The following is an 88,150-nucleotide window of genomic DNA, read 5'->3' as shown; positions in this document are numbered from 1 at the left end:
GTAGAGTATGATAACACTTAAGGCAACCATGATACTTACAACAATTGTTTGTATTGTTGCTGTTTTGAAAATAGGCTCATTTATAACATCAGCACTTTCGGTGCTACAAACAAGGTAAGAAGATATTTTAGCACATATACCTAGTCTTTCTTTTCCTTTTAATCCATATTCAAAGAAAGAATAATCACCATTTTGTTTGTGTGCATTTAATACCGGTCCATGATCTACCGATGGATCTAATAACTGTTTGTTTTTAGCAACAAATATCTTTCCATTTTCATCAAATAAAAAGCTATTACCAGGCATATTTTCAAAATTTTCTTGAAGCTCTTTTACTGGAATATCAACCCCAATAATTCCTACAAAATTACCATTTTTATATATAGATTTAGTATATGTTATTACATATTGATTTGTTGCTTTATCAATATAAGGAGAAGTGATGAAAATATCTTTATTTTCTTTGGCTCCAATATACCATGGTCTAGTTCTAGCATCATAGTTGATATTTTGTCCATAAATTTCGATATTTTTATTATTTTTATCACTAGTATCATTACTTACAAGATTTTCTCCATTATCTAAACTTATAAAAGCAGATAAAACTCCAGAAGCTTTTCTATATGATTTTAAAATAGAGCCAACATTATCTATCAAAGCTTGTTCGGAATTTAATTTTTCATATGGAAATTCCAAAATTGTTTTTTCCAAATTTAAAATTAAATCACTATTGTGCTTTCGAAATGTTTCTAAAGAAGTTCGAGCAACTTGTAAAATATCGTTTTGCCTTTTTAGCTCATTATCATAAAGGTATGTTTTGGTAAAATAAAAACTTAACACACCTAAAATAATCAAACTTAGTGCAGTGAAAAAATTTGCCATTAAAGACAATTTAACTTTCAAAGTGTTAAACATAATTTCCTCCGTATTTTATTTTTGTAATTTTAATTTTTAAAAATTAATTATCAATTAATATTTTTTTTAATTAATTTTTTAGCTTTTTCCCACAATCTCACTCCCAATTCTTTTGCATTGTTTTTATCTAAATTTTTATATTTATGGCTTGCAAGTTTTTCGAGTTCATTTAACTCTTTAGCTAAGATATTGAGTTTGCTTTGTGCTAGCTTGCTAAAATCATCAATTTTTGGATTTTGTTTAATTTCATTAATTTTGATAAGAATTTGCTCTCTGTTTTCTTGTATTAAGCGTTTAAATTTGGCAAATAAAGTGTCAAATTTATTTTCTAATAAATCTTTAAGTATATCTTTTACGGGATTATTAAATTCTAATGATATTTTTTTAAGCATTTGGATAAATTCTTGCTCTATGTCTATAAGCTCTTTTTCTTTATTTTTTAAATCATGTTCTAAAGCGCTATATGCAAAGCTTGATTTAAATTTTTCAATCGCCAAAGAAATTCCTTCTTGTGTCCCATAAATACTTCCTATACATAAATCATAAGCAAAAGCCTTTGATTCGTTAGCAAGTTCAAAAGCAGCATTTAAAACTACTTGGGATATTTTTAAAATTCTTTCTTTTTCAAAGCTTCCTTCACAAATTGCATTAAATACAAGGTTTTTAGCGATTTCACAAGATGTAAGTTCTATGTTTTCACCTTTTTCTAAAGTTGTGATAAAAGCACTCTCGGCAGTTTCTTTTAAAAGGCCTAGTATTTCTATATCATAAAGCATTGCATCATTGATACTTATATTAAATTCATTTAAATTTAAATCTTTTAAAGTCTTTTCTAAATCAAAAAAGTTATCGCAAATTTTATGTTTAATGGTGTTTTTTTGTTCTTCTATTTTTACTTTTAATTTGCCATATTCGTTAATATAAACAAAAAATGCTTTTTTATCTTCTTCAACTCTAGCTTTAATAATACCTTGGATTATTTTGGAAATATTTTCTTCATTTATAAGTCCAAGTTTTTCTAATACTTTAGAAAAGATAGCAAAAAGCTCTTCATTGCTAGTATTTTCAAAACTAATTTTTTTATAACTTAGATTAAAAACAAGCTCACTAATTAAGTTTGGAATTTCATTTTTTTCACAAGCTAAGAGAGAATTTTCAAAAATTATGGCTAAATTTTTCATATTTTTCCTTTTTTATAATACAAATTTCGCTTTACTTTTTAATTGATTAAAAATATTTAAACGATCATCTTTACTATCGACATAAACACTTAAAAGATAACTTTTATATGTTCCTTGTTTGCTAGTATTTGAGATTTTATATTTAAATTCTCTTTCATTGAGTATTTGAGTGAAAATTTCTAAAGCATCAACTTCAGCTTCAAAAACGACTTTATAATCCCAAAAAGTAGGGTAGTTTATAATAGGTTCTTTTTTAAGATCGCAGATATTTACCACTTTTTCCTCCTTCTTTGCTTTCTAAAACTATATCAGTAATTTGCATACTTTTATCAATAGCTTTAACCATATCATAAATAGTTAAAAGCCCAATACTAACAGCTGTTAAGCTTTCCATTTCAACCCCTGTTTTTCCTTCGCATTTTACGGTTACAAAGAGTTGAAAAGAACATTCTTCTTTGTTTTCTTCTATATGGGTTTGTACTTTTGAGATCATTAAAGGATGACACATTGGGATAAGATTTGAAGTTTGTTTAGCTCCCATGATGGCTGCTGTGATGGCAGTTTGTAAAACAGGCCCTTTTTTAGCTTTGTTTTCAATGATAGCTTCAAATGCTTCTTTACTCATGTATATTTTACCGCTTGCACAAGCTTCTCTTTGGGTAATATCTTTTTGACTTACATCTACCATTTTGGGGTGATTTTTTTCATCTAAATGCGTTAAATTCATATTTTTCCTTAAGTAAAGTTTGAAAAATTATACCAAAATGTATATTTTTATATTAAAATACTACTAAAAAATTTTAAAGGATTTGCAATGGCTTATGATGATGAAGAATTTGAAAATTATGATGATGAAATGTATGATGAAGCAGATGATGATACTTATGCAAATAATCAAAGATCATATAATTATGATGATGATGATTATGAATACGATGATGATTATAGTGATGATGATACTTATGAGATGGATTAATCGTGGGTAAAAATCTTACTAAAAAAGACATAAAAGTTTTGAGTCTTTCTTCTTTGGGAGGGACTTTAGAATTTTACGATTTTATCATTTTTGTATTTTTTGCAAGTTATATTTCTAAAAATTTTTTTCCTGAAGATTTAAGTCCATTTTGGAAAATGTTTAATACTTATGGAATTTTTGCCGCAGGATATTTAGCTAGACCACTTGGTGGTATAATCATGGCACATTTTGGCGATAAATTTGGTCGTAAAAAAATGTTTATGCTTAGTATTTTACTGATGGTTGTGCCAACTTTTATGCTTGCTTTTATACCTACTTATGAAAGCATAGGATATTTATGTATAGTATTTTTAATATTTGTAAGGATTTGTCAAGGTATAGCTATAGGTGGGGAATTACCTGGTGCTTGGGTTTTTGTTTTTGAGCATGCTCCAAATGGACAAAAACGCACTTATCTTGGATTTTTAACAGCTTCTGTAGTAGGTGGAATTTTGCTTGGAAGTTTTGTATTTTTAATGATGAATAAGTTTTTTACACAAGAAGAACTTTATGAATGGGCCTGGAGAATTCCATTTTTCTTAGGAGGAATTTTTGGGATTATTTCTGCTTATTTGCGTAAATTTTTACAAGAAACACCTGTTTTTGAACAAATGAAAAAAGATAAGGCTTTAGAAAAATTCCCTCTAAAAGAAGTATTTAAAAAAGCTAAGCTGGGCGTTGTACTTTCTATGTTGATAACTTGGGTTTTGACGGCTTGTATTGTTGTGATGATTTTAACTATACCTTCTTTTATGGCAAAAATGTTAAATATTGATGCAAGCTTTCAAACTTACATACAAATGTTTGGTATAGTTTTGCTTGTAATTGGTTGTATATTAAGTGGAATTTTGGCTGATAAAATAGGTATAGTAAAAGCTTGTATGATTTTTTCGCTAGGATTTTTCTTAACTTGTTTATTTTATTTTAACGCTCTTTATACTAAAACACCTGATTTTAATTTAGTGAGTGTGTACTATTTAAGCGCTTGCTTTTTTACCGGAGTGATGAATTTTTGTCCTTTGATGATGAGTGAGGTATTTGATGCTAAGATTAAATTTTCAGGGCTTAGTTTTTCTTATAATATAGCTTATGCAATAGCTGGTGGGTTTACTCCACAACTTGCTTTATTTTTACACACTATTGCTTTGGGAAATTTAGAAAATATTGCTCGTTTTTCTTTAGGATTTTATATGTTTGCTATGGCTATAATTTCGCTTGCTTGTGCTTTGATATTTAAATATCTTAGTAATACCCAACGCACATACTCTCAGTGATTTTAATGCGTTTTTCCAAAGGAGTAGGACTGAAAAAATGGCATTTTTCGATATAAATATTATAATTATAATCTAAATTTAAAAAATCGTAAAATGCCTTTAAATTTACAAATTTAACCCCACAAACTTCTTTTATATCTAAGATTTTATAAATTTGAGAATTGTTTTTTTCTACCAAATGTGATGGAGCTAAAGTAGTAAATGAGCAAAAGGCACTTGCTAATACAAAGCCACTTAGATTTTCACATTTTTGTATAAGATGTTGGTGCTTTTGTAAAATACTTTTTTTATGTAAAAATACCACTCTTGTGCCTTGATAGCGTGCTGCCTGAACATTTTTCCAAAATTTATAAGCATTTTTGGAAATATTTGCTAATTGGTGTAATTGTATATTTAAAATATAATTATCCAAGAATTGATTGGGTGGTAAAATAGTATAAGTCATATTTTTTCTTTAAATTTGTTTTTATGATTATACTAAAAATTGACTTTTGTTTATATTTTTAATTTCTAAATTTAATACAATAAGCCAAAATTATTTTTTAAGGAAAAACATGAAATTTGATACTATTAATCATGATGGTATAAAAAAACTTATGGATGTTTTTTATGCAAAAGTTAGAATAGACAAGGATTTAGGGCCTATTTTTAATGAAAAAATTGGTATAGATGATGAGAGTTGGAAAAAACACAAAGAAAAAATAGCAAGTTTTTGGGCAGGGATGTTTTTAGGTGATCCAAGTTATAGCGGTTCTCCTTTGAGAGCTCATCATGAACTACCTTCGTTTCCAAGAGAATTTTTTGATGTTTGGCTTAATCTGTTTGATGAGAGTTTGCAAGAAGTTTTTGAAGATGAACCAAGAAGTATTATTATAGAAAGAGCTAAAATGATAGCTCAAAGATTTCAAATGATTATTTATGATCACAGATTTGCTTAAGAGTTTTTAAAAACTCTTAGCGATAGTTAAAGGTATGTAAATTTTCACCTTGAGAGTATTTATAACTATATTTTCCATCAAGATAAATTACCAAACGATAATATCCTTTATGTGATCCAAATACAACTTTTCTAACATGAGCAGTATTAACTTGTAAAGTTTTTGTATTGAAATTTTGCTTTTTAGCAAAATCTATAATGATTTTAGTTGGATCTCCTATAGATAAATGTCTTAGCATTCTATCTTCGGTTTTGATATTAATCTTATTGTTATAAAAGCTAATAGAAATAAAATTATAAATATTTCCACTAAAAATTGGTGTTTCAATATTTAAAGTGGTATTGTTTTCTTCTGTTTTAGTGTTTTTTACCCCTTGTTCTTGTGGCACAGTAACAGAAACATCAAGTATAGGTGTGGCATTTGGACTTTTGGCTTTTATAAATGAGTAAGTGTCATGCCAATTGATACTTTTGTATATATCTAGAGTAGTTTGCTCTTCAGAGCCATCAAGGTTAATGTAGGTAATGGTAATATTTTTTAAAATTCTTGCATCAGAATTAAAAGTAAAATCCTGTCTTTGAAAAGGACTAAGTTTTACAAATTCGGTGTTTTGTTGTTCTGAGTTATTGTCAAAAGGATTATCTTTTGCATTTAAAAATACACAGGATAATAAAAATAGTAAAAAAAATTTAATTCTCATGCGAATTTTCTCCTTTAAGTCTTAAAAGCTGTAAGTATTCTTTTTGAGCTTGGGCATTTTTAGCTTTTAAGGTTATTATGTTTTTCTCTAAAATTTTTTGCTCCTCTTTAAGCGATAATAAAACATCTAAAGAGGATTTGCCAAAAAACATATTACCAAAATACATAGCAACAATAATAGCTACAAATGATAATGCAATAGTTTTTATTAGATGATGACGAGCCTCTTTCTTTTTAGAATGCTCATCATACTCTTTTAATAAATCGCTCAGAGTTTATCTCCTAAGTACTCATCATTATCAAGTTCAATTTCTAATAAGCGATTGTATTTAGCAGTTCTTTCGCCTCTTGCTAGAGCTCCTGTTTTGATTTGTCCTGTATTAAGCGCTACTGCAAAATCAGCTATAAAAGCATCTTCGCTTTCCCCGCTTCTATGGCTCATAATACATCTGTAATTATTTCTATGAGCTAATCTTACTGTTCTCATAGTTTGAGTGATTGTTCCAATTTGATTAGGCTTAATCAATACAGCATTTGCCATATTTTTCATAATACCTTCTCTTAAAATATCTTCATTAGTTACAAATAAATCATCACCCACAAGTTGAATTTTATTACCAAGCTTTTGAGTGAGTTTAATCCAGCCTTCATAATCATCTTCAGCTAAACCATCTTCAATACTAAAAATAGGATATTTAGCGCATAATTCTTCATAACGCGCGATTAAGTCTTCACTTGAGAAAACTTTACCTTCTAAATGGTATTTACCATCTTTGTAAAGCTCACTACTTGCTACATCTAGCGCTAGTTTGATTTTATTTTCATAGCCTGCTTTTTTAATACAAGTCATTAAAAGATCAAGTGGTTCAGTGTTGTTTGCTAAATTTGGTGCAAAACCACCCTCATCGCCTAAAGCAGTAGAGTGACCTAGATTAGCTAATTCTTTTTTTAATACTGCATAAATTTCACAAACTGATCTCAATCCTTCTTTAAAGCTTGAAAAACCAAAAGGCATAATCATAAATTCTTGAAAATCTACACTATTGTTTGCGTGCGCACCGCCATTGATGATATTGCACATTGGTACAGGTAATACACTTGCATTTGCTCCACCTAAGTAACGATATAAAGGTACGCCTAGTGCATTAGCAGCAGCGCGCGCTGTTGCCATAGAAATTCCTAAAGTTGCATTTGCTCCTAGGTTGGAATAATTTTTCGTCCCATCAAGTTCTAAAAGAGTATTATCTAGCTGAGTTTGATTAAACGCATCAAGCCCTATAATGTTTTCAGCTATGGTGCCATTGATGTTTTCAATAGCTTTTAAAACACCTTTTCCGCCAAATCTCTCATCATTGTCTCTTAATTCTAAAGCTTCTTTTTTTCCTGTGCTTGCACCACTTGGAACGATAGCACTACCCACACTGCCATCGCTTAGCATGATTTCAGCTTTAATGGTAGGATTGCCTCTACTATCTAAAACTTCAAAAGCTCTTAAATCTTCAATAATCAACATTATTCTTCTCCTTCATCGTCTTCTTTTGCGCCCAAAATCATACTATCTATACCGATTGAGTTTTGTATAGCTTGAGTAATTTCATCTGCAATAGCTGGATTTTCTTTTAAAAAGGCTTTAGCATTTTCTCTACCTTGACCAAGTTTAGAAGCCTTGTAAGAAAACCATGCACCACTTTTATCAATAATATCAAGTTTTACACCATAATCTATTAGCTCGCCTTCACGACTTACACCCTCACCAAACATCACATCAAATTCAGCTTGTTTAAAAGGAGGGGCTACTTTGTTTTTAGCCACTTTTACTTTAACGCGGTTTCCAATAGGCTCATCATTTTGTTTTAAGGTGGCTGTTTTTCTTACATCTAAACGCACTGAAGCATAAAATTTTAAAGCATTTCCGCCAGTAGTTGTTTCAGGAGTGCCATAGCCCATCATGCCTATTTTCATACGAATTTGATTGATGAAAATTACAGTAGTGTTCATTTTATGAACGATACCAGTTAATTTTCTTAAAGCTTGGCTCATTAATCTTGCTTGAAGACCTACATGTTGATCTCCCATATCACCTTCGATTTCTGCTTTTGGAGTAAGTGCAGCAACGCTATCTACCACTATTAGATCAATGGCTCCACTTCTTGCTATAGTTTCAACGATTTCTAAGGCTTGTTCTCCAAAATCTGGTTGAGAGATGTAAAGATTTTCTGTATCAACACCTAAATTTTTTGCATATCTTACATCAAGAGCGTGTTCAGCATCAATAAACGCACAAACTCCACCTTTTTTTTGACATTCTGCTATGATGTGTAAGGTAAGTGTAGTTTTACCTGAACTTTCAGGTCCATAAATTTCTATAATTCTTCCTTTTGGAACCCCACCAATTCCTAAAGCTAAATCAAGTCCAACAGAACCTGTAGGAATAGAATCAATTTTTTCAACTTCTTTATCGCCAAGTCTTAAAATAGTACCTTTTCCAAAGGTTTTATCAAGACTTTTTAAGGCTGCATCAAGTGATTTTCTTTTATTATCATCCATGCTTGTTAATCCTTTTATAATATGTTTAAAATTGTATCAAAAAGAAATTTAATATAAGTTTTTATTTTGAATTTTGCTAAAATACTTTTTTAGATTTTTAAGGAAAAAAATGAATAAAAAAATTAGCGTAGCGCACTCTCCTGATGCTGATGATATTTTTATGTATATGGCGATTAAATTTGGTTGGGTTGGAAATGCTTATGAGTATGAAAATACAGCCTTGGATATACAAACTTTAAATGAGCTTGCATTGGAAAATATATACGATGTTAGTGCGATATCTTTTGCACTTTATCCTTTAATAGCTAGTGAATATGCTTTATTAAAAACTGCTGTGAGTTTTGGTGAGGGTTATGGGCCAAAGCTTATTAAGAAAAAGAATAAAAAATTAAAGCCAAATTTTAAAGTTGCTTTAAGTGGAGCACACACTACTAATGCTTTAATCTTTCGCATAAAATATCCACAAGCTAGAATAATTTATAAGAATTTTTTAGAGATTGAAAAGGCTGTTTTAGAAGATGAAGTTGATGCGGGAGTGCTTATACATGAGAGCATTTTAGAATTTGATTCTAGTTTGTGTGTTGAGGCTGAACTTTGGGATATTTGGCAAGAATTAGCAAAAAATGATTTACCTTTACCTTTAGGTGGTATGGCCCTTAGAAGATCTTTACCGCTTAGTGATGCAATAGCGGTTGAAAAAGATTTGATTAAAGCAGTAGAAGTAGCCGATCATAATAGAAAAATCTTAGCCTCCATGCTTTTAGAGCGTAATTTAATACGCGTTGATGCACAAAAACTTGATGTGTATTTAAATTTATATGCAAATAAAAACTCTATTAATATGAATGATAAACAATACAATGCCATAGATAAGCTTTTTGAGCTTGGATATAATCATGGATTTTATGAGAAGTTAATAAAAAGTAAAGATTATCTTATCCCTAGTGAGTATGAAGAATTTAGAAATTCTTGATAGAATTTAAATTTTAAGGAGAAAATATGGAAAGTACTTTAGTAGCCTTGGGTGTACAAACTTTTAAAATCACACTTATGCTTTCTTTACCTATGCTTTTAGCAGGGCTTATTGCAGGGCTTATTATAAGTATTTTTCAAGCTGTAACGCAAATTAACGAAGCCACGCTTTCTTTTGTGCCAAAAATTTTACTTGTTGTTGTGGTAATAGTATTTTTAATGCCTTGGATGATAAGTTCTATGATTGATTTTACAACTAATATTTTAAATCAAATTCCAAGCTTTATTAGATGATTATTGATTTTTCTAAGTATTCTTCTGTGCGTATAGGTGAGAGCTTTGAAGTGCAAACACTTGAAGAGCCTTGCGAATTTGATGGTTTTTTAATAGGTGGGGCAAATAATCTTTTAATCTCTCCAAAACCCAAAAAACTTGGAATTTTAGGGAAAAGTTTTGATTATATTAAAATTTTAGAGCAAAATGAAAAAGGCATGTTTTTAGAGATAGGCTCTAGTGTGAAATCTTTTAAAATGTATCATTTTGCTAAAGAAAATAACCTAAAAGGCTTTGAGTTTTTAAAAAATATCCCAGGGACTTTGGGCGGTATTTTAAAAATGAATGCAGGATTAAAAGATGAGGATATTAGCAAAAATTTAATTAGTATTTGCACTTTTAATCAAGAAATTTTAAAACAAAATATTGCTTTTGCTTATAGGTTTAATCCTATTAAAGAAGTGATGTTTAGCGCGAAGTTTTTTTTAGAATATGGATTTGACCCAGTTAAAGATGAGCTTTTAAAAAATGCAAGAAAAAATCAACCAAAAGGTGCTAGCTTTGGCTCTATTTTTAAAAATCCCAAAAACGATCATGCAGGAAGGTTGATAGAAGCAGTTAATCTTAAAGGTTTTAGCAAAAATGATGCGATGTTTAGCAATGAACATGCAAATTTTTTAATCAATAAAAAACATGCTAGTTTTGATGATGCTTTATTTTTGATAGAGCTTGCTAAAAAAAGAGTTTTTGAAGAATTTGGGATTGTTTTAGAAGAAGAAGTGGTAATTATATAGTATTTTTAATATCTTCATAAACAATTTTAGCTATTTCATGGACTAATTCTTGATAAGATTTATTTTTATCATTTGTGCTAAATTGAGTATTGATAGTAAGGATTTTATGATCTTTTAGTTTTTTTGTTTTGGCATTAAAAAGTTTGTATTCTATGTCGGCTTTGACTTCAAAATTGGAAAAAAGCAAGAAATTTTGTTGGCTTGCTTGAATACTTTTTAAATCTAGCAAAATAATAAAATCAGCCTTTTTGAAACGATTAAATTCTAAAAACTCACTTGCATTGATGAAATTTTTATTTGTTTGTAAGATATTTTGACTATTGATATAAGTTTGATTTTCTTTTTGACTAAGTAAAGCAAAATTATTTTGCTCATTTAAAATAGCACTTAATGCTTTTAGTGTGTCTTTTGCCATGCTTTTAGCATCGATTTTTAAATTTGAAAAATAAAAATTATATTCTTTTTCATAGCTTGGCACTAAAGCTAAGGTGTTAATGTGTGAGAGTTTATCATAATTTATATCTTGATCAAGATTGATGATATTAAAATCATCATTGTTTTGTAATTTGATGATTTTTTTATTTGCAAAAGAATTGGCATAAATAGCACTTAAAAAACACAAAAACACCAAAAAAAATCTCACTAAAAACCTTTTAATTTAAATTCATTCTTAGCAAAAGCTATAAAACTTGGAAGTTTAAAATCAGGACTATTGTAGTTTAAGGCCTTTTTGTCAAAATCGTATAAAATTCCACCATTTTGTTTGACTAAAAAATCTCCCGCGGCTATATCCCAAGCTTTTGGGCCACCAAAACGCGGGTAAATTCCAGCTTTTGCTTCAAGTAAATATACAAACTTTAAAGCAGATGAAACCTTAATGCCTTCAAGATGATTTTGAATAAAAAAATCTTCATTATTATCATGGTTTTTAGAGTAAAGGGCTATATTTTTAACCTTTTCGTATTGCTCTAAACTAAGATTTAAAATTTCATTATTTTTATAAACTTTAGTATGGGTATGTGCATAATAAAATGCATTATTTTCCACATCGCCTATAAGCGAAAGCACAGGAGTGTTTTTATGGATTAATGCGATTAAAACACAATATTCTTTATCTTTTTTAGCATAAGATTTAGTGCCATCAAGAGGATCTATTAGCCAAAAATACTCTAAATTTTTTCTTTCTTCATAAGAAAGTATATTTTCTTCAGAGCATAGAGCTATATCGCTTGAAGCTAAAATTTCACTAATGGCTTCATTAGATTTTATATCAGCTAAACCTACTGGGGAATCATCATCTTTAAGCCATAAGGTATTTTTGTCTTTATATTCAAGCAATACCTTAGAGGCTTCCTTGCCTGCTTTTAAGGCTAATTCTAAAAGTGTGTCTAAATTTTTCATAAGAAAATTATAGCGAGTGAAAATAAATACTTAGTAGAGTCATTTTCTACTAAGATTATTGATAAATTTTATTAAGCTAATAGCTAAAATTGCTTCAAGTAAAGCAGTAAGCACTAATCCTGAGTATATATCTTGAGTGATAATATTAGTTTGATAAGAAAGCGTAGCTACTGCGATAAGTAAGGTTAGTGGCATAGAATGGCTTAAGCCAAATAAAAAGGTATTTTTTAAACCAAGTATTTTTACAAAAGTCATAGCACAAAGTATTCTTAGTCCTATCATAAAGATAGTTAGTGAAAAAGCTATGATTAAAACTTGAGGGTTTAAAAGCATTTGGAGTTTAAAGCTTGAACCTATATAAATGAAAAATATAGGGATTAAAAAGCCATAACCAAAACTAGAAAGTTTATGCTCTAAGTCTTTTTTATGATCAAAAAAAGTAGCTATAAATGAACCAGCTATAAAAGCTCCAAGTGCAACTTCAAGTTTAAAATAAATCATAATCGCAACTATGGCTATGAAAATTGCCATGCAAAATCTTATATCTTTTTCATTTTGATCTTGCCAAGGCATGAGTATAGTTTTAAGTTGTGGATACCACCAAAAAAGCACTTCTAAAAATTTAAATCCAAAAATACAAAGTGCTAAAAATCCCACTAGGTATAATAAATTTTGAGTGAGTGAGAAAAGATCAGCACCTTTTCCCAAAAATGCTGCAGCTATGGTAAGTAAAACTATGCTCACAACTTCAGCTAAAGTGGCTACCACCATGGATACATTTAGCCACTCACAGTTTTTACCAAAATCTCTATAAAGCGTTGAGAGCAAACCTACACTCATAACAGGTATGATAATGACAAAAATATAAGAAATATCTATACTTTCAACCGCTAAAACGCTAAAAACATATAAAAGTATGATGTAAATAAAAGCTTTATTAAGTAAGCTTCTTTCGGTTTTTAAAAAGGTTTTAAGATTGATTTCCATCCCTGCTATAAACATAAGATAGTAAAATCCTGCATTAGCCAAAAGCTTAAAATTCTCACTTTCTCCTATAAAACCTAAAAATCCTATAAAAGAGCCAAGCATAATTTCAGTGGCTGAAAGTGGGAGTTTTAAAAATTTAGCAATATAAGGTGATGTAAGCAAACATCCTGCTACGACTAATAAAATTTTTAAATCCGTAGCAGCTTGAGCATCAATGGCATGAGCTAGCAAAGCTAAATCCCATTTGTTTTAGTTTTTGTATATCTTTGCTAGGTTCTTCGCCTTTAGTTGTAAGATAATCACCTACTACTATAGCACTAGCTCCTGCGTCAAAAATTTCATATTGTCTTTCTTTTAGAACTACTTCTCTACCACCTGCTACCATGATATGTGCATTTGGTAAGTCTTTTTTAGTGTCTTTGATGATATTTAACGCCTCGTCAGCATTTAATAAGTTTTGCTTGAGCTTTAAATTTTCATTTGGTATGAAAAAATTAATAGGCGAGGAAAAAGGATCAAGCTCTTTTAAACTTGTTCTAAAACTTTTTCTATCAGCTTCACTTTCTCCAAGACCATAAATTCCGCCACAGCAAAGCATTAAACCTGCTTCTTTAGCATAAAGATTAGTTTGAAATCTTTGCTCCCAAGTATGCGTAGAGCATATGTTTGGAAAAAATTCTTTAGAAGTTTCTAGATTATGATTATAAGAAAAAATTCCTGCTTTTTTTAATTCTTTGAGTTGTTCTAAATTTGCTATGCCATTGCAAGCTATGAGTAAAAGTCCTTCTACTTCTTTTTGCACCGCATGAGCTACTTTGCACACATACTCAAGTTTTTCATCATCAATTCCAGCACCTGCTGTAACTAAACAAAAACCTAAAGCCTCATTTTTCTTAGCCATTTTAGCTTCTAAAACAATTTGATCTATATCTTTTCTTTTATATTTGTTGATATTAGTTTTTACATGAGCGCTTTGAGTGCAGTATTTACAATCTTCTCCGCACCCTCCACTTGCTATATTAGATATAGCACAAAGCATAATTTGCATTAGATTTCCTTTTTGATTTTGCATTTTAAGCACTCTAAAAATGTGCCTTTTTTAAGCTCTTTGATAATCAAAGTTTCGCCACATTTGCTACATTTTTCTTCACTTGGTTTGTATTTACTTATATAGTTGCATTTTGGATAAGCACTACATCCATAAAATTTACCACGCTTAGAAAAACGCTCCACGATCTCACCTTCTTGACAGCTTGGGCATTTCACGCCTATGGTATTGAGTTTTTTCTCGCTTTTTTCTTCGTTTTGTGTTTCTTGTTTTAAATTTCTTGAGTATTTACATTTTGGAAAATTTAAACAAGCTATAAATTCTCCATATCTTCCTTTTCTTATAGCAAGCTCTCCACCACAATCAGGGCAGGTTTCATCTAGCTTTGTGAAAGTTTTTTGGCTTTTTATATTTTTTTTACCTTCATCAATTTTTCTCATAAAAGGAAAATAAAACTCTCTTAAAACTTCTTGCCAGTCCATTTTGCCTTCTGCAATGATATCAAGTTTATCTTCCATTTTAGAAGTAAAATCACTATCTACTATATCGCTAAAGTTTTGTTCTAAAACTTCTGTTACAACAAAGGCTATTTCATTAGGTATGATTTGCTTTTTATCTATACGCACATATTCTCTTGTACTAAGTAAAGAGATGGTTGGAGCATAAGTAGAAGGGCGTCCTATGCCAAGATTTTCTAACTTTTTAACAAGCCCAGCTTCAGAATATCTTGAAGGTGGCTCGGTAAAATGCGAGTTTAATTCTATATTTTGTATATTTAGTATATCTTCTAGTTTTAAATTAGGTAAAATTTTATCTTTATCCATATCTCCATATACTTTATAATGCCCATCAAATAAAATTTTTCTACCGCTTATTTTAAAACTTGCTTCATTTGATTTTGCATAGACATTTTGAGTTTGAGATATAGCAGGATTCATTTGTGAAGCTAAAAAGCGATTATATATTAAAGTATATAATCTTGCTTCATCTTTTTCTAAAAATTCACTTGCAAGTTTTGGCGTAAAGCTAAGATTAGTCGGTCTTATAGCTTCGTGTGCTTCTTGAGCGCCTTTGCTTTTAGTGGTATAAATATTTGCTTTACTTGGTAAGTATTCTTTGCCAAAATCATTTTTGATGAGTTTTCTTACTTCTTCTAAAGCTTCTTTTGCGATGTTTAAGCTGTCAGTTCTCATATAAGTAATCACACCCATAATACCTTGATGGGTTTTTACACCCTCGTAAAGTTTTTGAGCAATTATCATGGTTTTTTTAGGGTTAAAACCTAGGCGATTGCTCGCGCTTTGTTGCAGGGTTGAAGTCATAAAAGGTGCTTGTGGAGCTATTTTTCTATCTTTACTTTCTATATCTTTTATTTTAAAGTTAGCATTTTTGCAAGTTTCAAAGATGAGTTTGGTTCTATCTTCGTTAGTTAGACTTAGTTTTTCTATCTTTTGATTTTGAAATTCGACTAATTCAGCTTGCAAGTCTTTTTCAAAAATCATATCTATACTAAAGTATTTTAAAGGAATAAAAGCTTTTATTTCTCTTTCTCTATCGACGATGATTTTTAAAGCCGCACTTTGCACACGCCCTGCACTTAAGCCTTTTTGGATTTTTTGATTTAGTAAAGGACTTAATTTATAGCCTACTATACGATCAAGTAAGCGTCTAGTTTGTTGAGCATTGACGCTATTTACATTTAAAGATCTTGGGTTTTTTAAAGCATTTTCTATAGCGCTTTTAGTAATCTCATGAAAAACTATGCGTGGCAGGGAATTTTCATCTTTATTAATAGCCTTAGCTATATGATAAGCTATGGCTTCACCCTCACGATCCTCATCGGTTGCAAGGTAGATGGTTTTAGCTTTTTTAGCCTTTTCTTTGAGTTCTTTTACTAAACTTGAATGATCATTTGAAATTCTATATTCTGGTTTAAAATTTTCATCTTCTATTTTTATACCAAAGCTAGTTTTAGGTAAATCTCTAATGTGACCTTTAGAAGCTATTACTTCATAGTCTTTACCTAGAAAATTACCTATGGTTTTAGCTTTAGCAGGTGATTCTACTATGATTAAATTTTTCATTATTTTCCTTATAAGGATTAAAATTAGTAAAAGTGTATAAAAAAAAGTTAAATTTTTTGCTTAGATGGATTTTTAAATAAAATGCAATTAATGATATAATTTTCTATAATTTAATTTCATAGGATATAAAATGTTTTTGCAAAAAAACTTACAAGCTTTAGAATTTACCAATAAACCATTACAAAAAAAAATTCTATCTTTAAAAGAAGAATTTATCGACATCTTTCCAAGTCAAACACCCTTTGTGCCCTCAAAAGATGATTTAATAAAACCTAATATATTTTTTTGCGGTATAGGAGATGGGCTTTTTTTAAAAAAACTTATTAATAAACACATTTTTATTTTTGATAAAGCAGAATTTTTTGCTAATGTTTTAAGCAAGATGGATTTAAGTCAAGAGCTTTCAAGCGGAAAAATATATCTTTGTGATGTAGAAGAGAAAAGATTAGAAGAGTATCTTGTTTTGCTTTTTTCACAAAAAGATTGTTTTGAGTATTTAGGGCTTTTTAAACTTTTACCTTATAGTGAATTTTATAACAAAAGCCCTATATTTGATTTTGTGTATCACAAATGTTTAGATGTGATAAAAAGAGTGGTGGGAAATGTTGATACAAGTTTTACTATGGATGCTAAAATTTATAAACAATTTTTATCTAACATACCTTTAGTCTTAAAAAACATTCCTTTTCAAAGATTTATTTATGAAAATAAAGGAAGAAATAAAAGTGTTATTGTGGTGTGCGCAGGTCCTTCTTTAAATAAACAACTTAAGCTTTTAAAAACTTGTCAAGATGATTATGTGATATTTGCTTTAGATGCTACTTATAAGACTTTACTTAAGAATGAAATTTATCCTGATTTTGTTTTTTCTATGGATATTTACGAAGAATGTGCAAGTTTTTATGAAAATTTACCACAAAGTAAAAAAGAACCCATTTATATTATAAATGCTGCTGTAGATAAAGCTTTAATGCAAATTTTAGAAAATAAAAATCCAAAAATTTTTATTTTAAAAAATTTAGATTATCAACAAAAATTTAATTTAAATGATTTTGGTTATTTAGATATTGGTATCAATGTGGCTCATTTTGCTTATAATTTTGCTATAGCTTTGGGATTTACTAATGTAATCATGATAGGACAAGATTTGGCTTTTAGTGATGATGGGAAATCGCATGCTAACCCAGAAGTTTTTACATTTCATAATGTAGAAGAAGCTGAGCATAAAGCAGAAAAACTTCAAGTGTTAGCTTATAATAAGCAAGGTTTTATTCAAACTCATATAGGCTGGGATGAATTTAGAAAAAGATTGGAAGTTTTATTTGTATCTCATCCTGATGTTAAATTTTATAATGCCACAGAAGGTGGAGCTTTTATAGATTATACCATAGAGATACCTTTTGAAAAGGTTTTAGCACTATATAAAGATAAAAAACAAGATTATGTATTTCCAAATGTTTTAAGTATTAATAGGCAAGAAAAATTATTAAAAAAATCTTTGGAAATTTTACAAAAAGATTATTTAGAGTTAAATGCTTTACATCAAAAAGCAAAAGATCTTTTAGCAATTTTACAAAATCAAAATGCAGTTTTTGATGAGCAAGTATCAGAATCTATTTTTGATTTTAATGATTTATTAGATAATGCAAAAATTTTACAAAGTTTTATGTATAAACCATTATTTTATCATAGGGGCTTTTTTAATGTGAGTTTATATCAAGAGTCTCAAAATGCTTTATCAAGTTATGCAGATTTTTTAAAAATATTTTTAGAATTTACAGCATTAAGTCTAGCAAGTATGGAAAATTCTATAAATGAATATAAAAATATATTAAAAGTATAAATTTTTTTATCATTTTTTCGATATAGCTTAAACAACTGCATGGAAGCGGTTGAATTTATTTAAAAGGATTTAAAATGGGATTTCGTATAAATACTAATGTGGCATCTTTAAATGCTCAAAACAACGCAAATTTAAACTCAAGAGCATTAGATAACTCTCTAAGCAGATTAAGTTCAGGTCTTAGAATCAACTCTGCAGCAGATGATGCTTCAGGTATGGCTATAGCAGATAGCTTAAGATCGCAAGCTAATACTTTAGGTCAAGCTATAAGTAATGGTAATGATGCTTTAGGTATTTTACAAACAGCTGATAAGGCTATGGATGAGCAGCTTAAAATCTTAGATACTATCAAAGTAAAAGCTACTCAAGCAGCACAAGATGGGCAAACTACTAAAACAAGAAATATGCTTCAAGCTGATATTAATCGTTTGATGGAGCAACTTGATAATATTGCAAATCAAACTTCATTTAACGGAAAGCAGTTATTAAGTGGTGGTTTTGTAAATCAAGAATTCCAAGTAGGTGCGCAGTCAAATCAATCTATTAAAGCAAGTATTGGTTCAACTCAAAGCTCTAAAATAGGTGTAACTAGATTTGAAACAGGTTCTATGTCAAGAGAAAGCGGTATAGCTCAACTTACTATCAAAAATTATAATGGTATAGATGATTTTAAATTCCAACCTGTAGTGATTTCTACTTCAGTAGGAACAGGACTTGGTGCTTTAGCTGAAGAGATTAATAGAGTTTCTGATATCACAGGTGTTAGAGCAAATTTCTTAGTTGAAACTACGGGTGTTGGTAATATTAAAGCAGGAAAAACTAGTCAAGATTTTTCTATTAATGGAGTAAGAATTGGCGAGGTTGAGTATAAAGATGGCGATGAAAATGGAGCCTTGATTTCAGCAATTAACTCAGTTAAAGATACTACAGGAGTAGAAGCCTCTAAAGATGCTAATGGTAGACTTGTATTAACCTCAAGAGATGGTAGAGGTATAGAAATAGGTGGTAGCATGGGTCCTGGAGCAGGTATAATGCAAAAAGATTATAAAAACTATGGCCGTTTATCTTTAATCAAAAATGATGGTAAAGATATATTAATATCAGGAAGTAATCTTTCTACTATAGGTATGGGTACAACTGATATGATCTCTCAAGCTTCTATATCTTTAAGAGAGTCAAAAGGCAATATTGACACCAATGTAGCTGATGCTATGGGCTTTAATGCTTATAAAGGCGGTGGTAAGATGATAGTGACATTTTCATCTGTTTCTGCTTTTATGGGTGCTCAAGGTAGTGGTATGAGTGAAGGCTCAGGTTTTTCAGTAGGAAGTGGTAAGGATATGTCTAAAGTATATAACTCTACTGATGCTTTAGCTTTTGTAACCGCTTTTTCAGCTGCTTTTGGAGTAAGTCCTGGTAATGGGGTTTCTCAATTTGCTAACTTTGCTGTATCGGCAAATATAGCAGCTAAAGATCAAGAAGCTGGCGTTACCACGCTTAAAGGTGCTATGGCTGTGATGGATATAGCTGAAACTGCTATTACCAACCTTGATAAAATTAGAGCTGACATTGGTTCTGTGCAAAATCAAATCACAGCTACACTAAATAACATCAGTGTAACCCAAGTAAATATCAAATCAGCTGAATCAAACATCAGAGATGTAGACTTTGCAGCAGAAAGTGCAAACTTTGCTAAACATAACATCCTAGCTCAAAGTGGATCTTATGCTATGAGTCAGGCTAATGCTGTGCAACAAAATGTAATGAGATTATTACAATAGTTAGGAAATCCAAAACACCTTGAAATTCAAGGTGTTTCTTTAAAACAACTCTTTAAAACAACTCTTTAAAACAACTCTTTAAAACAACTCTTTAAAACAACTCTTTAAAACAACTCTTTAAAACAACTCTTTAAAACAACTCTTTAAAATTTGGAACATTTATTGCTTTAAAAGTTCTAAGCAATATTTTGAAAGGATTTAAAATGGGTTTTAGAATAAACACCAACATAGGTGCAATGAATGCACATGCAAATTCAACTATCACAGCAAGAGAGCTTGATAAGTCTTTATCAAGACTTAGTTCAGGTCTTAGAATCAACTCTGCAGCAGATGATGCTTCAGGTATGGCTATAGCAGATAGCTTAAGATCACAAGCTGCAACTTTAGGTCAAGCAATAAATAATGGTAATGATGCTATAGGTATTTTACAAACAGCTGATAAGGCTATGGATGAGCAGCTTAAAATCTTAGATACTATCAAAGTAAAAGCTACTCAAGCAGCACAAGATGGACAAAGTACTAAAACAAGAAATATGCTTCAAGCTGATATTAATCGTTTGATGGAAGAGCTTGACAATATAGCTAACACCACAGCTTTTAATGGCAAACAACTTTTAAGCGGAAACTTTATAAATCAAGAATTCCAACTAGGTGCACAGTCAAATCAAACCGTAAAAGCTAGTATAGGGCCAACTCAAAGTTCTAAAATAGGTGTAACTAGGTTTGAAACAGGCTCACAAGCTAAAGATAGTGGTATAGCTCAACTTACTATCAAAAATTATAATGGGGTAGATGATTTTAAATTCCAACCTGTGGTGATTTCTACTTCAGTAGGAACAGGACTTGGTGCTTTAGCTGAAGAGATTAATAGAGTTTCTGATATCACAGGTGTTAGAGCAAATTTCTTAGTTGAAACTACGGGTGTTGGTCCTATAAAAGCTGGTGTTACGAGTGATGATTTTGCTATAAATGGAGTGAAGATAGGTAGAATAGAATATCAAGATAGTGATCAAAATGGCTCTTTAGTAGCTGCTATAAATTCAGTTAAAGATAGCACAGGGGTAGAAGCTTCAAGAGATGCTAATGGTAGACTTGTATTAACCTCAAGAGATGGTAGAGGTATTAAAATAGATGGTAGTATGGGTCCTGGAGCAGGAGTTATGAAAAAAGACTATGAAAATTATGGTCGTTTATCTTTAATCAAAAATGATGGTAAAGATATATTAATATCAGGAAGTAATCTTTCTACTATAGGTATGGGTACAACTGATATGATCTCTCAAGCTTCTGTATCTTTAAGAGAATCAAAGGGTAGAATTGACACCAATGTAGCTGATGCTATGGGCTTTAATGCTTATAAAGGCGGTGGTAAGATGATAGTGACATTTTCATCTGTTTCTGCTTTTATGGGTGCTCAAGGTAGTGGTATGAGTGAAGGCTCAGGTTTTTCAGTAGGAAGTGGTAAGGATATGTCTAAAGTATATAACTCTACTGATGCTTTAGCTTTTGTAACCGCTTTTTCAGCTGCTTTTGGAGTAAGTCCTGGTAATGGGGTTTCTCAATTTGCTAACTTTGCTGTATCGGCAAATATAGCAGCTAAAGATCAAGAAGCTGGCGTTACCACGCTTAAAGGTGCTATGGCTGTGATGGATATAGCTGAAACTGCTATTACCAACCTTGATAAAATTAGAGCTGACATTGGTTCTGTGCAAAATCAAATCACAGCTACACTAAATAACATCAGTGTAACCCAAGTAAATATCAAATCAGCTGAATCAAACATCAGAGATGTAGACTTTGCAGCAGAAAGTGCAAACTTTGCTAAACATAACATCCTAGCTCAAAGTGGATCTTATGCTATGAGTCAGGCTAATGCTGTGCAACAAAATGTAATGAGATTATTACAATAGTTAGGAAATCCAAAACACCTTGAAATTCAAGGTGTTTCTTTAAAACAACTCTTTAAAACAACTCTTTAAAACAACTCTTTAAAACAACTCTTTAAAACAACTCTTTAAAACAACTCTTTAAAACAACTCTTTAAAACAACTCTTTAAAATTTGGAACATTTATTGCTTTAAAAGTTCTAAGCAATATTTTGAAAGGATTTAAAATGGGTTTTAGAATAAACACCAACATAGGTGCAATGAATGCACATGCAAATTCAACTATCACAGCAAGAGAGCTTGATAAGTCTTTATCAAGACTTAGTTCAGGTCTTAGAATCAACTCTGCAGCAGATGATGCTTCAGGTATGGCTATAGCAGATAGCTTAAGATCACAAGCTGCAACTTTAGGTCAAGCAATAAATAATGGTAATGATGCTATAGGTATTTTACAAACAGCTGATAAGGCTATGGATGAGCAGCTTAAAATCTTAGATACTATCAAAGTAAAAGCTACTCAAGCAGCACAAGATGGACAAAGTACTAAAACAAGAAATATGCTTCAAGCTGATATTAATCGTTTGATGGAAGAGCTTGACAATATAGCTAACACCACAGCTTTTAATGGCAAACAACTTTTAAGCGGAAACTTTATAAATCAAGAATTCCAACTAGGTGCACAGTCAAATCAAACCGTAAAAGCTAGTATAGGGCCAACTCAAAGTTCTAAAATAGGTGTAACTAGGTTTGAAACAGGCTCACAAGCTAAAGATAGTGGTATAGCTCAACTTACTATCAAAAATTATAATGGGGTAGATGATTTTAAATTCCAACCTGTGGTGATTTCTACTTCAGTAGGAACAGGACTTGGTGCTTTAGCTGAAGAGATTAATAGAGTTTCTGATATCACAGGTGTTAGAGCAAATTTCTTAGTTGAAACTACGGGTGTTGGTCCTATAAAAGCTGGTGTTACGAGTGATGATTTTGCTATAAATGGAGTGAAGATAGGTAGAATAGAATATCAAGATAGTGATCAAAATGGCTCTTTAGTAGCTGCTATAAATTCAGTTAAAGATAGCACAGGGGTAGAAGCTTCAAGAGATGCTAATGGTAGACTTGTATTAACCTCAAGAGATGGTAGAGGTATTAAAATAGATGGTAGTATGGGTCCTGGAGCAGGAGTTATGAAAAAAGACTATGAAAATTATGGTCGTTTATCTTTAATCAAAAATGATGGTAAAGATATATTAATATCAGGAAGTAATCTTTCTACTATAGGTATGGGTACAACTGATATGATCTCTCAAGCTTCTGTATCTTTAAGAGAATCAAAGGGTAGAATTGACACCAATGTAGCTGATGCTATGGGCTTTAATGCTTATAAAGGCGGTGGTAAGATGATAGTGACATTTTCATCTGTTTCTGCTTTTATGGGTGCTCAAGGTAGTGGTATGAGTGAAGGCTCAGGTTTTTCAGTAGGAAGTGGTAAGGATATGTCTAAAGTATATAACTCTACTGATGCTTTAGCTTTTGTAACCGCTTTTTCAGCTGCTTTTGGAGTAAGTCCTGGTAATGGGGTTTCTCAATTTGCTAACTTTGCTGTATCGGCAAATATAGCAGCTAAAGATCAAGAAGCTGGCGTTACCACGCTTAAAGGTGCTATGGCTGTGATGGATATAGCTGAAACTGCTATTACCAACCTTGATAAAATTAGAGCTGACATTGGTTCTGTGCAAAATCAAATCACAGCTACACTAAATAACATCAGTGTAACCCAAGTAAATATCAAATCAGCTGAATCAAACATCAGAGATGTAGACTTTGCAGCAGAAAGTGCAAACTTTGCTAAACATAACATCCTAGCTCAAAGTGGATCTTATGCTATGAGTCAGGCTAATGCTGTGCAACAAAATGTAATGAGATTATTACAATAGTTAGGAAATCCAAAACACCTTGAAATTCAAGGTGTTTCTTTAAAACAACTCTTTAAAACAACTCTTTAAAACAACTCTTTAAAACAACTCTTTAAAACAACTCTTTAAAACAACTCTTTAAAACAACTCTTTAAAACAACTCTTTAAAATTTGGAACATTTATTGCTTTAAAAGTTCTAAGCAATATTTTGAAAGGATTTAAAATGGGTTTTAGAATAAACACCAACATAGGTGCAATGAATGCACATGCAAATTCAACTATCACAGCAAGAGAGCTTGATAAGTCTTTATCAAGACTTAGTTCAGGTCTTAGAATCAACTCTGCAGCAGATGATGCTTCAGGTATGGCTATAGCAGATAGCTTAAGATCACAAGCTGCAACTTTAGGTCAAGCAATAAATAATGGTAATGATGCTATAGGTATTTTACAAACAGCTGATAAGGCTATGGATGAGCAGCTTAAAATCTTAGATACTATCAAAGTAAAAGCTACTCAAGCAGCACAAGATGGACAAAGTACTAAAACAAGAAATATGCTTCAAGCTGATATTAATCGTTTGATGGAAGAGCTTGACAATATAGCTAACACCACAGCTTTTAATGGCAAACAACTTTTAAGCGGAAACTTTATAAATCAAGAATTCCAACTAGGTGCACAGTCAAATCAAACCGTAAAAGCTAGTATAGGGCCAACTCAAAGTTCTAAAATAGGTGTAACTAGGTTTGAAACAGGCTCACAAGCTAAAGATAGTGGTATAGCTCAACTTACTATCAAAAATTATAATGGGGTAGATGATTTTAAATTCCAACCTGTGGTGATTTCTACTTCAGTAGGAACAGGACTTGGTGCTTTAGCTGAAGAGATTAATAGAGTTTCTGATATCACAGGTGTTAGAGCAAATTTCTTAGTTGAAACTACGGGTGTTGGTCCTATAAAAGCTGGTGTTACGAGTGATGATTTTGCTATAAATGGAGTGAAGATAGGTAGAATAGAATATCAAGATAGTGATCAAAATGGCTCTTTAGTAGCTGCTATAAATTCAGTTAAAGATAGCACAGGGGTAGAAGCTTCAAGAGATGCTAATGGTAGACTTGTATTAACCTCAAGAGATGGTAGAGGTATTAAAATAGATGGTAGTATGGGTCCTGGAGCAGGAGTTATGAAAAAAGACTATGAAAATTATGGTCGTTTATCTTTAATCAAAAATGATGGTAAAGATATATTAATATCAGGAAGTAATCTTTCTACTATAGGTATGGGTACAACTGATATGATCTCTCAAGCTTCTGTATCTTTAAGAGAATCAAAGGGTAGAATTGACACCAATGTAGCTGATGCTATGGGCTTTAATGCTTATAAAGGCGGTGGTAAGATGATAGTGACATTTTCATCTGTTTCTGCTTTTATGGGTGCTCAAGGTAGTGGTATGAGTGAAGGCTCAGGTTTTTCAGTAGGAAGTGGTAAGGATATGTCTAAAGTATATAACTCTACTGATGCTTTAGCTTTTGTAACCGCTTTTTCAGCTGCTTTTGGAGTAAGTCCTGGTAATGGGGTTTCTCAATTTGCTAACTTTGCTGTATCGGCAAATATAGCAGCTAAAGATCAAGAAGCTGGCGTTACCACGCTTAAAGGTGCTATGGCTGTGATGGATATAGCTGAAACTGCTATTACCAACCTTGATAAAATTAGAGCTGACATTGGTTCTGTGCAAAATCAAATCACAGCTACACTAAATAACATCAGTGTAACCCAAGTAAATATCAAATCAGCTGAATCAAACATCAGAGATGTAGACTTTGCAGCAGAAAGTGCAAACTTTGCTAAACATAACATCCTAGCTCAAAGTGGATCTTATGCTATGAGTCAGGCTAATGCTGTGCAACAAAATGTAATGAGATTATTACAATAGTTAGGAAATCCAAAACACCTTGAAATTCAAGGTGTTTCTTTAAAACAACTCTTTAAAACAACTCTTTAAAACAACTCTTTAAAACAACTCTTTAAAACAACTCTTTAAAACAACTCTTTAAAACAACTCTTTAAAACAACTCTTTAAAATTTGGAACATTTATTGCTTTAAAAGTTCTAAGCAATATTTTGAAAGGATTTAAAATGGGTTTTAGAATAAACACCAACATAGGTGCAATGAATGCACATGCAAATTCAACTATCACAGCAAGAGAGCTTGATAAGTCTTTATCAAGACTTAGTTCAGGTCTTAGAATCAACTCTGCAGCAGATGATGCTTCAGGTATGGCTATAGCAGATAGCTTAAGATCACAAGCTGCAACTTTAGGTCAAGCAATAAATAATGGTAATGATGCTATAGGTATTTTACAAACAGCTGATAAGGCTATGGATGAGCAGCTTAAAATCTTAGATACTATCAAAGTAAAAGCTACTCAAGCAGCACAAGATGGACAAAGTACTAAAACAAGAAATATGCTTCAAGCTGATATTAATCGTTTGATGGAAGAGCTTGACAATATAGCTAACACCACAGCTTTTAATGGCAAACAACTTTTAAGCGGAAACTTTATAAATCAAGAATTCCAACTAGGTGCACAGTCAAATCAAACCGTAAAAGCTAGTATAGGGCCAACTCAAAGTTCTAAAATAGGTGTAACTAGGTTTGAAACAGGCTCACAAGCTAAAGATAGTGGTATAGCTCAACTTACTATCAAAAATTATAATGGGGTAGATGATTTTAAATTCCAACCTGTGGTGATTTCTACTTCAGTAGGAACAGGACTTGGTGCTTTAGCTGAAGAGATTAATAGAGTTTCTGATATCACAGGTGTTAGAGCAAATTTCTTAGTTGAAACTACGGGTGTTGGTCCTATAAAAGCTGGTGTTACGAGTGATGATTTTGCTATAAATGGAGTGAAGATAGGTAGAATAGAATATCAAGATAGTGATCAAAATGGCTCTTTAGTAGCTGCTATAAATTCAGTTAAAGATAGCACAGGGGTAGAAGCTTCAAGAGATGCTAATGGTAGACTTGTATTAACCTCAAGAGATGGTAGAGGTATTAAAATAGATGGTAGTATGGGTCCTGGAGCAGGAGTTATGAAAAAAGACTATGAAAATTATGGTCGTTTATCTTTAATCAAAAATGATGGTAAAGATATATTAATATCAGGAAGTAATCTTTCTACTATAGGTATGGGTACAACTGATATGATCTCTCAAGCTTCTGTATCTTTAAGAGAATCAAAGGGTAGAATTGACACCAATGTAGCTGATGCTATGGGCTTTAATGCTTATAAAGGCGGTGGTAAGATGATAGTGACATTTTCATCTGTTTCTGCTTTTATGGGTGCTCAAGGTAGTGGTATGAGTGAAGGCTCAGGTTTTTCAGTAGGAAGTGGTAAGGATATGTCTAAAGTATATAACTCTACTGATGCTTTAGCTTTTGTAACCGCTTTTTCAGCTGCTTTTGGAGTAAGTCCTGGTAATGGGGTTTCTCAATTTGCTAATTTTAATACTGCTGGTGGCATGGAAATAGCAGCTAATGATCAAACTCCAGGTGTTACTACTCTTAAAGGTGCTATGGCTGTGATGGATATAGTAGAAACTGCTACAGCAAATCTAGATGCCATTAGAGCTGACATTGGTGCGGTGCAAAATCAAATCACAGCTACACTAAATAACATCAGTGTAACCCAAGTAAATATCAAATCAGCTGAATCAAACATCAGAGATGTAGACTTTGCAGCAGAAAGTGCAAATTTCTCTAAATACAACATCCTAGCTCAAAGTGGATCTTATGCTATGAGTCAGGCTAATGCTGTGCAACAAAATGTTTTAAAACTCTTACAATAAATCCAAATAATATAAGGCAGTTTCGCCTTATATTAAATTTCTTTTTTCTAAAATATCTTGTAAAGGTATGATGGCTATTTTTAAAGCTTTTTCTTGGACTAAAGCTAACTCGCTAATTTCTTCTAGCCAAGATTTATGTGCTGTAATCCAAGCAACAAGTTTATTTTGTTTATCGCTATCATTGTGCATAGGATTAACATAGATTTTTGAGAAATTACTTTCAAGATGAAATAAAGAAGGACTTAAAACTTCTCTTAAGAAAATGTATTTATTACTTTCTATAGTCTCTTTTAGTTGATCTATTTTTATATTTAACTCATGTAAAGTATAGTGTGTTTTGCTTTGATAGTTTAATTCTTTATGTAATTTTTTACAAATTTTTAAGAATTTTTCATTAGCTTTTATATTTTGTTTGATTTGTTTGTAAGCTTTTAGCATAAGCTCTTGGCTATCTTTGCGTTTTGGTGGATTTAGCTTTGGAAAAGGTTTTTTTACCTCATCTTTTAAAAACTCTTTACAAATTTCTTTAAAAGGTTTTTCTATGGTTCCTTCTATCCTTGCTCCGCCTTCTGTGGCATTGTAAATTTTTGCTTTTGTTTGTTTGTGAAATAAACTTTCAAAAATTTGTTTAAATAATATCCAAACCTCTGAACTTTGCACATAAGTTTTTCCGCCATAAGCTAAGGTTTCAAATTTTCCATGATCGCGTTCAAAATCTCCTTCGTGATAACTTTCATGTAAAAATCCTTCACTATGAGTTTGTCCATCATCACTATAAGCTAAATCTTGTCCTATTAAGATGATATTTTCATGTCCTAGTAAAAGTGCTAGTTCATAGTTTAAATGTGCTACGCTCATTCCACCGCTTACATAGCCAAAATCATGCAATCCTAAAGAATAAGCAAAAGGCATTGATCTTGAAACTAAAATATATTTTCTTTTATTTTTTTCTAAAAATTTTATACTATCTTTATATACTAATGAAGCTAAAATAAAAGTAATGTCTTTATCAAATTCTTTAAAATCATTATCAAAGCATTTTGATACCACATCATCTCTTTCTAGCATACAAACATAATCAGGTTTTATACCTGCCTTTGCTAAGATAGGATAAGCGCTATCAGCACAAAATATAGTAGCTTTGTTAGCATATTTTTTAAGTAAAGGAAGTTGTTTTTTTAAAGAAGGTCCAGTGGCTACCAATATAGCATTTTTGCTTTTATTTGATCTTTTTTTCTTAAATTCGTTAAAACTTGGATGTGTAAGCATTTTAGGTAAATTTAGAACAAATTGCTCTATGCCTTGCATAGCATCAATTGGATCATTTCCTCTTCTTAAAGCAATATTTTTAATAACTTTGGAATTTAAATCATTTATGTTTTTAATTTCTTCTTTTTGTCTTTCTTCATAAAATTCGCAATGAATATGTAGAGTGTAAGTTTTTAAAAATAAATTTAAAAAAGAGCACAATGTATCAGCTTTTGTATAGTTAAATTCCTTTGTATGGATTAAAATAAATCTACCTTCTAAAAGTTCTTTGGAAAAATCTATCATATTAAAAACTAAAAATATTAACTCAATGTCTTTTTCATATACAATAACTCTTTTATGTTCTTTATTTGCAAGCAAACTTTTGTAAAATATACCATTGCCTAATCCATAGAAAAAAAGTATAGGGTATCTTAAGTATTCTTTATTAAATAGCTCAATTTTTTCTTGTAGTTCTTTTAAAGGATTTATATATAAATTTTTTATATTTTTATAGCATATATTACAATTTAAAGGATCTTTATCAAAAACATAAATATAATCTTTAGCTTCTTTTATTCTACCTAATTTTCTTTTTAGTGTTTGATATTCACTTCCTTTTAAGGCTTTTAAATTTTTTTTAAAAATCTCTGTTTTCATTTTTATCCTTTTTGATTAAAAAAATAATATCGTCATTTTTTATGTTTTTTATCAAAAATTTGATGTGTTATTGTTTTAAATTTTCTTTTATAGTTTTATTATAATTTTCAAGATATAAAATAATCTCATCAAAAAAATCGATTTGTTGTTCTAAGAAAGATTTTGTATTTTTTTCTTTTTCAACTTTGTATTTTAAAACCTCACATTCATTTTGAAAGCATCTAGCTTGTAAAATATCTGAAAAAAAATCACTTTTTGGGAGCTTAAGTCTTAGTTTTTCTAATCTTTCTAAGTTTTTATCCTTAATAGCTTTTTTACATTCATTGATAAAAATTTCACTTTGTTTTATTTGTTTGTTGAGTTTTTCTTTGCATTGTTTTAGTTTTTTTTGTGGATTTTTTGCTTTTGTTAAAATAATATTTTTTTCAATTTTTTCTTTTAAAAACTCTTCACAAATTTCTTTAAAAGGTTTTTCTATAGTCCCTTCTATCCTTGCCCCACCTTCTGTGGCATTATAAGTTTTGATTTTTAATATATCTCTAGCTAGAGCTATATCTTTTTCAAAACTTTTTAAAAACAAATACCATGTGAGTTGTGTTTTTACTTCTTTATTGCCTCCATATGCACAGATTGTTTTATAAACAACTTCTTCATCTCCTTGATCACCATATAAATGTTCTTTTGGGTGAGACTTTCCATCATCACTATAAGCTAGATCTTGCCCTATTAAAATAATATTTTCAAATCTTAAAGCTCCAGCTAACTCATAAGCCATATTAGCAACACTCATGCCATTTCCCAAAAAACCATATTCATTTAAGCCAAGTTTGCTTTCAAAAAACAAAGGTCTTAAAACAAGCATATAATTTCTATTGTTTTTTTCTAAATATTCTATAGTTTTAGGATGAGTTAAAGAGGCTATGATAAATAAAATATTTTTATCAAATTCTCCAAAATCATTATTAAAAAATTCGCTAGTCATATCTTCTCTTTCTAGTGAAAAGACATAATCAGGCTTAATTCCTTCTTTAGCTAAGATAATATAAGAGCTATCAGCACTAAAAATCACAACATTTTCTTGGTATTTTTTTAAAAGCGGAAGTTGTTTCATCAAAGAAGGACCTGTTGAAACTATAATGGCATTTTTTGCTCTTGCTTTTCTATCTTTTATTAGATTTTTAAAAGGTGTATGAGTGATGATTTTTTCTAAATTTATAATATTATGTTTTATTCCTAGCAAAGCATCTTTTGGGTCATTTCCACGAGCAAGCATTAGTGTTTTTATGAGATTTAATAAAATTTGCATCACATTTTGAGCATTGGGTGTATAAAAATTAATATAAAAATCATTATAAAAATGAAAATTGAAAATTTTCAGCGTATGTTTGATTTGCGGATAATTAAATAAAACTTTAAGTTGAGCGGTGTTGATATTTGGTGTAAAAAACAAAATAAGTTTTTCTTTTCTAAGAAGTGTGGTAAAATCAATCATATGAAAAGCTAGATATAAAATTTCTAATTCTTCTTCAAAAATAACAATATGTTTTAAATTCTGATTTTTTAAAAGTTCTATAAAAAATTTTCCATCGCCAAAACCATAAAAAAATAATACTGGATATAATTGAAATTTATCATAATCAAAAGAATGATTTTCATCTAAAAAAACTTGATTTTGCAAATCAAAAATTTTATCTTCTATGATTTTAAATTTATGATTTTGAGTGATTTTTCTCAACTCATAAGCTAGTATTTGATCTACTTCAAAAAGAGCTTGGGTGTTTTTTAAAAATAATTCTTTATTCATTTAAAGTCCAAATTTTTATTTTATTATATCAAAACATATTTTTTACTATCATGATTTTTAAACAAAATATATTTTTTCATGATTATTCCTTGAAATGTTTTTCTTCTAAAGCTTTAGCAAATTCTATATCACAACTTGCTTTTTTACCAAGCATGATAGGTAAAAATTTAGGATGCAAACCTAGGCTTGGTCTTACGCTTTTTATATTTTCTCGTGTGAAAATATCACCTTTTTTGATGTCTTTGCTTGTATATAAACTTCTTGCAAAATGGCGGTTTTTTAAAGTTTTTTCATCCATGTTAAATTCTTTGTTTCCTAAAGCTTGCTCGCTTAAACGCACCATAGAACACATTTGCTTAAACTCCTCAAAATCAAGACTAAATTTAGCATCAGCACTATTTAAAGTTTTGTCTAATATAAAATGTTTTTCTATGACTCTTGCGCCAAGAGCTACGGCTAAAGTTGGTGCTAAAAATCCCTCGCTATGATCACTTAAACCAACAATAGTGTTAAATTTTTCTTGTAAAGTTTTTATGACATTTAAATTTAAATCATAAATTTGTGAAGGATAAGCCGAGGTGCATTTAAGCAAAATCAAATTCGGATTGTTTTCTTCTTTAAAAATTTTAACAATCATTTCAAGTTCTTCTTCATAGGCTATGCCTGTAGAAACTAAAGTAGGTTTGTTTTCTTTTGCCACACAACGCACAAAATCATAATCATTTGCTTCAAAGGAAGCGATTTTATAAGCTGGGGGATTAAATCGCCTTAAAAAATTTACATCTTCCTTAGAAAAAGGACTAGAAAAGCAAATTAAACCTTCATTTTTAGCACATTCAAAAAGTTTTTCATGCCACTCATAAGGAGTTTTAGCTTCTTCGTAGAGCTCATATAGTTTGCGTCCATGCCATAAACCACCTTCAATAATAAAATCTTTTTTGTCAGAATTTAGTGTTAAGCTATCTGGGGTATAGGTTTGAATTTTTATAGCATTAGCTCCTGCTTGTTTGGCTGCTTGTATAGTTTTTAAAGCTATTTCAAGACTATTTGCATGATTGGCTGAAAGTTCAGCGATGATGAAAACTTTTTCATTTATGTTAAAATTTTCTATAAACATCAAAAAACCTTTTTTAATTTAAATAAAAATTTACTATATTTTATATTTTAATTATTAATTGTGATTAAAGGTTTATTTAGTAAAATAAATTTATTATAAAGTTATCTAAGGAAAAAACTATGACTAAAACACTAGAATATTCGATTTATCACTTTTGTGAACACATTTTAAAACTTAAAATTACACCAACAAGCGTGATTAGAGGCGAGCTTTATGGGGCTTCTATACCTTTGTATTTTAAAGATGAAGAATATAGTTTTTATCTGTTTTTTCAAAAAAAGGCTCTTAATGAGATTGCGCAATTTTTATTGCATGAAGAGTTAAAAGAAGATGATCTAGCAGATTTAGTAAAAGAAGTAGCTAATCAAATTATAGGTTATGCCAAAAAATTACTTAACGACACTAATGGCAAAGATGAGTATCGTTTGGGTGTTCCTGAATATTTAGGACGTATTGATGGATTTTCAAAAATCAAACTCAAAGAAAAATTTACTTATGAAATGAAAAATGCTCGTTTTAGAATAGGTTATAAAAAATTATGATAGAAGATCATTTAGGATTGTTGCAATCTTATGAAGATATTTTAGATATTAGCGTTGATTTTGTTAGTGAGCTTGGTACTACTAATATGAGCGTAAGAGAGCTTTTAAAACTAGAAGTTGGTTCTGTGATAGATCTTGAAAAGCCAGCGGGTGAAAGCGTGGAACTTTATTTAAATAGAAGAATTTTTGGAAAAGGTGAGGTAATGGTGTATGAGAAAAACCTTGCTATAAGGATTAATGAAATTTTAGATTCTAAATCAGTATTGCAGTATTTCAAAAAAGAATTGCAATGAAATTTATTTGGATTTTATTACTCGCTTTACCTCTTTTTGGGGCAAAAATTCTTGATTACAATATTTATCCAAGAGAAGATAGGGTGGATATTACTTTTTCATTTGATGTTCCTTATAAAGAAGGTATTAGTCAAAAGAAAAAAGATGGTATTATTATTTTTACTTTAAATGCTAAAAGTGCAAAAGAGGAAGATAGAGCGTTAAATTCTGATATTATAAAAAAAATTAAAATTTTTTCAGAAGATAAAAAAACTTTTATAGCTTTAAGTGTAGGCGATAAAATACAAATCACCGCTGATGCAATTGGCGAATATGGTTTAAGGTTGCGTGCTCAAAAAGAAGGTGTAAATTTAAGTACTAAAAAAAGCTTAGAGGAAAAAAACGAGGAAATAAAAATGCAAGAATATGATTTTACAAATTATATTTTAGTTGTAAGCATTTTGATACTTTTGCTTGTTGGACTTTGGTTTTTAAAAATATATCTAAGACAAAAACACCCTTTAGATAGGAATTTTAATTTAATCTTTCAAAGACCACTTGATAGACACAATCAACTTGTAGTTTTTGAATATGGTTTAAAGCGTTATACTATGATTATAGGAAATTCTAATGTGGTATTAGAAACAAATGAAGCTTTGATAAAAAATGAAGAACAAAACAAAGCACCTCAAAAGCCAAAAGAAAAAGATTTTGACTCTTATTTTGAAGAAAATAAACAAAGATTGCAAAATTTACTTTTAAAACAAAATAATTAATTTTGCTGATTAAAAGCTAAAATGATAAGTTTTGGCTTTGAAATTTTTTTGATTTCTTCTAAAACAAAATAATTAATTTTGCTGATTAAAAGCTAAAATGATAAGTTTTGGCTTTGAAATTTTTTTGATTTCTTCTTTTGAAAAATAAATTTGTTTTTTAGTCGAGTATATATACAAAGTATGATTTTTTAGCGTGAAATCAAGATTCTCATCAGTGTCTTTTGCAAGTTTTTTTGATAAAGCTAAAATAAAATTAAGCCAAGCTAATATGTGATTATTTGGTAATAAATCTTTTATATTTTCTATTGCAAATGAATTGATTTTTTTTCCATTAGCTTTTAAAATAGTAGAAATTAATAAAATTTCTTTATGTGAAAAACCAAAATGCAGGCTATTTAGAGCTATATAAGCACTATGTTCATTGGCAAAATAAAAATTAATTCTCTCACCTATATGCGATAATTTTGCAGCATTTATAAGATCTTTTTTAAAAGTAAGATTAATTTTATGGATGGGTAAAAGGGCGTCAAATAATTTATTTGCAAAATAAGCACTTTTATCATTATAATCTATACTAAAACGATCTTGTATAGATTTTAAGCTTGGATTGAAATTCGGAGGAAATTTGGCATTAAATTTTGAAAAATCCGTTGTTTCGTTTTTTATTTTAGTATATTTTTGAAAAAGATTAGATAAAAATACACCTTCTCTAACACCCACTGCAGAGGTGATGATATTTTTAGCTTTTAAATTTTTTGCTAGTGCTAAAAATATCACACATCCTTCTTTTATAGTATCAAAACGATCTTTTTTTATGTTAAAATCATTTAAATTTTTAGCATTTTGGATTTTTTCTATGTGATTTTTTTCTTTTTCAAAACTATAACTAAAATTATGAATCATTTTTAACGGGTAAGAGTTTTTTTTCATTATAGAATTTGACAATGCCCTTAAACTTCCACCTATGGCAATGATATTTTCATTTTGAAAATGCTTTGGAACTTGTTTTAGTGCTTCTTGTATAAATTGGTCTAGTGCATTAAATTTTTTTGTATCGTAAAAAATTTCTTTTAATCTTACTGTGCCAAGATCAAGTGAAATACAATCTACAATCTTACCTTCTTTGATTAAACAAAGCTCAGTCGATCCTCCACCTATATCTATAGTGGTGGCATTTTGAATATCTGATAGTAAATTTAGCGCAGCAAGCCCACCTAAAAATGACTCTGTTTTTCCATTAATACATTTTATATTTAAACCTACATTTTTTGCTATTCTAGCTATGAAATCTTTAGCATTGGGCGCATCTCTTAATGCAGAAGTTCCAACAGCAATAATTTTTCTACATTTTTCTTTTAAAGCTTTTTCCTTAAAATAAGTTAAAGCTTTTTCGGCTTTAAGCATGGCTTCTTCTTGAAGAATTTTATTATTATTGTAAGCATTTTCTCCAAGTCTTACTTTCTTTTTGTGCTCACTGCAAATGAAAAAACCATATCTTGAGGTTTTTTCAAAAACTACCATACGAACGGAATTAGAGCCAAGGTCAATTACTGCTGTTTTTTTAGCCATTAAATATCTTTATTTTTATGTTTTAAACGAAGCTCATCAATGCTTTCTACATTATCAGGATCAGGTATGATACAATCTACTGGACAAGCTACTATACAAGCTGGTTCTGAAAATTCATTCACACATTCAGTACAAAGATCAGGATCTATGACATAAATTGGATCATTATCATAGATTGCTTCATCGGGACATTCTTCCCTACATGCATCACAGGATATGCATTCTCTAGTGATTAAAAGTGACATATTTTTTTCCTTTTTATAAGTAATAAAGCAAACTTATACTATATAAAAACTTATAGGTAATTTAAAATGAAAGAAAAAACAAAATCTACTTTTTAGAATGATTAAATCATTCTAAAATTTTAGTTAGTTTTTTTAGGAAAACAAAAACGATACCCTCTACGACGCACGGTTTCTATGGTAGAGATGTTAAGCGGTTTATCCATTTTTTGTCTTATTTGATTGATTGCAACCTCTATAACATTTGGAGTTACAAGTTCAGGTTCTTCCCAAATAGCATCTAAAAGTTGTTCTTTTGACACAATCTGATCTGAATGTCTAGCTAAATGAGTTAAAACTTCAAAAGGTTTTCCTTTTAATTCTATATCTTTTCCTTGATAAGTGATTTTTTCTTCATCAGGATCAATCACTAAATCATCGATTTTGATCACATTTGTTCCGCCAAATCTAAGTCTAGCTTCAATTCTCGCCATTAAAATTTCAAAATCTAAAGGTTTTTTTATATAATCATCTGCTCCAGCTTTCAAAGCTTTGATTTCATTTTCTTTATCTGCTTTTGCGCATATTGTAACTATAGCGGTTCTTGGAGATTTTTGCTTAATGGCATTAATTAAATCACTTGCATCATTATTGCCAATAGTCCAATTTGATAATACTAAATCATAGTGTCTAATACCTATAAAATACTCAGCGTCTTTAAAATTTTCTGAAGTATCACTTTGATAGCCAAACTCATTTAAGGTATTTGATAGAGTTTTATTAAGTGATGCTTCATCTTCTACAACTAAAATACGCATTTTATTCCTTTGAAGATAGTTTTAGTGCAAAAGTATAACACAAATTAAGCAAATGTTCAAAATTCTTTAAAAAAATTTTAATATTTTTTACTCAGACTAGCTCCAACGCATGCATTTTTGATAATATCAGGTTTGTAACAAGTGATATTTATAAATTTAAGCTTTTTATTATGTTTTTTAATATCTTTGCATATGTATTTTAAAGATTTTTCTATAGTTTTAAATTTTTTCTTTTTATAAATTTTTTCTATTCTAATACAAAGTTTTGCATAATCTAAAAATTTTTTACTTTTAGCTTCTAGTTCTATAATAACTTTTTGTTCTTGAATTCTTTCAAAATCCAAAAGCCCTATAATACATTTAAATTCTAAACTGACTTTTATATGACTTTGCATTCTTGTTTTCCAATAAGCCTTAAAATATTTGGTATATGTTTATAAATTACTATAAATGCAATAATAAAAATTGGTGCATGGGTGTTGATCACAGGCATGTCATAATGAAAAATAAATGAAGTAGCTATTAAAACAATTAAAGCTCCTAATGAAGCTAAGCTTGAAATTTTAAATACCTTTCCTATGATAAACCAAGCTAAAACCGCAGATATTATTTCAAAAGGTAAAAATACTGCTAAAACCCCAGCCCCTGTAGCCACTCCTTTACCACCTTCAAATTTTAAATAAGGAGAAAAGCAGTGCCCAAATACTGCTAAAACAGCCATAGTCCATAAGATATTTTCATCATAGCCCATAAATTTTGCCACTAATATAGGTATGATTCCTTTTAATGCGTCTAAAATAGCGGTTGCAATAGCAAGTATTTTAGCTAGTTTAGGATCGCTTTCTTTTACTACCCTTAAAACATTTGTAGCGCCTATACTTTTACTACCCATATTTTTAATGTTTGTTTTAGCAAAGATTTGAGCTAGTAAAAGCCCAAATGGTATAGCGCCTATGAGATAAGCTAAAAGATAGATTATTAAATTTTCCATTTACTTTTCCCTAAGATTTTTGTAAAACTCTGTAATAATAGCAAAAAACCCTGAAATAAATATTTAAGAGATATTTTATCCTATAATAATTTTTATTGTTAAATATAAATTTTTTATATTATTTAAAGAAAATTATAGATATATTTTCAATAAGTTTATTTTAAATAGGCTTTATTTTATCTTATTTAGGAGTAGATAATGAAAAAAATTTCATTATTAGTTGCATCATCATTATTAGTTGCATCAACTGCTTTTGCTAACGATAAAGCTTTGCTTGATGAAGCAAAAGCTGCAGGTTTGGCGCCTTTACCAAAAGATCAGACAGGTGTTGAAAAACTATTAAAAGAAATGGGTATTAAAGCTAGTAAATTCTCTAAAGAGAAAGCTAACCTTGGTAAAAAGCTGTATTTTGAGCCAAGACTTTCTAAAAGTGGTTTGATTTCTTGTAATACCTGTCATAATTTAGGTATGGGTGGTACTGATGGTATAGCGGCTGCTGTAGGACATAAATGGACAGCTAATCCTCATCATTTAAATTCACCAACAGTTTATAACTCAGTTTTAAATTCAACTCAATTTTGGGATGGTAGAGCAGGAACTTTAGCAGACCAAGCAAAAGGGCCAATCGAAGCAGAACCTGAAATGGCAACTCCTGCTAAATTAGCAGTAGAAAAAATAGCTTCTATGCCAGAATATGTAAAAGAATTTAAAAAAGTTTATGGTAGCAGTGGAGTAACTTTTGATAATATTGCAGATGCTATTGCTACATTTGAAAGAACACTTTTAACTCCATCTAAATTTGATAAATTCTTAGAAGGTGATACAAAAGCATTAAATAAAAAAGAAAAAGAAGGTTTGAAAACTTTCATCGATAAAGGCTGTACAGCTTGTCATACAGGGGTAAATTTAGGTGGTAGTATGCAGGCTTTCCAAGTAGCAGCTAAATATAAATTTGCAAATGTAGGAGATTTTAAAGGTGATGCAAATGGCTTAGTTAAAACTCCAACCTTAAGAAATATTGCTGAAACTGCTCCGTATTTTCACAATGGTGCTATTTGGTCTTTACAAGAAGCAATCAAAGAAATGGGCAGTGTGCAACTTGGCATAGAAATTTCTGATAAAGAAGCAGCTTCTATAGAAACTTTCTTACATGCCCTAACAGGTAAAAAACCAAGCATTACTTACCCTCAACTTCCAAAAGCAACTGAAAAAACTCCAAAACCAGAGCTTTAATTTAAATCTTAAGACGCTTTTTTGCGTCTTAAGCTTACTTTATATAAAATCAAGATATAATTATTGCTTTTAGCCATTAAAGCTTTCTAAATTTATGTTTATGCATAATGCTTTATGGTGCTACCAAAATATTTTAAGAAAGGATAGCTGTATGTATGCTATTATAAAACACAGTGGAAAACAATACAGAGTAAGCCAAGGTGATGAGCTTAAACTAGATCGTTTTGAAGCTGAAGCAAAATCAAGCATAGAAGTAAGTGAAGTTCTTGCTATATGCGATAAAGAATTAAAGGTAGGTGCGCCGTTTGTTGCGGGTGCAAAAGTTGTTTTAGAAGTGATTGCTCATGGAAAAGACAAAAAAGTTGTGATTTATAAAAAAAGACGCAGAAAAGACTCAAAATTAAAACGCGGTTTTAGAAGACAATTTACTCGCGTTAGAGTAGTAGATATTAAAGCTTAAGGAGTAAAGAATGGCACACAAGAAAGGTCAAGGTTCAACTCAGAATAATCGTGATTCTATAGGTCGTCGTCTAGGTGTTAAAAAATTTGGTGGAGAATTTGTTCGCGCTGGCAACATCATCATCCGCCAAAGAGGAACAGCAACTCATGCGGGTAATAATGTAGGCATAGGAAAAGATCATACAATTTTTGCTTTAATTGATGGTTTCGTAAAATTCGAAAGAAAAGATAAAAATAGAAAAAAAGTTTCTGTTTATCCTGCATAATTTTAAGGCTACTTTGTAGCCTTTTTCTTCTTTTTAATCTTAATATATTAAAAAAAATATAATATCATTTTAAAAATTTATACTTTGGTGATTGTATGTTTATAGATAATGTGAAATTAGTTTTAAGTTCAGGTAATGGTGGCAAAGGTGCTGTGAGTTTTCGCCGTGAAAAACATGTTCCACTCGGTGGGCCTGATGGTGGCGATGGTGGAAATGGCGGCGATGTATATTTTATATGTGATAATAATACCCATACGCTAGCGCACTTTAAAGGTAAAAAAGAACTTAAAGCACAAAATGGCCAGCCAGGCTTAGGTCGTAATAAAAACGGCAAAAGAGGGGAGAGTTTAGAATTAATCGTTCCTCAAGGCACTCAAGTAATTGACGCACAAAGTGGGGAAGTTTTGCTTGATATGTTAGTAGAGGGCCAAAAAGAATTATTTTTAAAAGGCGGTAAAGGTGGTCTTGGTAATACTCATTTTAAAAACTCTACTAATCAACGCCCAGATTATGCCCAACCGGGTGTGGCAGGAAAAACCTTAAGTGTGCGCTTAGAATTAAAACTCATAGCAGATGTTGGACTTGTGGGCTTTCCAAATGTAGGAAAATCCACTCTTATAAGCGTAGTATCTAATGCAAGACCTGAAATAGCTAATTATGAATTTACTACTTTAACTCCAAAACTTGGTATGGTTGAAGTAGATGATTATAATTCTTTTGTGATGGCAGATATCCCAGGTATTATAGAAGGTGCAAGCGATGGTAGGGGTTTGGGACTTGAGTTTTTAAGACACATAGAAAGAACTTCTTTTTTGCTTTTTGTGCTTGATCCATTAAGAGATATGAGCTTAAAAGAGCAATTTTGTATTTTAAGAAAAGAATTGGAAAAATTTTCAAGCAAGCTTTATGCAAGAAATTTTGGCTTAATGCTTTCAAAAAGTGATAGCGTAAATTTAGGCGAAGAATTTGCACAAAAAATAGAAGATGATTATAATGAGCTAAAAGCTTATTTGCAAAGTCAAAATAATCCGCAAAGTTTTTTCATCAAGGTTTCAAGCCTTGAAAAAACTGGACTTAAAGAGCTTAAATTTATGCTTTTAGAAGAAGTTAAAAAAATTAGAAGTCAAAATAATCTTTGATGAGTGAAAATTTAACTATAGATTTTATTCAAGAATATATCAAGTCTAATTTTAAAGGCTTGGTATATAAATTTACTTATAAAGAACATAGCTTTTTTTATAATCCCGATAAGGTTTTAAAAAACGGAGTTTATTTTTGCACTATTAAAGAAAATGATGGCATAAATGATAAAGCTTCGAATTTAAATAGAGAAGGTGTATTTCGTCTAAGTTGCTCTCTTTGTGATCAAGATTACCAAAATCTTTTTGGTAAAAAACCTAAAAAAGCTTTAAAGGGTGAGGTTGTTAGTTTAAATTATGATTTTTCTATGCTTGATTTTATCATGCCTCATCCAATTTATGCTTATATGGGATATATTTGCATCAACAACCCTTCTAGAAAAAATTTTGAAATTTTTAAAGATTATCTTGAGCTTTCATATCAAAAAGCTATAAAAACTTATAAAAAAAGGATAGTGGTATTATGAAAAATATCATTTTTATGGGAACTCCATCTTATGCAACTTGTATTTTAAAAGAGCTTGTCGATAAAGGATTTAATATCCAAGCTTTATTTACTCAACCTGATAAACCTGTGGGAAGAAAGCAAATTCTAACTCCAAGTGATACTAAAAAATTTGTTTTAGAAAATAATTTAAATATAGAAATTTTCACTCCAAAAAGCTTAAAAGATGAAAATATAATCAATGGAATAAAAAGCTTAAAACCTGATTTTATAGTTGTTGCTGCTTATGGGAAGATTTTACCAAAAGAAATTTTAGATATTGCTCCTTGTGTCAATTTACACGCTTCCTTACTTCCTAAATATCGTGGTGCTTCACCTATACAAAGTGCTATTTTAAATGGGGATAAAATAAGCGGGGTTTGTACTATGCTTATGGAAGAAGGGCTTGATAGTGGTGCAATCTTAGAAAGTATAGAATGTGATATCGCAGGTAAAAATTCAGCTGAAGTTTTTATTATGCTTTCCAATTTAGCAGCTAAGCTTACTATTTCTACGCTTTTGAATTTTGAAAAAATTATCCCAAAAAAGCAAGATGGAAATTTAGTTACACATTGTAAAAAAATCAAAAAAGAAGATGGGTTGATTGTTTTAAATAATGCAAATGAAATTTATCAAAAATTTTTAGCTTTTACACCTTGGCCTGGAATTTTTTTAGAAAATGGTGTGAAATTTTTAGACATAGAGCTAATTGATAGTGAAAAAACTCAAAAATCAGGCGTGATTTTACAAATAGAAAAGGAAGGCTTTTTGCTTTCATGTAAAAAAGGTGTTTTAAGGATTAAAAATTTACAAGAAAGTGGAAAAAAGGCTTTAGACGCTAAGACTTATTTAAATGGAAAAAGGTTAAAACTTGGAGATAGTTTATTTTGATGAGCTTGAATCAACTCAAATTTATTTAAGTGATAAAATTCGTAGTGGAGAAATTACTAACAATACAGCCATTTGTGCTTTTATCCAAAGTGCTGGTATAGGTAGTAGGGACAATACTTGGCAAAGTAAGCAAGGAAATTTACATGTATCTTTTTGCATAAAAACTCAAGAATTAGCACAAGATCTTCCTTTGGCTTCTGCTAGTATATATTTTGCATTTTTAATGAAAGAAGTATTGCAAAGAAAAAATTCGAAAGTATGGATTAAATGGCCCAATGATTTTTATATAGAAGATAAAAAAATAGGCGGATTGATGAGTTCTAAAATCAATGATTTTTTGGTTGTAGGAATAGGGATTAATCTTAAATATGCTCCATTTAATGCTGAAATTTTAGATATAGAAGTAGATATAGCAAAACTTTTAAATGAGTATTTTTCTTATGTAGATGAGAAAATTTTATGGAAGAATATTTTTAGCAAGTATATGCTAGAATTTGAAAAATCAAGAAATTTTTTTATACATAATGAAGGTAAGATTTTATCTTTAAAAGATGCTTTATTGTATAAAGATGGTTCTATATTGTTAGATAGTAAAAGGATATATAGTTTAAGATGAGTGAGATAATAACTATTGCAAATCAAAAAGGTGGGGTAGGTAAAACTACTACCGCTATTAATCTAGCGGCTTCTTTAGCAGTGGCTGAAAAAAAGGTTCTTTTGATAGATATTGATCCACAAGCTAATGCTACAACAGGACTTGGTTTTAATAGAAGTAATTATGAGTATAATATTTACCATGTTTTTATAGGCAGGAAAAAACTTTCTGAAATCATTTTAAAAACTGAACTTCCACAATTATACTTAGCTCCATCAAATATTTCTTTGGTTGGAATTGAACAAGAAGTAGTAAAAGAAAGCGGAGAATATAGAACGATTTTAAGAGAAAAAATCAAAGAAATTGCTAAAGATTATGATTTTATTATCATTGACTCACCTCCTGCACTTGGAAGCATTACGGTAAATGCTTTTGCAGCAAGCGATAGTGTTATTATCCCTATACAATGTGAATTTTATGCGCTTGAGGGTGTTGCGATGGTTTTAAATACCATAAAATTTGTGAAAAAAACTATCAACCCAAAGTTAAAAATAAAAGGTTTTTTACCAACTATGTATAGCTCACAAAATAATCTTTCAAAAGATACCGTGGAAGATTTAAAGCAAAATTTCAAGCAAAAGCTATTTAGAACAGGTGATAATGAAGATGATTTTATCATCATACCAAGAAATGTAAAACTTGCTGAAAGTCCAAGTTATGGAAAACCTATTATACTTTATGATATAAAATCCCCAGGTTCAGTAGCATATCAAAATTTAGCACATTCTATATTAGGATAAAAAATGGCAAAAAAAAGTGCATTAGGAAGAGGCTTAAGTAGTATTTTGGCTGATATTGATGAAGTTTATGAAAAAGAATTAGGATCAAAAGAAGGCAAAATAGAAGAAATTGATATAGATTTAATTAGTCCAAATCCTTATCAGCCAAGGAAAAATTTTGATACACAAGCTTTAGAAGAGCTTGCGGGGTCTATTAAAGAATATGGTTTAATTCAGCCTATTGTAGTTTTTAAAAAAGATGAATTTGATTATATTATAATAGCTGGCGAGAGAAGATTTAGAGCATGTAAGCTTTTAGAAAAAGAACAGATTAAAGCCGTAGTTTTAAATGTGGATGATATAAAATTACGCGAGCTTGCTTTGATTGAAAATATCCAAAGGGAAAATTTAAATCCTATAGAATTGGCACATTCTTATAAAGAATTATTGGAAATTCATGACATAACTCAAGAAAAATTAGCAGATCTTATTCACAAGTCAAGACCACAAATTGCTAATACCTTAAGACTCTTAAATTTAAATGAGCAAACGCAAAATTTCATTATAGAAGGTAAAATTTCACAAGGTCATGCAAAAGTTTTAGTAGGACTTGAAAAAGAAGAAGAAAAAATGATAGTTGATACTATCATAGGTCAAAAACTTAATGTAAGAGATACAGAAAAACTGATTAAAAATTTTAAAAATTCAAATAATTTAGAAAAAAATACAAATTTAAATAAGCAAAATCAATCTATATTAAATTTAAAAGAAAAAATAGAATCTTTTGGATTTAAGACAGTGGTGAAAGATTTAAAAATTATTGTTAATTTTTCTGACGAAAATGAGATTTTAAAATTTTTAAAAATACTAGATTAAATATGCTTTTAGGTATATTTTGGTATAATTGCGCGTTTTATTTAGATTTATTTAGGAGTATTAATGTTTAATGATGTACATTTTTCCATCATGATAGCTACTGGTGTCATTTTTTTGCTTATGATAGCAATTTTAAATTCTATACTCTATAAACCTTTGATTAAATTTATGGATTCTAGAGATTTGACCATTAAAAATGACGAAGAAAAAATGAAAAAAAATTCTGATGATGTTTCAAATGTAGAAAATGAGTTGGAAAAAATTCATATACAAACAAGAGATGAGATTAATCAAATCAAAGTAAAAGCAGTAGAAGAAGCTAAAATAAAACAAGAAAAAGAATTATCAATAAAGAAAAAAGAATTAGAAGAACAAATGCATGTTTTTCTAAAAAGTCTAAGAGAAAAAGAAAAAGAATTAAAAGAAGAGATGCGGTTAAAAATGCCAGAATTTAAGCAAAGCTTTAAAGATAGCTTGAGTAAAATTTAAGGAAGATAAATGTTGAAAAAAATTACATTATTATTGGTGCTTCCTTTTTATGCTTTTGCAGCAGGTAATGGAAGTGGTGAGTATGATATTATCCCAAGAGCAGTTAATTTTGTTTTGTTTGCTGCTATTTTATATTATTTTATAGCAACACCTTTAAAGAATTTTTACCACGGAAGAATTGCAAAAATTGCCTCTAGGATGAATGAAATACAAGAAAAACTTATTGCAAGCAAAAATCATAAATTAGAAATGATGAAAAAATTAGATTTAGCTAAACAAGAAGCAATTAATGCAGTTGCTCTTGCAAAAAAAGAAGCAGAAATCATTACAGATAAAATAGAAGCTGAAACAAAAATGGAGATTAAGGCTTTAGAAAAAACTTATGAAGAACATAAAGAATATGAAATAAGAAGAATGGAAAAAGAAGTTGTGCAAGCGGTTTTAGAAGAAATTTTTGAAGATCAAAGTTTACAGCTTCAGCAAAAAGAAATTTTAAATATCATGATGAAAAAGGTGTCTTGATGGAAAGTGTAATTGCAAAAACCTATGCAAAAGCTATATTAGAAAGAAAAGATTTTGAAAATTTTTATTCAAATTTATTACAACTTAGTTCAGCTTTTGCTTCTGATAAATTTGTAAGTATTTTAAATGCTTATGAGCTTAAACAAGAAAAAAAATTAGATTTTATACTTTCTTTATTAGATAATCCAAGTGATGCTTTTAAAAATTTTATGAGCTTAGTTGTTGGCAACAATAGAGAGATGTTAATTCCAAGCATTACTAAAGAATTGAGTGAACAAAAAGCATTAAAAGAAAATGAATTTTTAGGGCAAGTTTATTCAAAAGAAAAATTAAGTGAAGAAGAAATTAAAAATTTAGAAGAAAAACTTAGTCTTAAATTCAACGCAAAGATTAGATTAGATAGTAAAATAAGTGATAATGACAGTGTAAAAATTAGCTTAGATGGACTTGGTTATGAAATTTCATTTTCAATGCAAAGCTTAAAAGCTAAAATGAATGAATATATATTAAAAGCAATTTAAGGAGACTTGATGAAATTTAAAGCAGATGAAATTAGTTCTATTATAAAAGAAAGAATTGAAAAATTTGATTTTAATCTTGAAATAGAAGAAACCGGTAAGATTATTTCAGTTGCTGATGGTGTTGCTAAGGTTTATGGTCTTAAAAATGCTATGGCCGGTGAGATGGTTGAATTTGAAAATGGCGAAAAGGGAATGGTGCTTAACCTTGAAGAATCAAGTGTTGGTATTGTTATTTTAGGAAAGGGACTTGGCTTAAAAGAAGGAAGCTCTGTAAAAAGATTAAAAAAACTTCTAAAGGTTCCAGTTGGTGATGCGTTGATAGGCCGTGTTGTAAATGCTTTAGGTGAGCCAATTGATGCTAAGGGAGCGATTGAAACAAGTGAATATCGCTTTGTGGAAGAAAAAGCAAAAGGTATTATGGCTAGAAAAAGTGTTCATGAACCATTACATACGGGTATTAAAGCTATTGATGCTTTAGTTCCAATTGGTAGAGGACAAAGAGAGCTAATTATTGGTGATAGACAAACGGGTAAAACTACTGTTGCAATAGATACGATTATTAGTCAAAAAGGTAAAGATGTTATTTGTATTTATGTGGCAATTGGTCAAAAACAAAGCACAGTGGCTCAAGTAGTTAAAAAGCTTGAAGAATACGGTGCAATGGATTATAGTATAGTAGTAAATGCAGGTGCTTCAGATCCTGCTGCATTGCAATATCTTGCTCCATATACAGGTGTAACTATGGGTGAGTATTTTAGAGATAACTCAAGACATGCGTTGATTGTTTATGATGATTTGAGTAAGCATGCTGTTGCTTATCGTGAAATGTCTTTGATTTTGCGTCGTCCTCCGGGTCGTGAAGCTTATCCAGGGGATGTATTTTATTTACATTCAAGATTGCTTGAAAGAGCAAGTAAATTAAGTGATGAGCTTGGTGCAGGAAGCTTAACAGCATTACCTATTATTGAAACTCAAGCAGGGGATGTTTCAGCTTACATTCCAACCAATGTTATTTCAATTACTGATGGTCAAATTTTCTTAGAGACAGATTTGTTTAACTCAGGTATTCGTCCTGCGATTAATGTTGGTTTATCTGTATCTCGTGTTGGTGGTGCTGCACAAATTAAAGCAACAAAACAAGTTTCAGGTACTTTAAGACTTGACTTAGCTCAATATAGAGAATTGCAAGCTTTTGCGCAATTTGCAAGTGATTTAGATGAAGCAAGTAGAAAACAACTTGAGCGTGGACAAAGAATGGTTGAAGTTCTAAAGCAGCCTCCATATTCTCCGCTTTCAGCAGAGAATCAAGTTGTGATGATTTATGCAGGAACTAAAGGATATTTAGATGATATTGCAGTTTCAAAAATAGGAGAATTTGAAGCAGCCTTATATCCATTTATTGAAGCTAAATATCCAGAAATTTTTGAGCAAATTAGAACTAAAAAAGCTTTAGATAAAGATTTGGAAGAAAAATTAGCTAAAGCGTTGAGTGAGTTTAAAGCAAACCATATATAAGGTTTTTAAATGTCTAATTTAAAAGAAATAAAAAGAAAAATAAAAAGTGTCCATAATACACAAAAAACAACTAATGCAATGAAGCTTGTTTCTACTGCCAAATTAAGAAAGGCAGAAGAGGCAGCTAAAAAGTCAAAGATTTTTGCTCAAAAAATTGATGAAGTTTTATCTGAAATTGCTTTCAAGATTAATCAATACGAAGGTCTTGATGATAAACTTCCATTTTTTAGAAAAAAAGACAATGTTGAAAAAATGGATATTATTTTCATTACTGCTGATAAAGGCTTGTGTGGCGGTTTTAACATTAAAACTATTAAAACAGTAAATGAAATGCTCGAAGATTGTAAAGCAAAAAAAATCAAGGTAAGATTAAGAGCTATTGGTAAAACAGGTATTGAGTATTTTAATTTTCAAAATATTGAAATTTTAGAAAAATATTTAGACACAAGCTCTAGCCCTGATTATGAAAAAGCTTGTGCTATTATTAAAAATGCAGTTGATGATTTTATAAATGAAGTTACAGATAAGGTTGTAATTGTACATAATGGCTATAAAAATATGATTTCACAAGAAATTCGTATTAATGAATTATTACCAGTGCAAGCTATTGCGAGCAAAGAAGAACAAGAGTCTCAATCTTTAATGGATTTAGAACCTGAAGATGAAGAAATTTTAAATGATTTATTAAAAACTTATTTTGAATATAATATGTATTTTTCTTTAGTTGATTCTTTGGCGGCTGAGCATAGTGCAAGAATGCAAGCTATGGATAATGCAACCAATAATGCAAAAGCTAGAGTTAAACAACTCAATTTAGCTTATAATAAAGCAAGACAAGAATCTATTACCACCGAATTGATAGAAATTATCAGTGGTGTTGAGTCAATGAAATAAATTTAGGAGTGATGATGCAAGGTTTTATTTCTCAAGTTTTAGGACCAGTGGTTGATGTTGAATTTAAAGAATATCTTCCACAAATTAACGAAGCTATAATTGTAAATTATGAATTAGAAGGAAAAGAATGCAAGCTAGTGCTTGAAGTAGCTGCGCATTTGGGTGATAATAAAGTAAGAACTATCGCTATGGATATGACTGATGGTCTTGTTAGGGGTTTAACGGCTGTTGCGACTGGAAACCCAATTAGCGTTCCAGTGGGCGAAAAAGTACTTGGAAGAATTTTCAATGTAACAGGTGATTTGATTGATGAGGGTGAAGAGATCAATTTTGATAAACATTGGTCAATCCATAGAGATCCACCTCCATTTGAAGAGCAAAGTACAAAAAGTGAAATTTTTGAAACAGGTATTAAGGTAGTTGATTTGTTAGCTCCTTATGCAAAAGGTGGTAAAGTAGGACTTTTTGGTGGTGCAGGTGTTGGTAAAACCGTTATTATTATGGAGTTAATCCACAATGTTGCATTTAAACATAGTGGTTATTCTGTTTTTGCAGGTGTTGGTGAAAGAACTCGCGAGGGTAATGATCTTTACAATGAAATGAAAGAAAGTAATGTTTTAGATAAAGTTGCATTATGTTATGGTCAAATGAATGAACCACCAGGAGCAAGAAATCGTATTGCTTTAACAGGTCTTACTATGGCTGAGTATTTTAGAGATGAAATGGGACTTGATGTGTTGATGTTTATTGATAATATCTTTAGATTTTCACAATCAGGTTCTGAAATGTCGGCACTTTTAGGAAGAATTCCTTCAGCCGTTGGCTATCAACCAACTTTAGCTAGCGAAATGGGTAAATTCCAAGAAAGAATTACTTCAACTAAAAAAGGTTCTATTACTTCAGTTCAAGCAGTTTATGTGCCAGCAGATGATTTAACAGACCCTGCTCCTGCAACTGTTTTTGCGCATTTAGATGCAACTACGGTTTTAAATAGATCAATTGCTGAAAAAGGTATTTATCCAGCTGTTGATCCGCTTGATTCTACTTCAAGAATGCTTGATCCACAAATTATTGGTGAAGAGCATTATAAAGTAGCTCGTGGAGTACAATCAGTACTTCAAAAATACAAAGATTTGCAAGATATTATTGCTATTTTAGGTATGGATGAATTGAGTGAAGAAGATAAATTGATCGTTGAAAGAGCAAGAAAAATTGAAAAATTCCTATCTCAACCATTCTTCGTTGCTGAAGTATTTACAGGAAGTCCTGGTAAATATATTAGTTTAGAAGATACAATAGCAGGTTTTAAAGGTATTTTAGAAGGAAAATATGACCATTTACCTGAAAATGCTTTCTATATGGTAGGTGGAATTGATGAAGTTATTGAAAAAGCAGAAAAACTTAAGGCTTAATAATGGATAATTTAATACATATAGAGGTGGTAACGCCTCTTGGTATGATTTACAATGATAATGTAAAATCTATTGTTCTTCCTGGAAGTGAAGGTGAATTTGGTGTTTTAAAAGGACATGCATCTTTAATTTCTTCTTTAAGGGCAGGGATTATAGATATAGAAAAATCAGATTCTACTCATGAGTTAGTTGCTATTGATTCAGGTCATGCGAAAGTTTCTGAAACGAAAGTAAGCGTTTTAGCAAAAGGTGCTGTGTGGGTTGGAGGAAATAGTGATAGTGAAATAGCAAAAAGATTAGCAGATGCAAAAGATTTAATCAAATCTATGAGTAGTGATAGTGTTGCTTTAGCTTCTACTTTTGCTAAGATGGATAATAATGTAAGGCAAAAATAGTGGATTTTCAATCAATTTTTCATTTTTTTGAAAATACAAGCTTAATTACTTATATTGTATTGGCTTGGCTTTCGGTGTATTTTATACTTAGTTTTAGTATTTTATTTTCAAGATTAATGCTTATTAATAAATGGATGCAAGATGAAAGTCAGGCTTTAGAAGCTTTGATGAGAGGAGAGAGGGATTTAAGCCAAAGTGCATCAATTTTAAAAAAATGTATTGAGATTGATGAAACTAAGATGAATATTTATAAAAATTCTGTTGAAAAAAAAGCCACAATTGGATTAACTTGGCTTAGTATTATTGCTTCAACCTCTCCTTTTATAGGTCTTTTTGGTACAGTTATTTCTATACTTGAAACTTTTGGTGGTTTAGAAATGCAAAATTCTTTGAGTATTATTGCGCCAAAAATTAGTGAAGCTTTGGTAGCTACAGGTTGTGGAATTTTAGTGGCAATTCCCGCATATAGTTTTCATTTGATTATCAAACGCAAAGCTTATGAACTAATTAATATTTTAGATAGTGAGATAAAAGTATTAGTAAGTTCAGCAAAGGTTTAATTGATGTTTTTAGAAGAAAAACCCGAACTAAATATTACACCTTTAGTGGATATTATGCTTGTATTGCTTGCTATTTTAATGGTAACAGCACCAAGTATTACATATGAAGAAAAAGTTCAACTTCCTCAAGGTTCACAAAAAACTTCAAGTGCTCCAAATATCAAAAGTTTAATTATAACAATTAATGCAAAAAAAGAAATTTTTATAGGAAAAGATAAATTTAATTTTTTAAGTTTTGCGGATAATATGAATGCATTAAAAGTGCAATATAATACTCAAGAAACAGTTTTCATTAGAGCGGATAAGAATTTAAAATATGATGATGTAATGAGTGTTTTAAGAACAATGAAGCATTTGGGTTTTCAAAAAGTTGCTTTGCAAACTGAGTAAAAAATGGAAGAAAATTCTACATATAATTTTAAAGCTTTTACTTATGCGATTTTAGTTTATTTTTTTGTTGTTTTTTTAGTATTTTTTAAGTTAGTCGAATATAAGCCAAAAGCTATTGAATATACCAATGATCCCAATAGTTTTATTAATATAGAACTTGGAGATAGTATAAATCAAAATCAAGTAAATATGATACAAGAGTTACAAAAGGAAAATTTGCAAAGTTTATTTGAAGAGAATCTTTTGCAAAAATACACTACAAATAAAAATGTTAATACTCAAAATGTAGAACAACAAGCTAGTGTTTTCAATGAGTTATTTGGCAAAATAGAAGACTATCAAGAAGAAAAAACTACAAAAGTGCAATCTTCAATGCCATCGAAAAAACCCACTTTTACTCAAAGAGAAAAAATCAATGATTTTTCTAAGCAATTAAATGAAAATCTACAAATTAATCAAGAACTAGGACAATCTGTTATAGAACAAAAAATAGGAGTTTATGATCAATTTTTAGGTGCTGTTAGAAAACATCTTGAAGATAGATGGAGAATATACAATCCTAGTGGTAATTTAAGTATAGAAGTAGAATTTGTAATTGATAATAACGGATATTTTTATTTGTTAAGTACCACTAGTGCACATAGTCATAATTTTGATAAAAAGGCAAAAGAATTTTTACAAAATTTAGAAGGAAAATACATAACTTTACCTCCAAATGGTAAAATAAGAAAAATTAAAATGAAACTTAGTGATATAATTGAGTTTAAAACGGAGAAGTGATGAAAAAAATATTAGCGTTTTTATTTTTTTGTTCAGTATTATTTGGGCAAGATGCGACAATATCTGTTGTAAATAAAGGTATGCAATTACCTAAAATTTATATTAAAGATCAATCAAGATTGAATGATTTAGATCTTAAAAAAAGCTTTTATAATATGCTTGTTAATGATATAAAAGTGAGTTCAAATTTTGAATTAACTCAAGATGAAAAACAAGGTGATTATATTTTTTCTTATGTTTTAAATAAAAATGGTAAGCTTTTGGATATTGATGTTGAAATTTTAGCTGCAAATGAAACAAAAACGAGATTTTATGAGCAAATTCTTTCCATTGAAGAATATCCATTTTTAGCACATAGAAGTGTCGCTCAAATGAATAGAAAATTAGGTTTTGCACCGGTTGATTGGATGGATCATAAAATTTTAATAGCTAGAACTCAAGGTAATAAGCAAAGTGATATTTTGTTAGCAGATTATACTTTAACTTATCAAAAGATATTAATATCAAAAGGTTTAAATTTATTTCCCAAATGGGCAAATAAAGAACAAGATGCATTTTATTTCACTGCTTATGAAGATGAAATTCCAACACTTTATAAATATAATATGAAAAATAAAAACATCACAAAAATCATTGCTAGTAAGGGTATGATGGTTGCTTCTGATGTTAGCGATGATGGTAAAAAAATTTTACTTACTATGGCGCCAAAAGATCAGCCAGATGTGTATTTGTATGATACAGATACAAAAGATTTAAAACAGATTACAAATTATACGGGTATTGATGTAAATGGCAACTTTGTAGATGATGATAAAAAAATCGTATTTGTATCAGATCGTTTAGGTTATCCAAATATTTTTATGCAAAATTTAGATTCTAATTTAACAGAACAAGTAGTTTTTCATGGTAAAAATAATTCTTCAGTTTCTACCTATAAACATTATATGGTTTATTCTAGCAGGGAGGTAAATCAAAGTGGGGTTTTTAATCTTTATTTAATGTCAACCAAAAGTGATTATATAAGACAACTCACTGCAAATGGTAAAAATCTTTTTCCAAGATTTTCAAGTGATGGAGAAAGTGTAGTATTTATTAAATATTTAGGTTCACAAAGTGCCTTAGGAGTCATTAGAATTAATGCAAATAGGGCTTTTCATTATGGTTTAAAGGTGGGTAAAATTCAATCAATTGATTGGTAAAATATCAAAATTGTATTTTTTTTGTTATAATTAAACATGATTTTTAAATAAAAAAGGGGAAAAGCAATGAAAAAAATCATTTTTGCTTCAATTACTGCATTTGCTGTTATTGTAAGTGGTTGTGCTACAAAAAATACTAGTGTAAGCAGTTCAAGTAGTGTAGATGGATCAAAAGGTAGTGGTGGTTCTGATAGATTTGAAAATCTTGAATCTTTAAATTCTATTGCAAATGTGTATTTTGATTTTGATAAATTTAATGTTAGAAAAGATATGCAAAAAGTTGTTGCAGATAATGCTGAAATTTTCAACAAAGAAGCCGCGAATGCTGCAATTGTAGTTGAGGGAAACTGCGATGAATGGGGAACTGATGAATATAATCAAGCTCTAGGTTTAAAAAGAGCTAAAGCTGTTAAAGAATCTTTAGTAGCTCAAGGTGTTAGCGCAGATAGAATAAGCGTAAAAAGTTATGGAGAAACTAATCCTGTATGTACTGAAAGAACAAAAGCTTGTGATGCGCAAAATCGTCGTGCAGAATTTAAATTATCAAAATAAGTTTTAAATAAATGAAAATCAAATTATTATCAGTAGCTCTTTTAGGAGCTACTTTTTTATACGCTGAAATTTCAGCATTTGATGCAGGAAAAGTAGATACAAAAACACCTTATGGCTTAACTCAAAATGAAAAATTACAATACGAAAATCAAGAACGCTTAAAAGCTTTAAATGAATATTATACTAATTTGACTAGTAAGATAAATACTGCTGTAGAAAATATAGAAGGTTTACAAAGTGTAACCGAGGGTTTAAATGCTCAATATTCTAAAGCAAATACAAAATTACTTTCACTAGAAGAAAACTATCAAAATTTTGATGCAAATATCACAAAAGAAATTCAAAATTTAAGAGCTTATGTAGAAGAAAATAGGCAAATTCAAGAAAAAAATCACCAAGAAATTCAAAAAGTATTGAGCGAAATAACAACTTTGATCAATAAAATTAATGATGATTATGTTTCTAAAGAAGATATGAACCAAACCATAACTTTTTTTCAATCGGAAATAGCTAGAGTGCAAAATCAAACAAATAATATCCAAGTTGTTCCTATTGCTAGCGAAAGCAATAAAACACAAGAAGTCATTAAAGAAACAAATACGACTTTGGAAAAAGAAATTGTTCAAGCGAAAGATGATAGTTGGAAAAAACTGCAATCTAGCGAAATTTTAAAAAAAGCTATTGATGAAACCAATAAAAATCAATTTGATGATGCAAAAGAAAAATTTGAGCATTTAATTAGTATCCATTATAAACCTGCTAGATCTACTTTTTGGCTTGGAGAGATAAGATATAAACAAAAAGATTATGCAGGCGCTTTGGGATTTTACAAAAAAAGTTCTGCTATAAGCACCAAGGGTGATTATGTGCCAAAATTACTTTATCATACGGCTATTAGCTTAGATAAAGTTGGGGATCCAAAAAGTGCTAATAAATTTTACAAAGCTTTAAAGACAGCTTATCCTGATAGTCCTGAAGCAAAAGTTTCGCCAGATAGAAAATAAAAAAAGGAGATAAAATGGCTATAGAAAAAAATAGTGTAGTTTCAATGTTTTATGAGTTAAAAGATGCAAACACAAATGAAGTTTTAGAATCAAATATTTATGCTGAACCTATTTCTTTTATTTTAGGTAAGGGTCAAATTTTAGAAGGACTAGAAGAGGAAATTCAAAAACTTGATGCCCCATGTAATGCCGATATTGTGATAAAAAAAGAAAATGCTTTGGGTGAATATGATGCAAATGCATTGCAAACTTTACCAAAAGAACAATTTGCAGGGATTGATTTGCAAGTTGGTATGGAGCTTTTTGGCGAAGGCGAAGATGGTAATACAGTAAGAGTAATTGTTAGAGAAATTACTGAGAATGAAGTTACTATTGATTATAATCATGCTTACGCAGGAAAAGACTTGTTATTTTCAATTAATATTGTAGATGTTAGAGCTGCAAGTGAAGATGAAATTTTAACAGGAATTATTGCAGGTAGCAGAAGTTGTGGATGTGGTGGTGGAGGACATCATCATGATCATCATCACGGACATGGTGGTGGTGGATGTTGTGGTGGCCACGGACATGGTGGTGGCGGTTGCTGCGGTGGACACTAATGAATAGTGCATTTATTTTCCCAGGCCAAGGCTCTCAAAGTGTTGGTATGGGGCTTAGTTTTTATGAGAATTCACTTAAAGCAAGAGAATTATTAGATTGTGCAAGTGATTATTGTAAAATTGATTTTAAAAATTTGCTTTTTAAGGAAAATGAAAATTTAAATAAAAGTGAATTTACACAAATGGCCATAGTGTTAAACTCACTAATGGCTTATGAAGCTTTAAAAGAGCAAGCTAGTATAGAAGCTAAGTATAGTTTAGGCCATTCACTAGGAGAATTTAGTGCTTTAGCGACTCAAGGTGCATTTGACTTTTTAGATGTTATAGCACTTGTTAACAAGCGTGGCCAATTTATGCAGGAGGATTGCTCTAAAATCGAAGCTGGTATGATGGTGGTTTTAGGACTTGAAGATAAAGTAGTAGAAGAACTTTGCCAAAAGGCATTAAGTGAGCAAAAAAGTATTTTTGCAGCTAATTATAATTGTGAAGGACAGGTTGTAGTAGCGGGTTTAAAGCCTGATTTAGCTTCTTATGAGAGTGAGTTTAAGAATGCAGGAGCCAAAAGAGCTATGCTTTTGAATATGAGTGTTGCAAGCCATTGTCCATTATTAAAAAATGCGTCTTTAAAACTTACAAAAGAACTAGAGCTTGTGTTAAAAGATGATTTTAAAAGTGTAGTTTCAAATGTAAATGCAAAAATATATAGTGATAAAACTCAAGCTTTAACACTTTTAAGCGAGCAACTTATAAAGCCTGTTCTTTATAAACAAAGCATTAAAACAATAGATAATGAAGTGGATTTTTATATAGAATTTGGTGCGAGCGTGCTAAAGGGCTTAAATAAAAAAATCACTCAAAAAGAAACTTATGCTTTAAGTAAAATAGAAGATATTGATGAAATTCTAAAGGTGATTAAATGAAAATAGCTATTTTAGGAGCTATGCCCGAAGAGGTTACTCCTTTACTCGAAACATTAAAAGAATATCAAACAATTGAATATGCAAATAATACTTATTATATTGCAAAATACAAAAATCATGAATTAATCATCGCTTATTCTAAGATAGGGAAAGTAAATTCCACTCTTAGCGCAACTATTATGATAGAAAAATTTAAAGCTGAACTTATGCTTTTTACAGGAGTGGCTGGTGCTTTTAATCCTAGTTTGGAAATAGGGGATTTAATCTATGCTACAAAATTAGCTCAATATGATTTAGATATTACAGCTTTTGGACATCCGCTTGGTTATGTTCCTGGTAATGAAATTTTTATAAAAACAGATGATAAGCTTAATAATCTTGCCATAGAGGTCGCTAAAGAACTTGGTGTTAAATTACAATCAGGTATTATCGCTACGGGTGATGAATTTATTTGTGATGAGAATAAAAAAGCAAAAATTAGAGAAATTTTTAACGCAGATGCTTGTGAAATGGAAGGAGCTAGTGTGGCTTTGGTATGTGATGCTTTAAAAATTCCATGTTTGGTTTTAAGATCAATGAGTGATAAGGCAGGTGAAAAAGCTGAATTTGACTTTGATGAGTTTGTAGAAAAATCCGCTAAAATTTCAGCTAATTTTGTTTTAAAAATTTGTGAGAAATTATGATAAATCTTAGCAAAAGACTAATCAGAGAAGTTGCAAAAGCAAATGCCAAGTTTTCCTTAATAGGAGATAATGATAAAGTTTTATTAGGACTTAGTGGCGGGAAAGACTCTCTAGCCCTAGCTCATCTTTTAAAGCGTATGCAAGCACATGCACCTTTTAAATTTGAACTTAAAGCAGTAACTTTAAGTTATGGCATGGGTGAAGATTACACCAAACTTCATAATCACTGCAAAGAACATGGTATTGACCATGAGGTTATTGATTCTAATATTTATGAAATTTCAGGTGATACCATTAGAAAAAATTCAAGCTTTTGTAGCTATTTTTCAAGAATGAGACGTGGTGCTTTATATACTTACGCCTTAGAAAATGGTTTTAATAAATTAGCCATAGCTCATCATTTAGATGATGCAGTAGAGAGTTTTTTTATGAATTTCATTTATAATGGTGCTCTTAGAAGTTTAGCGCCAAAATATAAAAGTAAAAGAGGTGTAGAAGTCATCCGTCCTTTGATTTTTGTAAGAGAAAGACAATTAAGGGAAAATGCTATTAATAATGAATTAGAAGTAATTGGTAATGAATTTTGTCCTGGTATGAAATTAAGTGAAAAAAATGTAAAATTTCCTCATGCTAGAGAAGAAGCTAAACAGCTTTTAGCAAATTTAGAAAAAGAAAATCCAAAATTATTTACGAGCTTAAAAACTGCATTTGAAAATATCCACACGGATAGTTTTTTCATGGTTAAGGATAATGACTAAACTTTTAATTATAGTTGATTATCAAAATGATTTTATCGATGGTAGCTTAGGTTTTGAAAAAGCTACCAAGATAAAAGATAATATTCTTACTCTTTTAAAAAATCATCAAGGTGATGTTGTTTTTACTTTTGATACGCATGATGAGAATTATTTAAAAACCCAAGAAGGAAAAAAACTGCCTATTTATCATTGTATTAAAGATACTTTTGGTTGGCAAATGCCAAGTGATTTTAATGTGTATTTAAAAAATGCAAAAAAAATCTTTTATAAGAATGCTTTTGGTAGTTTAGAATTGGCTAATTTTTTAAAACAAAATCATTATGAAAGTATAGAATTTTGTGGTTTGGTTTCGCATATTTGTGTATTTAGTAATATTATTTTAGCTCAAAGTGCCACGCCTAATTCTAAAATTATTTTACATAAAAATGCTACTGCAAGTTTTAATGAATCTTTAGAAAATAGTGCTTATGAAATTTTACAAGCTTATGATATAGAGCTTTTATAGATGCAAGGCTTTATTTTGCACACTCAGAGCGTAAAAGATGAGGATTTGATTGTTTATCTTTTAAGCGCCAAAAAAGTTATTAAAAGTTATAGATTTTACGGAATGAGACATTCTAATATTCTAAATGGATATAAGATTGATTTTGAACTTGAGGAAAGTTCAAGATTTTTACCGCGCTTAAAAGATGTTTTACACATTGGATTTTCTTGGGTTTTAGATAGAGAAAAAATGTTTTTTTGGCAAGAATTTATCAGGCTTTTTTATTGGCATTTAAAAGATGTTGAGGAGATTGATAGTTTTTATTTTGAGCTTTTAGAAGATTGTGCTAAGCGTTTTGAAAAACAAGATTGCAAGCGTGTGATTGTGGATGCTTATTTAAAGATTCTAAGCTTTGAAGGACGCTTGCATAAGGATTTTATTTGCTTTTTATGTGATGAGTGTATAAAAGAAGATGTTGTATTGATAAGGGCTTTTTTGCCTGCGCATAAAAAATGTGCTTTTGGCTATGAGTTTAAAGCTAAAGATCTTGTGAGGTTTTATGAAAATTTTAATTCATCGCATTTTAGCGATGAATATATTGATAATTTATATAAAATCATTAAAGAGGGTTTTTAAGAGTAATATCATACATCATAATAGCCTCTTGTCTTAATTTTGCGATGATATTTGCACTATCAATATGTGTATTTTTTATAATAGCTTCCTTGCTATTTTTAATATCTTCAAGCAAATTTCCAAGTTGTTTTTGGGAGCTTTGTAAGCAAGTGCTTATACATTTTGGTTGTGTTTGTTGTAAAACTTGCTCGAAATTTAAACTTTGATTGTTAAGCTTTGAAGCATGTGCTGCTAGATTATTTGCACTTGTTCTAATGCCACCTAATGCTTTGTAAATCCCTTTTGAATTGATATGAGCTGCCATGAACCTTCCTTGTTTTATGGTATCTCTTCATTCATATTGCTTAGAATTTTACAAGCAAAAATCATTCCTTATTGAAAAATTCTTGCATATATTTTCGCATAATTTCTGCATCATTAATGCGATTAACACAATCTCTAAAATTTGAAGCATCTTCATAGCCTTTAGAATATTCATGTAAGTGCTTTCTAAATATGCTTATACCTTGTTCTTTGTAATGTTTTAGCATTTCTTCAAAATGTGTAAAGATGATTTTGTTTTTTAAAATTTTATCGATTTTTTTGCCAGTTTTTACCTCGTGAAATATCCAAGGTTTTCCTATGCTTGCACGCCCTATCATCAATGCATCACAATTTGTTATTTTAAAAACTTCTTTAGCATTTTCTGTGCTAATATCGCCATTTGCAACTAAAGGAATTTTGATATTTTCTTTAGCTAAAGCTATAGCTTCATAATCAGAATTTCCACTATACATTTGTTTTCTAGTGCGACCATGCATACTGATAAAATCTACCCCAGCATTTTCACATGCTTTAGCAATGGTAATAGGATCTTTTTTTTCAAACCCTAATCTTACTTTGACACTAGTTAGCTTTTTATTGCTTGTTTTTTTGATAAGTTCTAAAATTCTTTGCAATTTATCAAGATCTTGCAAAAGAGCACTGCCTGCACATTGTTTTATAACTTTATTTACAGGACAGCCGCAATTAAAATCAATCCCATCTATAAAATCAAAACGATTTAATATTTCTACCGCCCTTTGAATCACACTTTCATCCGAGCCTGCAATTTGAACTATATAAGGATTTTCAAGTTCAGCTTTTTCTAACATTTTAAGAGTTTTTGAGCTTTCATACACTAAAGCATTAGAACTTATCATCTCACTAATTGTTACATCAGCCCCAAATTGTTTAACTAAATTTCTCAAAGGCAAGTCTGAAAAACCTGCCATAGGAGCTAAAAACAAAGGTTTTTTACTAAAATCTATCATTGTATAAATTTTTCAAGTTCTATTTTTTTATTATGTTCTCTTAAAAAGAGCAAGAGTCTAAAATCCTTATGTTCGTTTTGATCATTTCCTAATTCATTAAGCAATTCATCATACATACCAAATTCTGCTAAAGTATAAAGATAAGCTCTTAAAGCTTGAGAATGACTATCTTTTAACTTTTTAAATAAAGCAATTAATATTTGAGGCTCTATTTTTTTACAAAGTATTTTTGTGCATTGTAAATATGACTTATCATCTAAGGTATTCATGCTAAGCAAAACTTCGATTTCAGCATGATTTAATTCCAAATTTTCTTTTTCAAATCTATCCAAAAGTAATAAAATATCATCTTGATTTTTTTGTATTTTTAGTGTTTTAATTTGGCTATAAGGTGCATTATCTAATACCATTTTATAAGCAAAATTTTCTAATTCATTTGTCAGAATTTCTTTATTTTTAATAAAAGAAAAAGCATAGTCATTATCTTTTTGGAAGTGATTTTTTTCATTTAAAATGAAAATTTCATTATGTGGATCGAGTTTGTATTTTTTTAATTCCACAAATTCCTTTTTGTCTAACTGCTCTAAAATATTTATAATATCATCTATTTTTGTATTTTGATTTTTTTCTTTAAAATAAAGAGCTTGAGTGTTTTTGGCTATATCTTGAAATTCTTGAGTTTTAAATTTAATTTTGCTTATTTTTTTCAAAAATACATCAATTAAAAAATTTTCATAATTTTTGCTATCTTTAATAAGATTTTTGTATTGTAAATGTTTTAAAAAACCATAAAAGCTCATATGTAATAAAGCTAAAATCATCAAAATAAATGCAGGTAAAATTACCCATAAGCTGATAGGTAAATTTAGCTCAAAAGTAGAAATTGTGAAAGTGTAATTTCCCAAATTTAGATTATAAACTAAGGCTGCTACGATTAAAAGATAAACTAAACTTGCAAAGAAAAATAATTTTACTTTCATAATTCTTTCCTTTTTTCTAAGTTTTCACGACAATTTATACAATATTTTGCGTGAGGTTTTACTTTGAGTCTTTCAGGATGTATATCTTCATCACAATACTCACAAATTCCATAAGTATTGTTATCTATTTTGCTTAATGAATGTTTAATTTCTTCTAATTCTGTTTTTAAATTTTCATTGATTTTTAAGTCAATATGTGAGCTGTTGTCAATTTGTTGTAAATCAACTTCATCTCTTGGTTCACTATCTTGCAGATCATGGATATTGTCTATATTACCTTGAAGTTCTTGTAAAATTTCTTTTTGTCTTTGAAGTAATATATTTTTAAATTCTTCAAGATTTAACTCTTGCATAAATGCTCCTATTTGTGGTATGGATGATTTGTATTAATGCAAAATGCACGATAAATTTGTTCTAAAAGCATAGTTTTAGCAAATTTATGCACTAAAGTCATTTTGCTAAGAGCTATGCTTGTATGCATTTGTGCGATGAATTCTTTTTCAAGGCCATAAGCACCGCCTATAAAAAAAGAAATTTCATTTTTATCTTGTAATAATTTAGCAAATTCTACACTTGTAAGCTCTTTACCATTTTCATCTAAAGCTATGCAAAAACCTTTTTTATAAGGATTTAGCGCGTTTGTATAAGATTTTTTTGCTTCTATGGTATTGGTATTTTGTGCTAAATTAATTTTACTGTTAAAAATACAAATATCATTAAAATTGCAAAATTTTTTGATGAGCTTGGTGTAGTGCTCATCTATTTTACTGAATTCATTATTATTGTTTTTTTGAATGCTTAAAAGATTAATATGCATTTTTAATTTTTAGAAAAAAATCTTAAAAAATCTGCTATAAATTTTTTATGTTCACTTCTTTCTACAATAGCATCAATTAATCCATGTTCAAGTAAAAATTCGGCCTTTTGAAAGCCTTCTGGTAAATCAGTACCTATAGTTTGTTTGATAACTCTAGCTCCTGCAAAACCTACTAGGGCACCAGGTTCAGCCATAATGATATCTCCAAGCCAAGCAAACGATGCACTCACTCCACCCATAGTTGGATCAGTTAAGACAGAAATATAGGGAAGCTTTTCTTCTGCTAATAGCTTTAATGCCGCACTTGTTTTGCTCATTTGCATTAAAGAATAAGTGCTTTCTTGCATTCTAGCTCCACCACTTGCACTCACTATAACAACAGGAGTTTTTTTTTCAATCGCTCTTTCAATCGCTCTAAGAATTTTTTCACCTTCTACTGAGCCCAAACTTCCACCCATGAAAGAAAAATCAAAAACAACTAATTGAGTTTTAATGCCATCTATATTGCACTCGCCGCTTATTATAGCGCTTTTTCTTCCTGTTTTTTCTTCATTTTCTGCTAATCTTTTTTTATATGATTTACTATCAACAAATTTAAGCGGATCAATCGCATGTAAATCTTTATCCATTTCTACAAAAGTATCTTCATCACTAAGTAGCTCGATGCGTTTTAAAGGATTTAATCTCATATGAAAATTACATTTAGGACAAACATTATAACAAGTTTCTATTTCTTTATAATACATTAACGCATGGCAAGAATTACATTTTACCCAGTGATTTGGAGCTTCGCTTGGAGCGGCTTGTTTGCGTCTTATACTAGAAAAAATATCTAAAAAATTCATTATCTCTACCTAAAATAAAATTTCAAAATTATAGCAAGATTTTAGTATTTTTAAAATCTTGCACCCAACATAAACTCGAATTTGCTTAAGTCGTCTTTTGAATTAGTGTTAAATGGTTTAGCAAAAACTAAATTTAAAGCACCTAGTGGGGTTAGCCACTCAAAGCCAACACCTGTACTCCATCTTTGAATTTGACTTAAAGAACTCTCACCTATGGCACCATAGTCAAAAAATACACTTCCTCTTAGCTTGATTCTATCAAAGATTGGAAAACTAAGCTCTACAGAGTTAGCAAAAGCCACTGTACCACCTGTTTCATCACCCCATTCGTTTTTAGGACTCACGCTTCTTCTATCAAAACCTCTAATAGTTCCTATGCCTCCAAGGTATAATTTCTCATTGATAGGTAAATAACCTTGATCCCATACCTTATAAAAACTTGCTTTATAGCGATAAATCAAATCCCAACCTATAAATTCTTCTAAGCCTTGATAATAATTAAATTTAGTAGTAGAGCTTATAAATTCTTGATCTCCACCTAAGCCTGCATATTCAAGTGAGGTTGAAGCGATAAAACCTGATCTTGGTAGATAATAATCATCTGTATTGTTAAATACTATTGAAGGAGTGATAGAACTTTTGTAAGTTTTTCCAAGTTTATATCCTTGAGCGATTAAGCGATCACTCAAATGATAAATATCACTTTGCTCAAGATTGTAAGTTAAATCTATGCTTGTGTATCTTCCCAAAGTTTTACCAACACTTATATCAAAACCATAGTTTCTCTCATCATAACTATCCCATTCTAAACGATCTGAATATAATGATCCTCCAAGAGAATAATCACTATCATTTACTCTAGGATTTCTTAAAGATATTCTACCTGAAAGTGTATCATCGCCTTTGTCTATACTTACACTTCCTTTCATGCCAGAGCCTAAGATATTTGCATCAGATAATGAAGCACTAAGTAAAATTCCATCACTAGTTCCATAACCAATACCACCTGAAATAGCTCCAGTTGAAGCTTCTTTGACTTCTACTATCAAATCAATATGTGTATCATCTACTCTTTGTTCTTTAATATCTACATTTTCAAAATATGCAGTTCTTCTTAGAGCATTTCTTGAGTCTATTAAATCAGTTCTATTATAAAGATTGCCTTCGGTTAGATAAAGCTCTCTACGAATAACCCTATCAACTGTTTTAGTATTACCTGAAATTTCAACATTTCTAACATATACTTTTTCATTAGGTATGACTTTAAAAATAATCACAGCTTCATGGTTTTCTTTATCTTTTTGTATATCAGGTATAACCTGTACAAAAGCATAACCCAAATCAGCCGTCTTTGTTTCTATAGTTTTTATATCTTCTCTTAGTTTTTCTATATTAACTATTTTTCCAACACTTAATTTTAAATCATTTACTAAAGCTTCATTTTCTTCATCACTAAAAATAGGATTAAAAATTTTAATCCCTTTAACTTTATAAACCTCACCCTCGTTGATAAAATAAGTTAAATCAGCTTGATAAGTATCTGTATAAGTATTTAAAAAAGCAGGAGATACGCTTACATCAAGATAACCTTCTTTTAAATATACATCTGAAATTCTTGAGCTATCATTTGCAAGATCAAAGATTTTAAGCTTACCATCGTTAAAGCCCCACATCCAGCCTAGGGCTTCTCTTTGTTTATTTGCTACCGCAGGTTCAATATCTGAATAACTTAAATTTTTTGCACCACTTAAATGTACTTTTTCTATGATGATATTTTCCCCACGATTTACAACAAAAGTAAGTTTTAATGAGCTTGAATTACTTAATTTTTCATCTTTGATTTCTACAACAGTATCATAAAAACCTTTGGCTTGATAAAAAAGTTTGATTTTTTCAGCTGCGTCTTTAGCTGAATTTTCATCATATAAAATTCCAGGTTTTAAACCAACAAGACTTTCTATTTGTTTTCTATCATTACTTGCTATACCTTGAATGTCTATTTTTCCAATGGAAGGTTTTTCTATTACTTTAAAAATTAGTACCCCATTTTTTTCTTCTACTACTATATCTTTAAAATAATTTCTATCAAAAAGGTTTTTAATTGCTGTATCTATACTAGCAGGATCGATTTTTTGTCCTATTTTTAATTTAGAAATCGCAATAGCACTTTCTTTAGAAAGTTGCGATAAGCCTTCAAATTTTATATCTTTAATCGTAGCTGCACATAAAGAACTTGAGAGTGCAAAGAAAACAAACCATTTTTTCATCATTTTACCTAAATTTTTATATACAAAATCGTTATAATACCAAAATATTTTTAACTAATGCTTTTTAAGGAAAATTTATGAAAGTAGGTATAATCGGACTTGGCTTAATAGGTGGATCTTTGGGCCTTAGCTTGAGAGAGAATAAATTAATAGATTTAGTTTGCGGATATGATATAAACAAAGAATTTGAACAAATCGCGCTAGAGCGAAAATTAATAGATAAAATTGTTTCATTTGAAGAGTTAAAAAAATGTGATGTGATTTTTTTAGCTATCCCTGTAAGAGCTATTGTAAAAATTTTAAAAGAATTTCAAGATATTTCTAAAGATTGCACTATCATTGAGCTTGGAAGTACAAAAGAAGAAATTATTAAAAATTTACCATCTGATTTACAAAGTCAATTTATCGCAGCTCACCCTATGGCAGGAACTGAAAATAGCGGTCCAAATGCAGCTATAAAAGACTTGTATAAAAATGCAGTTTGTGTTTTATGTGATGTGCAAAATGCTGATCATATTCATCAAAAAAGGGCTATAGAAATTTTTTCAGATTTAGGAATGAAGCTTGTATTTATGGATAGTATCGCGCATGATCATCATGCTTCTATCATTTCACACTTACCGCATGTGATTAGTTTTTCCTTGGCAAATTTTGTGATGAAAGAAGAAAATAAAAAAAATATAGCCCACCTAGGAGGTCCTTCTTTTAAAGATATGTGTAGAATTGCAAAATCAAACCCTCAAATGTGGAGTGGTATTTTTGAACAAAACAAACAAAATTTATTAAATTCTATTGATTTATTTCAAAAAGAATTACAAGAGTGTAAAAAAATGATAGAAAAATGTGATATAAATGAACTTGAAGCTTGGATTAAAAGTGCAAATAAGTTAAGAGAAATTTTGTAAATTTTTTTATAATTTACCCTTAATTTGCTAAAGCATAATATATTTTTACAAAAATTATACAATGAAAGTGGAGAATATGGTTTTTACGCGTAAAAGATCAAATAAAAAATGGATTTTTCTAGTTTTTTTAATACTTTTAGCCTTTGGGGTTTTTGTGTTAAATACAAAGCTGTTTGAAAAAAATCCTCCATTAATCCAAACAAAATCAGATATTATTTATAGCAATTTAACAGATCCTATATCTATAGAAATAAGCGATGAAAGCGTTTTAAAAGATGTTAAAGTCACACTATTTAAAGCAAATGAATTAAATGGTGAAATGCTTGTTAATGAACATGTTAAAGGTAATAAAAAAAGTGTCCATTTTGATTTAAAACTACCAAAACCAGCTTATAAAGAAAATGTTGATTCTTATAAGCTTGTAATAGAAGCAAGTGATAGTAGTTTTTGGAATTTCTTTTTAGGAAATCAAGCGCTTAAAGAAGTGAAAGTTATCATTGATACCAAAAAACCATTTGTAGAAATTTTAGACAATTCTTATCAAATCGAACAAGGTGGAGTAGGTAGTGTGGTATTTAAAGCAAGTGATGAGAATTTACAAGAAGTTTATATCACAACTGATAAAGACAAAATTTTTAAAGCAACTCCTTATGTGAAAGAAGGATATTATGCTGCGTTGATTCCTTGGGAGGCAACCGATGAGCATTTTAGAGCTTATGTAGTAGCAGTAGATAAAGCAGGTAATGTAAACAAACAAAGAATTAGATATTATTTTACCAATAAAAAATACCGAGTATCTAATATAAAAGTAAGTGATAGATTTTTAGATGGAAAGATTGAATTTTTAGCACAAAAATATGCTCCAAAAGATAGAGAGTTAAGCAGGCTTGAAAAATTTAAATTTGTTAATGAGGACTTAAGAGCTTCTAATGAAGTTATCATTCATGATATTACGAGTAAAGTTCCTGATACCATGATTAATAATTTTAAAGTCAATCTTTTCAAGCCTTTAAAAAATGGCCAAAAAGTAGCTGATTATGCTGATCATAGGTTTTATTCTTATAATAATCAAGCATTTAGTAGCTCTTATCACATGGGGCTTGATTTAGCAAGTGTAAAAGAAGCGCCTATCATTAGCAATAATGATGGTGAAGTGGTATTTGTACAAGAAAATGGAATTTATGGACTAAATATTATTATTTATCATGGTTTTGGGATTTATACTCTTTATGGACATTGCACTAATGTGGATGTAAATGTGGGTGATAGAGTTAGAGCAGGTGATGTTATAGGCACTACAGGCACTACAGGCTTAGCGCTTGGAGATCATGTGCATTTTGGTGTTTTGGTGCAAGGTGTTGAAGTGCGTCCTGAGCAATGGCAAGATGCAAAATGGATAAAAGAAAATATCTATAATGTATTAGAATCAAGCAAAAAAAGAATTTTGAGTGAATAAAAATGAATCAAACAACAATAGCAAAAGAAGTTAAAGGTGTTGGTATAGGTTTGCACAAGGGTGAGCCTATTAGTATAAAATTAGAGCCATTAGAAGCTGGTAGTGGTATAGTGTTTTATAGAAGTGATTTGGGAATTTCTTATGAAGCAAAGCCTGAAAATGTCATCGATACACAAATGGCTACTGTAATAGGCGATCATAGGGGTTATGTTTCTACTATAGAACATTTAATGAGTGCGATTAATGCTTATGGTATTGATAATGTGCGTATAGTTTTAGACGCAAATGAAGCTCCTGTAATGGATGGTAGCAGTATAGGTTTTTGTATGATGCTTGAAGAAGCAGGTATAAAAGAGCTTGATGCGGCAAAAAAAATTTTAGTGATTAAAAAAAGTGTAGAAGTAAAAGAAGGCAATAAATTTGTGCGTTTAAGTCCTACGGATATGCCTATTATAAACTATACAATCGAATTTGATAATCCTATTATAGGCAAACAAAATTATTGTTTTGAATTTAGCAAACAAAACTACATAGAGCAAATAGCAAGAGCAAGAACCTTTGGGTTTTTAAAGGATGTTCAAGCTTTAAGAGCTATGAATTTAGGTCTTGGTGGAAGCCTAGAAAATGCTGTTGTGATTGATGATAATCGTATTTTAAACCCTGAAGGTTTGCGCTTTAAGGATGAATTTGTGCGTCATAAAATTTTAGACGCTATTGGGGATTTAACCTTGCTTGGATGTAGAGTTTTTGGAGATTATACTTCTTATGCAGGTTCACACAAGCTTAATCATCTTTTAACTAAAGAACTTTTAAAAGATCCTAGTATCTATGAAGTGGTAAGCTTAGAAAAAAGCACACATAAGGTTTATGAAAAGGTTTTTGCATAAAAAAGGTTACTTTGCTTTTAAATGCCATAGCAAAACCTTTAATGCTTGGTATTTATGAAAATGATTTATTGTTAAATACCATTGAAAGTGATTTAAAAGTTAGCGAGGTTTTACCAAAAATATTGCAAGAATTACTTTCACAATATGAGTTTGAAAAGCTTATTTATGTACATGGGCCAGGTTCTTACATGGGTATAAAAATTTCTTATGTTTCTTTTGAGACATTAGCCATAGTCAAAAACATTCCTTTAAAAGCAATCAGTGCTTTTGAGTTAAATAACAACACTCCTATATCTGCAAACAAACATTTATGTTTTGTAAAAAAAGACAATGGTGAAATTATTTTAGAGAAGACACAAGCAGGAAGTTTTTTTATGCCTCAAAGTTTAAAAGGTTTAAATTTAAGCAAAGAAAATACACCTTTTTATGTTTTAGATGCAATTAATTAAGGTAAAAAATGAAAATTTTAGTTCCTGCGACAAGTGCAAATTTAGGTCCTGGTTTTGATTGTTTGGGCTTGAGTTTAAAACATTTTAATCAAACTATAGTTGAAAAATCTAAATTTTTTAGTATTAACATACATGGAGAAGGTGAAAATAATATCTATCTTAAAAAAAATAATACTTTTGTTAATATTTTTTATGAAATTTATCAAAGACTTAGCGGTAAAAAAGATAATTTTCGTTTTGTTTTTCAAAATAATATCCCTTTAGCAAGAGGTATGGGAAGTTCTTCTGCTGTAATAATTGGAGCTATTGCTTGTGCTTATGAATTAAGCGGATTTAAAGCAGATAAAAATATCATTTTAAATGAAGCTTTAAAATATGAAAATCATCCAGATAACATAGCTCCAGCAGCTCTTGGAGGTTTTGTGTGTGCATTAAATCACAATCAAAAAGTCTTAGCTATAAAAAAAGAAGTAGATAAAGACTTACAAGCTGTTATAACTATACCAAATGTAGCGATGAATACTCAAAAATCAAGAACAGTTTTAGCTAAAAAAATTAATCTAGAAGATGCTGTTTTTAATCTTTGTCATGCTTCATTTTTAACTGCTTGCTTTTTAGAGAAAAAATATGATTTATTAAAATATGCAAGTTTAGATAAACTTCATCAAAATCAAAGAATGAAACTTTTACCTGAGCTTTTTGAAGTACAAAAATTAGCTTTAGATAATAATGCTCTCATGAGCACGCTTTCAGGCTCAGGTTCGAGTTTTTTCACTCTAGCTTATAAAGATGATGCTAAACAAATCAAAGAAAAAATCAAAAATAAATTTGCTAAATTTAGAGTTGAGCTTTTAGAATTTGACGATGAGGGCTTTAAAATTTGCTAAAAATTCCAAAAAAAAGATATAATTTTGAAAAACCATATACCCATTAGAATGTGCATTGTTTGCAAAGGTCGTTATGAAAAGCAAAGTTTGCATCAATTTCAAATAAAAAATTCTCAAATTATCACTAAAGTGGAATTTGGTAGGAGTTTATATATTTGTAATCCATGTTTTGAAAAAGATGAAAAAACATTGCAAAAGGCTTTTATGAGAGCTTGCAAAGGCAATTTTTATGGCAGTATAAATCAGCAGGATTTAAAGGAGATATTTTTTAATGACAGATGTAAAGATTAGCGAAATCGCTCAAGAGTTAGGATATACTAGTAAAGAAATTATAGAAAAAGCCAATGAAATAGGCTTAGAGGATATAAAATCCCCTAACAAAAAAGTATCTTCTGAAATCGCAGAAGCGATTTATCAATATGTACAATCAGGTGAAATACTAGATGTGGTAAAAAAAGTGGCAAAGCCTAAAAAAGAAAGTGCGACTAAAAAAACTACTACTAAAAAAGAAGAAAGCAAAAAAGAAGAGAAAAAAACTACTAAAAAAGAAACAAAAACTCCTGTTAAAACAACAAATGAAAAGAAAGAAGAAAGTAAAAAAGAAGAAAAGCAACCTGAAAATCCTATTAAAAATGAAGCATTAGAGGAAAAAAAAGAAGAAATTAAATTCGATGAAAAACTAGGCTCTAATTTAAATTTAGCTAAAAGAAGAGGTTTAGTTATCGTTAAAAAGAAAAAAGAAGAAAGCAAAGAAAACCAAATAAACAATGAAGAAAAATCTAATATACAAAATACTCAAGGCTTGAGCCTTAGTATGATTTTTTCAAATTCAGATGAGAATTTAAAAAGAAAGAAAAAAGAAAAGAAAAATCATCCTGCGACAAGTAAAAAAGAAAACACTACTAAAATGGATCTTTTAGGAGATAAAGACTTTGCTGATATTTCTTTAGAAGATGACGATATGGTAGTTTTACCTGATTTTAGTGTGAAAGAAAACAAACCAGCACAACCAGCAAACAAAAAACAACCAAATATCTTAAAGCAATCTTTAAATAACTCTATCAACCCATTTGGCGAGGGTGGTATACAAAGAAGAAGTCGTAAAAAACCACCTAAAAAGGTAGAGAAAAAAGAAAGTGAAGCTATAACAAGTGTAAGCATACCTAAAGAAATTCGTGTGTATGAATTTGCTGAAAAACTTGGTAAAAACACCGGAGAAGTTATCTCTAAACTTTTCATGCTTGGTATGATGACGACTAAAAATGACTTTTTAGATGAGGATGCTATAGAAATTCTTGCAGCTGAATTTGGAGTGGAGATTAATATCATTGATGAGGCTGATGAGTTTGATTATGTAAAAGATTATGATGAAAATCAAACAGAAGAAAATTTAAGCCAAAGAGCCCCGGTTATCACTATCATGGGGCATGTGGATCATGGTAAGACTTCTTTGCTTGATTATATAAGAAAATCACGTATTGCAAGTGGCGAAGCAGGTGGGATCACTCAGCATGTTGGCGCTTATATGGTGGAAAAAAATGGTAGAAAAATCACTTTTATCGATACTCCAGGCCATGAGGCATTTACTGCTATGCGTGCAAGGGGAGCTAGTATAACGGATATTGTTATTATCGTAGTAGCTGCAGATGATGGGGTAAAACCACAAACTAAAGAGGCGATCAATCATGCAAAAGCAGCCAATGTACCTATTATCATTGCTATTAATAAAATGGATAAAGAAAACGCAAATCCTGACATGGTAAAAACCCAACTAGCAGAAATGGACATCATGCCAGTAGAATGGGGCGGAAGCCATGAATTTGTGCCAGTTTCAGCTAAAAAAGGTGATGGTATAGAGGATTTACTTGAAATTGTATTATTACAAGCTGATATTTTAGAGCTTAAAGCAAATCCAAAAGCCCATGCTAAAGCAAGTATTATAGAATCTTCAGTGCAAAAAGGTAGAGGTCCTGTGGCTACTATCATCGTGCAAAATGGTACTTTAAGAGTAGGAAATACAGTCGTAGCAGGGGAAGCTTATGGTAAAGTGCGTGCTATGAGTGATGATCAAGGCAAAGCTTTAAAAGAAATAGGTCCAGGTGAGTGCGGGGTGATCATAGGTCTTAGTGAAGTAGCCGATGCAGGAGAAACTCTAATAGCTGTAGATAGTGATAAGCAAGCAAGAGAATATGCTAATAAACGCCATGAATACAACCGCCAAAAAGAACTAAGCAAATCCACTAAAGTAAGTATAGATGAGCTTGGTGCAAAAATCAAAGAAGGTAATTTAAAAGCCCTTCCTGTGATCTTAAAAGCAGATGTGCAAGGTTCACTTGAAGCGATTAAGGCTAGTTTAGAAAAACTTAAAAACGATGAGATTAAGGTTAATATCATCCATAGTGGAGTAGGTGGGATTACTCAAAGTGATATAGAGCTTGCAAGTGCGAGTGAAAATTCTATTGTTTTAGGTTTTAATATACGCCCAACTGGTGAGATTAAAGAGCGTGCCAAAGATAAAGGCGTAGAGATAAAAACTTATAATGTTATTTACAATTTGCTTGATGATGTAAAAGCTTTACTAGGTGGTATGATGAGTCCTATTATCTCTGAAGAACAACTTGGTCAAGCTGAAATTCGTCAAGTGATCAGTGTGCCAAAATTAGGCCAAATCGCAGGTTGTATGGTGACAGAAGGCACAATCAATCGTGGCGCGAAAATCAGGCTCATTAGAGATGGGGTTGTGGTATTTGAAGGTAATGTAAGCTCGCTCAAACGCTTTAAAGATGATGTAAGAGAAGTTGCAAAAGGCTATGAATGCGGTGTAGGCATAGAAGGTTGTAATGATATGAGAGTGGGCGATTATATAGAAAGCTACAAAGAAGTTGAGGAACAAGTAAGCCTATGAACCCAGCTGAAATCAAAAAGCTACGCACAGAAAGCATTTTAAAAGAGCTTATACCAGAAGCTTTAGCAAATTTAGACAACGAAGTTTTAAAAAACTTGTGCGTAGTGGATGTAGAGTGTAAAAAAGGCAGATATGATGCTTTTGTGTATTTAGATAAAATGTTTTTTAATACCCAAGAGCAAGAAATCATACTCAATCAACTTAAAAAAGCCGCCCGTGCTTTGCAAAATTACTGCATGAGTGAGCAAGGGTGGTATAGATGTCCGAATTTTCACTTTAAATTTGATGATAGATTAGAGTATCAAAATCATATGGATGCTTTATTTGAAAAAATCAAAAAGGAACAAAATGAATCTTGAAGCACTTTGTAAAGAAGCAGGACTTAGCTTTTATGATGATGAGCTAACAAGTGAAAATAGTAGAAAGATTTATAGAATTTATGTGCAAAAAGAAGGTGGAGTAAATCTTGATGATTGTGCTAGGCTTAGTGAGATTTTATCGCCTATTTTTGATGTAGAGCCACCTGTGAGTGGGGAGTATTTTTTAGAAGTATCAAGCTGTGGGCTTGAAAGAAAACTTAGTAAAATCGAGCATTTTGCAAAAAGCATTAATGAACTTGTAAAAGTCACCACTAGTGAAAAAGAAAAAATCGAAGCAAAAATCATCGCTGTAAATGATAAAAATATCACTTTAGAAAATTTAGAAACTCAAGAAAAGACTACTATAAATTTTAGTGACATAAAAAAAGCTAAAACCTTCATACAATGGTAAAAAATTTAGAATTCTAAATTTTTACCTATCTTTTATATAATTAAAGTTTAATATAAAGTAAAAATATATATAATATAGTTAGATCCATTTTATAATATTGGATAATAGTTTTAAAAACTATTAAAAATAAAGGATATGTTATGATTGCATTGCCATCTGATGATAAAAATAAGTTTAAAAAGTATTTAGTAGACTTTTTTCATAACGCTTATGGCGGTACTAAGTTATCTTCTAAGGACGAAATAATTAATTTTGATTTTCTAAAAAACTATGGTTTTTATGTAAAATTAAGTTATGGACAAGGAACTGTATCTAAAATTCCTTGGATTATATTTGTAAGAATGGATACGCAAGAGTATAAGGCATCTTATGGTGTTTATGTGTATTGCGGCATAAAGCGAGAAAATGGAGAAATCATAGTTTGTATCGGAGAGAGCGAGGATGTAATAATTAACTATACTGCAAAAAATAAAGTTGACGAATATAATACAAAGTTCAATAATGTGGCTTTTAATTATCTAAATTTAAATAATGATATTGAAGTGATTGTTGATAAAATCATAGAAAATATGCAATGGTTTGCAAAGTTGCCATTAAATGAAATTCAAGATAGAAATGCTTTATCTATAAGCAATAATAAAGAAATAAGAAATAATGGAAATGAAATATTAAGTAAAAAAGAAAATCAAAATCCGCCTTTAAATCAAATTCTTTATGGACCTCCAGGGACAGGAAAAACTTATCATACGATAGATAAAGCTTTAGAGATTATATCAAATGAAGAAAAAATACAAATTCCAAGCGAAGATGATAGGGTAAATAGAAAAAAATTATTTGATGAGTATGTAGAAAAAGGGCAAATAGTTTTTACTACTTTCCATCAAAGCTATGGGTATGAAGAATTTATAGAAGGTATAAAACCTCGCATAGATAGAGAAAATTCTAAGGAAGTAGAATACGAAATAAAAGATGGAATTTTTAAAGAACTTTGTAAAAAAGCTTTGGATAAAAAAAGAAAAATTATAAATAATGAAGATATATCTATTGATAAAAATTCAAAAGTTTGGAAAATTTCTTTAGGAGCTAATGCTTCATTAAGAGATGAGTGTTTTGAAAAAAATAAAATTTGTATAGGTTGGAATGATATTCCAAAAAATAAAGATGAGCGTTTTTTAAATTTAGGTTCAAATAATAAAAATAGTATAATAAGTTTTGTGGATTACATGCAAATAGGGGATTTGGTATGTGTTTTTAATACTTCAACAACTATAAAAGGTATTGGAGTTATTACAAGCGATGTTAAATATAATGAAGATGAAGAATATCAAACATATAGAGAAGTTAGTTGGATTTCTCAAGATGATGAAATAAACATTCTTGATTTAAATAGTGATAAAATTTTAGTACAAAAAACTGTTTATGAGTTATATAGAATTAGCCCTAATGATTTATTAGAAAAGATAAAGTCAAGCAATCTTAATGAGGCGAAAGATAATCTTAATGATTTAAAGATTGTAGAAGATAATACAAAAAAGAATTTTATAATCATCATAGATGAGATTAATCGTGGTAATGTAAGTAAAATTTTTGGTGAGCTTATAACCTTGATAGAACCTAGTAAAAGGATAGGTGAAAAAGAAGAGTTGAGAGCAAGATTGCCTTATAGCGGTGAAGAATTTGGAGTGCCTAAGAATGTTTATATCATAGGTACTATGAATACAGCCGATAGAAGTATAACTTCACTTGATACAGCTTTGCGAAGACGCTTTGAATTTATCGAGATGATGCCTAAACCTAATTTGCTTTATAATATATTTGTGTGTAAAAATGTTGAAAATCCAAATAAAGATGAAGATTATTTGGGTGATGATCGTAAAACAGAAGGCGATGCAGAAATACTTCAAAAAATCTTGATAAGTATAAACAAGAGAATTGAGTTTTTATTAGATAGAGAAAAAACAATAGGACATGCATTTTTTATAAGTGAAGCTGTTAAATTTGATAAAAATAATTGGATCAAACCAGGTAAATATAAAGAAGATTGGTATGTTTTGAGTATTTCAAAATTAAAAAGTATTTTTCAAAATAAAATTATCCCGCTATTGCAAGAGTATTTTTACAATGATTATGCTTTGATAAATGCAGTTTTAAATGATAATGGTATGATTTTTGAAGATAAAAAAGATGATAAATATCTTCAAAAAAAGAATTTATATAATGTTGATAATGAGAGAAATATTTATACTATCGCTCCATTTGATGATGAAATTTGGAACGATATAAAAACATATCAAGCAATATATGATGATAAAATAACAAATAAAACAAAAAACGAAAATGAATAACACCTTTTCTATCATCGAATACCAAGATTTTTCTAAAGAAGATTTAAAAGAAATTTTCAAAGAAAAAGCTGAAATATTTTATAAAGAGCTAGAAGACTTCGCAAAAAATAATGAAAGTCTTCTAGGCTTTAAAAGTAAAAACGCCTTAAAAGCTAAAAATTATGTCGGCATTATACAGACTAAAAGCGGTGTTTTAGAAATTTTGCCAAAATGCACAAATTTGGATAGCTATAAAGAAAAAAAAGATAAATCTTTGAAAGTTTCAAAGAGCAAGTTAAATTATGCCTATACAATAAGCAATGGTAATAAATTATATACTAATTTTAGCTATTTTCAAGAATATAAAATTGTGAAAAACATTAAAATAAAAAAATGGTATAGTATAAAAGAGATAAATTTCAACCCCAAAAATCTTTTAATTAACATGCTAACAACCTTAAAAAATTTCCCTTTTAAAAAATCTCAAATTTCATCTTTGCAAATTGCTAAAATGCCTTTGTTTGAAGTATTTATCACGATGTTTTTAGATGAATTTGATAGTGTGTATAAAAAAGGTTTGATGAGATCTTATGTAAGTAGCGAAGAAAACAGAGCTTTCTTAAAAGGAAAATTACTTTTTAATGAGCATATAAAATCAAATTTAATACACAAAGAAAGATTTTTCACAAGTAGCGATGAGTTTGTTTTAGACATAGCTCCAAATCGCTTGATAAAATCAACGCTAAATTTTTTAAAATCCAAAACAAGCTTGAATAAATTTAAAATCATCAAAGCTATGCAAATGCTTGATGAGGTAGAATTTTCTACAAATTATGAAAAAGATTTTAGTTTTAAAATTTCAAGACATTTTGATTATTATGAAAATATACTTTCTTGGTGTAAGATATTTTTGCAAAATCAAAGCTTTGCTCCATATAAAGGCAAAAACGAAGCTTTTGCTTTGCTTTTTCCTATGGAAAAACTTTTTGAAAACTACGTGGCTTATATGTTTAAACTCGCCAATCCTAGTAAAAATATAAAAGCCCAAAGTCATGGAAAGTATCTAATTTCAAAAAATGATGAAAAATGTTTTATGTTAAAGCCTGATTTATATATAGAAAATAAAATGATCTTAGATACCAAATGGAAAATTCTAGATGATAGTGAAGATGAGAAAAAGCATGGCATATCGCAAAGTGATTTATATCAAATGTTTGCTTATGTAAATAAATACGAGATAAAGGAAATTTATCTCATTTATCCTCTATGTGAGAGAACTTTTGACTTAAGAGAGAAATTAAAAACTAAAGATATTAAGTTTTTAGCACAAGGTTTTTTAAAAGCTTGTGATGAGCATGTAAAGCTTAAGGTATTTTTTGCACCTTTACCTTTTTAGGAAGTAGTATGAATCACGAATTTTATATGAATTTAGCCATAGATGAAGCTTGGAAATATCAGCTTTTAACCTACCCTAATCCAGCCGTAGGTTGTGTGATCTTAGACAAAAATGGCAAAATCTTAAGCATAGAAGCACACAAAGAAGCAGGCAAGGCTCATGCAGAACTTGAAGCAGTGAGTAAAGCCTTAAAAGCACTTAATCCAAATTTAGATTTACCACAAAATGCAAATGATTTGCATGAGTTTATTTGCAAAAATCATCAGGGGTTATTAAAAGGCGCTAGTGCTTATGTGAGTTTAGAACCTTGCAATCATCAGGGCAAAACCCCACCTTGTGCAAAGCTTTTTAGCACACTTGGTTTTAGTGAAGTTTTTATTGCTACTAAGGATGAGCATAAGCTCGCAAGTGGTGGAGCAGAGTTTTTAAAAGATCAGGGCATAAAAGTTCACATGGGAATTTGCGAGCAAAGAGCCAAAGAGCTTTTAAAGCCTTTTTTAAAATGGCAAAAATCAAGTTTTAAATTTTTTAAACTAGCCCTTTCTTTAAATGGCTCTGCTTATGGTAAAATCGTAAGTTCTAAAGCAAGTAGAACCTATGCCCATACATTGCGTTCAAAGCTTGATTTGCTTGTAGTGGGTGGAGAAACTATAAGACATGATAGGCCTATTTTGGATGCAAGGTTAGCTCAAACTAAAGCGCCAAATTTATGCATACTAAGCCATCAAAATTTAGAAAGTTTTGATCCAAACATTCCTTTATTTAGCGTAGCTGAAAGAGAAATTTTTACAAGCATTCCTAGCAAAGCAAAGCTCATCATGTATGAGGGTGGGGAGAATTTTTTAAAAGCCTTTAAAGATGAGTTAGATATGCTTTTGATTTTTTCAAGCTCGAATTTAAATACTCTTGAAAATGTTAAGTTAGATTTAAAGCTAAAGCCTTTATATAAAGGCTTTTTAGAAAATGATACTTATGGATTTTATGAGATTATTAAATCTTAGTAGATTTTTTGTGAGCTTACTTGTGTGAAAAATTGTGTCAAAGTGTTAGCAAAAAAGCTAGCACTTTGCTCTTCTAATCGTTTTAAAAACTTATCTATGGCATCTTCTTTTTGCCAGATAGGGTTTTGTACTTTAGCTAGTTTTTCTACTTCTTTTTTGGCTTGCTCGTAATTGCCTATTTTATCAATGAGTTTTAATTTTAAAGCCTCATTAGCTAAAAATACTTTCGCATCAGCCCATGAGCTTGTTTGGTTTAAGTCTAGCTTGCGATTTTTAGCGACAAATTGTGTGAAAAGTTCATAGCTTTGATTGGCTAAATTTTGCAAAAAGTCTTTTTCATCTTCGCTCCATTTACGCATGAAAGTTCCTGCTTCTTTATAACTTCCTGCTTTGATAGTTTGCTCATTTATGCCAAGTTTTTGTGCAAGATTGCTTACTTCAAAGCCTTGCATGATTACCCCAATAGATCCTACAAAGCTAGCAGGATTAGCGATGATCATATCAGCTCCTACTGCACTTAAGTAGCTTCCACTTGCTATAGTTCCACCTGCATAGACTACCACAGGCTTTTTAGCTTTAAGATCTTGTATAGCTAAAGCTATTTCCATGCTTGGTGCAAAAGCTCCCCCAGGGCTATCTATAAAAAGCAAAACTCCTTTTATAGCTTTATCGTCTTTGGCTTTGTAAATTTGTTCTAAAAGATTGCTCGCATCGCTAATTTCGCCTTTAAGATTAATTTGAGCTAGGTTTGCATTAGAAAGTTTGGCATTATCCCCGCTTGGAGTAAGGATTAAAAACACGATAAATAAAAACACAAAGGTTTTAAAATAAGTGTTGATATAAGAAATGGTTTTTCCAATTCCTTTAAAAAATGATTTTATAATCTGCATTCTTTTCCTTCTATAAAAAGTTTTAACACTTCTTTGCTTTGTAAGATAAATTGCAAAGGAAGTTGTTTTAAATTTGCACTATTTGGTAAAGCAAAAAGACTAAAATCAGCTATTTTGCCTTTTTGAATTTGACCTAGGTTTAAATTTAAGGCTTTTGCGGCTTTATTTGTTGCCATTAAAAGTAACATTTTAGCAAAATTTTCTAACTCTAAATCATCATGCATAAGTAAATTTACTCTCATTTCATCAAGCATGCTTAAAGAAGTATTTGAACTTAAGCCATCGGTTCCTAGATGGATATTAATACCATTTTTTAAAGCAGATTTTAATTTAAAAGTATTTTTACTCAAAAGCCTATTTGAAAAAGCACAATGCGTGATTGAGTGCAGATTTTTATCTAGCAAATTCCATTCTTTAAAATACACACAATGTGTAAATAAAGTCCTTTGATCTTTAAAAAGTTCTAAAAAGCTTTGCGGAGTGTAAAATGGCATAGGATTTTTGCTAAATTTAGCCAAGCTCTTTTTAAAACCACCTTTTTTAAACCTTAGCCAGTTGTTTTCATGATTGCTTTCAAGAAAATGTGTGCTTAGCAAATGATCGTTTTCTCTAGCAAGTTTTATAGCAAATTTAGCAAGCTCTGGGTGGGTTGAGTAGGGTGCATGCACTGAAATAGCAGGGATAAATTTAGAAGTTTTAAAGCTCATGCTTTTTTCATAACGAGTTAAAAATTCCTCTTTTTTTGCTTGGATAAAATTTTCACTTGAACCTAAAATTTCATTGAAAAATATCACTCTAGCTTGTGAATTTACACAAGGGTTTAAATCGCCCCCAAAGCTTGAAATTTCTCCTATAGTAGCAGTGCCACTTTTTAGCATTTTATGAATATTTTGTGAGATTAATTTTTCTTTGGCTTTTTCGTTTAATTGCTCGCGGTTATTAAAAACGCTATCAAGCCATTTTAAAAAGTCTCCAAAGACTAAATTTCCATTATTTGCACTAAATTCTAAATGTGTGTGCGGGTTGATAAAGGCGGGTAAAAGTAAGGTATTTTTTGGAGTTGGTATAAGCTTGGCTTTTGGATAGGATTTTTGTAAATTTTCTAAAGTATCAATTTCTAAAATATTATCATCAAAAAGAATAGCTTTTTTTTCTAAAATACTAAATTTATCATCACAGGTTAGGATGATTTTGGGTGCTATTATAAACATTTTCCATCCTTTAAAAAGGTAAATTGTAGCTAAAATTTAGCTTTAAAGTGTTATAATATAGTAAATTTTACTAAATAAAGGTTAGATTATGAAAGTTATGGTGATACAAGGACCAAACATTAATATGCTTGGTGTAAGAGAAACTCACATTTATGGTAATATGAAAATGGAAGATATCCACGAGCAAATGAAACAAGCCGCAAAACAAGCTAATGTGGAGATTGAGTTTTTTCAAAGTAATTTTGAAGGTGAGTTAGTTGATAAAATTCAAGAATGCTTAGGCAGTGTAGATGGAGTGATTATTAATCCAGCTGCTTATGCACACACTTCTATAGCAATCCGCGATGCAATTGCAGCGATTAATATGCCTGTGATTGAAGTGCATATTAGCAATACTTACAGAAGAGAAGAATTCAGACAAAAAAGCATGATAGCGCCAGTTTGTGCAGGTAGCGTGGTAGGTTTTGGTCCTTTTGGTTATCATATGGCTCTAATGGGACTTTTCCAAATTTTTGATCAAATCAATGCATATAAAGCAGCTCAAGCAAAAGCACAACAAGCAAATCAATGAATTTTATCTTAAAAAACGAAAATGCACTTTTTTATGAGTGCGGCTATTCTTGCGATAATGCTTTATTTTTAAAACTTGAAGATAAAGCTTTTTTCATTACTGATGCAAGATATAGCTTTGAAGCTAGCGAAATGATAAAAAATGCTAAGGTAGTTTTAGCACAAGATCTTTTTGCTAGTGCTAGAGAGCTTTTAGAAGAAGCAGGAATTGATAGGGTGTGTTTTGACCCAAAAGACTTTAGCTATTTTGAATTTAAAGAACTTAGTAAAAGTGTTAATATCGTTTTTGAAGAAAAATTAGACTTAAGTAAAAATAAACGCATTATAAAAAATGCCAAGGAATTACAACTTTTGCAAAAGGCTGTAAATTTTGGTAAAGAATGCTTTGAAGAATTTGCTAAATTTATCAGCCAAGAAGGCCATGGAAAAAGCGAAAAAGAATTACATTTTAAAGCATGTGAAATTTTTCAAAAAAAAGGTGCTTTAGGACTTTCTTTTTCACCTATTGTAGCTATTAATGAAAACGCAGCTAAAGCACATGCTTTACCTAGTGATAAATGTTTAGAATATGGAGATTTGTTATTAGTTGATGCGGGTGTGGTTTATCAAAGGTATTGTTCTGATCGTACAAGAACGGCTTGTTTTGATGAGAATGGTATAGTTTTTGATAAAAATAAGCCAAATTTTAAAGATAAAGAAATTATGCAAATTTATGAAGTGGTTAAGCAAGCTCAGCTTCAAGCTATAGAAAAAGCACGCGTTGGTATGATGGCAAGTGAGCTTGATTTTATCGCAAGAGAAGTGATTAAAAACGCAGGTTTTGAAAAAGAATTTATTCATAGCTTAGGGCATGGAGTGGGACTTGATATACATGAGTTGCCAAATATTAGTCCAAGAAGTGATTATGAGCTAAAAGAAGGTATGGTATTTACCATTGAACCTGGAATTTATATCAAAGATAAACTTGGCATTAGGATAGAAGATATGGTCTATCTTGATAAAGAAAAGGCAGTGGTGTTATAACTTGCTGATTAAAGGGGCTAGAAGGTTAGAAAAAATTCGTTTTTTTCCTTTTTATTCAAAGACTGATAAAAAAGGAAAATACATAGCCATTATAGGACTTGGAAGCAATATAGAAGATGAAAAAAAACGCTTTCGGAGTTTATTTAGGCTTTTAATGCAAGATAAACGCTTGCAAGTATTGCAAACATCGCCATTTTTGATTAATAAAGCTTTTGGCTTTGAAGAGCAAAAAGACTTTACTAATGCAGTGATGGTTGTAAGCACAAGTTTGCATGCAAGAGCACTTTTAAAAGTTTTGTTTTTTTATGAGTTTAAATTCAAAAGAAAAAGAACTTTTAAAAATGCTCCTAGAACGCTTGATTTAGATTTGTTGTATTTTTCAAAAAAAGCGCGTAAAGATGAGTATTGCATAGTGCCTCATGTGGGGGTAAATGATAGAATTAGCGTAACTTTGCCTTTGGGCTTGTTAAGATAAGGAAAAATATGGGACAATTGATTCATACTTTTACGGTTGAAAGCACAGATGAGATTATACCTAAGGTCAAGCAAGATTATGGCGATAAGGCTTTGATAGTAACTAATAAGCAAATTCGTCCAAAAACTATCAATCAAAAGCCTTTGTATGAGGTTATAGTGGCGATTGAAGAAGCTGATTATGAAGAGCATTTAAAACAAAATAATTTGCCTATGCCACCAAAGAAAAAACCAAATACAGCAAGTTTTCCTGAGGCTAAAATTCAAGCTTCAAAACTTGAAGATGAAAAAAAAGAAGAAGATGTAGTGCTTGATTTTTCTTCAAAAGCTAAGCAAAAACCTATTAATCCTTATTTAAATACAAGCAAAAAAGATGATAATTTTTTAAATTTAAAAAACAAACTTTCTCAAGTTAGTTCAGAAATTAGCAAGGTTTCAAACTATCAAGATTTTTCTATGCCAAATCCAAATTATGATAAAAAAATAGAAGCTTTTGAAAAACAAATGAACAAGCTTAATGATAAAATGAATTTACTTGTGGATATGATGTGGGATGATAAGGCAGATTTACGCAAAGAATTAGCTATACCACCTGAGTTTGCAAGTATTTATAAGCAAGCTAAAGCAAGTGGCATGCAAGAAGCGCATTTAGAAGCGATTATGAAAGCGACTATTGAAAATATGCCAAGCACCATGAAAGCAAATCAAGAAGCAGTGCAAAGGTATTTTTACTCACTTTTGCGTAATATGCTTCCATGCCGTTTAGAAAGTGAAATTAAAAAGCAAAAAATCATGATGTTAGTAGGTCCAACAGGAGTAGGTAAAACTACAACTTTAGCAAAGCTTGCTTTTCGCTATGCTTATGGGGATAGACGCTATAAAACCGGTATTATAACTCTTGATACTTATAGAATAGGCGCAGTAGAGCAACTTTTCCAATATGCTAAGATGATGAAACTTCCTATTATTGATAGTATAGAGCCAAATGACTTAGATGATGCGATTAGAAGTTTAAATACTTGTGAGGTTATTTTAGTAGATACAACCGGAAATTCACAGTATGATAAGGCAAAACTTGAAAAAACAAAAGAATTTTTATCGCATTCTAATGCGCAAATTGATGTGAATTTAGTGCTTTCAGCAAATACAAAATATGAAGATTTATTAGAAACTTATAATAATTTTTCATTTTTAAATATAGACACTTTAATCATTACAAAATTTGATGAAACAAAAGTATTTGGAAATGTGTTTTCTTTGCTTTATGAAACTAGCACTCCGATGAGCTTTTTTTCCATAGGTCAAGAAGTACCTGATGATATAGAAGTAGCAAATAGCGACTTTTTGGTGCGTTGTGTGTTAGAAGGTTTTAGAAGGGATGAAAATGAGTAATCAAGCAGAAAAATTAAAAGATCTAGTAAAAAATGAAAACTCAAATGTAAAACATACCCATTTTATCGCAGTTACTAGCGGTAAAGGTGGGGTTGGAAAAAGTACTTTTAGTGCAAATTTGGGCAACATCCTAGCTAAAAATGGATATAAAGTAGGGCTTTTTGATGCAGATATAGGGCTTGCAAATTTAGATGTGATTTTAAATGTGCGTGTAGAAAAAAACCTTTTACATGTTTTAAAAGGTGAATGCTCACTAGAAGATATTCTAATAGAAGTCAAGCCAAATTTATGGCTTATCCCAGGTGAGAGTGGCGATGAAATTTTAAAATACAATGATAAAAATATTTATGAGAGATTTTTAAATCAAACAAGTATTTTAGATGATTTAGACTTTTTAATCATTGATACAGGAGCAGGTATTGGTGGTAATATAGGGAATTTCTTAGAAATGTCTGATGAGGTTATTGTCATAACTGTACCTGATCCTGCCGCAATTACCGATGCTTATGCTACTATAAAAACTACTTCAAAGACTAAAGAGAATTTATTAATGGTATTTAATGTAGTTAGAAATGAAAATGAGGCTTTAAGAATTTTTGATAATATTAAAAAAGTAGCAGATATTAACATTAAGCATAATTTAAATTTAGAATTTTTAGGATTTTTAGGTCAAAGTAAAGATATTAGTTCTAGTATTAAAAAAAGAACTTTATTTAGCGATGATGATACTAATGCAAGTGATGAACTCAAAGCCATAGCTTCTAAGCTTTTGTATAGGTTGGAACAAAAAGTGCTTAATAATGTGGGAGATAAAAGCATTATGAGTTTCTTCAAAAAGCTTTTGGATCGTTTTTAGATTGAAGGAAAAAGATGAGACCAGAAAATTTTGTTGCTTTTTTTACTGTTTGTGGTTTTTTTATAGGATTAATGTTCACCATAGTTAATATAGAAGATGCAGTAGAGATAGTTGTATATACTTGTTTGATTACTTTTGTATTTTATGTGTTAATCCATATAGTAATTATGATTTTTGTAGATGCAAATAAAATTAGTGGTAGAAGCTTTAATAAAGAAAAATATGAAAATGAAAATAATAGCTTTATAGCAGAATTAGCTGCAAGAGAAAAGAAAATGGATTACTTGCTTGAAAAACTTCAAGAAGAGCGTGAAGACCTTAAAAAACTTGATAGCTCTTCAAAAAGAAAAGTAAAACATGCAGCCGCATAATGCTTATGCTTCTACGCTAAAAAAAGAACAAGATGACTTAGTCATCTCTTATATGCCCGCATTAAGAGCTATGGCTTTTAGACTTAAAGAGCGTTTGCCCGCAAGTATTGATGTAAATGATTTAATTAGTATTGGCGTAGAAGAGATGATTAAACTCTCGCGTCGCTATGATAAAGAACAAAATGACAATTTTTGGGGTTTTGCAAGAAAAAGAGTAAATGGAGCTATGCTTGATTATCTAAGAAGCCTTGATGTAATGAGTAGAAGCAATAGAAAAATCATCAAAGATATTGATGCTATTATAGATGAGTTTTATCAAGAGAATGAAAAAGAACCTGATGATGAGTATTTAGCACAAAGATTAAATTTAGAAGTAGAAAAGGTAAAAGAAGCAAGAGCAGCTCATGCTATATCGCTTGTTATGCCTTTAGATGAACAGCTAAATTGTTTTAATGATAGTAATATCATAGAACAAATAGAAAAAGAAGAATTAATAGAAAAAATCAACGCGGTTTTGGAAGAATTTAAAGAAAGAGAAAGGCTTGTGATACAGCTTTATTATTATGAAGAATTAAATTTAAAAGAAATTGCAGAGATTTTAGAGATTAGCGAGTCAAGAATTTCACAAATTCATAAGCGTTTGCTTAAGAAGATTAGAGAAAGGCTAGTTTAATGGCTGAAATACTTTCCCAAGAAGAAATTGATGCTCTTTTAGAAGTCGTTGATGATGATAGCGATGATAGTGCTGCTTCTTCAAAATTAGAAGAAATAGAAGATAAAAGAGATATTGTAGTATATGATTTTAAGCGTCCAAATAGGGTTTCAAAAGAACAACTTCGTTCTATTAAAGGAATTCATGATAAATTAGCTAGAAATCTTGCTTCGCAAATTTCATCTATGATGAGAAGTATAGTTGAGATTAAACTACACTCAGTTGATCAAATGACTTATGGTGAATTTTTGATGTCTTTACCTTCACCGACAAGCTTTAATGTTTTTTCTATTAAGCCTTTAGATGGAAATTGTGTTTTAGAGATCAATCCAAGTATTGCTTTCCCTATGATAGATAGGCTTTTGGGTGGTCAAGGTGAAAGTTTTGACACCTTAAGAGAGCTTACAGAAATAGAACTTAACTTGCTTGATTCTATTTTGCGTATTATTATGCAAAGACTTAAAGAAAGTTGGATGAATGTTACGGAAATTTATCCAAGTGTTGAAGCAAAAGAATCAAGTCCAAATGTTGTGCAAATTGTTTCTCAAAATGAGATTGTTATCATGGTGGTAATGGAGATTATCATAGGAAATTCAAGTGGTATGGTAAATATATGCTATCCAGTTGTGCATTTGGAAAGTATTTTGAGCCGTTTAGCAAATCGTGATATTATGATGGGTGAAACTTCGGCTAAAAAGTCAAGAAACAAAGAACTTAAAACTTTGATCGGTCGTGCTGAAGTGATTTATGAAGCTATGCTTGGTAAAACTTTTATCAATGTAAATGAATTTTTAGATTTAAAACAAGGAGATATTTTAAAACTTGATAGAAGTGCAGATGATAAAGCTATAGTAGCCATAGATAAAAAAGAAGTATTTTTAGCTCAAGTAGGACTTCATAGATTTAGAAAGTCGATTAAAATCTTAGAACTTATTAAAACTGATAAAGATGAGATTAAAGAAATGCTTGAAAAATATGAAGATGAAAGAAGAGCAAAGGCAAATTCTTATGATGAAAATGAAGAGTTAGAAGAGGAAGAAGATGATCAATGATTTTTTAGGCATATTTGTCAACGAGTGCATAAGCACAATAGAAGGCTTAACAGGGAAAAGTGCTGAATTTAGCGAGTATTATGAGTATGATGTAAATTCTCAAGATTCTATGACTCCGCCATTAGTTAGTGCTACTTTTAGTGTCAATAATGAGATGAAAATCAAAATCTTAGCAAGTGCGGTTTTAATGAGTGCAATTGGTGAGTGGATGATGGGAGAAGAAGAAATCTCTAAAAATAGTGAGCTAAATGAAGATGAAATGGACGCGGCTAAAGAAGCTATACAAAATATCATTTCAGCATTTTCTACAACCTTAGGTGCACAAAAAGAAATTCCAAAAATGGAATTTAGTTTAGAAAATTGTGAATTTGTTGCAGATAGTCTAGAACTTGGCGGCTTTCATAAAATATATTTATATAATGTAAAAATAGCTGATTTAGAAGAGAAAATTTCCTTAGTATTTGATGAGAAAATTTATAAAGTTTTAACTAAAACCGATTTAGAAGAAATTGTTACAACTCATGAAGAGCATACTCAAGACCATAAAACCTTAGCAAGCGTTGAAGAGTTAAGAAATATCGGCTTGATTATGGATGTGCGTTTGCCTATAAGAGTGCGTATTGGTAGTAAAAAAATGCTTTTAAAGGATGTTTTAACTATGGACATAGGTTCAGTTATCGAGCTTGATCAATTAGCTAATGATCCTTTAGAAATTTTAATAGGTGATAAAAAGATTGCCTATGGGGAAGTAGTTATCGTAGATGGAAATTTTGGAGTACAAATTACTGAGATTGGCTCTAAAAAAGAAAGATTAGAGCAATTAAGATGAAAAATTAGTTCTCTAATCAAAAAACAATAAAAATCAATATAAGCTAAAAGGCTTAAAATCAAAATGTAAAGATTTTGGAGTGTTTAGCTTGAAAGGTTTTAACTCTTTTTTAGGAGCAACAATTAAAGCATAACCGCCTTTATTGTATCTATCCCAAATGCTAAAAATTGACTTTTAGAGCTTATGTATTCTCCATGGCTTGGATCAAGCGCTTGTAAATAATTCCCCTTGTGATTAATAATTACCACAAAATGTGGGAAGCGTGGGTCATCTTCAATTTTTACAAGCATTGGAATATTTACAAGCTTGTCTAAGCTTTCTCTATTGATTTGATAGGAATTGCTTTCATAACCTAGCTTTTTAACTGTATCGTTTAAATCGCAAAGCTTACCATATCCGTATAAAGCTTTTGTCCGCTCATAGTTTGTAAAAGTTTAAGCTCATCAAACTTTTTATCATCAAGTATATTGATTAAAGTTGCCAAAGATGAAGCCCCGCAAGATTGCTCGTAAGTTTGTTTTATTACTCTTTCGTTTTTAATTTCTTGATAAGACTTGATTACCCATTCTGCTTTTGCACTCAAAGCAAGAATGGATAAGAATAATAAAATTTTTAGAATTTTCTCCATAAGCTTATCCCAAATATACTATCAGGCGAAGCAGAACCCCCCTCCCACCTCCAAAAAAACTAGCATTAACAGAAACTGCGGTATCTGAATTAATGCTATAAGTAGAACCTAGACTTAAAGTTGGAATAGAACGCACTTCAGAATTTTGATAGCCATTGATTTTTTGCTCGGTTTGAAATCTTTGCTCTGCTCCTAAATCCAAAGTAATCTTAGGACTTAGTATGATAGATAAATCCCCACCCACATAAATACTATTTCCATACTCTATTTTAAGGGTTTTAAATTTTCTTGATTGATTATAACCAAAACCGGTATAAATGCTATATACAACAGGGTCACTATATCCCCTTAAACTAGCTTGTAAGCTTTGTGATTTTAGATAAAAGTTTTTGGTTTGATTGATTGCTTTTTCTCTTTGAGCGACTGCAGTTTGAAAGGTAATTTGTGGAATTAAATCTGCAATGCTATCTCCTGTATAAATAAAACCTAGCCAAAGATTATCAAATCCT

94 protein-coding genes and 2 pseudogenes (1 of these 96 cut by a window edge) are annotated in these 88,150 nt (G+C 30.2%); 64 read left to right on the top strand and 32 right to left on the bottom strand.

Features of this window, described 5'->3' with window-relative positions:
- From L8W57_RS02700 to moaC, 4 genes are all read right to left on the bottom strand, one after another.
- The coding region (locus L8W57_RS02700) for a cache domain-containing protein (protein WP_263661949.1) at window positions 1–915 on the bottom strand (915 nt) is incomplete at its 3' end.
- Between the two features lie 50 nt (window positions 916–965).
- The gene (locus L8W57_RS02695) at window positions 966–2,096 is read right to left on the bottom strand and encodes a hypothetical protein (protein WP_133319953.1); all 1,131 of its coding nucleotides are present in this window, start codon (window positions 2,094–2,096) and stop codon (window positions 966–968) included.
- 12 nt (window positions 2,097–2,108) lie between these two features.
- Complete coding sequence (locus L8W57_RS02690) at window positions 2,109–2,372, bottom strand: DUF493 family protein (protein ID WP_133319952.1); 264 nt, start codon at window positions 2,370–2,372, stop codon at window positions 2,109–2,111.
- Window positions 2,350–2,823: a cyclic pyranopterin monophosphate synthase MoaC gene (moaC, locus tag L8W57_RS02685; RefSeq protein WP_133319951.1), complete on the bottom strand. Its 474-nt coding sequence runs from the start codon at window positions 2,821–2,823 to the stop codon at window positions 2,350–2,352. The genes L8W57_RS02690 and moaC overlap by 23 nt, the downstream gene beginning before the upstream one ends.
- Window positions 2,824–2,910: 87 nt before the next feature.
- Between moaC and L8W57_RS02680 the strand changes: the two genes are divergently transcribed.
- On the top strand, window positions 2,911–3,072 hold the full coding sequence (locus L8W57_RS02680) for a highly acidic protein (protein WP_133319950.1): 162 nt from the start codon (window positions 2,911–2,913) through the stop codon (window positions 3,070–3,072).
- Between the two features lie 2 nt (window positions 3,073–3,074).
- Window positions 3,075–4,385 carry an MFS transporter gene (locus L8W57_RS02675; protein ID WP_133319949.1) on the top strand — a complete coding sequence of 437 codons (1,311 nt, stop codon included), beginning with the start codon at window positions 3,075–3,077 and terminating at the stop codon, window positions 4,383–4,385.
- On the opposite strand, the gene L8W57_RS02670 is transcribed toward L8W57_RS02675, so the two are convergent.
- Window positions 4,354–4,830, bottom strand: a complete 477-nt coding sequence (locus tag L8W57_RS02670) for a cysteine permease (protein ID WP_133319948.1) — start codon at window positions 4,828–4,830, stop codon at window positions 4,354–4,356. The two genes, L8W57_RS02675 and L8W57_RS02670, sit on opposite strands and share 32 nt — an antisense overlap.
- A 109-nt stretch (window positions 4,831–4,939) precedes the next feature.
- On the opposite strand from L8W57_RS02670, the gene L8W57_RS02665 reads away from it, so the two are divergent.
- A complete protein-coding gene (locus L8W57_RS02665; protein WP_133319947.1) occupies window positions 4,940–5,323 on the top strand; it encodes a group III truncated hemoglobin in 384 nt (127 codons plus the stop codon).
- Window positions 5,324–5,339: 16 nt separating this feature from the next.
- On the opposite strand, the gene L8W57_RS02660 is transcribed toward L8W57_RS02665, so the two are convergent.
- The 3 genes from L8W57_RS02660 to recA form a co-directional block, all read right to left on the bottom strand.
- Window positions 5,340–6,023 (bottom strand): AMIN domain-containing protein, encoded by a 684-nt coding sequence (locus L8W57_RS02660; RefSeq protein ID WP_133319946.1) that lies wholly within the window; start codon window positions 6,021–6,023, stop codon window positions 5,340–5,342.
- 267 nt (window positions 6,024–6,290) lie between these two features.
- Window positions 6,291–7,535 (bottom strand): phosphopyruvate hydratase, encoded by a 1,245-nt coding sequence (gene eno, locus L8W57_RS02655; protein WP_133319944.1) that lies wholly within the window; start codon window positions 7,533–7,535, stop codon window positions 6,291–6,293.
- The gene (recA, locus tag L8W57_RS02650; protein ID WP_087700900.1) at window positions 7,535–8,569 is read right to left on the bottom strand and encodes a recombinase RecA; all 1,035 of its coding nucleotides are present in this window, start codon (window positions 8,567–8,569) and stop codon (window positions 7,535–7,537) included. The genes eno and recA overlap by 1 nt, the downstream gene beginning before the upstream one ends.
- A 109-nt stretch (window positions 8,570–8,678) precedes the next feature.
- Here recA and L8W57_RS02645 point away from each other — a divergent pair, with 109 nt between their 5' ends.
- The 3 genes from L8W57_RS02645 to L8W57_RS02635 are packed head-to-tail and all read left to right on the top strand — an operon-like array spanning window position 8,679 to window position 10,608.
- The gene (locus L8W57_RS02645) at window positions 8,679–9,542 is read left to right on the top strand and encodes a menaquinone biosynthesis family protein (protein ID WP_263661946.1); all 864 of its coding nucleotides are present in this window, start codon (window positions 8,679–8,681) and stop codon (window positions 9,540–9,542) included.
- Between the two features lie 26 nt (window positions 9,543–9,568).
- Window positions 9,569–9,835, top strand: a complete 267-nt coding sequence (gene fliQ / locus L8W57_RS02640; protein ID WP_012660903.1) for a flagellar biosynthesis protein FliQ — start codon at window positions 9,569–9,571, stop codon at window positions 9,833–9,835.
- The gene (locus L8W57_RS02635; RefSeq protein WP_133319942.1) at window positions 9,832–10,608 is read left to right on the top strand and encodes a UDP-N-acetylmuramate dehydrogenase; all 777 of its coding nucleotides are present in this window, start codon (window positions 9,832–9,834) and stop codon (window positions 10,606–10,608) included. Before fliQ ends, L8W57_RS02635 begins: the two co-directional genes overlap by 4 nt.
- On the opposite strand, the gene L8W57_RS02630 is transcribed toward L8W57_RS02635, so the two are convergent.
- From L8W57_RS02630 to topA, 5 genes are read right to left on the bottom strand one after another with little or no spacing between them, the layout of a single operon-like run.
- The gene (locus tag L8W57_RS02630) at window positions 10,601–11,251 is read right to left on the bottom strand and encodes a hypothetical protein (protein ID WP_133319941.1); all 651 of its coding nucleotides are present in this window, start codon (window positions 11,249–11,251) and stop codon (window positions 10,601–10,603) included. The two genes, L8W57_RS02635 and L8W57_RS02630, sit on opposite strands and share 8 nt — an antisense overlap.
- Window positions 11,251–12,009 (bottom strand): 3'(2'),5'-bisphosphate nucleotidase CysQ, encoded by a 759-nt coding sequence (locus L8W57_RS02625; RefSeq protein ID WP_133319940.1) that lies wholly within the window; start codon window positions 12,007–12,009, stop codon window positions 11,251–11,253. Before L8W57_RS02625 ends, L8W57_RS02630 begins: the two co-directional genes overlap by 1 nt.
- Before the next feature lie 39 nt (window positions 12,010–12,048).
- Window positions 12,049–13,227: a cation:proton antiporter gene (locus L8W57_RS02620; RefSeq protein ID WP_133319939.1), complete on the bottom strand. Its 1,179-nt coding sequence runs from the start codon at window positions 13,225–13,227 to the stop codon at window positions 12,049–12,051.
- A complete protein-coding gene (locus tag L8W57_RS02615; RefSeq protein WP_263661945.1) occupies window positions 13,208–14,044 on the bottom strand; it encodes a biotin synthase in 837 nt (278 codons plus the stop codon). The genes L8W57_RS02620 and L8W57_RS02615 overlap by 20 nt, the downstream gene beginning before the upstream one ends.
- Window positions 14,044–16,128, bottom strand: coding sequence for a type I DNA topoisomerase (gene topA, locus L8W57_RS02610; protein ID WP_412175279.1), 2,085 nt, complete (start codon window positions 16,126–16,128; stop codon window positions 14,044–14,046). Before topA ends, L8W57_RS02615 begins: the two co-directional genes overlap by 1 nt.
- 130 nt (window positions 16,129–16,258) lie before the next feature.
- Here topA and L8W57_RS02605 point away from each other — a divergent pair, with 130 nt between their 5' ends.
- From L8W57_RS02605 to L8W57_RS02580, 6 genes are all read left to right on the top strand, one after another.
- A complete protein-coding gene (locus L8W57_RS02605) occupies window positions 16,259–17,971 on the top strand; it encodes a motility associated factor glycosyltransferase family protein (protein WP_133319937.1) in 1,713 nt (570 codons plus the stop codon).
- Window positions 17,972–18,045: 74 nt separating this feature from the next.
- Window positions 18,046–19,752: a flagellin A gene (locus L8W57_RS02600; RefSeq protein ID WP_263661944.1), complete on the top strand. Its 1,707-nt coding sequence runs from the start codon at window positions 18,046–18,048 to the stop codon at window positions 19,750–19,752.
- A gap of 203 nt (window positions 19,753–19,955) precedes the next feature.
- Window positions 19,956–21,662, top strand: coding sequence for a flagellin A (locus L8W57_RS02595; RefSeq protein ID WP_263661943.1), 1,707 nt, complete (start codon window positions 19,956–19,958; stop codon window positions 21,660–21,662).
- 203 nt (window positions 21,663–21,865) lie between these two features.
- A complete protein-coding gene (locus L8W57_RS02590; RefSeq protein ID WP_263661943.1) occupies window positions 21,866–23,572 on the top strand; it encodes a flagellin A in 1,707 nt (568 codons plus the stop codon).
- Between the two features lie 203 nt (window positions 23,573–23,775).
- Entirely contained in the window at window positions 23,776–25,482 is a 1,707-nt protein-coding gene (locus L8W57_RS02585) for a flagellin A (RefSeq protein WP_263661943.1), read from the top strand.
- A 203-nt stretch (window positions 25,483–25,685) separates the two neighbouring features.
- Window positions 25,686–27,398: a flagellin A gene (locus L8W57_RS02580; RefSeq protein ID WP_263661942.1), complete on the top strand. Its 1,713-nt coding sequence runs from the start codon at window positions 25,686–25,688 to the stop codon at window positions 27,396–27,398.
- Window positions 27,399–27,425: 27 nt separating this feature from the next.
- On the opposite strand, the gene L8W57_RS02575 is transcribed toward L8W57_RS02580, so the two are convergent.
- From L8W57_RS02575 to pseI, 3 genes are all read right to left on the bottom strand, one after another.
- Window positions 27,426–29,306 carry a motility associated factor glycosyltransferase family protein gene (locus L8W57_RS02575; RefSeq protein ID WP_263661941.1) on the bottom strand — a complete coding sequence of 627 codons (1,881 nt, stop codon included), beginning with the start codon at window positions 29,304–29,306 and terminating at the stop codon, window positions 27,426–27,428.
- A 67-nt stretch (window positions 29,307–29,373) separates the two neighbouring features.
- A complete protein-coding gene (locus tag L8W57_RS02570) occupies window positions 29,374–31,110 on the bottom strand; it encodes a motility associated factor glycosyltransferase family protein (protein ID WP_133319687.1) in 1,737 nt (578 codons plus the stop codon).
- Between the two features lie 82 nt (window positions 31,111–31,192).
- On the bottom strand, window positions 31,193–32,227 hold the full coding sequence (gene pseI / locus L8W57_RS02565) for a pseudaminic acid synthase (RefSeq protein ID WP_133319686.1): 1,035 nt from the start codon (window positions 32,225–32,227) through the stop codon (window positions 31,193–31,195).
- A gap of 119 nt (window positions 32,228–32,346) precedes the next feature.
- Here pseI and L8W57_RS02560 point away from each other — a divergent pair, with 119 nt between their 5' ends.
- From L8W57_RS02560 to L8W57_RS02550, 3 genes are read left to right on the top strand one after another with little or no spacing between them, the layout of a single operon-like run.
- Window positions 32,347–32,769, top strand: a complete 423-nt coding sequence (locus L8W57_RS02560) for a chemotaxis protein CheX (RefSeq protein WP_133319685.1) — start codon at window positions 32,347–32,349, stop codon at window positions 32,767–32,769.
- On the top strand, window positions 32,766–33,062 hold the full coding sequence (gene fliN / locus L8W57_RS02555) for a flagellar motor switch protein FliN (protein WP_133319684.1): 297 nt from the start codon (window positions 32,766–32,768) through the stop codon (window positions 33,060–33,062). The genes L8W57_RS02560 and fliN overlap by 4 nt, the downstream gene beginning before the upstream one ends.
- Window positions 33,059–33,817, top strand: coding sequence for a hypothetical protein (locus L8W57_RS02550; RefSeq protein ID WP_263661940.1), 759 nt, complete (start codon window positions 33,059–33,061; stop codon window positions 33,815–33,817). Before fliN ends, L8W57_RS02550 begins: the two co-directional genes overlap by 4 nt.
- 72 nt (window positions 33,818–33,889) lie before the next feature.
- Here L8W57_RS02550 and L8W57_RS02545 read toward each other — a convergent pair whose 3' ends face one another.
- The 5 genes from L8W57_RS02545 to plsY form a co-directional block, all read right to left on the bottom strand.
- Window positions 33,890–35,386 carry a Ppx/GppA phosphatase family protein gene (locus L8W57_RS02545; RefSeq protein WP_263661939.1) on the bottom strand — a complete coding sequence of 499 codons (1,497 nt, stop codon included), beginning with the start codon at window positions 35,384–35,386 and terminating at the stop codon, window positions 33,890–33,892.
- A complete protein-coding gene (locus L8W57_RS02540) occupies window positions 35,386–35,631 on the bottom strand; it encodes a YfhL family 4Fe-4S dicluster ferredoxin (RefSeq protein WP_012660922.1) in 246 nt (81 codons plus the stop codon). Before L8W57_RS02540 ends, L8W57_RS02545 begins: the two co-directional genes overlap by 1 nt.
- A gap of 119 nt (window positions 35,632–35,750) precedes the next feature.
- Complete coding sequence (hsrA, locus tag L8W57_RS02535; RefSeq protein WP_133319681.1) at window positions 35,751–36,425, bottom strand: homeostatic response regulator transcription factor HsrA; 675 nt, start codon at window positions 36,423–36,425, stop codon at window positions 35,751–35,753.
- A 77-nt stretch (window positions 36,426–36,502) separates the two neighbouring features.
- Complete coding sequence (locus tag L8W57_RS02530; RefSeq protein ID WP_133319680.1) at window positions 36,503–36,820, bottom strand: dihydroneopterin aldolase; 318 nt, start codon at window positions 36,818–36,820, stop codon at window positions 36,503–36,505.
- Complete coding sequence (plsY, locus tag L8W57_RS02525) at window positions 36,805–37,416, bottom strand: glycerol-3-phosphate 1-O-acyltransferase PlsY (protein ID WP_220566512.1); 612 nt, start codon at window positions 37,414–37,416, stop codon at window positions 36,805–36,807. Before plsY ends, L8W57_RS02530 begins: the two co-directional genes overlap by 16 nt.
- A gap of 198 nt (window positions 37,417–37,614) precedes the next feature.
- Between plsY and L8W57_RS02520 the strand changes: the two genes are divergently transcribed.
- The 28 genes from L8W57_RS02520 (at window position 37,615) to recO (ending at window position 58,451) form a co-directional block, all read left to right on the top strand.
- Window positions 37,615–38,649 carry a cytochrome-c peroxidase gene (locus L8W57_RS02520; RefSeq protein WP_133319678.1) on the top strand — a complete coding sequence of 345 codons (1,035 nt, stop codon included), beginning with the start codon at window positions 37,615–37,617 and terminating at the stop codon, window positions 38,647–38,649.
- Between the two features lie 151 nt (window positions 38,650–38,800).
- Entirely contained in the window at window positions 38,801–39,109 is a 309-nt protein-coding gene (gene rplU / locus L8W57_RS02515) for a 50S ribosomal protein L21 (RefSeq protein WP_263659711.1), read from the top strand.
- A 10-nt stretch (window positions 39,110–39,119) separates the two neighbouring features.
- On the top strand, window positions 39,120–39,374 hold the full coding sequence (gene rpmA, locus L8W57_RS02510; RefSeq protein ID WP_039649045.1) for a 50S ribosomal protein L27: 255 nt from the start codon (window positions 39,120–39,122) through the stop codon (window positions 39,372–39,374).
- 95 nt (window positions 39,375–39,469) lie between these two features.
- A complete protein-coding gene (gene obgE, locus L8W57_RS02505; RefSeq protein WP_133319676.1) occupies window positions 39,470–40,513 on the top strand; it encodes a GTPase ObgE in 1,044 nt (347 codons plus the stop codon).
- Window positions 40,513–40,980 (top strand): DUF6194 family protein, encoded by a 468-nt coding sequence (locus L8W57_RS02500; RefSeq protein WP_133319675.1) that lies wholly within the window; start codon window positions 40,513–40,515, stop codon window positions 40,978–40,980. The genes obgE and L8W57_RS02500 overlap by 1 nt, the downstream gene beginning before the upstream one ends.
- Window positions 40,977–41,888 carry a methionyl-tRNA formyltransferase gene (gene fmt / locus L8W57_RS02495; RefSeq protein ID WP_133319674.1) on the top strand — a complete coding sequence of 304 codons (912 nt, stop codon included), beginning with the start codon at window positions 40,977–40,979 and terminating at the stop codon, window positions 41,886–41,888. Before L8W57_RS02500 ends, fmt begins: the two co-directional genes overlap by 4 nt.
- Window positions 41,869–42,504 (top strand): biotin--[acetyl-CoA-carboxylase] ligase, encoded by a 636-nt coding sequence (locus L8W57_RS02490; RefSeq protein ID WP_133319673.1) that lies wholly within the window; start codon window positions 41,869–41,871, stop codon window positions 42,502–42,504. Before fmt ends, L8W57_RS02490 begins: the two co-directional genes overlap by 20 nt.
- Window positions 42,501–43,283 carry a ParA family protein gene (locus L8W57_RS02485; protein WP_012660935.1) on the top strand — a complete coding sequence of 261 codons (783 nt, stop codon included), beginning with the start codon at window positions 42,501–42,503 and terminating at the stop codon, window positions 43,281–43,283. Before L8W57_RS02490 ends, L8W57_RS02485 begins: the two co-directional genes overlap by 4 nt.
- Window positions 43,284–43,286: 3 nt before the next feature.
- Window positions 43,287–44,138, top strand: a complete 852-nt coding sequence (locus tag L8W57_RS02480) for a ParB/RepB/Spo0J family partition protein (RefSeq protein WP_263659714.1) — start codon at window positions 43,287–43,289, stop codon at window positions 44,136–44,138.
- 63 nt (window positions 44,139–44,201) lie between these two features.
- Entirely contained in the window at window positions 44,202–44,627 is a 426-nt protein-coding gene (locus L8W57_RS02475) for a FoF1 ATP synthase subunit B' (RefSeq protein ID WP_263661938.1), read from the top strand.
- Window positions 44,628–44,636: 9 nt separating this feature from the next.
- On the top strand, window positions 44,637–45,149 hold the full coding sequence (locus L8W57_RS02470) for a F0F1 ATP synthase subunit B (protein ID WP_263659715.1): 513 nt from the start codon (window positions 44,637–44,639) through the stop codon (window positions 45,147–45,149).
- On the top strand, window positions 45,149–45,670 hold the full coding sequence (locus tag L8W57_RS02465; protein ID WP_133319669.1) for a F0F1 ATP synthase subunit delta: 522 nt from the start codon (window positions 45,149–45,151) through the stop codon (window positions 45,668–45,670). Before L8W57_RS02470 ends, L8W57_RS02465 begins: the two co-directional genes overlap by 1 nt.
- A gap of 9 nt (window positions 45,671–45,679) precedes the next feature.
- A complete protein-coding gene (atpA, locus tag L8W57_RS02460; protein ID WP_133319668.1) occupies window positions 45,680–47,185 on the top strand; it encodes a F0F1 ATP synthase subunit alpha in 1,506 nt (501 codons plus the stop codon).
- A gap of 9 nt (window positions 47,186–47,194) precedes the next feature.
- On the top strand, window positions 47,195–48,079 hold the full coding sequence (gene atpG / locus L8W57_RS02455) for an ATP synthase F1 subunit gamma (protein ID WP_263661937.1): 885 nt from the start codon (window positions 47,195–47,197) through the stop codon (window positions 48,077–48,079).
- A 14-nt stretch (window positions 48,080–48,093) separates the two neighbouring features.
- A complete protein-coding gene (atpD, locus tag L8W57_RS02450; RefSeq protein WP_133319666.1) occupies window positions 48,094–49,491 on the top strand; it encodes a F0F1 ATP synthase subunit beta in 1,398 nt (465 codons plus the stop codon).
- A gap of 2 nt (window positions 49,492–49,493) precedes the next feature.
- Window positions 49,494–49,886 (top strand): ATP synthase F1 subunit epsilon, encoded by a 393-nt coding sequence (gene atpC, locus L8W57_RS02445; RefSeq protein ID WP_133319665.1) that lies wholly within the window; start codon window positions 49,494–49,496, stop codon window positions 49,884–49,886.
- Window positions 49,886–50,446 (top strand): MotA/TolQ/ExbB proton channel family protein, encoded by a 561-nt coding sequence (locus L8W57_RS02440; protein ID WP_220566504.1) that lies wholly within the window; start codon window positions 49,886–49,888, stop codon window positions 50,444–50,446. The genes atpC and L8W57_RS02440 overlap by 1 nt, the downstream gene beginning before the upstream one ends.
- Window positions 50,447–50,836 (top strand): ExbD/TolR family protein, encoded by a 390-nt coding sequence (locus tag L8W57_RS02435; RefSeq protein ID WP_133319663.1) that lies wholly within the window; start codon window positions 50,447–50,449, stop codon window positions 50,834–50,836.
- Window positions 50,837–50,839: 3 nt separating this feature from the next.
- Entirely contained in the window at window positions 50,840–51,616 is a 777-nt protein-coding gene (locus tag L8W57_RS02430) for a TonB C-terminal domain-containing protein (protein WP_263661936.1), read from the top strand.
- A complete protein-coding gene (tolB, locus tag L8W57_RS02425) occupies window positions 51,616–52,815 on the top strand; it encodes a Tol-Pal system protein TolB (RefSeq protein ID WP_263661935.1) in 1,200 nt (399 codons plus the stop codon). Before L8W57_RS02430 ends, tolB begins: the two co-directional genes overlap by 1 nt.
- A gap of 66 nt (window positions 52,816–52,881) precedes the next feature.
- A complete protein-coding gene (pal, locus tag L8W57_RS02420) occupies window positions 52,882–53,367 on the top strand; it encodes a peptidoglycan-associated lipoprotein Pal (protein ID WP_133319660.1) in 486 nt (161 codons plus the stop codon).
- Window positions 53,368–53,378: 11 nt separating this feature from the next.
- A complete protein-coding gene (locus tag L8W57_RS02415) occupies window positions 53,379–54,371 on the top strand; it encodes a tetratricopeptide repeat protein (protein WP_263661934.1) in 993 nt (330 codons plus the stop codon).
- Between the two features lie 14 nt (window positions 54,372–54,385).
- Window positions 54,386–54,970, top strand: coding sequence for an FKBP-type peptidyl-prolyl cis-trans isomerase (locus L8W57_RS02410; protein ID WP_263660726.1), 585 nt, complete (start codon window positions 54,386–54,388; stop codon window positions 54,968–54,970).
- Complete coding sequence (fabD, locus tag L8W57_RS02405) at window positions 54,970–55,890, top strand: ACP S-malonyltransferase (RefSeq protein WP_263659719.1); 921 nt, start codon at window positions 54,970–54,972, stop codon at window positions 55,888–55,890. Before L8W57_RS02410 ends, fabD begins: the two co-directional genes overlap by 1 nt.
- Window positions 55,887–56,573 carry a 5'-methylthioadenosine/adenosylhomocysteine nucleosidase gene (locus L8W57_RS02400; RefSeq protein ID WP_133319656.1) on the top strand — a complete coding sequence of 229 codons (687 nt, stop codon included), beginning with the start codon at window positions 55,887–55,889 and terminating at the stop codon, window positions 56,571–56,573. The genes fabD and L8W57_RS02400 overlap by 4 nt, the downstream gene beginning before the upstream one ends.
- Window positions 56,570–57,331 carry an ATP-binding protein gene (locus tag L8W57_RS02395; RefSeq protein WP_039627820.1) on the top strand — a complete coding sequence of 254 codons (762 nt, stop codon included), beginning with the start codon at window positions 56,570–56,572 and terminating at the stop codon, window positions 57,329–57,331. Before L8W57_RS02400 ends, L8W57_RS02395 begins: the two co-directional genes overlap by 4 nt.
- On the top strand, window positions 57,324–57,836 hold the full coding sequence (locus tag L8W57_RS02390) for a cysteine hydrolase family protein (RefSeq protein ID WP_263661933.1): 513 nt from the start codon (window positions 57,324–57,326) through the stop codon (window positions 57,834–57,836). The genes L8W57_RS02395 and L8W57_RS02390 overlap by 8 nt, the downstream gene beginning before the upstream one ends.
- The gene (gene recO / locus L8W57_RS02385) at window positions 57,837–58,451 is read left to right on the top strand and encodes a recombination protein RecO (RefSeq protein WP_133319653.1); all 615 of its coding nucleotides are present in this window, start codon (window positions 57,837–57,839) and stop codon (window positions 58,449–58,451) included. It begins immediately after the preceding gene.
- Here recO and L8W57_RS02380 read toward each other — a convergent pair.
- The 7 genes from L8W57_RS02380 to bamA form a co-directional block, all read right to left on the bottom strand.
- Window positions 58,435–58,755, bottom strand: coding sequence for a hypothetical protein (locus tag L8W57_RS02380; protein WP_039617382.1), 321 nt, complete (start codon window positions 58,753–58,755; stop codon window positions 58,435–58,437). The two genes, recO and L8W57_RS02380, sit on opposite strands and share 17 nt — an antisense overlap.
- 61 nt (window positions 58,756–58,816) lie before the next feature.
- A complete protein-coding gene (locus L8W57_RS02375) occupies window positions 58,817–59,743 on the bottom strand; it encodes a tRNA dihydrouridine synthase (protein ID WP_220566496.1) in 927 nt (308 codons plus the stop codon).
- Window positions 59,740–60,723 (bottom strand): hypothetical protein, encoded by a 984-nt coding sequence (locus L8W57_RS02370; protein WP_263661932.1) that lies wholly within the window; start codon window positions 60,721–60,723, stop codon window positions 59,740–59,742. The genes L8W57_RS02375 and L8W57_RS02370 overlap by 4 nt, the downstream gene beginning before the upstream one ends.
- Window positions 60,720–61,076: an RNA polymerase-binding protein DksA gene (gene dksA, locus L8W57_RS02365; protein WP_133319649.1), complete on the bottom strand. Its 357-nt coding sequence runs from the start codon at window positions 61,074–61,076 to the stop codon at window positions 60,720–60,722. The genes L8W57_RS02370 and dksA overlap by 4 nt, the downstream gene beginning before the upstream one ends.
- An 8-nt stretch (window positions 61,077–61,084) precedes the next feature.
- On the bottom strand, window positions 61,085–61,540 hold the full coding sequence (locus tag L8W57_RS02360; RefSeq protein ID WP_263661931.1) for a 23S rRNA (pseudouridine(1915)-N(3))-methyltransferase RlmH: 456 nt from the start codon (window positions 61,538–61,540) through the stop codon (window positions 61,085–61,087).
- A gap of 2 nt (window positions 61,541–61,542) precedes the next feature.
- Window positions 61,543–62,385, bottom strand: coding sequence for an acetyl-CoA carboxylase, carboxyltransferase subunit beta (gene accD / locus L8W57_RS02355; RefSeq protein ID WP_263661930.1), 843 nt, complete (start codon window positions 62,383–62,385; stop codon window positions 61,543–61,545).
- 50 nt (window positions 62,386–62,435) lie between these two features.
- A complete protein-coding gene (gene bamA / locus L8W57_RS02350) occupies window positions 62,436–64,652 on the bottom strand; it encodes an outer membrane protein assembly factor BamA (protein ID WP_263661929.1) in 2,217 nt (738 codons plus the stop codon).
- 77 nt (window positions 64,653–64,729) lie between these two features.
- On the opposite strand from bamA, the gene L8W57_RS02345 reads away from it, so the two are divergent.
- The 12 genes from L8W57_RS02345 (at window position 64,730) to ribD (ending at window position 77,633) form a co-directional block, all read left to right on the top strand.
- Window positions 64,730–65,557: a prephenate dehydrogenase gene (locus tag L8W57_RS02345; RefSeq protein ID WP_263659726.1), complete on the top strand. Its 828-nt coding sequence runs from the start codon at window positions 64,730–64,732 to the stop codon at window positions 65,555–65,557.
- Window positions 65,558–65,633: 76 nt separating this feature from the next.
- A complete protein-coding gene (locus L8W57_RS02340; protein WP_220566490.1) occupies window positions 65,634–67,013 on the top strand; it encodes a M23 family metallopeptidase in 1,380 nt (459 codons plus the stop codon).
- Between the two features lie 2 nt (window positions 67,014–67,015).
- The gene (lpxC, locus tag L8W57_RS02335) at window positions 67,016–67,900 is read left to right on the top strand and encodes a UDP-3-O-acyl-N-acetylglucosamine deacetylase (RefSeq protein ID WP_263661928.1); all 885 of its coding nucleotides are present in this window, start codon (window positions 67,016–67,018) and stop codon (window positions 67,898–67,900) included.
- A gap of 41 nt (window positions 67,901–67,941) precedes the next feature.
- The gene (locus tag L8W57_RS02330) at window positions 67,942–68,349 is read left to right on the top strand and encodes a tRNA threonylcarbamoyladenosine biosynthesis protein TsaB (RefSeq protein ID WP_165955275.1); all 408 of its coding nucleotides are present in this window, start codon (window positions 67,942–67,944) and stop codon (window positions 68,347–68,349) included.
- Window positions 68,350–68,357: 8 nt separating this feature from the next.
- A complete protein-coding gene (gene thrB, locus L8W57_RS02325) occupies window positions 68,358–69,236 on the top strand; it encodes a homoserine kinase (protein WP_133319641.1) in 879 nt (292 codons plus the stop codon).
- A gap of 24 nt (window positions 69,237–69,260) precedes the next feature.
- Entirely contained in the window at window positions 69,261–69,527 is a 267-nt protein-coding gene (locus L8W57_RS02320; RefSeq protein WP_133319640.1) for a DUF448 domain-containing protein, read from the top strand.
- On the top strand, window positions 69,508–72,141 hold the full coding sequence (gene infB, locus L8W57_RS02315; protein WP_263661926.1) for a translation initiation factor IF-2: 2,634 nt from the start codon (window positions 69,508–69,510) through the stop codon (window positions 72,139–72,141). Before L8W57_RS02320 ends, infB begins: the two co-directional genes overlap by 20 nt.
- The gene (gene rbfA, locus L8W57_RS02310) at window positions 72,138–72,500 is read left to right on the top strand and encodes a 30S ribosome-binding factor RbfA (RefSeq protein ID WP_149061987.1); all 363 of its coding nucleotides are present in this window, start codon (window positions 72,138–72,140) and stop codon (window positions 72,498–72,500) included. Before infB ends, rbfA begins: the two co-directional genes overlap by 4 nt.
- Entirely contained in the window at window positions 72,490–72,912 is a 423-nt protein-coding gene (gene rimP, locus L8W57_RS02305) for a ribosome maturation factor RimP (protein WP_263661925.1), read from the top strand. Before rbfA ends, rimP begins: the two co-directional genes overlap by 11 nt.
- A gap of 140 nt (window positions 72,913–73,052) precedes the next feature.
- Window positions 73,053–75,257, top strand: a complete 2,205-nt coding sequence (locus L8W57_RS02300) for an AAA family ATPase (RefSeq protein WP_263661924.1) — start codon at window positions 73,053–73,055, stop codon at window positions 75,255–75,257.
- Entirely contained in the window at window positions 75,250–76,632 is a 1,383-nt protein-coding gene (locus L8W57_RS02295) for an McrC family protein (protein WP_263661922.1), read from the top strand. The genes L8W57_RS02300 and L8W57_RS02295 overlap by 8 nt, the downstream gene beginning before the upstream one ends.
- An 8-nt stretch (window positions 76,633–76,640) precedes the next feature.
- On the top strand, window positions 76,641–77,633 hold the full coding sequence (gene ribD, locus L8W57_RS02290; protein ID WP_263661921.1) for a bifunctional diaminohydroxyphosphoribosylaminopyrimidine deaminase/5-amino-6-(5-phosphoribosylamino)uracil reductase RibD: 993 nt from the start codon (window positions 76,641–76,643) through the stop codon (window positions 77,631–77,633).
- Here ribD and sppA read toward each other — a convergent pair.
- The gene (sppA, locus tag L8W57_RS02285; RefSeq protein WP_263661920.1) at window positions 77,630–78,523 is read right to left on the bottom strand and encodes a signal peptide peptidase SppA; all 894 of its coding nucleotides are present in this window, start codon (window positions 78,521–78,523) and stop codon (window positions 77,630–77,632) included. The two genes, ribD and sppA, sit on opposite strands and share 4 nt — an antisense overlap.
- Window positions 78,511–79,734: a metal-dependent hydrolase gene (locus tag L8W57_RS02280; protein ID WP_263661919.1), complete on the bottom strand. Its 1,224-nt coding sequence runs from the start codon at window positions 79,732–79,734 to the stop codon at window positions 78,511–78,513. Before L8W57_RS02280 ends, sppA begins: the two co-directional genes overlap by 13 nt.
- 88 nt (window positions 79,735–79,822) lie before the next feature.
- On the opposite strand from L8W57_RS02280, the gene aroQ reads away from it, so the two are divergent.
- Genes aroQ through fliY form a run of 9 tightly spaced genes read left to right on the top strand, consistent with a single transcriptional unit; the run spans window position 79,823 to window position 87,013 of the window.
- The gene (gene aroQ / locus L8W57_RS02275; RefSeq protein WP_133319632.1) at window positions 79,823–80,305 is read left to right on the top strand and encodes a type II 3-dehydroquinate dehydratase; all 483 of its coding nucleotides are present in this window, start codon (window positions 79,823–79,825) and stop codon (window positions 80,303–80,305) included.
- The gene (locus L8W57_RS02270) at window positions 80,302–81,327 is read left to right on the top strand and encodes a M24 family metallopeptidase (RefSeq protein ID WP_133319631.1); all 1,026 of its coding nucleotides are present in this window, start codon (window positions 80,302–80,304) and stop codon (window positions 81,325–81,327) included. Before aroQ ends, L8W57_RS02270 begins: the two co-directional genes overlap by 4 nt.
- A gap of 1 nt (window position 81,328) precedes the next feature.
- A complete protein-coding gene (folK, locus tag L8W57_RS02265) occupies window positions 81,329–81,802 on the top strand; it encodes a 2-amino-4-hydroxy-6-hydroxymethyldihydropteridine diphosphokinase (RefSeq protein ID WP_133319630.1) in 474 nt (157 codons plus the stop codon).
- Between the two features lie 8 nt (window positions 81,803–81,810).
- On the top strand, window positions 81,811–83,193 hold the full coding sequence (gene flhF, locus L8W57_RS02260; protein WP_133319629.1) for a flagellar biosynthesis protein FlhF: 1,383 nt from the start codon (window positions 81,811–81,813) through the stop codon (window positions 83,191–83,193).
- Window positions 83,186–84,049, top strand: coding sequence for a flagella biosynthesis ATPase FlhG (flhG, locus tag L8W57_RS02255; RefSeq protein WP_133319628.1), 864 nt, complete (start codon window positions 83,186–83,188; stop codon window positions 84,047–84,049). The genes flhF and flhG overlap by 8 nt, the downstream gene beginning before the upstream one ends.
- A gap of 14 nt (window positions 84,050–84,063) precedes the next feature.
- Window positions 84,064–84,420: a hypothetical protein gene (locus L8W57_RS02250; RefSeq protein ID WP_133319627.1), complete on the top strand. Its 357-nt coding sequence runs from the start codon at window positions 84,064–84,066 to the stop codon at window positions 84,418–84,420.
- A complete protein-coding gene (locus L8W57_RS02245; RefSeq protein WP_133319626.1) occupies window positions 84,407–85,093 on the top strand; it encodes an RNA polymerase sigma factor FliA in 687 nt (228 codons plus the stop codon). Before L8W57_RS02250 ends, L8W57_RS02245 begins: the two co-directional genes overlap by 14 nt.
- The gene (gene fliM, locus L8W57_RS02240) at window positions 85,093–86,184 is read left to right on the top strand and encodes a flagellar motor switch protein FliM (RefSeq protein ID WP_133319625.1); all 1,092 of its coding nucleotides are present in this window, start codon (window positions 85,093–85,095) and stop codon (window positions 86,182–86,184) included. Before L8W57_RS02245 ends, fliM begins: the two co-directional genes overlap by 1 nt.
- On the top strand, window positions 86,174–87,013 hold the full coding sequence (gene fliY / locus L8W57_RS02235) for a flagellar motor switch protein FliY (protein WP_133319624.1): 840 nt from the start codon (window positions 86,174–86,176) through the stop codon (window positions 87,011–87,013). Before fliM ends, fliY begins: the two co-directional genes overlap by 11 nt.
- Before the next feature lie 33 nt (window positions 87,014–87,046).
- On the opposite strand, the pseudogene L8W57_RS02230 reads toward fliY, so the two are convergent.
- Window positions 87,047–87,641 (bottom strand): annotated as a pseudogene (locus tag L8W57_RS02230) (C39 family peptidase).
- Window positions 87,626–88,150 (bottom strand): annotated as a pseudogene (locus L8W57_RS02225) (hypothetical protein) (it continues 346 nt past the right edge of the window). The pseudogenes L8W57_RS02230 and L8W57_RS02225 overlap by 16 nt, the downstream one beginning before the upstream one ends.

Origin of the sequence: Campylobacter sp. IFREMER_LSEM_CL1890 (assembly GCF_025772045.1) — a bacterium.
GTDB lineage: Bacteria > Campylobacterota > Campylobacteria > Campylobacterales > Campylobacteraceae > Campylobacter_D > Campylobacter_D lari_D.
Note: the sequence above shows the minus strand (reverse complement) of the source record. Positions and strands in the feature narration are given on the sequence as shown.

Bases quoted from the DNA above. Each gene is read 5' to 3' on its own strand.
- L8W57_RS02580 (WP_263661942.1), top strand. From the start codon at position 25,686: ATGGGTTTTAGAATAAACACCAACATAGGTGCAATGAATGCACATGCA.
- L8W57_RS02370 (WP_263661932.1), bottom strand. From the start codon at position 60,723: ATGAAAGTAAAATTATTTTTCTTTGCAAGTTTAGTTTATCTTTTAATC.
- pseI (WP_133319686.1), bottom strand. From the start codon at position 32,227: ATGTTTATAGAAAATTTTAACATAAATGAAAAAGTTTTCATCATCGCT.
- moaC (WP_133319951.1), bottom strand. From the start codon at position 2,823: ATGAATTTAACGCATTTAGATGAAAAAAATCACCCCAAAATGGTAGAT.
- eno (WP_133319944.1), bottom strand. From the start codon at position 7,535: ATGTTGATTATTGAAGATTTAAGAGCTTTTGAAGTTTTAGATAGTAGA.
- accD (WP_263661930.1), bottom strand. From the start codon at position 62,385: ATGAATTTTTTAGATATTTTTTCTAGTATAAGACGCAAACAAGCCGCT.
- L8W57_RS02540 (WP_012660922.1), bottom strand. From the start codon at position 35,631: ATGTCACTTTTAATCACTAGAGAATGCATATCCTGTGATGCATGTAGG.
- flhF (WP_133319629.1), top strand. From the start codon at position 81,811: ATGGGACAATTGATTCATACTTTTACGGTTGAAAGCACAGATGAGATT.
- rbfA (WP_149061987.1), top strand. From the start codon at position 72,138: ATGAACCCAGCTGAAATCAAAAAGCTACGCACAGAAAGCATTTTAAAA.
- L8W57_RS02295 (WP_263661922.1), top strand. From the start codon at position 75,250: ATGAATAACACCTTTTCTATCATCGAATACCAAGATTTTTCTAAAGAA.
- L8W57_RS02485 (WP_012660935.1), top strand. From the start codon at position 42,501: ATGAGTGAGATAATAACTATTGCAAATCAAAAAGGTGGGGTAGGTAAA.
- rimP (WP_263661925.1), top strand. From the start codon at position 72,490: ATGAATCTTGAAGCACTTTGTAAAGAAGCAGGACTTAGCTTTTATGAT.
- atpA (WP_133319668.1), top strand. From the start codon at position 45,680: ATGAAATTTAAAGCAGATGAAATTAGTTCTATTATAAAAGAAAGAATT.
- sppA (WP_263661920.1), bottom strand. From the start codon at position 78,523: ATGCAGATTATAAAATCATTTTTTAAAGGAATTGGAAAAACCATTTCT.
- L8W57_RS02530 (WP_133319680.1), bottom strand. From the start codon at position 36,820: ATGCAAAGTCATATAAAAGTCAGTTTAGAATTTAAATGTATTATAGGG.
- obgE (WP_133319676.1), top strand. From the start codon at position 39,470: ATGTTTATAGATAATGTGAAATTAGTTTTAAGTTCAGGTAATGGTGGC.
- L8W57_RS02390 (WP_263661933.1), top strand. From the start codon at position 57,324: ATGACTAAACTTTTAATTATAGTTGATTATCAAAATGATTTTATCGAT.
- fabD (WP_263659719.1), top strand. From the start codon at position 54,970: ATGAATAGTGCATTTATTTTCCCAGGCCAAGGCTCTCAAAGTGTTGGT.
- L8W57_RS02270 (WP_133319631.1), top strand. From the start codon at position 80,302: ATGAATTTTATCTTAAAAAACGAAAATGCACTTTTTTATGAGTGCGGC.
- L8W57_RS02330 (WP_165955275.1), top strand. From the start codon at position 67,942: ATGCTTGGTATTTATGAAAATGATTTATTGTTAAATACCATTGAAAGT.
- L8W57_RS02625 (WP_133319940.1), bottom strand. From the start codon at position 12,009: ATGAAAAATTTAGACACACTTTTAGAATTAGCCTTAAAAGCAGGCAAG.
- L8W57_RS02695 (WP_133319953.1), bottom strand. From the start codon at position 2,096: ATGAAAAATTTAGCCATAATTTTTGAAAATTCTCTCTTAGCTTGTGAA.
- L8W57_RS02665 (WP_133319947.1), top strand. From the start codon at position 4,940: ATGAAATTTGATACTATTAATCATGATGGTATAAAAAAACTTATGGAT.
- fliY (WP_133319624.1), top strand. From the start codon at position 86,174: ATGATCAATGATTTTTTAGGCATATTTGTCAACGAGTGCATAAGCACA.
- L8W57_RS02550 (WP_263661940.1), top strand. From the start codon at position 33,059: ATGAAATTTATTTGGATTTTATTACTCGCTTTACCTCTTTTTGGGGCA.
- L8W57_RS02360 (WP_263661931.1), bottom strand. From the start codon at position 61,540: ATGCATATTAATCTTTTAAGCATTCAAAAAAACAATAATAATGAATTC.
- fmt (WP_133319674.1), top strand. From the start codon at position 40,977: ATGAAAAATATCATTTTTATGGGAACTCCATCTTATGCAACTTGTATT.
- L8W57_RS02250 (WP_133319627.1), top strand. From the start codon at position 84,064: ATGAGACCAGAAAATTTTGTTGCTTTTTTTACTGTTTGTGGTTTTTTT.
- L8W57_RS02595 (WP_263661943.1), top strand. From the start codon at position 19,956: ATGGGTTTTAGAATAAACACCAACATAGGTGCAATGAATGCACATGCA.
- L8W57_RS02680 (WP_133319950.1), top strand. From the start codon at position 2,911: ATGGCTTATGATGATGAAGAATTTGAAAATTATGATGATGAAATGTAT.
- L8W57_RS02520 (WP_133319678.1), top strand. From the start codon at position 37,615: ATGAAAAAAATTTCATTATTAGTTGCATCATCATTATTAGTTGCATCA.
- bamA (WP_263661929.1), bottom strand. From the start codon at position 64,652: ATGAAAAAATGGTTTGTTTTCTTTGCACTCTCAAGTTCTTTATGTGCA.
- L8W57_RS02590 (WP_263661943.1), top strand. From the start codon at position 21,866: ATGGGTTTTAGAATAAACACCAACATAGGTGCAATGAATGCACATGCA.
- L8W57_RS02645 (WP_263661946.1), top strand. From the start codon at position 8,679: ATGAATAAAAAAATTAGCGTAGCGCACTCTCCTGATGCTGATGATATT.
- L8W57_RS02475 (WP_263661938.1), top strand. From the start codon at position 44,202: ATGTTTAATGATGTACATTTTTCCATCATGATAGCTACTGGTGTCATT.
- ribD (WP_263661921.1), top strand. From the start codon at position 76,641: ATGAATCACGAATTTTATATGAATTTAGCCATAGATGAAGCTTGGAAA.
- L8W57_RS02430 (WP_263661936.1), top strand. From the start codon at position 50,840: ATGGAAGAAAATTCTACATATAATTTTAAAGCTTTTACTTATGCGATT.
- topA (WP_412175279.1), bottom strand. From the start codon at position 16,128: ATGAAAAATTTAATCATAGTAGAATCACCTGCTAAAGCTAAAACCATA.
- tolB (WP_263661935.1), top strand. From the start codon at position 51,616: ATGAAAAAAATATTAGCGTTTTTATTTTTTTGTTCAGTATTATTTGGG.
- fliN (WP_133319684.1), top strand. From the start codon at position 32,766: ATGATAGAAGATCATTTAGGATTGTTGCAATCTTATGAAGATATTTTA.
- L8W57_RS02500 (WP_133319675.1), top strand. From the start codon at position 40,513: ATGAGTGAAAATTTAACTATAGATTTTATTCAAGAATATATCAAGTCT.
- L8W57_RS02245 (WP_133319626.1), top strand. From the start codon at position 84,407: ATGCAGCCGCATAATGCTTATGCTTCTACGCTAAAAAAAGAACAAGAT.
- L8W57_RS02545 (WP_263661939.1), bottom strand. From the start codon at position 35,386: ATGGCTAAAAAAACAGCAGTAATTGACCTTGGCTCTAATTCCGTTCGT.
- L8W57_RS02575 (WP_263661941.1), bottom strand. From the start codon at position 29,306: ATGAAAACAGAGATTTTTAAAAAAAATTTAAAAGCCTTAAAAGGAAGT.
- recA (WP_087700900.1), bottom strand. From the start codon at position 8,569: ATGGATGATAATAAAAGAAAATCACTTGATGCAGCCTTAAAAAGTCTT.
- L8W57_RS02605 (WP_133319937.1), top strand. From the start codon at position 16,259: ATGTTTTTGCAAAAAAACTTACAAGCTTTAGAATTTACCAATAAACCA.
- L8W57_RS02300 (WP_263661924.1), top strand. From the start codon at position 73,053: ATGATTGCATTGCCATCTGATGATAAAAATAAGTTTAAAAAGTATTTA.
- L8W57_RS02400 (WP_133319656.1), top strand. From the start codon at position 55,887: ATGAAAATAGCTATTTTAGGAGCTATGCCCGAAGAGGTTACTCCTTTA.
- aroQ (WP_133319632.1), top strand. From the start codon at position 79,823: ATGAAAGTTATGGTGATACAAGGACCAAACATTAATATGCTTGGTGTA.
- rpmA (WP_039649045.1), top strand. From the start codon at position 39,120: ATGGCACACAAGAAAGGTCAAGGTTCAACTCAGAATAATCGTGATTCT.
- L8W57_RS02670 (WP_133319948.1), bottom strand. From the start codon at position 4,830: ATGACTTATACTATTTTACCACCCAATCAATTCTTGGATAATTATATT.
- infB (WP_263661926.1), top strand. From the start codon at position 69,508: ATGACAGATGTAAAGATTAGCGAAATCGCTCAAGAGTTAGGATATACT.
- L8W57_RS02480 (WP_263659714.1), top strand. From the start codon at position 43,287: ATGGCAAAAAAAAGTGCATTAGGAAGAGGCTTAAGTAGTATTTTGGCT.
- rplU (WP_263659711.1), top strand. From the start codon at position 38,801: ATGTATGCTATTATAAAACACAGTGGAAAACAATACAGAGTAAGCCAA.
- L8W57_RS02410 (WP_263660726.1), top strand. From the start codon at position 54,386: ATGGCTATAGAAAAAAATAGTGTAGTTTCAATGTTTTATGAGTTAAAA.
- dksA (WP_133319649.1), bottom strand. From the start codon at position 61,076: ATGCAAGAGTTAAATCTTGAAGAATTTAAAAATATATTACTTCAAAGA.
- L8W57_RS02470 (WP_263659715.1), top strand. From the start codon at position 44,637: ATGTTGAAAAAAATTACATTATTATTGGTGCTTCCTTTTTATGCTTTT.
- pal (WP_133319660.1), top strand. From the start codon at position 52,882: ATGAAAAAAATCATTTTTGCTTCAATTACTGCATTTGCTGTTATTGTA.
- thrB (WP_133319641.1), top strand. From the start codon at position 68,358: ATGAAAATTTTAGTTCCTGCGACAAGTGCAAATTTAGGTCCTGGTTTT.
- L8W57_RS02585 (WP_263661943.1), top strand. From the start codon at position 23,776: ATGGGTTTTAGAATAAACACCAACATAGGTGCAATGAATGCACATGCA.
- L8W57_RS02660 (WP_133319946.1), bottom strand. From the start codon at position 6,023: ATGAGAATTAAATTTTTTTTACTATTTTTATTATCCTGTGTATTTTTA.
- plsY (WP_220566512.1), bottom strand. From the start codon at position 37,416: ATGGAAAATTTAATAATCTATCTTTTAGCTTATCTCATAGGCGCTATA.
- L8W57_RS02280 (WP_263661919.1), bottom strand. From the start codon at position 79,734: ATGTTTATAATAGCACCCAAAATCATCCTAACCTGTGATGATAAATTT.
- L8W57_RS02415 (WP_263661934.1), top strand. From the start codon at position 53,379: ATGAAAATCAAATTATTATCAGTAGCTCTTTTAGGAGCTACTTTTTTA.
- atpD (WP_133319666.1), top strand. From the start codon at position 48,094: ATGCAAGGTTTTATTTCTCAAGTTTTAGGACCAGTGGTTGATGTTGAA.
- fliM (WP_133319625.1), top strand. From the start codon at position 85,093: ATGGCTGAAATACTTTCCCAAGAAGAAATTGATGCTCTTTTAGAAGTC.
- L8W57_RS02395 (WP_039627820.1), top strand. From the start codon at position 56,570: ATGATAAATCTTAGCAAAAGACTAATCAGAGAAGTTGCAAAAGCAAAT.
- lpxC (WP_263661928.1), top strand. From the start codon at position 67,016: ATGAATCAAACAACAATAGCAAAAGAAGTTAAAGGTGTTGGTATAGGT.
- fliQ (WP_012660903.1), top strand. From the start codon at position 9,569: ATGGAAAGTACTTTAGTAGCCTTGGGTGTACAAACTTTTAAAATCACA.
- L8W57_RS02635 (WP_133319942.1), top strand. From the start codon at position 9,832: ATGATTATTGATTTTTCTAAGTATTCTTCTGTGCGTATAGGTGAGAGC.
- atpG (WP_263661937.1), top strand. From the start codon at position 47,195: ATGTCTAATTTAAAAGAAATAAAAAGAAAAATAAAAAGTGTCCATAAT.
- L8W57_RS02340 (WP_220566490.1), top strand. From the start codon at position 65,634: ATGGTTTTTACGCGTAAAAGATCAAATAAAAAATGGATTTTTCTAGTT.
- L8W57_RS02345 (WP_263659726.1), top strand. From the start codon at position 64,730: ATGAAAGTAGGTATAATCGGACTTGGCTTAATAGGTGGATCTTTGGGC.
- L8W57_RS02600 (WP_263661944.1), top strand. From the start codon at position 18,046: ATGGGATTTCGTATAAATACTAATGTGGCATCTTTAAATGCTCAAAAC.
- L8W57_RS02465 (WP_133319669.1), top strand. From the start codon at position 45,149: ATGGAAAGTGTAATTGCAAAAACCTATGCAAAAGCTATATTAGAAAGA.
- L8W57_RS02375 (WP_220566496.1), bottom strand. From the start codon at position 59,743: ATGATAGATTTTAGTAAAAAACCTTTGTTTTTAGCTCCTATGGCAGGT.
- L8W57_RS02560 (WP_133319685.1), top strand. From the start codon at position 32,347: ATGACTAAAACACTAGAATATTCGATTTATCACTTTTGTGAACACATT.
- flhG (WP_133319628.1), top strand. From the start codon at position 83,186: ATGAGTAATCAAGCAGAAAAATTAAAAGATCTAGTAAAAAATGAAAAC.
- L8W57_RS02570 (WP_133319687.1), bottom strand. From the start codon at position 31,110: ATGAATAAAGAATTATTTTTAAAAAACACCCAAGCTCTTTTTGAAGTA.
- L8W57_RS02615 (WP_263661945.1), bottom strand. From the start codon at position 14,044: ATGCAAATTATGCTTTGTGCTATATCTAATATAGCAAGTGGAGGGTGC.
- atpC (WP_133319665.1), top strand. From the start codon at position 49,494: ATGGATAATTTAATACATATAGAGGTGGTAACGCCTCTTGGTATGATT.
- hsrA (WP_133319681.1), bottom strand. From the start codon at position 36,425: ATGCGTATTTTAGTTGTAGAAGATGAAGCATCACTTAATAAAACTCTA.
- L8W57_RS02380 (WP_039617382.1), bottom strand. From the start codon at position 58,755: ATGGCAGCTCATATCAATTCAAAAGGGATTTACAAAGCATTAGGTGGC.
- recO (WP_133319653.1), top strand. From the start codon at position 57,837: ATGCAAGGCTTTATTTTGCACACTCAGAGCGTAAAAGATGAGGATTTG.